Origin of the sequence: Pseudomonas sp. NPDC087615 (genome assembly GCF_044743445.1) — a bacterium.
Lineage (GTDB): Bacteria > Pseudomonadota > Gammaproteobacteria > Pseudomonadales > Pseudomonadaceae > Aquipseudomonas > Aquipseudomonas baetica_A.
In genome coordinates this window covers 1-114,996 of sequence record NZ_JBIUWM010000010.1, presented here as the reverse complement: position 1 = coordinate 114,996, position 114,996 = coordinate 1, and the positions used below count along the sequence as shown (strand labels likewise).

The 114,996-nt window shown below is 59.0% G+C and carries 85 protein-coding genes, 3 tRNA genes, 1 other RNA gene and 2 pseudogenes; 59 read left to right on the top strand and 32 right to left on the bottom strand.

What is annotated here, in order from left to right; genetic code table 11:
- On the bottom strand, positions 1-80 hold an 80-nt coding region (locus tag ACIOU6_RS07790), incomplete at its 3' end, for a ribosome modulation factor (protein ID WP_401135174.1).
- A 529-nt stretch (positions 81-609) separates the two neighbouring features.
- Between ACIOU6_RS07790 and rlmKL the strand changes: the two genes are divergently transcribed.
- Complete coding sequence (gene rlmKL / locus ACIOU6_RS07785) at positions 610-2,880, top strand: bifunctional 23S rRNA (guanine(2069)-N(7))-methyltransferase RlmK/23S rRNA (guanine(2445)-N(2))-methyltransferase RlmL (protein ID WP_221732979.1); 2,271 nt, start codon at positions 610-612, stop codon at positions 2,878-2,880.
- 144 nt (positions 2,881-3,024) lie between these two features.
- The gene (locus ACIOU6_RS07780; protein ID WP_401135156.1) at positions 3,025-5,415 is read left to right on the top strand and encodes a diguanylate cyclase; all 2,391 of its coding nucleotides are present in this window, start codon (positions 3,025-3,027) and stop codon (positions 5,413-5,415) included.
- 124 nt (positions 5,416-5,539) lie between these two features.
- Here ACIOU6_RS07780 and dacB read toward each other — a convergent pair whose 3' ends face one another.
- Positions 5,540-7,000: a D-alanyl-D-alanine carboxypeptidase/D-alanyl-D-alanine-endopeptidase gene (gene dacB, locus ACIOU6_RS07775; RefSeq protein WP_221732977.1), complete on the bottom strand. Its 1,461-nt coding sequence runs from the start codon at positions 6,998-7,000 to the stop codon at positions 5,540-5,542.
- Positions 7,001-7,042: 42 nt separating this feature from the next.
- Here dacB and ACIOU6_RS07770 point away from each other — a divergent pair, with 42 nt between their 5' ends.
- Together ACIOU6_RS07770 and ACIOU6_RS07765 are read left to right on the top strand one after the other, a co-directional pair.
- On the top strand, positions 7,043-7,183 hold the full coding sequence (locus ACIOU6_RS07770; protein WP_221732976.1) for a hypothetical protein: 141 nt from the start codon (positions 7,043-7,045) through the stop codon (positions 7,181-7,183).
- 51 nt (positions 7,184-7,234) lie between these two features.
- Entirely contained in the window at positions 7,235-7,579 is a 345-nt protein-coding gene (locus tag ACIOU6_RS07765; RefSeq protein ID WP_221732975.1) for a YggL family protein, read from the top strand.
- A gap of 57 nt (positions 7,580-7,636) precedes the next feature.
- Here ACIOU6_RS07765 and ACIOU6_RS07760 read toward each other — a convergent pair whose 3' ends face one another.
- On the bottom strand, positions 7,637-8,827 hold the full coding sequence (locus tag ACIOU6_RS07760) for a benzoate/H(+) symporter BenE family transporter (RefSeq protein WP_401135152.1): 1,191 nt from the start codon (positions 8,825-8,827) through the stop codon (positions 7,637-7,639).
- A 271-nt stretch (positions 8,828-9,098) separates the two neighbouring features.
- Here ACIOU6_RS07760 and ACIOU6_RS07755 point away from each other — a divergent pair, with 271 nt between their 5' ends.
- On the top strand, positions 9,099-9,863 hold the full coding sequence (locus ACIOU6_RS07755) for a GntR family transcriptional regulator (RefSeq protein ID WP_221732973.1): 765 nt from the start codon (positions 9,099-9,101) through the stop codon (positions 9,861-9,863).
- A gap of 153 nt (positions 9,864-10,016) precedes the next feature.
- On the opposite strand, the gene guaD is transcribed toward ACIOU6_RS07755, so the two are convergent.
- From guaD to xdhA, 4 genes are all read right to left on the bottom strand, one after another.
- Positions 10,017-11,321: a guanine deaminase gene (gene guaD / locus ACIOU6_RS07750; protein WP_221732972.1), complete on the bottom strand. Its 1,305-nt coding sequence runs from the start codon at positions 11,319-11,321 to the stop codon at positions 10,017-10,019.
- A 13-nt stretch (positions 11,322-11,334) separates the two neighbouring features.
- Entirely contained in the window at positions 11,335-12,192 is an 858-nt protein-coding gene (xdhC, locus tag ACIOU6_RS07745) for a xanthine dehydrogenase accessory protein XdhC (RefSeq protein ID WP_401135150.1), read from the bottom strand.
- Positions 12,193-12,307: 115 nt separating this feature from the next.
- A complete protein-coding gene (gene xdhB / locus ACIOU6_RS07740) occupies positions 12,308-14,707 on the bottom strand; it encodes a xanthine dehydrogenase molybdopterin binding subunit (RefSeq protein WP_401135147.1) in 2,400 nt (799 codons plus the stop codon).
- The gene (gene xdhA, locus ACIOU6_RS07735) at positions 14,700-16,154 is read right to left on the bottom strand and encodes a xanthine dehydrogenase small subunit (RefSeq protein ID WP_221732969.1); all 1,455 of its coding nucleotides are present in this window, start codon (positions 16,152-16,154) and stop codon (positions 14,700-14,702) included. Before xdhA ends, xdhB begins: the two co-directional genes overlap by 8 nt.
- Positions 16,155-16,421: 267 nt before the next feature.
- Here xdhA and ACIOU6_RS07730 point away from each other — a divergent pair, with 267 nt between their 5' ends.
- The 6 genes from ACIOU6_RS07730 to ffs all read left to right on the top strand — a co-directional run bounded on the left by ACIOU6_RS07730 (position 16,422) and on the right by ffs (position 25,951).
- The gene (locus ACIOU6_RS07730; protein WP_221732968.1) at positions 16,422-17,081 is read left to right on the top strand and encodes a GntR family transcriptional regulator; all 660 of its coding nucleotides are present in this window, start codon (positions 16,422-16,424) and stop codon (positions 17,079-17,081) included.
- A 2-nt stretch (positions 17,082-17,083) separates the two neighbouring features.
- Entirely contained in the window at positions 17,084-20,572 is a 3,489-nt protein-coding gene (gene smc / locus ACIOU6_RS07725; protein WP_401135143.1) for a chromosome segregation protein SMC, read from the top strand.
- 226 nt (positions 20,573-20,798) lie between these two features.
- Positions 20,799-21,659, top strand: a complete 861-nt coding sequence (gene zipA, locus ACIOU6_RS07720; RefSeq protein ID WP_221732966.1) for a cell division protein ZipA — start codon at positions 20,799-20,801, stop codon at positions 21,657-21,659.
- Positions 21,660-21,746: 87 nt separating this feature from the next.
- Positions 21,747-24,104: an NAD-dependent DNA ligase LigA gene (ligA, locus tag ACIOU6_RS07715; protein ID WP_401135139.1), complete on the top strand. Its 2,358-nt coding sequence runs from the start codon at positions 21,747-21,749 to the stop codon at positions 24,102-24,104.
- A 472-nt stretch (positions 24,105-24,576) separates the two neighbouring features.
- A complete protein-coding gene (locus tag ACIOU6_RS07710) occupies positions 24,577-25,743 on the top strand; it encodes a putative zinc-binding metallopeptidase (protein WP_221732964.1) in 1,167 nt (388 codons plus the stop codon).
- A 111-nt stretch (positions 25,744-25,854) separates the two neighbouring features.
- Positions 25,855-25,951, top strand: an RNA gene (gene ffs / locus ACIOU6_RS07705) — signal recognition particle sRNA small type.
- Positions 25,952-26,040: 89 nt separating this feature from the next.
- On the opposite strand, the gene ACIOU6_RS07700 is transcribed toward ffs, so the two are convergent.
- Positions 26,041-26,310 (bottom strand): hypothetical protein, encoded by a 270-nt coding sequence (locus tag ACIOU6_RS07700; protein WP_365069092.1) that lies wholly within the window; start codon positions 26,308-26,310, stop codon positions 26,041-26,043.
- Positions 26,311-26,664: 354 nt separating this feature from the next.
- Between ACIOU6_RS07700 and ACIOU6_RS07695 the strand changes: the two genes are divergently transcribed.
- From ACIOU6_RS07695 to ACIOU6_RS07685, 3 genes are read left to right on the top strand one after another with little or no spacing between them, the layout of a single operon-like run.
- The gene (locus ACIOU6_RS07695; protein ID WP_401135137.1) at positions 26,665-26,949 is read left to right on the top strand and encodes a hypothetical protein; all 285 of its coding nucleotides are present in this window, start codon (positions 26,665-26,667) and stop codon (positions 26,947-26,949) included.
- A 60-nt stretch (positions 26,950-27,009) separates the two neighbouring features.
- Positions 27,010-28,683 carry an ABC transporter ATP-binding protein gene (locus ACIOU6_RS07690; RefSeq protein WP_401135134.1) on the top strand — a complete coding sequence of 558 codons (1,674 nt, stop codon included), beginning with the start codon at positions 27,010-27,012 and terminating at the stop codon, positions 28,681-28,683.
- 2 nt (positions 28,684-28,685) lie between these two features.
- Positions 28,686-29,843 carry an AAA family ATPase gene (locus ACIOU6_RS07685; RefSeq protein ID WP_221732960.1) on the top strand — a complete coding sequence of 386 codons (1,158 nt, stop codon included), beginning with the start codon at positions 28,686-28,688 and terminating at the stop codon, positions 29,841-29,843.
- A 202-nt stretch (positions 29,844-30,045) separates the two neighbouring features.
- On the opposite strand, the gene queD is transcribed toward ACIOU6_RS07685, so the two are convergent.
- Both queD and ACIOU6_RS07675 read right to left on the bottom strand, forming a co-directional pair.
- Positions 30,046-30,402: a 6-carboxytetrahydropterin synthase QueD gene (gene queD / locus ACIOU6_RS07680; RefSeq protein ID WP_007955941.1), complete on the bottom strand. Its 357-nt coding sequence runs from the start codon at positions 30,400-30,402 to the stop codon at positions 30,046-30,048.
- 85 nt (positions 30,403-30,487) lie between these two features.
- Positions 30,488-31,567, bottom strand: coding sequence for a patatin-like phospholipase family protein (locus ACIOU6_RS07675; protein ID WP_401135130.1), 1,080 nt, complete (start codon positions 31,565-31,567; stop codon positions 30,488-30,490).
- A gap of 148 nt (positions 31,568-31,715) precedes the next feature.
- Between ACIOU6_RS07675 and ACIOU6_RS07670 the strand changes: the two genes are divergently transcribed.
- Genes ACIOU6_RS07670 through ACIOU6_RS07655 form a run of 4 tightly spaced genes read left to right on the top strand, consistent with a single transcriptional unit; the run spans position 31,716 to position 34,317 of the window.
- A complete protein-coding gene (locus tag ACIOU6_RS07670; RefSeq protein ID WP_221732958.1) occupies positions 31,716-32,024 on the top strand; it encodes a PepSY domain-containing protein in 309 nt (102 codons plus the stop codon).
- A complete protein-coding gene (locus ACIOU6_RS07665; protein WP_401135128.1) occupies positions 32,024-32,335 on the top strand; it encodes a PepSY domain-containing protein in 312 nt (103 codons plus the stop codon). Before ACIOU6_RS07670 ends, ACIOU6_RS07665 begins: the two co-directional genes overlap by 1 nt.
- Positions 32,336-32,338: 3 nt before the next feature.
- Positions 32,339-33,007 carry a response regulator transcription factor gene (locus ACIOU6_RS07660; protein ID WP_221732956.1) on the top strand — a complete coding sequence of 223 codons (669 nt, stop codon included), beginning with the start codon at positions 32,339-32,341 and terminating at the stop codon, positions 33,005-33,007.
- Positions 33,004-34,317, top strand: coding sequence for a sensor histidine kinase (locus tag ACIOU6_RS07655; RefSeq protein WP_221732955.1), 1,314 nt, complete (start codon positions 33,004-33,006; stop codon positions 34,315-34,317). The genes ACIOU6_RS07660 and ACIOU6_RS07655 overlap by 4 nt, the downstream gene beginning before the upstream one ends.
- Before the next feature lie 123 nt (positions 34,318-34,440).
- Here the strand turns inward: ACIOU6_RS07655 and ACIOU6_RS07650 are convergent, their stop codons facing one another.
- Complete coding sequence (locus ACIOU6_RS07650) at positions 34,441-35,196, bottom strand: methyl-accepting chemotaxis protein (protein ID WP_401135172.1); 756 nt, start codon at positions 35,194-35,196, stop codon at positions 34,441-34,443.
- A gap of 102 nt (positions 35,197-35,298) precedes the next feature.
- Positions 35,299-35,445, bottom strand: a pseudogene (locus tag ACIOU6_RS07645) (HAMP domain-containing protein); the annotation flags it as partial.
- Positions 35,446-36,843: 1,398 nt separating this feature from the next.
- Here ACIOU6_RS07645 and ACIOU6_RS07640 point away from each other — a divergent pair.
- The 3 genes and pseudogenes from ACIOU6_RS07640 to ACIOU6_RS07630 all read left to right on the top strand — a co-directional run bounded on the left by ACIOU6_RS07640 (position 36,844) and on the right by ACIOU6_RS07630 (position 40,038).
- Positions 36,844-38,160: a Na+/H+ antiporter family protein gene (locus ACIOU6_RS07640; RefSeq protein WP_221732953.1), complete on the top strand. Its 1,317-nt coding sequence runs from the start codon at positions 36,844-36,846 to the stop codon at positions 38,158-38,160.
- 195 nt (positions 38,161-38,355) lie between these two features.
- Positions 38,356-39,132 (top strand): annotated as a pseudogene (locus ACIOU6_RS07635) (cache domain-containing protein); the annotation flags it as partial.
- 84 nt (positions 39,133-39,216) lie between these two features.
- The gene (locus ACIOU6_RS07630) at positions 39,217-40,038 is read left to right on the top strand and encodes a methyl-accepting chemotaxis protein (RefSeq protein WP_401135169.1); all 822 of its coding nucleotides are present in this window, start codon (positions 39,217-39,219) and stop codon (positions 40,036-40,038) included.
- 123 nt (positions 40,039-40,161) lie between these two features.
- Here ACIOU6_RS07630 and ACIOU6_RS07625 read toward each other — a convergent pair whose 3' ends face one another.
- Positions 40,162-41,097, bottom strand: coding sequence for a LysR family transcriptional regulator (locus tag ACIOU6_RS07625; RefSeq protein ID WP_401135123.1), 936 nt, complete (start codon positions 41,095-41,097; stop codon positions 40,162-40,164).
- A 112-nt stretch (positions 41,098-41,209) separates the two neighbouring features.
- On the opposite strand from ACIOU6_RS07625, the gene ACIOU6_RS07620 reads away from it, so the two are divergent.
- Both ACIOU6_RS07620 and ACIOU6_RS07615 read left to right on the top strand, forming a co-directional pair.
- On the top strand, positions 41,210-41,695 hold the full coding sequence (locus tag ACIOU6_RS07620; protein ID WP_221732950.1) for a DMT family transporter: 486 nt from the start codon (positions 41,210-41,212) through the stop codon (positions 41,693-41,695).
- Positions 41,695-42,153 carry a DMT family transporter gene (locus ACIOU6_RS07615; protein WP_401135120.1) on the top strand — a complete coding sequence of 153 codons (459 nt, stop codon included), beginning with the start codon at positions 41,695-41,697 and terminating at the stop codon, positions 42,151-42,153. Before ACIOU6_RS07620 ends, ACIOU6_RS07615 begins: the two co-directional genes overlap by 1 nt.
- 1,059 nt (positions 42,154-43,212) lie before the next feature.
- Here the strand turns inward: ACIOU6_RS07615 and ACIOU6_RS07610 are convergent.
- The 5 genes from ACIOU6_RS07610 to pvdM form a co-directional block, all read right to left on the bottom strand.
- A complete protein-coding gene (locus tag ACIOU6_RS07610) occupies positions 43,213-45,675 on the bottom strand; it encodes a TonB-dependent siderophore receptor (protein ID WP_401135118.1) in 2,463 nt (820 codons plus the stop codon).
- A gap of 116 nt (positions 45,676-45,791) precedes the next feature.
- On the bottom strand, positions 45,792-47,441 hold the full coding sequence (locus ACIOU6_RS07605; RefSeq protein WP_221732947.1) for a cyclic peptide export ABC transporter: 1,650 nt from the start codon (positions 47,439-47,441) through the stop codon (positions 45,792-45,794).
- A 147-nt stretch (positions 47,442-47,588) separates the two neighbouring features.
- On the bottom strand, positions 47,589-48,497 hold the full coding sequence (locus ACIOU6_RS07600; RefSeq protein WP_401135115.1) for a formylglycine-generating enzyme family protein: 909 nt from the start codon (positions 48,495-48,497) through the stop codon (positions 47,589-47,591).
- A 39-nt stretch (positions 48,498-48,536) separates the two neighbouring features.
- On the bottom strand, positions 48,537-49,817 hold the full coding sequence (locus ACIOU6_RS07595; RefSeq protein WP_221732945.1) for an aminotransferase class V-fold PLP-dependent enzyme: 1,281 nt from the start codon (positions 49,815-49,817) through the stop codon (positions 48,537-48,539).
- A complete protein-coding gene (gene pvdM / locus ACIOU6_RS07590; RefSeq protein ID WP_401135111.1) occupies positions 49,814-51,184 on the bottom strand; it encodes a pyoverdine-tailoring dipeptidase-like protein PvdM in 1,371 nt (456 codons plus the stop codon). The genes ACIOU6_RS07595 and pvdM overlap by 4 nt, the downstream gene beginning before the upstream one ends.
- 186 nt (positions 51,185-51,370) lie before the next feature.
- On the opposite strand from pvdM, the gene ACIOU6_RS07585 reads away from it, so the two are divergent.
- On the top strand, positions 51,371-52,990 hold the full coding sequence (locus ACIOU6_RS07585; protein WP_401135109.1) for a PvdJ/PvdD/PvdP-like protein: 1,620 nt from the start codon (positions 51,371-51,373) through the stop codon (positions 52,988-52,990).
- Between the two features lie 123 nt (positions 52,991-53,113).
- On the opposite strand, the gene ACIOU6_RS07580 is transcribed toward ACIOU6_RS07585, so the two are convergent.
- The 3 genes from ACIOU6_RS07580 to ACIOU6_RS07570 are packed head-to-tail and all read right to left on the bottom strand — an operon-like array spanning position 53,114 to position 57,656.
- The gene (locus ACIOU6_RS07580; RefSeq protein ID WP_401135107.1) at positions 53,114-54,505 is read right to left on the bottom strand and encodes an efflux transporter outer membrane subunit; all 1,392 of its coding nucleotides are present in this window, start codon (positions 54,503-54,505) and stop codon (positions 53,114-53,116) included.
- A gap of 7 nt (positions 54,506-54,512) precedes the next feature.
- Complete coding sequence (locus ACIOU6_RS07575; RefSeq protein ID WP_401135104.1) at positions 54,513-56,486, bottom strand: MacB family efflux pump subunit; 1,974 nt, start codon at positions 56,484-56,486, stop codon at positions 54,513-54,515.
- Positions 56,487-57,656, bottom strand: coding sequence for an efflux RND transporter periplasmic adaptor subunit (locus ACIOU6_RS07570; protein ID WP_401135102.1), 1,170 nt, complete (start codon positions 57,654-57,656; stop codon positions 56,487-56,489).
- 323 nt (positions 57,657-57,979) lie between these two features.
- On the opposite strand from ACIOU6_RS07570, the gene ACIOU6_RS07565 reads away from it, so the two are divergent.
- The 19 genes from ACIOU6_RS07565 (at position 57,980) to ACIOU6_RS07475 (ending at position 85,244) form a co-directional block, all read left to right on the top strand.
- Positions 57,980-58,462 carry a sigma-70 family RNA polymerase sigma factor gene (locus ACIOU6_RS07565; protein WP_311775979.1) on the top strand — a complete coding sequence of 161 codons (483 nt, stop codon included), beginning with the start codon at positions 57,980-57,982 and terminating at the stop codon, positions 58,460-58,462.
- A gap of 135 nt (positions 58,463-58,597) precedes the next feature.
- Positions 58,598-59,935 carry a lysine N(6)-hydroxylase/L-ornithine N(5)-oxygenase family protein gene (locus tag ACIOU6_RS07560; protein ID WP_401135100.1) on the top strand — a complete coding sequence of 446 codons (1,338 nt, stop codon included), beginning with the start codon at positions 58,598-58,600 and terminating at the stop codon, positions 59,933-59,935.
- A 574-nt stretch (positions 59,936-60,509) separates the two neighbouring features.
- Entirely contained in the window at positions 60,510-63,209 is a 2,700-nt protein-coding gene (mgtA, locus tag ACIOU6_RS07555; RefSeq protein ID WP_401135097.1) for a magnesium-translocating P-type ATPase, read from the top strand.
- Between the two features lie 131 nt (positions 63,210-63,340).
- Positions 63,341-64,057 (top strand): MgtC/SapB family protein, encoded by a 717-nt coding sequence (locus ACIOU6_RS07550; protein WP_123533034.1) that lies wholly within the window; start codon positions 63,341-63,343, stop codon positions 64,055-64,057.
- 300 nt (positions 64,058-64,357) lie between these two features.
- Positions 64,358-64,888 (top strand): fimbrial protein, encoded by a 531-nt coding sequence (locus tag ACIOU6_RS07545; protein WP_221732937.1) that lies wholly within the window; start codon positions 64,358-64,360, stop codon positions 64,886-64,888.
- A gap of 85 nt (positions 64,889-64,973) precedes the next feature.
- Entirely contained in the window at positions 64,974-67,415 is a 2,442-nt protein-coding gene (locus ACIOU6_RS07540) for a fimbria/pilus outer membrane usher protein (protein ID WP_311775978.1), read from the top strand.
- Positions 67,416-67,461: 46 nt separating this feature from the next.
- Positions 67,462-68,208 (top strand): molecular chaperone, encoded by a 747-nt coding sequence (locus tag ACIOU6_RS07535; RefSeq protein WP_221732936.1) that lies wholly within the window; start codon positions 67,462-67,464, stop codon positions 68,206-68,208.
- The gene (locus ACIOU6_RS07530; protein ID WP_401135092.1) at positions 68,205-69,221 is read left to right on the top strand and encodes a fimbrial protein; all 1,017 of its coding nucleotides are present in this window, start codon (positions 68,205-68,207) and stop codon (positions 69,219-69,221) included. Before ACIOU6_RS07535 ends, ACIOU6_RS07530 begins: the two co-directional genes overlap by 4 nt.
- Positions 69,222-69,369: 148 nt before the next feature.
- Positions 69,370-70,557, top strand: a complete 1,188-nt coding sequence (locus ACIOU6_RS07525) for an EAL domain-containing protein (protein ID WP_260455988.1) — start codon at positions 69,370-69,372, stop codon at positions 70,555-70,557.
- 153 nt (positions 70,558-70,710) lie between these two features.
- Positions 70,711-71,337 (top strand): response regulator transcription factor, encoded by a 627-nt coding sequence (locus ACIOU6_RS07520; RefSeq protein WP_221732934.1) that lies wholly within the window; start codon positions 70,711-70,713, stop codon positions 71,335-71,337.
- Positions 71,338-74,985, top strand: a complete 3,648-nt coding sequence (locus tag ACIOU6_RS07515; protein WP_401135088.1) for a transporter substrate-binding domain-containing protein — start codon at positions 71,338-71,340, stop codon at positions 74,983-74,985.
- Between the two features lie 262 nt (positions 74,986-75,247).
- Positions 75,248-75,661, top strand: coding sequence for a DUF4398 domain-containing protein (locus ACIOU6_RS07510; protein WP_221732932.1), 414 nt, complete (start codon positions 75,248-75,250; stop codon positions 75,659-75,661).
- An 11-nt stretch (positions 75,662-75,672) separates the two neighbouring features.
- Entirely contained in the window at positions 75,673-76,446 is a 774-nt protein-coding gene (locus ACIOU6_RS07505; RefSeq protein ID WP_221732931.1) for an OmpA family protein, read from the top strand.
- A gap of 269 nt (positions 76,447-76,715) precedes the next feature.
- Positions 76,716-78,887, top strand: coding sequence for an autotransporter outer membrane beta-barrel domain-containing protein (locus ACIOU6_RS07500; RefSeq protein ID WP_401135085.1), 2,172 nt, complete (start codon positions 76,716-76,718; stop codon positions 78,885-78,887).
- Positions 78,888-79,030: 143 nt separating this feature from the next.
- Complete coding sequence (locus ACIOU6_RS07495) at positions 79,031-79,420, top strand: hypothetical protein (protein WP_221732929.1); 390 nt, start codon at positions 79,031-79,033, stop codon at positions 79,418-79,420.
- A 93-nt stretch (positions 79,421-79,513) separates the two neighbouring features.
- Complete coding sequence (locus tag ACIOU6_RS07490) at positions 79,514-80,722, top strand: EAL domain-containing protein (protein WP_221732928.1); 1,209 nt, start codon at positions 79,514-79,516, stop codon at positions 80,720-80,722.
- Between the two features lie 90 nt (positions 80,723-80,812).
- Positions 80,813-81,253 (top strand): chemotaxis protein CheY, encoded by a 441-nt coding sequence (locus tag ACIOU6_RS07485; RefSeq protein WP_401135082.1) that lies wholly within the window; start codon positions 80,813-80,815, stop codon positions 81,251-81,253.
- A gap of 135 nt (positions 81,254-81,388) precedes the next feature.
- Positions 81,389-82,015: a response regulator transcription factor gene (locus tag ACIOU6_RS07480; protein WP_221732926.1), complete on the top strand. Its 627-nt coding sequence runs from the start codon at positions 81,389-81,391 to the stop codon at positions 82,013-82,015.
- A gap of 10 nt (positions 82,016-82,025) precedes the next feature.
- Entirely contained in the window at positions 82,026-85,244 is a 3,219-nt protein-coding gene (locus ACIOU6_RS07475) for an ATP-binding protein (RefSeq protein WP_401135079.1), read from the top strand.
- Between the two features lie 5 nt (positions 85,245-85,249).
- Here ACIOU6_RS07475 and dkgB read toward each other — a convergent pair whose 3' ends face one another.
- Entirely contained in the window at positions 85,250-86,053 is an 804-nt protein-coding gene (gene dkgB, locus ACIOU6_RS07470) for a 2,5-didehydrogluconate reductase DkgB (protein WP_401135077.1), read from the bottom strand.
- Between the two features lie 250 nt (positions 86,054-86,303).
- On the opposite strand from dkgB, the gene ACIOU6_RS07465 reads away from it, so the two are divergent.
- The 3 genes from ACIOU6_RS07465 (at position 86,304) to ACIOU6_RS07455 (ending at position 89,721) form a co-directional block, all read left to right on the top strand.
- A complete protein-coding gene (locus ACIOU6_RS07465; protein WP_221732923.1) occupies positions 86,304-87,170 on the top strand; it encodes a pirin family protein in 867 nt (288 codons plus the stop codon).
- 155 nt (positions 87,171-87,325) lie between these two features.
- Complete coding sequence (locus ACIOU6_RS07460) at positions 87,326-88,768, top strand: mechanosensitive ion channel family protein (RefSeq protein WP_221732922.1); 1,443 nt, start codon at positions 87,326-87,328, stop codon at positions 88,766-88,768.
- Positions 88,769-88,893: 125 nt separating this feature from the next.
- Complete coding sequence (locus ACIOU6_RS07455; protein WP_401135073.1) at positions 88,894-89,721, top strand: arylamine N-acetyltransferase; 828 nt, start codon at positions 88,894-88,896, stop codon at positions 89,719-89,721.
- 3 nt (positions 89,722-89,724) lie between these two features.
- Here ACIOU6_RS07455 and ACIOU6_RS07450 read toward each other — a convergent pair whose 3' ends face one another.
- A complete protein-coding gene (locus ACIOU6_RS07450; protein WP_221732920.1) occupies positions 89,725-90,057 on the bottom strand; it encodes a BrnA antitoxin family protein in 333 nt (110 codons plus the stop codon).
- A gap of 3 nt (positions 90,058-90,060) precedes the next feature.
- A complete protein-coding gene (locus ACIOU6_RS07445) occupies positions 90,061-90,345 on the bottom strand; it encodes a BrnT family toxin (RefSeq protein WP_401135166.1) in 285 nt (94 codons plus the stop codon).
- A 255-nt stretch (positions 90,346-90,600) separates the two neighbouring features.
- Here ACIOU6_RS07445 and ACIOU6_RS07440 point away from each other — a divergent pair, with 255 nt between their 5' ends.
- Positions 90,601-92,127, top strand: a complete 1,527-nt coding sequence (locus ACIOU6_RS07440) for a nucleobase:cation symporter-2 family protein (protein ID WP_401135069.1) — start codon at positions 90,601-90,603, stop codon at positions 92,125-92,127.
- Between the two features lie 123 nt (positions 92,128-92,250).
- On the opposite strand, the gene ACIOU6_RS07435 is transcribed toward ACIOU6_RS07440, so the two are convergent.
- Positions 92,251-92,326: transfer RNA gene (locus ACIOU6_RS07435), tRNA-Asn, on the bottom strand.
- Positions 92,327-92,554: 228 nt separating this feature from the next.
- Between ACIOU6_RS07435 and ACIOU6_RS07430 the strand changes: the two genes are divergently transcribed.
- Positions 92,555-92,785 (top strand): hypothetical protein, encoded by a 231-nt coding sequence (locus tag ACIOU6_RS07430; protein ID WP_221733758.1) that lies wholly within the window; start codon positions 92,555-92,557, stop codon positions 92,783-92,785.
- Here ACIOU6_RS07430 and ACIOU6_RS07425 read toward each other — a convergent pair.
- Together ACIOU6_RS07425 and ACIOU6_RS07420 are read right to left on the bottom strand one after the other, a co-directional pair.
- Positions 92,782-92,982, bottom strand: a complete 201-nt coding sequence (locus ACIOU6_RS07425; RefSeq protein ID WP_221733759.1) for a hypothetical protein — start codon at positions 92,980-92,982, stop codon at positions 92,782-92,784. The genes ACIOU6_RS07430 and ACIOU6_RS07425 overlap by 4 nt on opposite strands.
- Before the next feature lie 131 nt (positions 92,983-93,113).
- Positions 93,114-94,310, bottom strand: a complete 1,197-nt coding sequence (locus tag ACIOU6_RS07420) for an amino acid aminotransferase (RefSeq protein WP_339465544.1) — start codon at positions 94,308-94,310, stop codon at positions 93,114-93,116.
- A 337-nt stretch (positions 94,311-94,647) separates the two neighbouring features.
- Between ACIOU6_RS07420 and uvrB the strand changes: the two genes are divergently transcribed.
- Complete coding sequence (uvrB, locus tag ACIOU6_RS07415) at positions 94,648-96,663, top strand: excinuclease ABC subunit UvrB (RefSeq protein ID WP_401135065.1); 2,016 nt, start codon at positions 94,648-94,650, stop codon at positions 96,661-96,663.
- A 113-nt stretch (positions 96,664-96,776) separates the two neighbouring features.
- Here uvrB and ACIOU6_RS07410 read toward each other — a convergent pair whose 3' ends face one another.
- A complete protein-coding gene (locus tag ACIOU6_RS07410; protein WP_401135164.1) occupies positions 96,777-98,267 on the bottom strand; it encodes an MDR family MFS transporter in 1,491 nt (496 codons plus the stop codon).
- A gap of 49 nt (positions 98,268-98,316) precedes the next feature.
- Positions 98,317-99,366, bottom strand: coding sequence for an HlyD family secretion protein (locus tag ACIOU6_RS07405; RefSeq protein WP_401135063.1), 1,050 nt, complete (start codon positions 99,364-99,366; stop codon positions 98,317-98,319).
- 230 nt (positions 99,367-99,596) lie between these two features.
- Here ACIOU6_RS07405 and gltX point away from each other — a divergent pair, with 230 nt between their 5' ends.
- From gltX to ACIOU6_RS07355, 10 genes are all read left to right on the top strand, one after another.
- The gene (gene gltX / locus ACIOU6_RS07400; protein WP_401135060.1) at positions 99,597-101,078 is read left to right on the top strand and encodes a glutamate--tRNA ligase; all 1,482 of its coding nucleotides are present in this window, start codon (positions 99,597-99,599) and stop codon (positions 101,076-101,078) included.
- 201 nt (positions 101,079-101,279) lie between these two features.
- Positions 101,280-101,355: transfer RNA gene (locus tag ACIOU6_RS07395), tRNA-Ala, on the top strand.
- Positions 101,356-101,435: 80 nt separating this feature from the next.
- A tRNA-Glu gene (locus ACIOU6_RS07390) sits at positions 101,436-101,511 on the top strand.
- Positions 101,512-101,692: 181 nt separating this feature from the next.
- The gene (locus tag ACIOU6_RS07385) at positions 101,693-102,232 is read left to right on the top strand and encodes a TetR/AcrR family transcriptional regulator (RefSeq protein ID WP_221733763.1); all 540 of its coding nucleotides are present in this window, start codon (positions 101,693-101,695) and stop codon (positions 102,230-102,232) included.
- Between the two features lie 30 nt (positions 102,233-102,262).
- The gene (locus ACIOU6_RS07380) at positions 102,263-103,096 is read left to right on the top strand and encodes an alpha/beta fold hydrolase (RefSeq protein WP_221733764.1); all 834 of its coding nucleotides are present in this window, start codon (positions 102,263-102,265) and stop codon (positions 103,094-103,096) included.
- Positions 103,097-103,143: 47 nt separating this feature from the next.
- On the top strand, positions 103,144-103,593 hold the full coding sequence (locus ACIOU6_RS07375) for a thioesterase family protein (RefSeq protein WP_025111177.1): 450 nt from the start codon (positions 103,144-103,146) through the stop codon (positions 103,591-103,593).
- 159 nt (positions 103,594-103,752) lie between these two features.
- Positions 103,753-104,712: a tRNA dihydrouridine synthase gene (locus tag ACIOU6_RS07370; RefSeq protein ID WP_401135055.1), complete on the top strand. Its 960-nt coding sequence runs from the start codon at positions 103,753-103,755 to the stop codon at positions 104,710-104,712.
- A gap of 120 nt (positions 104,713-104,832) precedes the next feature.
- Positions 104,833-105,279, top strand: coding sequence for an Hsp20 family protein (locus ACIOU6_RS07365; RefSeq protein ID WP_221733766.1), 447 nt, complete (start codon positions 104,833-104,835; stop codon positions 105,277-105,279).
- Positions 105,280-105,467: 188 nt separating this feature from the next.
- Positions 105,468-106,163, top strand: coding sequence for a DUF1266 domain-containing protein (locus ACIOU6_RS07360; protein ID WP_221733767.1), 696 nt, complete (start codon positions 105,468-105,470; stop codon positions 106,161-106,163).
- Positions 106,160-108,856, top strand: coding sequence for a DUF805 domain-containing protein (locus tag ACIOU6_RS07355; RefSeq protein ID WP_401135052.1), 2,697 nt, complete (start codon positions 106,160-106,162; stop codon positions 108,854-108,856). The genes ACIOU6_RS07360 and ACIOU6_RS07355 overlap by 4 nt, the downstream gene beginning before the upstream one ends.
- On the opposite strand, the gene ACIOU6_RS07350 is transcribed toward ACIOU6_RS07355, so the two are convergent.
- The 3 genes from ACIOU6_RS07350 to ACIOU6_RS07340 form a co-directional block, all read right to left on the bottom strand.
- The gene (locus tag ACIOU6_RS07350; RefSeq protein WP_401135049.1) at positions 108,853-110,544 is read right to left on the bottom strand and encodes an Hsp70 family protein; all 1,692 of its coding nucleotides are present in this window, start codon (positions 110,542-110,544) and stop codon (positions 108,853-108,855) included. The genes ACIOU6_RS07355 and ACIOU6_RS07350 overlap by 4 nt on opposite strands.
- A gap of 86 nt (positions 110,545-110,630) precedes the next feature.
- Positions 110,631-113,909 carry a PAS domain S-box protein gene (locus tag ACIOU6_RS07345; protein WP_221733770.1) on the bottom strand — a complete coding sequence of 1,093 codons (3,279 nt, stop codon included), beginning with the start codon at positions 113,907-113,909 and terminating at the stop codon, positions 110,631-110,633.
- A gap of 68 nt (positions 113,910-113,977) precedes the next feature.
- Positions 113,978-114,868, bottom strand: coding sequence for a LysR family transcriptional regulator (locus ACIOU6_RS07340; protein ID WP_221733771.1), 891 nt, complete (start codon positions 114,866-114,868; stop codon positions 113,978-113,980).
- Positions 114,869-114,996 lie beyond the last annotated feature (128 nt).

The following is a 114,996-nucleotide window of genomic DNA, read 5'->3' as shown; positions in this document are numbered from 1 at the left end:
TCACGGGATTTTCCACCAACGCCATATTGATATCCGCGCAAAAATGCTCTTTCCAACGGATCACGCTTAAGTCTTCTCATAGGGTGTTTCCCTCACTTGTTGACTGTTCTTGACGCGTTGACCTCAACCGAGGTCTGGCAGAAAACTCCTGCCGTTGGCGGCTCGCTGCCGGCGTGGCGAGCCAAGGTGTTGACGCCGTTTCAACGTCAACCTGTGCTCAGTTCTAACCAATGAGTCACACCGATGGAATGATCGTTTTGTCATAAGCACGTAACAAAAATAGTGCTAATGCCATAAGTAACGACGGGTTTCATGCGCGTTCTTTAAGCAAACCCCGGTATGATCGGCTCCGCGCTGGATGATGGGTTTAATTCTTTAGTGAGAATGACCCACGTTTAGCGTCAGGTACTATTCGACGAAGGGTCGTTTTACGGCAATTTGTTTCACCACGTTTTTATCTGTCCTTGCATCTAAGCTCTTTTAACCCGAGCAGCGGGGATGGAATGGCACACCTTCGTGCCACGCGGGCGTTCTTTTAGAAAAGCGCCTGATTGAAAACCGGATCGGCAATGCGTTGCCGATTCACTAGCCAAAGGCTCTGGAAAAACCATGTCCGATTGTTTCGAACTCTTCCTCACTTGCCCCAAAGGCCTTGAAGGCCTGCTCATCGAGGAAGCCGTCGGGCTTGGCCTTGAAGAAGCCCGCGAGCACACGTCCGCCGTGCGTGGCATGGCGACCATGGAAACCGCTTATCGCCTGTGCCTTTGGTCGCGTCTGGCCAACCGTGTGCTGCTGGTGCTCAAGCGTTTTCCGATGAAAGACGCTGAAGACCTGTACCACGGCGTGCTCGACGTTGAGTGGCAGGACCACATGCTCAGCGACGGCACCCTGGCCGTTGAATTCAGTGGACACGGCTCGGGTATCGACAACACCCACTTCGGCGCCTTGAAAGTCAAAGACGCCATTGTCGACAAACTGCGTACCCCGCAGGGCGATCGCCCGAGCATCGACAAGCTGAACCCGGATCTGCGCATTCACCTGCGTCTGGATCGCGGCGAAGCCATTCTGTCCCTCGACCTTTCCGGCCACAGCCTGCACCAGCGCGGCTATCGCTTGCAGCAGGGCGCGGCGCCGTTGAAGGAAAACCTCGCGGCGGCGATTCTGATCCGTTCCGGTTGGCCGCGCATTGCGGCTGAAGGCGGCGCGCTGGCTGACCCTATGTGCGGTGTTGGTACGTTCCTCGTCGAAGCCGGCATGATCGCCGCCGATATGGCGCCGAACCTACGTCGTGAGCAGTGGGGCTTCACCGCGTGGCTTGGTCATGTGCCGGCGCTGTGGAAGAAACTCCACGAAGAAGCTTCCCAGCGTGCCGCTGCCGGTCTGGCCAAGCCGCCGCTGTGGATTCGCGGTTACGAAGCGGACCCGCGCCTGATTCAACCGGGCCGCAACAACGTTGAACGTGCGGGTTTAAGCGAGTGGATCAAGATCTACCAGGGCGAAGTCGCGACGTTCGAGCCGCGTCCGGATCAGAACCAGAAAGGTCTGGTGATCTGCAACCCGCCGTATGGCGAGCGTCTGGGTGACGAAGCCAGCCTGCTTTACCTCTATCAGAACCTCGGCGAGCGTCTGCGTCAGGCCTGCCTGAACTGGGAAGCGGCGGTGTTCACCGGCGCGCCGGATCTGGGCAAGCGCATGGGCATTCGCAGTCACAAGCAGTATTCGTTCTGGAACGGTGCGTTGCCGTGCAAGTTGCTGTTGATCAAAGTGCTGCCGGATCAGTTTGTCACCGGTGAGCGTCGCACACCGGAACAGCGTCAGGCCGAGCGTGAGCAAGCGGCTTACGATCAAACCCCGGACGAGCCGCAAGAGCGCAAATTCAACAAAAACGGCAATCCGATCAAACCAACGCCAGCCCCGGCGCCAGTGATCGAGCAGCCGCGCTTGAGCGAAGGCGGGCAGATGTTTGCCAACCGTCTGCAAAAAAACCTCAAGGCCATGAGCAAGTGGGTCAAGCGCGAAGGTATTGATTGCTACCGCGTCTACGATGCCGACATGCCTGAGTATTCGATGGCCATCGACCTGTACCACGATTGGGTGCATGTCCAGGAATACGCGGCGCCGAAGTCCATCGACCCGGAAAAGGCCTCGGCCCGCATGTTCGATGCCCTGGCGGCGATTCCGCAGGCACTGAACGTCGACAAGAACCGCGTGGTGGTCAAGCGCCGCGAACGCCAGAGCGGCACCAAGCAGTACGAGCGCCAGAGCGCACAGGGCAAGTTCAACGAAGTCAGCGAGGGCGGCGTGAAGTTGCTGGTCAACCTCACCGACTACCTCGACACCGGCCTGTTCCTCGATCACCGGCCGATCCGCATGCGCATTCAGAAAGAGGCCGCCGGCAAGCGCTTCCTCAATCTGTTCTGCTACACCGCGACGGCCAGCGTCCACGCGGCCAAGGGCGGTGCGCGCAGCACCACCAGCGTCGACCTGTCGAAGACTTACCTCGATTGGGCGCGTCGTAACCTGTCGCTGAACGGCTACTCGGACAAGAACCGTCTGGAGCAGGGCGATGTGATGGCGTGGCTGGAGAGCTGTCGGGACGAGTACGACCTGATCTTTATCGATCCACCGACCTTCTCCAACTCCAAGCGCATGGAAGGGATTTTCGACGTGCAGCGTGATCAGGTGCAGTTGATCGATCTGGCCATGGCTCGCCTGGCGCCGGGCGGCGTGCTGTACTTCTCCAACAACTTCCGCAAGTTCGAGTTGGAGGAGAATTTGACCGAGCGTTACGCGGTCGAGGAAATCAGCGCGCAGACCCTTGATCCGGATTTCGCCCGCAACACCAAAATCCACCGCGCCTGGAAAATCACGGCTCGTTGACGCTTGGAAAGATTGGATCCACAGAGCCTTGATTTTTAAAGGCTCTTGGATTCTCTCAGTGCTAGCCAAATTAGTGGCTAATAGCTATAACTCACTCATGACCAATGGCGTTTTCCCGCAATAGTGGCGTAGTGAGTGGCCCTTATGTCGTTGCACCCCGTGCGCCCGAAGATTCTGGGTTTCATCAGCGAAGACGTCTCGGCCTGGCTGGTCGCGATGCTGGTATTGCTCGCCGGCGGGATTCTCACGGGGCTGCTTGCCTGGGCGACCCTCAATCAGTTGCAGCAACAATTGCATCAGCGTTTTCAACTGCTGGCCAATGAACGCTACAGCCGCATCGAAGAGCGCTTTCAGGATCAGGAACAGCGCCTGGACGGCTTGCGTCGCTTCTTCGTCAATTCCCAATCGGTGTCCCGCGCCGAGTTCGATGGTTATGCCAAACCCCTGCTGTTGCGCACTCAAGCCTATTCCTATGCCCCTCGCGTGCCGCGTGCACAGCGACTTGCGTTGGAGCAGGCGGTTCGTGACGAGGGCTTGAGCACTTTTACCTTTCGCGAACTGAGCGCTGACGGCCAGTTGCAAGTGGCGGGGGATCGCGACGAGTACGTACCGGTGCTCTACACCCAGACCCAGAGTCGCTTGCCGACCCCATTGGGTTATGACCTGCTGGCGCAGCCGCTGCGCCGTGCAACGCTGGAGCGCGCCGATCACACCGGCCATATGGCCGTCTCGCAACCGTTGAATCTGGTCAGCATCGAGCCGGCCTATGCGCGGGGAGTATTGCTGCTGGCGCCGATCAACCGCGCAGGTGCGCCGGGCGGATTGCCGCAAGGCTACGTCATGGCGGTGATCAGCATGCGTCAGTTGCTCGCGGACGGGTTGCCTGAAGAAAACCATGACTTCCTGACGGTGCGCATTCTCGACCTCTCCACTGCCGAGCAACATGAGGTGTTGTACGATTCGGCGAACAAACCCGGGGCGAGCGATCTGTCGTCGACCCGCCTGTTGCGTCTGGCTGACCACGACTATCAGGTTGAAATGCAGCCCAGCGAAGTGTTCCTGCAGGCCAATCACTCCTCCATCAGCAGCCTGGTGGTACTGGGGGCGATGCTCAGTCTTTTGCTCAGTGCCTTGCTCTACGTGCTGGTCAGTCAGCGTCAGCGAGCCCTGCACCTGGTCGAGCAGCGCACCCGGGAACTGCATGCCCGCGAGCAGGAACTGCGCGGCGCCCACGGCCAGTTGCGTGGCGTGCTGAATGCCGCCACGCAAGTAGCGATTATCGCCACTGATTTGCGCGGCGTGATCAACACCTTCAACCCGGGCGCGGAACAGATGCTGGGCTACAGCAGCGCCGATGTCGTCGGCCACATGACCCTGGAAAACCTGCACCTTTCGCGTGAGTTGACGGCGCGCTCTGCCGAGTTGAGCGCGCGCTATGGCAAGACCATTCCGACCTGTCAGGCGATGTTGGTCGAGGGGGGAGAAGTGGGCGGTCACGAAGCGCGCGAATGGACGCTGGTGCGCCACGATGGCAGTCATTTGCCGGTGAACATGCTCGCAACACCGGTTCTCGATGAGCAGGGCCTGTGGGTGGGGCATCTGGCGATCTGCATCGACATCACCGAACGCAAGCGGGTGCACGAGGCTCTGGCGGCGCGGGACGTGTTGTTAAAGAAGCTCAGTGCCCATGTCCCGGGCGGCATCTATCAATTCAGAATGGAGTTCGGTGGGCGTTTCAGCGTGATCTATGCCAGCGACGGCATCCGGGAAATCTACGAACTTGGGCCGGACGTGCTGTTGCTCGACGCCGAGGCGATCTTTTCTCGCATCCACCCGCAGGACATCACCCGCGTGCGCAAATCGATTCGTGCTTCGGCTGAAAACCTCAGCCCATGGCGCGAGGAGTACCGCGTGCAGTTACCCGAGCGCGGCCTGCGCTGGGTTCGCGGTGAAGCGACGCCCGAAGAGCTGCCGGGCGGAGGCGTGCTGTGGCACGGCTACATTTCAGACATCTCCGACCTCAAGCGAGTGCAGGAGGAGCTGCGAGCACTGTCGGTGACTGATTCTTTGACTGGCATTCACAACCGTCGCTACTTCCAGGAACGACTGACCACCGAAATGGCCCGGGTTGAGCGGGGTGGGGGGGAGCTGTCGGTGATCATGCTCGACATCGATCATTTCAAGCGCATCAACGACCAGTATGGTCACGCGGTGGGCGATCGGGTGCTGCAAGCCGTGTGCGAGCGTATTGGCCACCGGTTGCGGCGTACAGATGTGTTTTGCCGGTTGGGTGGTGAGGAGTTCATGGTGCTGTGTCCGGACATCGACGGCGAACACGCGTACAGGTTGGCCGTGAAGTTGTGGCAGGGCCTTCGCAGTGCGCCGGTGGATGTGGTTGGCGTGGTCACCGCGAGTTTCGGCATCGCCAGTTGGCGACCGGGAGAGGGTGCAGATTCGCTATTGCTGCGCGCGGATTCAGGGGTTTACGTGGCGAAGCAGGGCGGGCGGGATCGGGTTGAGCGGCAGATGAATTAAACCAGTGGGCGCTAATCCCCTGCGGGCGCGGGCTTGCTCGCGTAGGCGCAATGTCAGCCAATAGCGTTCTGACTGAACTGACGTCTTCGCGAGCAAGCCCGCTCCCACGGGTTAGGCGGTCTGCTTACAGTACGGAAGCCGCCTGCGCCGTCTTCGGCTGGCGATACAGATCCAGCAGTACCTGATCCAGCACCGATGACGCACCAAACGGCGCCTTGTCATTGAGGATCGCCACCACCGCCCACGTGTTGCCGTTGACGTCGCGACTGAAGCCTGCAATCGCCCGTACGGTGTTCAGAGTGCCGGTTTTGATGTGGGCTTCGCCGCGCATGGCGGTGGTCTTCAGGCGTTTACGCATGGTGCCGTCGGTACCGGCGATTGGCAGCGAGCTGATGTATTCGGCGGCGTACGGGCTGTGCCAAGCCGCTTGCAGCATGTTCGCCATTTCACGGGCGCTGACCCGTTCGGCACGGGACAGACCAGAGCCGTTCTCCATGACCAGATGCGGCGCGGTGATGCCTTTCTTCGCCAGCCACTGACGCACTACGCGCTGGGCTGCCTTGGCATCGTCACCGTCGGCGTCGTTGCGGTACTTCTGGCCCAGGCTCAGGAACAACTGCTGGGCCATGGTGTTGTTACTGTATTTATTGATGTCGCGGATGATTTCCGCCAGGTCCGGCGAATAAGCGCGGGCCAGCAGTTTGGCGTTGCTCGGGGTGGACGCCAGACGATTCTTGCCCTGAATGCTGCCACCCAGCTCTTTCCAGATCGCCCGAACGGCGCCTGCGGTGTAAGTCGCGTGGTCGAGCAGCGACAGGTAAGTCTGCGAGCTGCAACCGTCACCCAATTGGCCGGCGACGGTCACGGTCACGCTGCCATCGGCCTGCGGCACCGGGTTGTAACGCACACCGCCGGTGCATTGCTTGGAATTGAGGGCTTTGACGGTGTTTTCGATGTGGATGCTGGCAATCGGCGGTTCCACCGAGATCAGCACCCGGCCACCGTCATTGCGCGCCACGAAGCGCAAGGCCTTTAGGTTGACCAGCAGCGAATCGGGCTTGACCAGAAACGGCTTGTTCTGGTCGTTGCCGTCATCATTGAATTCCGGCAGTTGTGGCTGCACGAAGAAGTTGCGGTCCAGCACCAGATCACCGGTGATCTGAGTCACGCCGTTGGCGCGCAAGTCGCGCATCAGCAGCCAGAGTTTTTCCATGTTCAGCTTGGGATCGCCACCGCCCTTGAGGTACAGGTTGCCATTGAGGATACCGCCGCTCAGGTCGCCGTCGGTGTAGAACTCGGTTTTCCATTGGTGGTTGGGGCCGAGCATTTCCAGCGCCGCGTAAGTCGTGACCAGCTTCATGGTCGAGGCCGGGTTGACCGATACGTCAGCATTGAACACGGTCGGGGTACCCGGGCCGTCGAGCGGCACCATCACCAACGACAAAGCGCTGGGCTGCAATTTGCTGGCCTTGAGCGCTTTTTCGACGTTGGGGGTGAGGGCGGTATTGATAGTGGCAGCAGAAACAGGCAGGGCCAATGGCAGAAGAAGGCCGGCGAGAAATAGAGGACGCAACGATTTGATCATATGAAATAAAACCCTACAGCCGAGGGGAAAAAAGGCGAGGACATGGATGAAAAAGCCCTCAGTGGTCATGAAAGTGTCGGCATTATGCCCCAAGGTGTTGCCGCTTGTGCCGTGCTGGAGGCGGCCAACAGGTTATTTTTTTACAGGCGGTCGGCCGCTGTGTCCACAGAGGCGGGCAATTGACGTTTTAAACTGGTAAAGTGCCGGCCGTTATTACTTAAGAGGATTGTTCCAATGGCGACTAACCGTTCCCAGCGTCTGCGCAAAAAACTGTGCGTTGATGAATTTCAAGAGCTGGGTTTCGAACTGAACCTGGACTTCAAAGAAGACTTGTCCGAAGAAGCCATTGACGCGTTCCTCGAAGCCTTCATCAAAGAAGCCATGGAAGCCAACGGTCTGGGCTATGTCGGCGGCGACGACTTCGGTCTGGTATGCCTGCAGAAGCGTGGCTCGGTCAACGAAGAGCAGCGCGCTGCTGTTGAAGCCTGGTTGAAAAACCGTTCCGAGCTGACCAAGGCTGAAATCAGCCCGTTGCTGGACGTGTGGTATCCGGAAAAGCCGATCAACACGGCCAAGTGATACTGAAAAACGGCGACCTACGGGTCGCCGTTTTTCTATCTGCCAAAAAGGCCGGGCTTAGGCTTTGCGCCAATTCAGAACCAGCAGTGTCACAACCCCCGCCACAATCCCCCAAAACGCCGAACCGATGGAAAACAGCGTTAGCCCCGACGCCGTCACCATAAAGGTGATCAGCGCCGCCTCACGTTCCTTCACTTCGCTCATGGCGATGCTCAGCCCGTTGATGATCGAGCCAAACAGTGCCAGCGCAGCAATAGACAGCACCAATTCTTTGGGTAGTGCCGCAAACAACGCCGCCAATGTGGCGCCGAATACCCCGGCAATCCCGTAGAAAATCCCACACCACACCGCCGCGGTGTAGCGCTTGTTGCGATCTTCATGGGCGTGTGGCCCGGTGCAGATCGCCGCGCTGATGGCGGCGAGGTTGATGCCGTGGGAACCGAACGGCGCCAGCAGCAGCGAGGCGATGCCGGTGGTGGTGATCAGCGGCGAGGCCGGGACGGTGTAGCCGTCGGCGCGCAGTACGGCGATGCCGGGCATGTTCTGCGAGGTCATCGCCACGACGAACAAGGGAATGCCAATGCTGATGGTCGCCGCCAGCGAGAAGTGCGGCGTGGTCCATACCGGTGTCGCCACTTCCAAGTGAAAGCCACTGAAGTCCAGCAGCCCCATAAAGCCCGACAGCGCAGTGCCAATCAGCAGTGCGGCGAGCACCGCGTAACGCGGCGACAGGCGCTTGACCACTAGATAGGTGAAGAACATCCCCAGCACCAAGCCGGTGCGATGTTGCGCGGCGACGAAGATTTCGCTGCCGATTTTGAACAAAATCCCCGCCAGCAACGCCGCGGCCAGCGACGCCGGGATCTTTTTCACCAGGCGTTCGAAGCTGCCGGTCAGGCCGCAAATCGTCACCAGCACCGCGCAGGTGATGTAGGCGCCAATGGCCTCGCCATAGGTGACACCGCCAAGGCTGGTGATCAGCAGCGCCGCACCGGGCGTCGACCAGGCGATGGTGATGGGCGTGCGATAGCGCAGCGATAGACCGATCGAGCACACCGCCATGCCGATCGAAATCGCCCAGATCCACGAGGAAATCTGCCCGCTGCTCAAACCCGCCGCTTGCCCGGCCTGGAACATCAGCACCAGTGAACTGGTGTAGCCGGTCATCATCGCGATAAAACCGGCGACGATGGCCGATGGCGAAGTATCGGCGAGAGGGCGCAGCCGGGTGTAGGTGGCGTCGTTCATGACGGCGGTGTTCCTTATACAGATGAAGATGTCCGCAATTACCCTGAACCCCTGTGGGAGTTGTGTTCTGGCTGCGGATTCTGCGAACAAGCCTAAACTCAAACGTAACGGATCGTTGCAATACAGCCGAGGTCACAAACAGCCATACAGTCGTGCTGCCACCATCCATTGTGTACAATCGCGCTGTTTTTTACGCGATACTTGCCAGCGACCTACTGTGCCGTATTACAGTCACGGTCTATTCGCCGCAGTTCTCCCGACTCGAGTGCCCATGAACGAACAGTTGCAACCCCTCAAGAAACAACCGCGAGCAGGCAAAGCCGGCCGCAGCGGCACCCAGGACGATATTGTCTATGCGCATATCTTCGAGGCCATCCTCGAACAGCGTCTGGCGCCCGGCACCAAGTTGAGCGAAGAAGCGCTGGGGGAGATCTTCGGGGTCAGCCGCACCATCATTCGCCGCGCGCTGTCGCGTCTGGCCCATGAAGGCGTGGTGCTGTTGCGACCCAACCGTGGCGCCGTGGTTGCCAGCCCGAGCGTTGAAGAAGCCCGCCAGGTGTTCATGGCACGGCGTCTGGTCGAGCGTGCGATCACTGAACTGGCGGTGCAACACGCCACCGCCGAGCAGATCGCAGAACTTCGTCAGATGGTCAATGACGAGCGCGACAGCTTCTCCCGTGGTGATCGCGGCGCCGGTATTCGTCTTTCGGGTGAGTTCCATTTGAAACTCGCCGAAGCGGCAAAGAACGCCCCGCTGATCAGTTTTCAGCGCAGCCTGGTCTCGCAGACCTCGCTGATCATTGCCCAGTATGAAAGCGGCAACCGCTCGCATTGCTCTTACGATGAACACACCCAACTGATCGACGCCATCGAAGCGCGCAACGGTGAACTGGCGGTGGACCTGATGATGCATCACATGGACCACATCGACAGCAAGCTCAACCTCGATGAGGAAGGCGCTTCGGATGATCTGCATGCGGTGTTCTCGCATTTGTTGCAGACCAAGAAGCCGGGGCGTCCTGCGGCCAAGCTCTAAAGTAGACCGAGTCGCTCCCTTCGCGAGCAGGCTCGCTCCCACAGGGGAATGCATTTCAAATGTGGGAGCGGGCTTGCTCGCGAAGGCGTACTGACAGGCAATAAAAATCCCCCGGGGTGAGCACCTCCGGGGGATTTTTTATGCCTGAAAGACTTAGCGCTGATGCACCAAAGCACCCGCCGCATACGTCTGCTGCACCGTCCGGTCATCGCCCAGTGTCATCAACACAAACAACGTTTCGGCAATGTTGTTGGCCTGCTTCAAGCGATAGCTCAGCAGCGGCGTGGCGTTGTAGTCGAGCACCAGGAAGTCGGCATCGCTGCCCGGTTTCAGGTTGCCGATCTTGTCTTCCAGGCGCAGTGCCCGCGCGCCGCCCAGCGTCGCCAGGTACAGCGACTTGAACGGACTCAAACGCGCACCTTGCAGTTGCATCACTTTGTAGGCTTCGTTCAAGGTTTGCAGCAGCGAGAAACTGGTGCCACCGCCGACGTCAGTACCGAGGCCGACGTTCAGCTTGTGCTTCTCGGCCATCGGCAGGTTGAACAAGCCGCTGCCGAGGAAGAGGTTCGAGGTCGGGCAGAACGAGATCGCCGAGCCCGTTTGCGCCAGACGCGCGCATTCGTCGTCGCACAGGTGCACGCCGTGGGCGAATACCGAGCGCTCGCCGAGCAGTTTGTAGTGATCGTAAACGTCCAGGTAGCCCTTGCGCTCCGGGAACAGTTCCTTGACCCACTCGATTTCCTTGAGGTTCTCGCTGATGTGGGTCTGCATGTACAAATCCGGGTATTCGGTCAGCAGTTGCCCCGCCAGTCCAAGCTGTTCCGGGGTACTGGTCGGAGCGAAACGCGGGGTGACCGCGTAGTGCAAGCGGCCCTTGCCGTGCCAGCGCTCGATCAGCGCCTTGCTTTCGACGTAGCTCGATTCGGCGGTGTCGGTCAGGTAATCCGGCGCATTGCGATCCATCATCACCTTGCCGGCGATCATGCGCAGATCGAGCTTCTCGGCTGCCTCGAAGAACGAGTTCACCGACTGCGGATGCACGCTGCCGAACACCAGCGCGGTGGTGGTGCCGTTGCGCAGCAACTCTTTGATGAAAATGTCGGCGACATCGTCGGCGTGGCCCTTGTCGCCGAATTGGCTTTCGCACGGGAAGGTGTAAGTGTTGAGCCAGTCGAGCAGTTGCTCGCCGTAGGCGCCGACCATGCCGGTTTGCGGCAGGTGGATGTGAGTGTCGATGAAGCCCGAAGTGATCAGCGCGTCCTGATACTGGGTGATCTCGATGTCCGCCGGCAGGGTCGGCAGCAGTTCGCTGGCGTGGCCGAGGGCGCTGATCTTGCCGCCATCGACCACCAGCAGGCCGTCCTCGAAATATTCGTAGGAGGCTTCGATCCCGACTTCGGCGGGGTCGGCAATGCTGTGCAGGATGGCGGCGCGGTAGGCTTTGCGAGTCAGAGGCATGAGGGTTCTCTAATCAATTTGAGGCTTTGAGTTTGGCGGCCTGAGTGCGGCGCGATACGGGCAGCAGTTTGGCAATCGGTTCGGCGCTGGCGGTGTGCTGGCCGAAGTTGGCGTTATAGGTGGCGATGATTTCGCCGGCGATGGAGATGGCGATTTCCACAGGCAGTTTGCCTTTGACTTCGCTGATGCCCATCGGGCAGCGCATGCGTTGCACGACGCTGGCGTCGAAACCGCGGTCACGCAAACGGTGTTCGAACTTGGCGCGTTTGGTCTTCGAGCCGATCAGGCCGAACCAGGTGAAGTCATTGCGCTTGAGGATCGCGGCGGTCAGCTCCAGATCAAGCTGATGGTTGTGGGTCATGACGATGCAGTAGCTGCCGGCGGGCAGGTCATCGATTTCATCCACGGGCTCTTCGGCGACGATTTTACGCACGCCGTGGGGGATCTGTTCGGGGAACTCCGCCTCCCGCGAATCGATCCAGCGCACCCGGCACGGCAGGCTGGCGAGCAACGGCACCAAAGCACGGCCAACGTGGCCGGCGCCGAACACGGCGATTTGCGCCTGCACCTGGCCCATCGGTTCGAACAGCAACACGGTGGCGCCGCCGCAGCACTGGCCGAGGCTAGCGCCGAGGCTGAAGCGCTCCAGATGTGTGTCTTGCTTGCCGCTGGCGAGCATGTCGCGGGCGATCTGCATGGCTTTGTATTCCAGATGCCCGCCACCGATGGTGTCGAAGCTCTGGTTCGCGCTGATCACCATCTTCGAGCCGGCATTGCGTGGCGTCGAGCCGAGTTCTTCGATGATCGTCACCAGAACGCAGGCTTCACCTTGGTTCTGCAGGTCGGCGAGGGCGTCGATCCAGTTGTACATATTCACCTCGACATCTGTGTTGTCTGTTCAGTCGTCTTCGCGAGCAAGCCCGCTCTCACATTTGGAATGCATTTTCCTGTGGGAGCGGGCTTGCTCGCGAATGGCGCGCCTCGGTCTAGAGCGAAGCCAACTCGGTCTCTGTTTCTACCGCTTTCACGGCTTTCAACCGCCGCATCTGCTCACACCCCCACAGCACCCGCTCAGGGGTCGCCGGTGCATCGACTTTCGGTTGATGCTTGTAGTCGCCGAGGCTCGCCACCGCATCCTTGATCGCGCACCACGCCGCAATCCCGAGCATGAACGGCGGCTCGCCCACAGCCTTGGAGTGGAACACCGTGTCTTCCGGGTTTTTACGGTTCTCCACCAGTTTTACCCGCAGGTCCAGCGGCATGTCCGCCACGGCCGGGATCTTGTAGCTGGCCGGGCCGTTGGTCATCAGCTTGCCTTTGTTGTTCCAGACCAGTTCTTCCATGGTCAGCCAGCCCATGCCCTGGACGAAACCGCCTTCCACCTGACCAATGTCGATGGACGGGTTCAGCGAGGCGCCGACGTCGTGGAGGATGTCGGTGCGCAGCATCTTGTACTCGCCGGTCAAGGTGTCGACGATCACTTCGCAGCACGCCGCGCCGAAGGCGAAGTAGTAGAACGGACGGCCACGGGCCTGACTGCGGTCGTAGTAGATTTTCGGGGTCTTGTAGAACCCGGTGCTCGACAGCGAGACCTGATTGAAATACGCCTGCTGGATCAGCGCTTCGAAGGTCAGGATGTGGTCGCGAACACGCACATGGCCGTTGTGGAATTCGACGTCTTCTTCGCTGACCTTGTATTGGCGCGCGGCGAATTCGATCAAGCGTCGCTTGATGATCTCGGCGGCGTTCTGTGCGGCTTTACCGTTGAGGTCGGCACCGCTGGAGGCCGCAGTCGGCGAGGTGTTCGGCACCTTGTCGGTATTGGTCGCAGTGATCTGCACGCGGTCGATTTCGACCTGGAATACTTCGGCCACGACTTGCGCAACTTTGGTGTTCAAACCCTGACCCATCTCCGTGCCGCCGTGGTTCAGGTGGATGCTGCCGTCGGTGTAGATGTGGATCAACGCACCGGCCTGGTTCAGGAAGCTGGCGGTGAAGGAAATACCGAATTTCACCGGGGTCAGCGCCAGGCCTTTTTTCAGGATCGGGCTGTTGGCGTTGTAGCGACGGATCGCTTCGCGGCGTTCGGCGTACTGGCTGCTTTCTTCCAGTTCGGCGGTCATTTCTTCGAGCATGTTGTGCTCGACGGTCTGGTAGTAGTGCGTGACGTTGCGCTCGGTCTTGCCGTAGTAGTTGGCCTTGCGCACGGCCAGCGGATCGAGGTTCAAGTGACGGGCAATCGCATCCATCACTTCTTCGATGGCAACCATGCCTTGCGGGCCGCCGAAACCCCGGTACGCGGTGTTCGACGCGGTGTTGGTCTTGCAGCGGTGACCGTTGATGGTCGCGTCGCCCAGGTAGTAGGAGTTGTCCGAGTGGAACATCGCCCGGTCAACGATCGAGGCGGACAAGTCCGGCGAGCAGCCGCAATTGCCGGCCAGATCCATGTTGATCCCGTGCAGGCGCCCGGTGCTGTCGAAGCCGACGTCGTACTCGACGTAGAACGGGTGACGCTTGCCGGTCATCAACATGTCTTCGACTCGCGGCAGACGCATCTTGGTCGGCTGGCCGGTGAGGTGCGCGACCACCGCGCACAGGCATGCGGGGCTTGCTGCCTGAGTTTCCTTGCCACCGAAACCACCGCCCATGCGACGCATGTCGACGACGATCTTGTTCATCGACACGTCGAGCACTTCGGCGACCAGTTTTTGTACTTCGGTGGGGTTCTGCGTGGAGCAGTAGACGATCATGCCGCCGTCTTCGGTCGGCATTACCGAGGAGATCTGAGTCTCCAGATAAAAGTGTTCCTGGCCGCCGATGTGCAGCGTGCCTTGAATGCGGTGTTCGGCTGTCGCCAAAGCACCGGCCGAATCGCCGCGCTGGTGGGTGTGGCTGTCGAGCACGAAGTGGCGTTTGCGCAGGGCGTCGACCACGTCCAGCACCGGCTCCAGATCTTCGTATTCGATGATCGCGGCCATTGCCGCTTTGCGCGCGGTTTCCAGATCTTTCGCCGCCACGGCCAGCACCGGTTGACCGACGAACTGCACATCATCGATGGCCAACAACGGATCGCCCGGCATCAGCGGGCCAATGTCTTTCAGGCCCGGGACGTCTTCGTGGGTGATGGCGATGCGTACGCCTTCGAAGGCATAGCAAGGACTTGTATCAATGCTGATGATCTTCGCGTGGGCGCGGTCCGACAGGCGTGCGTACAGGTGCAACTGGTTGGGGAATTCCAGGCGATCATCAATGTACTGCGCTTCACCGGACACGTGCTTGGCGGCGCTGTCGTGTTTCACGCTACGACCGACACCGGTGGTCAGGTCTTTGGCGAACAGTTCAGCCAATTCAGCTTGGGTCTTCTCTACGGCGTGATGGTTAGACATAAGCGGTCACCCGAGTCTCGATGTGCGGTGTTTGCAGTTCGATGAAGTATTTGCGCAGCAGGTTCTGCGCGCTGAGCAGGCGATATTCCTTGCTGGCGCGGAAATCCGAGAGCGGGGTGAAGTCCTCGGCCAGCGCGGCGCAGGCGCGTTCGACCACGGCGTTGTTGAACGGCTGGCCGAGCAACACGGCTTCGCAATGGGCGGCGCGTTTCGGGATCGCCGCCATGCCGCCGAAGGCGACGCGTGCGTCAGTGATCACGCCGTTTTCGACGCGCAGGTTGAACGCGGCGCAGACGGCAGAGATGTCGTCGTCCAGACGTTTCGACACTTTATAGGCGCGGAACAGCTGCTCGGCGCTGGCACGCGGGACGATGATCTTCTCGATGAACTCGCTTTCCTGACGCGCCGTGACGCGGTAATCGATGAAGTAGTCCTCAAGATTCAACGTGCGCCGGGTTTCACCCTTGCACAGCACGATTTGCGCACCGAGGGCGATCAGCAGGGGCGGTGAGTCACCGATGGGCGAGGCGTTGCCGATGTTGCCGCCTAGGGTGCCTTGGTTGCGGATTTGCAGAGAGGCGAAGCGGTGCAGCAGTTCGCCGAAGTCCGGGTACTCGGCGTTCAATGTTTCGTAGCAGTCGGAGAGGGCAGCGGCGGCGCCGATTTCAATACGGTCGTCGAAGGTTTCGATGCGCTTCATTTCTGCGACATTGCCGACGTAGATCATCACCGGCAGGGTGCGGTGGAACTGCGTGACTTCCAGCGCCAGATCGGTGCCGCCAGCCAGCAGCCGGGCTTGCGGGTAGGCGTCGTAGAGGTCGGCCAGATCGGACACAGTCAGCGGCACCAGGCAGCGCTTGTCGCCGCTGTTGAGCTCGCCGATATCGGTGGGGGCAATGGCTTTGAGGCGGGCGATGGTCTCGGCTTCGCGGGCATCGAACTGGTCCGGTTGCTTGCCACAGCACGATTGCTCGGCAGCGGCGAGGATCGGCCGATAGCCGGTGCAGCGGCAGAGGTTGCCGGCCAGTGCTTCGTGGGCTTTGGCATGATCCGGCGCATCGCTGTTCTTTTGCAGGGCGAACAGCGACATGACGAAACCGGGAGTGCAGAAACCGCACTGCGAGCCATGGCACTCGACCATGGCTTTCTGCACGCTGTGCAGTTCGCCTTGGTGCTTGAGGTCTTCGACGCTGATCAGTTGTTTGCCGTGTAGCGACGAAACGAACGTCAGGCACGAGTTGAGGCTGCGATAGCGAATGTGTTCGCGGCCAGCGTCATCCGTTTGCAACTCGCCGACCACCACGGTGCAGGCGCCGCAGTCACCGCTGGCACAACCTTCTTTGGTGCCGGATTTGCCGACGTGTTCACGCAGGTAATTGAGCACAGTCAGATTCGGGTCCAGGGCGTGCTCGCTACGGAGTTCCTGGTTAAGTAAAAACTGGATCACGGAAGGCCTCGCAGACTCATTATTGTTGTTAACCGACGTGAACCGAATTTAGCAGGTCTGACTTTTCGGTCAATGGTTTTCTGACTTAAAGGTCAGGAAAATGCGTTTTGTCGATCAGCAACGTGTCTATTCAGTATTGACCCTCATTGGATCCCCTGCTTTTTGCGGGATTCGTGCCAAAAACCGCTGAGTGGGCACTCCGCCATGACCGTGCATTTGCGCTACACTGCGCCGCTTGTGCAGATCGATAGAGTTTGAAGGACAACCATGACGTTCAAGGCGCCGGACAGCCTCGCCGAGCAAATCGCTCACCACCTCGCCGAACGCATCATTCGTGGCGAAATGAAGCCGGGAGAACGCATCCAGGAGCAGAAGGTCACGCTGGCACTCAATGTCAGCCGCGGATCCGTTCGCGAAGCCTTGCTGATCCTTGAGCGCCGCCACCTGATCGCGATCCTGCCGCGCCGTGGCGCGCACGTCACCGAGTTGACGGCGCACAAGGTGCAGAGCCTGTGCACGCTGATGAGCGAGCTGTATATCCTGCTCGGCAACTCGGTGGCCAATGGCTGGCAAGTCCAGGCCGACATGGCGCCGTTCGTGCAGATCCAGCAGCGCCTGACCGCCAGCTACGAGCGTCAGGACATCCGCACCTTCGTCGACGACAGTTTCGCCGTGATGCGCGCGGCCTATCCGTTTGCCAACAATCCATACCTGCAAGAAACCGTCGAGAACCTGCAACCGGCGATGAGCCGCGCGTACTTCCTCGCCCTCGAGCAGCGCAAGGCCGAGATGAGCGAGTTCCTCGAACTGTTCGAGCGCTTGCTGGCCGCCGTGCTTGCCCGTGATTTGCCGCAGATCCGCATCGTGCTGACGGCTTACGCCCAGCGCAGTTGCGATCTGGTGGTGTCTGCCCTGACGGTCGCCTAAGCGTGCGTCTCAAGTGCATCAAACTGGCGGGATTCAAATCCTTCGTCGACCCGACCACGGTGAACTTCCCCAGTAACATGGCGGCGGTCGTCGGGCCGAACGGTTGCGGCAAGTCGAACATCATCGACGCCGTACGCTGGGTGATGGGCGAAAGTTCGGCGAAAAACCTGCGTGGCGAGTCGATGACCGACGTCATCTTCAACGGCTCGACCAGTCGTAAACCGGTGAGTCAGGCGAGCATCGAGTTGGTGTTCGACAACTCCGACGGTACGCTGCTGGGCGAATACGCCGCTTACGCGGAGATTTCCATTCGCCGCAAAGTGACCCGCGACAGCCAGACGACTTATTACCTCAACGGCACCAAATGCCGTCGTCGCGACATCACCGATATCTTCCTCGGCACCGGCCTCGGCCCGCGCAGCTACTCGATCATCGAGCAGGGGATGATCTCCAAGCTGATCGAATCCAAGCCTGAAGACCTGCGCAACTTCATCGAAGAAGCGGCAGGTATCTCCAAGTACAAGGAGCGTCGGCGCGAGACCGAAAACCGCATCCGCCGCACCCACGAAAACCTTGCCCGCCTGACCGACCTGCGCGAAGAACTCGAGCGTCAACTCGAGCGCTTGCACCGCCAGGCCGAGGCCGCCAAGAAATATCAGGAATTCAAAGCCGAGGAGCGTCAGCTCAAGGCGCAACTGTCGGCCCTGCGCTGGCAGGATCTGAACGATCAGGTCGGCCAGCGCGAGTCGATCATTGGCACCCAGGAAATCAGCTTCGAAGCGCTGGTCGCCGAGCAACGTAACGCCGACGCCGCTATCGAACGCCTGCGCGACGGGCACCATGATCTGTCGGAGCGCTTCAATCTGGTGCAAGGGCGCTTCTATTCGGTCGGTGGCGACATCGCCCGCGTCGAGCAGAGCATCCAGCACGGCCAGCAACGTTTGCGTCAGTTGCAGGACGACTTGAAAGAAGCCGAGCGCGCTCGTCTGGAAACCGAATCGCACTTGGGCCACGACCGCACGTTGCTGCTGACCCTCGGCGAAGAGCTGGACATGCTCACCCCTGAGCAGGAAGTCACCAGCGCCGCCGCCGAAGAGGCTGCCGCCGCGCTGGAAGATTCCGAAACCGTGATGCACGGCTGGCAGGAGCAGTGGGACACCTTCAACCTGACCGCCGCTGAACCGCGCCGTCAGGCTGAAGTCCAGCAGTCGCGCATCCAGCAGCTGGAAACCAGCATGGAGCGTCTGGCCGATCGGCAAAAGCGCCTTGGCGAAGAGCGTGCGTTGCTCTCGGCCGATCCGGAAGACGCGGCGATCATGGAACTCAACGAGCAACTCGCCGAGTCCGAAGCGACGCTCGAAGATTTGCAAACCAGCGAAGAGGCTCAGGTCGAAAAGCTTGAGCAACTGCGCCAGGAGTTGCAGCAGGCGCTGACCGCGCAGCAACAGGCGCAGGGTGATTTGCAGCGCCTTAATGGTCGCTTGGCTTCTCTGGAAGCCTTGCAGCAAGCCGCGCTCGACCCGGGCACCGGCACCGCTGAATGGCTGAAGGAGCACAACCTGGCCGAACGTCCGCGTCTGGCCGAAGGCCTGAAGGTCGAGGCCGGTTGGGAGCTGGCGGTGGAAACCGTGCTCGGCGCCGATTTGCAGGCGGTACTGGTCGACGATTTCAACGGCTTTGATTTGTCCGGTTTTACGCAGGGCGATTTGCGCCTGCTCAGCCCTGGCAACGACGGCGTGCGCGTGGCTGGCAGCTTGCTGGACAAGGTCGAGGCACAGATTGATCTGTCGCCATGGCTCAGTCAGGTCAAACCGGTCGACAGTCTGGAACAGGCGTTGGCCCTGCGCGGCCAGTTGAGTGCCGGGCAGAGTCTGATCAGCCGCGATGGATACTGGGTCGGTCGGCATTTCCTGCGCGTGCGCCGTGCCAGCGAAGCCGAAAGCGGCATGCTCGCCCGTGGCCAGGAAATCGAGACGCTGCATCTCGAACGTGAAGAGCGTGAGGCCACGGTCGAGGCGATGGAAACCCGTTTGCAAACCCTGCGCGCGCAACAGCGTCAGCAGGAAAACGGTCGCGAACATTTGCGTCGCTTGCTGCAAGACGAAGCCCGTCAGCAAGGTGAATTGAAAGCCCAGTTGTCCGCCGGCAAAGCCAAGGCCGAACAACTGACGCTGCGCCGTACCCGTCTCGATGAAGAGCTGATAGAGCTCGGCGAGCAGCGTGAGCTCGAGCATGAGCAAGTAGGCGAAGCGCGCATGCAATTGCAGGACGCCCTCGACGCCATGGCGCTGGACACCGAGCAGCGCGAGTTGCTGCTGGCCCAGCGAGACAGCTTGCGCGAGCGCCTCGACCGCGTGCGTCAGGAAGCGCGGCAGCACAAGGATCACGCGCATCAACTGGCCGTGCGTCTCGGCTCGTTGCGCGCGCAGCATGACTCCACGCGCCAGGCGCTGGAGCGTCTGGAAATGCAGGCCGAGCGTCTGACCGAAAAGCGCGAACAGTTGAGTCTGAATCTGGAGGAGGGCGAGGCCCCTCTGGAAGAGCTGCGCCTGAAGCTCGAAGAGTTGCTCGACAAGCGCATGACCGTCGACGAAGAACTCAAGACAGCGCAAATCGCCCTGGAAGATGCCGACCGTGAATTGCGCGAAGCGGAAAAACGCCGGACGCAAGCCGAGCAGCAATCGCAGTTGATCCGTGGCCAGCTCGAACAGCAGCGCATGGAATGGCAAGCCCTGACCGTGCGCCGCAAGGCTTTGCAGGATCAACTGCTCGAAGATGGCTACGATCTCAATGGCGTGCTCGCGACATTAACGGCACAGGCCAGTGAACGCGAAGCCGAAGAGGAACTCGAACGGATCAATGCGCGGATACAGCGTCTGGGTGCGATCAACCTCGCGGCCATCGACGAATACACGCAACAATCCGAGCGTAAACGTTATCTGGATGCTCAGGATGCCGATCTGGTCGAGGCACTGGAAACGCTGGAAAACGTTATCCGCAAGATCGACAAGGAAACCCGAAACCGTTTCAAAGATACCTTTGATCAGATCAATGGCGGTTTACAGGCGCTTTTTCCAAAAGTTTTCGGTGGCGGGCGCGCGTATTTGGAACTGACGGGCGAAGATCTACTCGATACAGGGGTAACGATCATGGCGCAGCCGCCAGGAAAGAAGAACAGCACCATCCATTTGCTCTCCGGCGGGGAAAAAGCCCTGACCGCGCTGGCACTGGTTTTTGCGATCTTCAAATTGAACCCGGCGCCGTTCTGCATGCTCGATGAAGTTGATGCACCACTGGATGACGCTAACGTTGGACGCTACGCACGATTGGTTAAAGAGATGTCTCAGACCGTGCAGTTCATCTATATCACTCACAACAAGATCGCCATGGAAATGGCCGAGCAGTTGATGGGTGTGACGATGCATGAACCGGGTTGTTCGCGACTGGTAGCTGTGGATGTCGAGGAGGCGATGGCGATGGTGGACGCCTAGCGGCGCAGCGGCGAGTTGCAAGCTTCAAGCGGTAAGTGAAGCGGCTTGCAGCTTGGAGCTTAAAGCTTGTAGCTGCGAAGCCTTTGATCGTGCTAGTTTAATGTCAATTTTTCGTATACGTGGGCAAAACGCCTGTCAGAACATAGAGTTGGCGCCACGTTTTAAAGCGGTTTGCACAGTGTAAACCCCTTATTTTTCAGCATTTTTTATAGAGGCACGGGATTACATGGAAATCGGTCTGCGCGAGTGGCTGATCGTCATCGGCATCATTGTGATAGCCGGTATTCTTTTCGATGGCTGGCGCCGGATGCGCGGCGGCAAGGGAAAACTGAAATTCCGTCTTGATCGAAGTCTGTCCAATTTGCCGGACGAGGACACCAGCGCCGAGCTGTTGGGCCCGGCCCGCGTCCTGGACACCCACAAAGAGCCACAACTGGACGAGCATGATCTGCCGTCGGTGAGCATGCCGGCCCGCGAAGCACGCGAGCCTCGCGAATCCGGTTCCAAGCGTGGCAAGCGTGGCAGCAACGGTCCTGCCCAGGGCGACCTGAACCTTGACCTGGATCTGGACGGTGGCCCGAGCTTCAGCAGCCGTGAAGACTTTGCCAATGATGCCAAGGCTGCACCGGTGGCCAGTGACAAGGAACAACCGCAAGCCGAAGAAGTTCTGGTGATCAGCGTGATCTGCCGCGACGCTGCCGGTTTCAGAGGCCCAGCGCTGTTGCAGAATATTCTGGAAAGCGGTCTGCGTTTTGGTGAGATGGATATTTTCCATCGCCACGAAAGCATGGCTGGCAACGGCGAGGTGCTGTTCTCCATGGCCAATGCGGTCAAGCCGGGCATCTTTGATCTGGACGATATCGATCATTTCAGCACCCCGGCAGTGAGCTTTTTCCTCGGCCTGCCAGGTCCGCGTCATCCGAAGCAGGCCTTCGACGTGATGGTGGCCGCTGCCCGCAAGTTGTCCCAGGAACTGAACGGTGAACTCAAAGATGATCAGCGCAGCGTCCTGACCGCGCAGACCATCGAGCATTACCGTCAGCGCATCGTCGAGTTCGAGCGCCGCGCCCTGACCCATAAGCGTTGATTGAAAAGATTGCCTCGTTATACAGAGGCAATCGGCAAAATAGATTGAGCAGCCTCGGCTGCTCTTTTGCTTTATGAGAGAACACCCATGACCGCCGCCCAAAACCGCATTCTAGCGCTGCGCGCTGAGCTGGATCAGCACAACTACCGTTACCACGTCCTCGACGAGCCGAGCATTCCGGATGCCGAGTACGACCGGTTGTTCCACGAGCTCAAGGCTCTGGAAGCAGCCAACCCGGAGCTGATCACCAGCGACTCGCCGACCCAGCGTGTCGGCAGTGTGGCGCTGACCGCCTTTACTCAGGTGCGCCACGAAGTGCCGATGCTCAGCCTCGGTAACGCCTTCGAAGAAAACGATATGCGCGAGTTTGATCGCCGTGTCACTGAAGGTCTGGATCTGCCGGCCGGCGATCTGTTCGGCGGTGGTTCGGCGGTGGAGTACAGCTGCGAGCCGAAGCTCGATGGCCTGGCGGTCAGCCTGCTGTATCAGGACGGCGTGCTGGTTCGTGGCGCCACACGCGGTGACGGCACCACCGGCGAAGACATCAGCGTCAACGTGCGCACCGTGCGCAACATTCCCCTGAAGCTGCACGGCGAAGGCTGGCCGGCGACCCTGGAAGTGCGCGGTGAAGTGTTCATGTCCAAGGCCGGTTTCGAGCGCCTCAACGCCTCGCAACTGGACATCGGTGGCAAGACCTTCGCCAACCCGCGCAATGCGGCGGCGGGCAGTCTGCGTCAGCTGGATTCGAAGATCACCGTCAACCGTCCGTTGGAGTTCTGCTGCTACGGCATCGGCCAGGTGTCCCACGATATTTCCGACACCCACATCGGCAACCTCAAACAGTTGCAAAAGTGGGGCATGCCGATCAGTCACGAACTGAAACTGGCCAAAGGCATCGACGAGTGCCTCGATTACTACCGCGATATGGGTGAGCGACGCAGCTCGCTGACTTACGAAATCGACGGTGTGGTGTTCAAGGTCAACAGCATTGCCGATCAGCGTGAACTGGGCTTCCGCGCTCGCGAACCGCGTTGGGCGATTGCGCATAAATTCCCGGCCATGGAAGAACTCACCGAGTTGCTTGATGTGGAGTTTCAGGTCGGTCGCACCGGCGCGGTTACTCCGGTTGCGCGGTTGAAACCGGTCAAAGTCGCTGGCGTCACCGTGGCCAATGCCACGCTGCACAACATGGACGAAGTCGCGCGGCTGGGCCTGATGATCGGCGACACCGTGATCATCCGTCGTGCCGGTGACGTGATCCCGCAAGTGGTGCAAGTGGTCACCGAACGCCGTCCGGACAATGCACGACCTGTGGCGATTCCTGAGAGCTGTCCGGTGTGCGGCTCCCACGTCGAGCGCACGCAACTGATCAAGCGCAGCAAGGGCAAGGAAACCGTCAGCGAAGGCGCGGTGTATCGCTGCGTGGGGCGCCTGGCCTGTGGCGCGCAATTGAAGCAGGCGATCATCCACTTCGTCTCGCGTCGTGCGATGGACATTGAAGGCCTCGGCGACAAGAGCGTCGAGCAATTGGTCGATGAAGGTCTGGTCAGTTCGCCGGCCGATTTATACGCGCTGAAGTTTGATGACATCGTCGATCTTGAAGGCTTTGCCGAGGTGTCCAGTAACAAACTGCTCGCGGCCATCGAAGACAGCAAGAAGCCGGGGCTGGCGCGTTTCATCTATGCCCTTGGCATTCCCGATGTTGGTGAAGAAACGGCCAAGGTACTGGCGCGCTCGCTGGGTTCGCTGGAGCGCGTGCAACAGGCGTTGTCGCAAGTGCTGACGTATCTGCCGGATGTCGGCCTGGAAGTGGCGCACGAGATTCACAGCTTCTTTGAAGATGCGCACAACCAGCAGGTGATCAGCGAATTGCTCGGTCATGGCTTGCAGATTCAGGATCAGGGCGAACTGGGCGCCGAGTTTGCCGCCAGCACTACGCTGGGCGGCTTCCTCGACAAGCTGCACATTCCTTCGGTCGGCCCAGGCGGGGCGCAGAAACTGGCAGACAAGTTTGGCTCGCTCGACGCGGTAATGAGCGCCGACTGGCTGGACATGCGTCAGGCATTGGCAGAGAAACAGGCCAATTCGGTACGTGAGTTTTTTGCGCTGTCGCAGCATCGCCAACTGGCCGAGGAGGCCGAGAAGCAACTGCGTGATTTCGGCATGCACTGGCAGAGCGAGAAGAAGGTCGTCGAAGGTTTGCCGCTGTCCGGGCAGACTTGGGTGCTGACGGGCAAGGTCGAGTTGATGAGCCGCGATGTCGCCAAGGAACATCTGGAAAGCCTTGGGGCGAAGGTTGCCGGTTCTGTATCGGCGAAGACGCATTGCGTGGTGGCCGGCCCTGGCGCTGGCTCCAAGCTGACCAAGGCCAATGAGCTTGGGGTGAAGGTGATGGATGAGGAGGCATTTATCGCGTTCCTGAAGGGCTGCGGCCTCTCCGTCTGACCTCTCGTTCCCACGCATTGCGTCACTAGTGTCCGGTAAAAACTGAAGGGGGAGCTTGCTCCCCCTTGCTGTGCCTGCTTCCTGAGCAATAATCAGGTTTTTCAGACTCGATTTTCGCCTATGTTCAGCAGCACCCGATTTGCACAGATGCTTCAAGTTCTCCGAAAATGCCGTCCGTCTTCAGATATACAGCGCTTTGATCACGTACCTCTTGCTGCACCTTTATCAGCGCCGGTCAGGTGGCTCTGGGTCTATTTCCAGCTTCGTCATTCGGCTAGCCCACACGTTGTTCGAACGGCCATCAAACATCGAACATCTTGAACAACGAAGGCAGAAGCGAACGGAGCAGAAGGCAGCTCAAGGCTGCCTTCTGCTATGAAACAGGTTTTACCGGACACTAGTGACGCTCTGCGTGGGAACGATCTTTGGGCGGGAATGATCTAGTCTTGGCAAGCCCCAAGGAGAGATCGCCATGTACCGCTTTTTCGAGCAACTCAGTTCTCGTATCGTCGCGCCGTTCATGGGCGAATCTTCACGCAACAGCAAAGTCTGGCCGTGTCGCTGCGGTCAGTCACTGTTCTTTCGCAACAGTCAGTGCCTGGCTTGCAGCGCATTGCTCGGTTATCAGTCTGAACAAAGTCGCCTGACCTCGCTGCAACCGGGGCCGCAGGAAGGCTCCTGGACGCTGGATGCCGACCCCGAGGCGGGACTGTTCCGTCGTTGCGCCAATCTCGATACGCCTGCTGCATGCAACTGGCTGCTGCCGGACAACGGTCACGACCTCCTGTGCGTCGCCTGCAGCCTCAATCGCACGATTCCCGATCTTTCGGTTTCTGAAAACCCCGAACTGTGGCGCAAGGTGGAAACTGCCAAGCGCCGCCTGGTGGCACAGCTGATCACCCTCGGCTTGCAGGTCATCCCGAAAACGGTGAGTGAAGAAACCGGACTGGCCTTCGATTTCATCGGCGTCGACCTCGAAGGCAACTCGCCAATGACCGGCCACGCGAGCGGCCTGATCACCCTCGACATCAAAGAAGCCGACGACGCCCATCGCGAGCGGGTGAGGGCGCAAATGCATGAGCCGTATCGCACGCTGCTGGGGCATTTTCGCCACGAGGTTGGGCACTACTATTGGGATCGGCTGATCGCTAACGGTCCATGGCTCCAATCATTCCGCAACCTGTTTGGCGACGAGCGCGCCAGCTATGCCGAGGCACTTGACCACCACTATCAACAAGGCGCCCCGCTGGACTGGCCGCAGCATTACGTCAGTGCCTACGCGACCATGCACCCCTGGGAAGACTGGGCGGAAACCTGGGCGCATTACCTGCACATGATGGACGCAGTGGACACTGCGCTGGGTTTTGGCATGAGTGCGCGGGAAATGGACTTCGACTACCAGCCATTTGCGCCAAGCACTCTGTTCGAGCCTGAGCATCCTGGCGGCGGGGCGTTTCTGTCGTTCGTCAACGCCTGGATCGAACTGGCCGGCATGCTCAACGAATTGTCGCGCAGCATGGGCCAGCCGGACTTCTACCCGTTCGTGTTGCCGGCGGCGGCGATTGCCAAGCTGCACTTCATCCACCTGGTGATCCAGCAAGAGGGCGGCAGGGCTGATGAGGTGTTGCAAGCGCAATAGCAAGTGCTTGAACCTCTTCATGTTTTTAATCTGAAACCAACGGTTGTAACTTCGTCTCAGATAGGTACAATGGCGCGGCTCGCCGACAGGTGAGTGTCGTTATGGTGACCCCATCGGTCCCCCCGCAACGATTACCCGTGAACCTGGTCAGATCCGGAAGGAAGCAGCCACAGCGGGAACATTGTGTGCCGGGGTGTGGCTGGTGGGGTTACCACCTTAACGAATATCGAACGATTCAACAGAACTGCATGGGTGTCGCCCAGTGCGGTTTTTTTTTGCCTGTGATTTATGAATTCGTCATGCATCACCCCTGTGTGCGGGCTTGCCCGCGATGGCGTAGGCACATTCAACATTGATGCGACTGATATCCGCTATCGCGGGCAAGCCCGCTCCTACAGGGATTTCAGTGTTCTTCACGGATAACTCGCCGCGATAGATGCAGCCACGGGTGCAGGTTTCGTGGATGCGGATCCAGCCCGTGTGCGGATCGAGGTCGCCGCTTAGGTGAATCGCCACTTTGGGGACTTCGCTAAGGGGGGGATCGTTGCCGGCATCGCTCTGCGCCATAGGGCGTTCCTTGCTGGAATGAGAGAGAGGCGGGGAAGGTTGCAGAGTTCGAACCAAGTTTGAATAGCTATTTCCAATGCTTGAGAAATATATGAATTGATAGTTGTTGGATTAACAACTATTGGGGTGAGCTGTCATCTTGATGTTTTGTTCTGTCAATTTCTTGTATGAAAGAACTTTATATTTTTAATTGAGTCTGGATTGTTCCTATGGCCCCACTGGAATAGTCCTACAGGATATTAGTCCTGTTCCTGCTTCGAATTTATTGACCGTAAAGGTTTGATCCAATATATCTATAGTTCCAAATGATTCTCAATTTTTCAAAGCATTCTAATGGCAATACAAGGACGTAAGATGAGTATTCGTAGTGTCGATATTGAATCTATTAAAAATGTTATTCGGGCGGATGGCGTCATGATGAGTGCTGTCTTCGTAAAAATGTATGTAGATCCACTTCTTTTGCAAATTGAAAATACTCCCCCTGGAATGGAGCTTACAAGACCTGTACACACGGGGCCGGCGACAAGTAACTGTACTCAATGCTTCAGCAGGTGTTGCTATGCTTCCTACTCGCCAAAATCAATAAAAAAGTGGATTCTGTTATGGGCAAGTATCCCTGAAATCCCTGATGACAGGTGATCGATCCTTTCCCCTGTTACCTCATGAATTGTTCAAGCTTAACTTTCAGGAAGTATTCGAATGAAAGCCAAAGGGTTTGTCGATGCTTATAAGCTATTAAAGTTGTCCATGAAATCAAAGGATGCAGGTCGTTTGGCCTTATTGGTAACTCTGGTTTTCCTTGCCGCGATAGGGTTTGGGTTGTTGCCCATGTTTTTTCAACGGATGCTTGCGGTCGCTTCAAGTGATCATGAACAGTTCTTGATCTTTCTGGTTTTGGTGATTGGTGTTGTTTTTATATCTCAGGTGTTATCTCATTCGTCTGATGTGTTGATAATGATGTTTATTCAGAGGGTTAATATAAATCTCGGTGAGATGTTTATTAAGAAATCTATTGGTTTATCTGCGAATGAGAGTCTTGTACAAGGGCCGGCACACCTTGCGCAGGTGTTGCAATGTGCTTCTGCGAGTATGGATAATACTGTGCGCTCTTTATTGGTTGGTGTGCTGCCGTCCTTGGTTCAGATATTAGTATCATTTGTAGTGTTGCTGTTTTTTGAGGATTTTTTCGTAATGTTTATGATTTTTTTATATGTTTTTGTATATGCCATTCTTAGCGCTTCAGTGATAGGTCGTTTGTCAGAACTATTCAAAGCTGTGATATTGAAGGAAATGGGATGTTCTAAAACTGTCCATGGTATTGTTTCGAATATTGAGACGATACGTATTTATTTGGCTGAGGAGTTTCTACTGCGGTTTTTTCGCGAAGATCAAGAAGGGGTTTGCCAGTCTTGGTTGGATTTCTATAGGAAAAGTACTTCTCTGGAGGTGGTCAGGATAGTTATTTTTTCATTGGTTTTTTTTGTGGTTATTTATGAGTCCTCGTTAAGGTTGCTTTCCGGTGAGATAGGTGTTGGTCATTTCGTAATGGTTGCAGCCTATATGTTTCAGGTTTGTCAGCCGTACGACGCTCTTTTAAAAAGTGTTGGAAGCATGATCGAGTCACTAGGTGGGTTTGCACCATTACTAAAGCATTTTGACGCTTGCGAAATTCGGCGTGTTGATAAAGGTAATAAACTACCGAACGTTGGTCATGGTCTGGAGTTTTGTAACGTTGGGTTCTCTTACCCTAACCGACCTGTAGAAAAGGTGCTGTGTGATTTGTCAATTCGATTTGCTCCGGGTGAAGTCGTCGCGATCACTGGCCCGTCTGGCGTGGGTAAGTCAACTATTGTCAAATTGCTGATGCGACTCTACGTGCCCTCGTCGGGTTTAATTAAATATGGTGGTGTTGCGATAGGCGATTTGTCTGATCACGATTTTTATTCCAGGTTTTCTTTCGTATCCCAAGAGGTTGGTTTGTTCAACGGTACGCTGAGATTTAATCTAAAAGTTGCCGATCAGAATGCACCGGATGAGAGACTGGAAGCTGTTTTAAAGCTCGCTAATCTTGAGGTGTTCCTGAAAGGATTACCGTCCGGACTGGACACGGAAATTGGAGACAGAGGTTTAATGTTGTCGGGAGGAGAGCGCCAACGTCTTGCGCTGGCAAGAAGTTTTTTGCGGGATCATAAAGTGGTTGTTTTTGATGAGAGTACCGCGTTTCTTGATGAGGCGGCAGAGCGTACAGTCATATCAAATATAAAGAAATATAATACGTCTAACATTGTGATCATTGTTGCTCATCGGGAGTCGATATTAAAGCTGGCTGATCGAGTGGTCTCGTTTAATGGCGAATATTGTGTGGAGCTTTAGTGGTGAGAATTTTGTCTGTTTCAGTTAAAGGGTATCGCTCTATTGATGATGTGTTTATTAATCTTGACGGGTTGAACCTTTTTCATGGCGCTAATGGAGTTGGGAAGACAAATTTGTATAATGCACTAAAGCTCGTGCAGGCTGCCGCGACGGGGGAGTTCTCAAAGTTTATCGTTAGGGAAGGTGGCATGCAGTCGATCCTTTCTGAAAATTCAAAGCGCAGTGCCGAACGCTCAAAGATTATTCTCGAAGTGCGTTTTTCAACTTTTTCAGATAATGGCTATTACAGTTATAGAATTACAGCGGGCTTGGTGCCGCAAAAAAATGTTTTTGGAGAAAAAATTATATTGGGCGATGGCTTTGAGTTTGAACCACAAATTAAAGATGAAAAGTTGTCGTTTTACGATGGGCGAAAAATTCATATTCTGATGGTCAGAGAGAATAGTTTCTTGAAAGTGATGGATCGAGAAATGGCCATGCTGGACATGACTAATTCTATTCGACTATTTCCCTCGGCCACGGCATTAAACGCTCTCTCAGATGCGGAGCGTTTTCCCGAGGTATTGCGTATCAAACATGAAATAATGGGGTGGCGTTTTTATCATGGTTTCAGGACTGATATTGAGTCACCCCTCCGTAAGCCTTGCTACGCTGTTAGTGGTACCGTGCTTGATTCCTCTGGAGCAAATCTCGCTGCTGTTTTGGCGACGCAAAAATATATAGTTCAGGATCTTGATGTTATTGAAAAGCTGATTGCGGATACATTCGGTGGAGCAACTTTGGACATTTCAAAGCCTGAGCGTACCGTTTCGTTTGGTTTGCGTTTCGCTCACAGTAATCGGACAAGTAATGCGTGGGAGTTGTCTGACGGTACGTTGCAGTATATTTGCCTGGTCGTTGCGCTGACATCCGGTTCATTGCCTCCTTTTATTGTTTTGAACGAGCCTGATAACAGCCTTCATCCTGATATGCTCAGATCGTTGGCTGGTTTGATTAGCTCTGCCAGTAAGCGATCGCAGATTTGGGTTGTTACGCATTCACCGATATTGAAAGATATTCTAGAGGAGTCAGGGGCGTTCAAATCACGGCATGTTATCAAGCGGGGGCTTCATACATGGATTGAGGGACTGACTCTTAATGGTGATGTCAATGTTTTGTGAGTCAACCGCACGCTATGCCCGTTGAAGTCGAAGACTTGGTCCAGCAGCCAGTCCGTCATGGTCCTGTCCTCTTGGCAGGGTGGGAGCCAAAAAAGCATAGGCATAAAAAAACAGCCGCGAAGGCTGTTCTCTATATTCCTTGATGAACACCGATCCCCTGGAGCGGCTTCTGGCAACGCCTACAAAGGGGATGTGTATTGAATTACTCGCCGCGATAGATGCAGCCGCTGGTGCAGGTTTCGTGGATGCGGATCGCGCTCAGTTCCGGCAGCAGTGGTTTCAATTCATTCCAGATGAATTTGGCCAGGACTTCGCTGGTCGGGTTTTCCAGGCCGGGAATGTCGTTCAGGTAGTTGTGATCCAGGCGCTCGTAGAGCGGCTTGAAAATCGCTTTGATCTCGGAGAAGTCGCGGATCCAGCCTGTGTGCGGATCGAGGTCGCCGCTCAGGTGAATCGCCACTTTGAACGAGTGGCCGTGAAGGCGCCCGCACTTGTGGCCGTCCGGTACGTGCGGCAGGCGATGGGCGGATTCGAATGTAAATTCCTTGAAGATTTCCACAGTAGTTTCAGCTCTGTTCAGATGGCGTTCGCCGCAGCGATTCGGGCAGGCGGCGAGTTTATCAGCTTGTGTTTGGCCTTGCTGACTAAAGGGTCAGCAAGCGCTCGGCGAGGCGACCATTGGCAGCCAGTTCGAGGAATTCATCCCCCAGGCGCCGGCTCTCGTCCATCGCCGCGTGCCAGTATTTTTGCCGGCTCGGCGCATCGCCCATGAAGCGCTTGAAGTCGTTGCGGTCGGGCAGTTTGCCGTAGGGCAGGCGTGCCAGATATTCCTTTGACGGCGCGAGCAACAACACGTCTTGCAAGCGCTCCACCGAGGCCCGGCGCCATGGCAGGGTCTTGTCGAACCAGCCCGGAATCACCCGGTCGGTGAAGTGCGGATAGAGCACAATGCCGTCGCCGCTATAAGGCAGGTCAAGGTGATAGTCGAGCAGACCGCCGTCGCGGAAAGTCCCTGCACCGGCGCCGGGCAGGTCGCGCACGCCTTCCATGATCATTGGAATCGAACCCGACGCCAGCAGCGCCTGACGCAGATTGGCGGCATTGAGCGCGACGAAGCGCGACGGGAAATCGTTGAGCGCATGGACCGGCGGTGCCAGGCGCGGATCGTGGATGATCAGCCGTTCAAAATGTCGCGACAGCCGCGCGCGACCACGCAGGTTGTCGGCAATCACCGAGCCCAGCGCCAGCCCGAGTCGAGCGCGATGGTCGTCCGCCAGACGGCCCTGGCTTTTGACCACCATGATGTTCAAGCGGTAATCGGCGTTATTGAGAATGCTGTCGTCGCGGCCATCGAGCAGGTCATTGAGCATGCGCTGCGAGCTCTGACTGATCTCGGCCATGGTCACGCCTTTGTTGAAATTCTGCTCGGCGTACAGGTGGCCGAGGCGACGAATGCCTGCGGCGGCGTCCGGCAGGCAGGCGCTGGCGAAGCGCCAGGAACCCACTGACGCACCGATCAGCGAACGTTCGCGCGGCGCACTCGGCAGCCACTCACCGAACAAGGCCAGATCCAGCCCCTGAATTCCCAAGGCCTTCGGCCCACCGGCCGCGCCGGGCAGGGTGCCGACATCAGCAGCGTTGAGGCCTTGGGCGCGGATGCGCGCCATGGCCCGGGGGCCGGCCTTGAGGGTGAGGGACGGAAACTTGATGTGGATGGCTGTCATACCGGTCTCGATCGTTAGCAAGCGAAGGATTATAGAACCACGGTGGCCCTCTGTGGGAGCAAGGAAACAATGATGGCAATTCAGTTTCAGTTAAGTTCATCCCGCTAAGGTGCCCTGCGTTGCAACACATAAAAATATGGAGTCACCCATGAAAAACCTGACTGCCCTGTCCATCGCCTCGCTTTTCGGCTTGACCGCCAGCATCGCCCACGCCCGCGATCTTGGTCCCGATGAAGCCCTGCGTCTGCGCGACGCTGGTACTATCGTCTCCTTCGAAAAGCTCAACGCCACGGCGCTGGCCAGACACACGGGTTCCGAGATCACCGACACCGAACTGGAAGAGCAGTACGGCAAGTACATCTACCAGGTTGAAATGCGTGATCCGCGGGGGCAGGAATGGGATCTGGAATTGAACGCGGTGACGGGGCAGGTTCTCAGGGATCATCAGGATAAGTAATGAAGGTTAATGTTCGCGCCACCCGTTGCACGGCGTTGGCGCTCGTGATTTTTTGTTCGACGGCGATGGCTCGCGACCTCGATCAGGACGAAGCGCTGCGCCTGGTTCGCGGGGGTGTGATTTTGCCGCTGGAGCAAGTGCTGCATCAGGCAATGGAGCGTTACCCCGGCGCGAAGCTTTTGGAGGTCGAGCTGGAAGAGAAGCACGACGTCTACATGTATGAAGTCGAGCTGCTGACCGTCGAGGGTGTGGCGCGTGAGCTGCACCTGAAAGCTGATACCGGTGAACTTGTGAAAGACGAGGAAGATTGATCGATGCGTTTGCTTTTGGTGGAAGACCACGTACCGCTGGCCGACGAGTTGCTCGCCGGCCTGCAACGCCAAGGTTACGCAGTGGATTGGCTGGCGGACGGTCGGGATGCGGTGTATCAGGGCCGCAGCGAGCCCTATGACCTGATCATCCTTGACCTCGGCTTGCCTGGCGTGCCGGGACTAGAGGTGCTGGCGCAATGGCGTGCCGGTGGCCTGGCGGTGCCGGTACTGATTCTCACGGCGCGCGATTCCTGGGCCGAGCGCATCGAAGGCCTGAAGGCCGGTGCCGACGATTACCTGACCAAACCGTTTCATCCCGAAGAGCTCTATTTGCGCATTCAGTCGTTATTGCGCCGCTCCAAAGGCCAGGCCAACCAGCCGACGCTAAAGGCGGCCGGCCTGCATCTGGATGAGGGCCGCCAGTGTGTCGTTCGCGATGGCGCCGACATTCAACTGACCGCCGCCGAATTTCGCTTGCTGCGCTATTTCATGCTGCACCCCGAGCAAATCCTCTCCAAAAGCCACCTCGCCGAACACCTCTATGACGGTGAGACCGAGCGTGATTCCAACGTCCTTGAAGTCCACGTCAATCACCTGCGCCGCAAGCTCGGCAAAAGCGTGATCGAAACCCGTCGCGGCCAGGGTTACCTGTTCGGCGGGCAAGCTTCGTGAGGTCAATCCAGCGCCGCTTGAGCCTGGGGTTGATCAGCGTGATGGTGGTCGTGGGCCTGGTGCTGGCGCAAACCAGCCTGTGGCTGTTTGAGGTGGGATTGCAGCGCTATCTCGAGGCCGGTTTGCGCAACGACAGCGAAAGCCTGCTGGTGGCGCTGGTGCGTGGCCCGCAAGGCTTGCAGCTGGATGAGCGGCACCTGTCGCCGGCCTATCAGCGACCGTTTTCCGGGCACTATTTCCGCATTGATTTTGCCGACAGCCACTGGCGTTCCCGCTCGTTGTGGGATCAGGACCTGCCGCAGCTCGAACACCAAGGCCTGCACAGCAATCTGCAATTGGGCCCGGACGGGCAGCAGTTGCTGGTGTTGCGTTCGGACTATCGACGGCTGGGCCAGTCGATCTCGATCAGCGTCGCGCAGGATTACACCCCGGTACGCGAGAGTTTTCAGCGCATGCGCCAGATCGGGCTGGGGTTGGGCCTGGCCGGGTTGCTGTTGATTCTGTTTTTGCAACGTCTGACCGTGCGTCGCGCCTTGCGCCCCCTGGAAAAGGCTCGCGAACAGATCGCCCAATTGCAGCAAGGCCAGCGTTCACAACTGGACGATCAGGTACCCGTGGAACTGGAGCCGTTGGTGGCGCAGATCAACCATTTGCTCGCCCATACCGAAGACAGCCTCAAACGCTCGCGCAATGCGCTGGGCAACTTGGGGCATGCCCTGAAGACGCCATTGGCGGTGCTGTTGAGTCTGGCGTCGAGCGAAAAATTCGATGGCCATCCCGCGTTGCGCAAGATCCTCAAGGAACAACTGGAGCAAGTGCAGCAGCGGCTCAATCGCGAGCTCAATCGTGCGCGATTGTCCGGTGATGCGCTGCCGGGTGCGTTGTTCGATTGCGACGCAGAACTGCCAGGACTGTTGGCGACGCTGAACATGATCCACGGCGAGCATCTGGCGCTGAGCTACGTGGCACCGGCGCAATTGCAATTGCCATGGGATCGGGAAGACCTGCTGGAGCTGCTTGGCAACCTGCTGGACAACGCTTGTAAATGGGCGGATGCCGAGGTTCGTCTCAGTGTGATCAAGCGTACTGATGGCTTTGCCCTGAGCGTGGAGGATGACGGGCCGGGGATACCCGAAGCGCAACGGGGCCAGGTGTTCAGTCGTGGGACGCGGCTTGATGAGCAGACTGAAGGTCATGGTCTGGGGCTGGGCATCGTGCGGGATATCGTCGATACGTGGGGCGGGTTGTTGGTGCTGGGCGAAAGCGAGTGGGGCGGGTTGAAGGTGGTGGTCGAGTTGCCCCGGCGCTGAACCGCCGGTCGCTATAAAACCACTGTGTGGGCTTGCTCGCGAAGGCGGCGGGTCAGTCAATCAAGATGTCGACTGAACCGTCGCCTTCGCGAGCAAGCCCCACATTGTGTTGTGCAGTGGGCCTTAGACCCGGAACTGATCCATCAAACTCTGCTGCTGATTGGCCAAGCTATTGAGTGACTGGCTCACCCGCGCCGATTCATTCGCCTGCCCGGACAGCGACTCGGTCACATCACGAATCGTCGCCACGTTGTTGTTGATCTCCTCAGCCACGGCGCTCTGTTCTTCCGCCGCACTGGCGATCTGCAGGTTCATGTCGCTGATCACCGTCACCGCATCGCCAATCTGGCGCAACGCGGTCACCGCTTGTCCCACCTGCTCGACACTGCCCTGCGCCTGACGATGGCTGTTGCCCATCGAACCCACCACATCTTGTGTGCCGTTCTGCAACTGCTCGATGACCTGACGGGTTTCCTCGACCGACTCTTGCGTGCGGCGGGCGAGGTTGCGTACTTCGTCAGCGACCACGGCGAAACCGCGTCCGGCTTCACCGGCGCGGGCGGCTTCGATGGCCGCGTTGAGTGCCAGCAAGTTGGTCTGTTCGGCGATGGCGCGGATGGTTTCCAGTACCGTGCCGATTTTCTCGCTGTTGGCGGCCAGGCCTTCGACCTGGACCATCGCAGCGCTCATGTCACTGGCGAGTGTGTCGATGCTCGCCGTGGTGCGGTCGATCACCGTCAGGCCCTCACGGGTCGCGCGATCGGCATCCTTGGCGGCTTCAGCGGCCTGGGCGGCGCTGCGGGCGACGTCCTGGGCGGTGGCGCTCATTTCATGGGAGGCGGTGGCGACCTGATCGACCTGACGGTATTGCTGCTCCATGCCGGCGCTGGTCTGGGTGGCGATGGCCGAGGACTGGTCGGCGGTGTTGCGCGCGTCCTGTACCGAGCGTTTCACTTCGGCAATGATCGGCTGCAACTTGTCGAGGAAGCGGTTGAACCAACCGGCCAGTTGACCGAGTTCGTCCTTCTTGTCGTACGCCAGGCGACGGGTCAGATCACCTTCGCCGCTGGCGATGTCTTCCAGCATGTGCGCCACGCCGAGGATCGGTTTGGTCACACTGCGCGCCATCAGCCACACCAACAACAGGCCGACCAGCGCGGCCAGCACGCCGAGGCTCAGTTCGATCAGCGTGCCCGAGGTGTTGCTCGCATCCAGTTGTTGTTTGAGCGCTTCGGCGCGGCTGACCAGGACTTTCTCCGGCACATCGAGCAATACCCCCCACGACGGCCCACCTGGAATCGGCTGGAACGGCGACAGCACTTTCAACTGGCCTTTGCTGTGCAGGCTGCTGACGCTGCTGCTGGAGGCGAGCAGGCGCAGCAGTTCGGCGCCGCTGGTGGTGTCGACGGCGTCCAGGCGCTGGCTGAGTTTGCCGGCATCCGGACTGTAACCGGCGAGCAGGCCGGCGGGGCTGATGATGCTCACGGCGGTCTGGCCGTCATAGAGCTTTTTGCTCGCGCCCTGGCTGATCGCTTGCAGGCTGTTGAGGTTGATGTCCACCGACAGCGAGGCGATGACCTTGCCGTTGACCATCAGTGGGAAGACGATGCTGGTCATCAGCACCTTCTGGCCGTCGATCACGTAGAAGTACGGTTCGATCACGCACGGCTTGAGGGTCGTGCGCGGGCAGGTGAACCAAGCGTTGGCCGCTTGGCCACTGGGGCCGGTGCTGGTGTCGGCCATGTCGCTTTCCGGCAACGCCATCGACGTGACTTTGCCTGGCACAGGCTGCGACCAGTACAGGGCGAAGCGGCCCTTCTCGTTGCTGCCCAGTTCCGCTTGCCCGGCGAACAGTTCGTCCTTGCCGTCCAGCCCATTGGCTTCGAACACCAGCGACAGGCCAAGCAAATCCGGGTTGGCTTGCAGCGCGGACTTGACCTGACGGGTCATGTCTTCGCGCAGATCGAAGGCATCGAGAAAGCGCTTTTCTGCCTGTTCACGCAGGAACAACACCTGTCGCGAGAAACCGTGGCCGTATTGATAGGCGTCCATGAACTGCTGGCGAATGCCCGCCGCCTGCACTTCTCCCTGAGATTCGATGCGCGCCTGAGCCGACTCGGTGAGCATCTCCATGCTTGAAGCCTTCACCAGTTCGGAACTGTGCTCCATGCGATACAGCGAAAGACCGACCAACAGGGTCACGATACCGGCCAGGCAAAGCCCGGCGAGCAGGGTGATTTTCCATTGGATGGAAAGTTGTCTTAGCCACATGGAGACGTCCTTATTCGATAAATATCTGAGACTTTGCACTGTAGCGGCCTGACAGCAGCTTTCTTGAGCTGCAAGCAACAAGCTGCAAGCGGAAAACACAAAAGCTTGCCGCTAGTGACTTGCAGCTTGCCGCTGCTTCCTTCAAAGTGCGCGCCCTTCTAATAAGACCCTCTTTGCAAATCCGCCGGTGCTCCGTGGGCGGACTCAACCTGTCTGGCGGTGACTATTGCACCGCAGTGATTTTGAGGTAGTGAAATGAATGCAGTGATTGCAGCCGTCGGCGTGATGCTGATCCTGAGTCTGTCCCGCGTGCACGTAGTGATCGCTCTGATCGTCGGTGCGCTGGTCGGCGGTCTGTCCGGTGGTCTGGGCATTGATGCCACGCTCAAGGCGTTCAATAGCGGTCTGGGCGGCGGGGCGACGGTGGCGTTGTCCTACGCGTTGCTCGGCGCTTTCGCGGTGGCGATTGCCAAGTCCGGCTTGGCCCACGCGCTGGCCGACAAGGTTCTGGTAATGGTTGATCGCCAGCATTCGACCGGCGGCGGTAACGTCAAATGGGTGCTGATCGGCATGCTGTGGGTGGTCGCGATAGCCTCGCAGAACATCCTGCCAATCCACATTGCGTTTATTCCGCTGCTGGTGCCGCCACTTCTCTATGTACTGAGCAAGTTGCAACTGGATCGCCGATTGATTGCCTGCGTGATGACGTTCGGTCTGATCACCCCGTACATGTTTCTGCCGGTGGGCTTCGGCAACATCTTCCTCAATGAAATCCTGCTGGCTAACGTTGCCCGCAGCGGTGTCGACATCAGCGGCATCAATGTCACCCACGCCATGGGTATTCCGGCATTGGGCATGGTGTTCGGCCTGGCGATGGCTTTCATCAGCTACCGCAAGAAGCGCGTTTACGACCTGGCGAAAATCGAGCAGGTCGAGCAGGTGGCGGTGCAGTACAACCCGCTGAGTCTGATGATTGCCGGTGTGGCGATTGCGGCGGCATTCGTCGTTCAGTTGTTGCTCGACTCGATGATTATCGGGGCGCTGGCCGGTTTTCTGATTTTCTCGGCCTCCGGTATCGTCAAGTGGCGCGAGACCGATGACCTGTTCACTCAAGGCATGAAGATGATGGCGATGATCGGTTTCATCATGATCGCCGCCTCCGGGTTTGCCGAAGTGATGAAGGCCACCGGGCAGGTGCAGACCCTGGTCGAGTCGTCGGCGACGTGGATCAACCACAGCAAGGGCGTGGGTGTGTTGCTGATGCTGTTGGTGGGTTTGTTGGTGACCATGGGTATCGGCTCGTCGTTCTCCACCGTGCCGATTCTGGCGGCGATTTTCGTGCCGTTGTGTGTGCAATTGGGTTTCAGCCCTCTGGCGACCGTGTGCATTGTCGGTACCGCCGGTGCGCTGGGCGACGCCGGTTCACCGGCCTCGGACTCGACGCTGGGCCCGACCTCCGGCTTGAACATCGACGGCCAGCATCACCATATCTGGGACACCGTTGTGCCAACGTTCCTGCACTACAACCTGCCACTGCTGGCGTTCGGTTGGGTCGGGGCGATGGTGCTGTAACACCACAAATCCCCATGTAGGCGCGAGCCTGCTCGCGAAAGCGGTGTATCAGACACAGAATTGCTGACTGACACGACGCCTTCGCGAGCAAGCTCGCTCCCACAGGGGGTGGATTGAATCGTTTGCTCAACTTTTGATCTGGCGTGCCGTTAAAGCCTTTAACCACGCCAATAAAACCAAGAGAGTGAGCCCCCCATGCGCCTGAGTCTCAAGGCTAAAGTCCTTTCCCTTGCCGTTCTTCCGGTGTTGCTATTTGCGCTGGTGATCAGCCTGACCACGCTGTTCATCCTTCAGGACCAGGCCAGCAAGGAAGTCGAAGAAACCCGCCAGCGTCTGCTCAGCGATGCCAAAGCCACACTGCAAAGTTACGTCGCCGTGGCCATGACCGCGATCAAGCCGTTGTATGACGCCGCCGCTCCCGGCGATGAAGCGGCGCGGACGCAAGCGATCAAACTGCTGTCGGGTATTCGCTACGGCAAGGATGGCTACTTCTTCGGTTACGACTCCGAGACCGTGCGCCTGTTCAAGGCCAATGATCCCGAAGGCGTGGGCAAAAGCTTCAAGGACAACCGCGATCCAAATGGCGTCTACGTCAACCGCGGTCTGGTGAGTGTGGCGAAGGACGGTACTCACTATCTGCAATACAGCTCACCGCTGCCAGGCAATGCCAAGGTACTGGTGCCGAAACTCGGCTACACCGAATACCTGGCGAAGTGGGACATGGCCGTCGGTTCTTCGGTCAACCTTGACGGCATCGAGGCGCAGGTGGCGGTGGTCGAAGCCAAGGTGCAGGAGCGTATGCAAGGCGTGGTGCTGAGCATCGTTGGCGTAGCCGTGGTGATGCTGCTGCTCATCGCCGTGGCGGGGATGTTGCTGGCCAACGCCATTCTGCGCCCGCTGAACCTGATGAAAGCCAATCTCGATGACATCGCGGCGGGCGAGGGCGACCTGACTCGCCGACTGAACATCACCAGCCAGGATGAACTCGGCGAACTGGCCGGTTCGTTCAACCGTTTCGTCGACAAGATTCATGGTCTGGTGCGCCAGATCACCGAGATGACTACGCAACTGACCGGGTTGGTGACACAGGTGTCCGATCAGGCACAGCGCTCGGATCAAGCGATGGAGCGTCAGCGCCACGAGACCGATCAGGTCGCCACGGCGATCAACGAAATGTCCGCTGCCGCGCAGGAAGTCGCCAAGAGCGCGCAGAACGCTGCCGTCGCTGCCCAGCAGACCGACGAAGAAGGCCAGAGCGCCAAACGCGTGGTGGCCGGCAGCATCAAACAGATTCATGCGCTGGTGGACGACATTCGCAGCAGTGGCGTGTCGCTGGACAGTCTGCAACAGGACGTGTCGTCAATTGTCGGCGTGCTGGGGGTGATCCGCTCGATTGCCGAACAAACCAACCTGCTGGCACTGAACGCGGCGATTGAAGCGGCGCGGGCCGGTGAGGCCGGGCGCGGCTTTGCGGTGGTGGCCGATGAGGTGCGGGCGCTGGCCAGTCGTACGCAGATCAGCACGCAGGAAATCCAGGGGATGATTGATCGCTTGCAGGCCGGGACGCAGTCGGCGGTTGAGGCCATGCGCCGTTCCAGTGAGGCAGGTGATGGCACCTCGGTGCAGGCTAATCAGGCCGGGGCTTCGCTGGATGCGATGGCTGAGTTGATTGCGACAATCAACTCGATGAACGCGCAGATTGCCAGCGCTGCCGAAGAGCAAACGGCGGTGGCCGAAGAGATCAACCGCAGCGTGCATCAGATTGCGGTGGCGGTGGATAACGTGGCGGATGAAACGCAGTTGGGGGCGCAGACTTCACGCAGCCTGGCGGATTTGGGCCAGCGGTTGGGTAAGCTCGTAGGCCAGTTCCGTATCTAGAACGCTACGCATAACCTGTGGGAGCGGGTTTGCTCGCGAAGGCGTTGTGACAGTCAGTATTTCTGTCTCTGACACACCGTCTTCGTGAGCAAGCCCGCTCCCACATTGGGTTTTGTGTGTGGCTTAAGGTCTGTCCCAATAGGGGATTTCGCCGAAGCATTCGATGAAGAAGTCGATGACTGTCCGCACCTTCACCGACAGCCGACGGCTCCCCGGCCACAGCACTGCAATCTGCTGCGGCTCCAGGCTGTTGGAGACCTGATATTCCCTCAGTACCGGTACCAGCCTGCCTTCGCGCACCGCCTCACCAATCAGCCAAGACGGAAACATCACCAGCCCCAATCCCTGCTCGGCGGCTTGCGTGAGGGTGTCGGCGTGGTTGCCAGTGATCGGGCCTTTGACCGAATACGGTGTCCAGTCTTGCCCGTCACGGCGAAAAAACCAGCGCTGTTGGCCGGTCGCGCCTTTGTAGGCCAGGCACTGATGCTGCGCCAGATCATCCGGATGTTGCGGGGGGCCGTGGCGTTTGAGGTAAGCGGGGCTGGCGGCGACGTGGAATCGATGTGGCGCCAGAGTCCGCGCTTGCATGCTGGAGTCGTGCAGCGGGCCGATGCGAAACAGCAAATCGGCGCCTTCCTGCAGCGGATCGACGTAATGGTCAGTCTGTTGAATATCCAGTTGCAGCTTCGGATAGCGCGCGCATAACTGACCGAGCCACGGCGTCAGATGGCGTTGGCCGAACACCACGGGGGCGTTGATTCGCACCAGGCCCGTGGGTTCGCTTTGCTGTTCCTGCAACGCCTGCTCGGCTTCTTCCAGTTGCACCAGCACCAGCCGCGCATGATGGCCGAGCATGCGTCCGGCCTCGGTCGGCGTGACCGCCCGGGTGTGGCGGTAGAGCAATTGCTGGTTGAGCGCCTGCTCCATCAACTGGATCTGCCTTGAGATCGAAGAGGGCGCCACGCCTTCGCGGCGGGCGACTTCGGAAAAACTGCCGTGGTCGAGTACGGCCACAAACAGCCTTAGCGCTTTGAATCCCAGTTCGTTAAGCCCGTGCATGCGATGTCCTGCTGTGCGTATTGCGCAAAAGTGTTGTCAGGATGCTCCCATTTATCGCACAGCGGCGCCAGCCGATAATCCGCGCCATCGTTTATTGGCCTGGATGTTTGTGATGCAGACGTTGGATGAAGTGAGTGTTGCGCCGCCGGCGGTTAAACCGGGGTTGCGCTTGTTGTTGCTGCCGCTGGTGATTTTGGCGGGGATGGGTTTGTCGGTAGAGGCCGGTTTGCTCGGGCCGTTGGGTGTGCAGGTCGGGCATTTGTGGGCGACGTTGAGCATTTTCGGCGTGGGCTCGGCGATTCTGTTTTTGCTCCTGTTGTTCAGCGGCCCGCAACAAGGGCCGGCACTGAACACATTGCCGCGCTGGCAGTTGATCGGTGGTGTTCTCGGGCCGATCTACGTGGTGGTGCTGACGCTGGCGACCCCGCACATTGGCATCGCCATGACCATGATCGCGATTCTCTCCGGGCAGGTTGGCAAGAGTGTGTTGATCGACCACTTTGGTTGGTTCGGCGCGGTTCGTAAAAAGGTCAACGGTGAACGTTGGCTGGCGCTGCTGCTGATTGTCGCCGCACTTGTCTTGATTGCTCGGGGTTGATGATGAATCTGATTATTTTGTTGGCCGTGGTGGTTGCGGCAGGCGCGGTGTTGAGTGTTCAGGCTGCGATCAATGGGCGTTTGGGTGAAACCGTTGGGGTTTTGCGCAGTAGTTTGCTGACGTTTGCCGTGGGTGCGCTGGTTACCGGGTTGCTGATTCTGTTCTTTGAACCGGCCCACGCGGTGAGTTTGCTCGACGTGCCGAAATGGCAGCTCAGCGGTGCGTTGTTTGGCGTGGTGTACATGATCGTGATGGTTGGTGCGGTGCCACGGGTGGGGACGGCGGTGGCGACGGTAGCGGTGATTGTCGGGCAGTTGGGGATGGGGATGTTGATTGATAACTTTGGCTGGCTTGGCAACCCGGCTATCGATTTGTCTGCTAACCGGATTTTGGCGATGGTCTGTTTGGGGTTGGCTTTGGTGTTTATGTATCGCAGTAGTGTTCGGGGGGCTGACTGACTGACTGGCTGTTTGATTGAGTGAATATCCGTTGCTGCGGTAACGGCTTCTTAGGGTTGGGCCCTGACGTTCGGCCCTCGCTGTGGCTCGGGTTCCTTCGCTGCGGGATTGATCCGGGGGCATTCGCCTGCGGTTTGCTTAGCTGCACCTCCTCTCGATGTGTTCGACTCCGTCGAACGGTCGCTGCGCTCCCACCACCGGATCAATCCCTGCTCTCAGCCTGCCGACGGGCCTTTGAGATCAAGAGCTTTACTCGAGCTAACGCTCATTGTGATGAGTGGTGGAAGAGCGTGCGGTCGGCTTTTGATTTTCTGTGGGGGCGAGCTTGCTCGCGAAAGCGGTCTGACAGCAGAGCAAAGGGGCTGCCGATTTCCCTGGAGCTGCCGAAGGCTGCGATCTTTTGATCTGCTTTGGCTCTGGCTCTGGCTTTTGATGTTGCTTTTGCTCTTTTGCCCCATCGGCAGGCCGAGCGAAGGTGTTCATCAGGGGGGAGGCGCGCAGCGCCTTGTGGCGAAGCCGCACACATCGAGAGGAGGTGCAGCGAAGCAAACCGGAGGCGATGCCCTCGGATGGACACCGTAGCGAGGGAACACTGAGCCTCAGTGAAGTGCCGTACGCCGGGGGCAAAGCCTTTTGCTTACTTTTCGGCGTTTGGAAAAGTGAGTCGCTGTAAAAGCGAAACCGCCAGCGGCAACACCTGCAGCAACGGATATGCCCCCAACCCAACCCAACCCAACCCAACCCAACCCCAATCCAAGCATTGCCCCCTCAGCAAGCCATGCATAGCCTTGCGCTTTCGAGGTTCTTCGGCATTAGCCGACGCTAAGAAGGGAACACTGAGCTTCAGCGAAGTGCCGTACGTCAGGGAGAAGACTTTTTGGTCACCTTTTCGGCGTCTGGTAAAAGTGACCCGCTCTAAGAGCGGAACCGCCAGCCGTAACCCCCAAAAAACGGACACTCACAAAGTCCACAAGAGCATGGTCGGCCCAACGGCCGCCAAGCCCAATCAAGCAAGAAAAACGCCGACAGATGTCGGCGCTTTAGTGATCGCTGAACGTATTACCAGTTGTAGGTCACGTCGGCGGTCATGGTACGGCCTTCGCCGTAGTAGCAGTCGAGGGTGCTGTTGCACGCGGCAACGTACTTCTCGTCGGTGAGGTTCTGCAGGTTGGCTTGCAGCTTCACGCCTTTGACGTGCAGCGGCGATTTTTCCAGGTCATAGGAGACCATGGCGTCATACACGGTGTAGGACGGGATCTGGAACGAGTCCGACTCGTAGTCCGAACCGTAGCTGCTGCGCACGTAGCGTGCACCCAGACCCATACCGAAACCGGCCAGGGCAGTGGAATTGTCGAAGTCGTAGTTGACCCAAGCGGACGCGGTCAGTGGTGGACGCATCGCCAGGGTGCGACCTTCACGACCGTCGTTGTCTTTCTCCCACTTGGTCTGGTTACGCGACACCGCCGCCATTACGCGCAGGTTGCGGGTGACATTGACCTTGCCTTCCAACTCGACACCACGCGAGCGGACGGTGCCGCTCTGGGTGCTGAAGCCCGGATTGTTGAGGTCCGAGGTGAGCATGTTGTCCTGGTCGATCTGGTAGGCCGAAACCTGAATGAAGCCATCGATGGACGTCGGCTCGTACTTGATACCGACTTCGTACTGCTTGCCGGTGGTCGGTTCGAATGCGCCGCCGCCCATGTCGGTACCGGTTTGCGGCAGGAACGATTCGGCGTAGCTCACGTATGGCGTGATGCCGTTCTCAAACTCATAGCCAAGGCCGGCACGACCGGTGAACTTCTCGTCCTTCTGGTTGGTGTGGCCGCGAGTCAGTGGTTGCTTGTTGTCTGTTTCAGCGAAGTCATAACGACCGCCAAGGGTCAGGAACCACTGATTCCAGCGCAGTTGATCCTGAGCGTACAGGCCGGTCTGCGTGATGGTGTTGTCCCATTTGTACGGCTGGCGGAAATTGATCTGGCTGCCATATACCGGGTTGTACAGGTCGATACCCGGCGCGGTGCGGTCGTAGAGGCCAAGGAACTGCGAGTTGAAGTGGTAGTAGTCCACGCCCAACAGCACGGTGTGGTCGATATCGGCAGTCTTGAACTTGGCCTGGGCGATGTTATCGATGCCGTAAACCTTGTTGTGCTGCGACCAGTCCACCGCGTATCGGTTCTGGTAGCTGTTGTCGTTAAGGCCGGTGACCGGGTTGGTCGGGAACGAATAACCGTGCAGCGGCGCCACGTACTGGTCGTTGACGTCGGCGTAACGAGCGTTCTGTTTCAGGGTCCAGACGTCGTTGAGTTCGTGGGCGATTTCGTAACCGAGGACGAACTGCTCGCGGTGGTACTTGTTCACGTCCGGCTCGCCAATGAACCGGCTGCGACTGATACGCCCGTTCGAGGTGCTCTTGACCGTGCCGAACGCAGGTAAACCCTGGGCTTCCGGTACGTCGTGGTCTTTCTGGTACTGGCCGAAGACAGTGATGGTGGTGCGGTCGTTCGGCAGCCAGGTCAGGCTTGGCGCCAGCAACATGCGGTTCTGGCTGGCGTAGTCGATGGCCGAGTTGCTGTCGTTGAACACGCCGGTCAGGCGATAGAGGAACTCGCCCTGATCGTCAATCGGACCACCGAAGTCGAAGGCTCCGTATTTGCGGTCATAGCTGCCGCCACCGATCTTCACTTCGTGCAGCGCAGTGGCGGTCGGACGCTTGCTGACCATGTTGACGATACCGCCAGGCTGGTTCTGGCCGTAAAGCACCGACGCGGGGCCCTTGAGCACTTCGACGCGCTCCAGGGTGTACGGGTCGATCTGCAGCGAACCGCCGGTGCTGCCGCCGCCATAAGGCATGTGCAGGCCGTCGAGGTACAGCGGGGTAGGGGAAAAGCCACGGGAGGTTGGCTCGTCGAAAATCTTCACCCGGTCTGCAAAACCGCCGCCGGTCATGCCTGGCGTGTAGAGCAGGGCTTCGGTCACCGACTTCGAACCGCGCATCTTGATTTCGTCTTGTGTCACGACGTTGATGGTCTGCGGAATTTCCTTGATCGCGGTATCGGTTTTCGAACCCGAGGCGCTGCGCTTGGCGACGATCCCGTCGACCGGACCCCAGGCTGATTCCGCGGAGGCGGAAATGTTGGTCGGTGCCAGATCCAGGCTGGCGCCGTTGGCGTTGCGGGCGCGCAATGCGACGTTGTTGCCCTGCACGCTGTAGGCGATGTCGGTGCCATTGAGCAACTGGGCGATCGCGGCCGTTGGTTCCAGGTTGCCGTTGACGGCGGTGCTGCGCAGGCCACTCACTTCATCCGGGCTGTACAGCACCTGAAGGTTGGTCTGGCGACCGAATTCCTGCAAAGCGCTCCCCAGCGACTGCGCAGGAATATTGATCGCCACGGCGGCGGCCTGAGCCTGGCCTGCCAATGGCAGGGTCAGAGCCATGGCGCACAGCGCTGGCAACGTGGAACGTAAGGAGCGGCGGATCAGCAGAGCCTTGGCGAGCGGGTGGAGTCCGTGCGGTGCGGGCATTGTTCTTCTACTCTTCAAAGTGTTGACTGAGAACTATTTCTATTAACTGTAAGTAAGACGTTGAGCCTTCCGAAAACCGGAAAGACTCAACGCTTTTTTTTACAAATTTTTCACAATCAGGCGGGTTGAAGCTCGGTGACCACTTTGCCGGCGTTCATGCGCACCAGTTGGTCGGCGACATCAAAGTAACGATCGTCGTGGGAAATGACGATGATGGTTTTGCCCAGACGCTTGAGGTCAGGCAGCAGCTCGGTATAGAAAATACGGCGGAAGGTCGGGTCCTGGTCGGCGGCCCACTCGTCGAACACCAGTACCGGCCGTTCTTCCAGCCACGCGTTGATCAGGGCCAGACGCTTGCGTTGGCCGGTCGAGAGGTCGGTGGTAGTGAACGAGCCATCGCGCACGCTGACCTTGTGCGCGATTTCCAGACGCTCCAGATATTTGTTGGCATCTTGCGGAATGTGCGTGTCGCCCTGCACCACGTCGTCGAACAGGTAGTAGTCGGCGAAAATCGTGGTGAACAGTTGACGGTAATCGTCACGGGTGGTGGCGTCGATGATCTGCTCGTTGAGGCGGATTTCACCTTGCTGCGGCGCGTACAGGCCCAGCAGCAGTTTGATCAGGGTGGTTTTGCCGCAGCCGTTCTCGCCCACGATGAAGATGATGTCACCCTGTTCGATCTTCAGGTTCACCGGCCCGAGACGGAATGGGATCGCGCCTTGTACGGTCGGAAAGCTGTACGAGACGTCGGTCAGCTCCAGGCTCTGCACCGTTGTCTTTTCATGGCCTTGATCGTTGAGCAGCAGGTGCGGTTCGGGTGAGGAAAACTGCTCGGACAACTCGGCGATACGGCGGAACGCGATCTGCGCGCGACTGACAATCGGCAGCGCGGCAATGATGTGTTCGAGCGGGCCTTTCATATACAGCAGCACCAGTACAAAACCGCTCATGACCGCTTTATCGGCGCTCGGCCAAAGCGATTGCAGGCCCAACGCAAGACCGATCACGACGAAGAACAGCATCGAGCCGAGCGTCTTGGCGATCACGAATATGTTCACCGATCGCACCTGGGTGTCGCAGATCTTGTGCGCCGTGCCTTCAATGCCCGAGACAAACATGCGGTGCCGGCGCGGCCGATGGATGCGCAGCTCCTTGGCGCCCTCAGCGACGGCGTGGTAGCTCTTCTGCAATTCGTCTTCGTAGTCGCGGGCCTTCATGAATCCCTGCATGCCGCGCCCGCGAGCAATGTATTGAACAACCGTGCCGATCAGAATGGCGACCACCGTCAGCAGAAACATCGGCCACGACAGCATCGCCAGATAACCCATGCACCCGAGGGTCACGGTCATCGAAATCGCCAGCGGGGCGAATGCGAACGCGAAGTCGCTGATGGTATCGACGTCGTGGGTCAACACCGGAATCAGGCGATGGCTGCGGTAGCGCTCGATCTGCTCGATCGGCGCCGAGAGGACTTTCTCGCCCAGTTCCTTGCGCAGCTTGGCGATGATGTGTTGGCCGACATAGTTGGTGCCAATGTCGGAAAAAATCGAAGTGGTCAGGGCCATCAGGCACAGGCCGGCGAAGACCGCGACCATGGTGCCGGTCAGATCGCCTTCGCTGTGCAGCACGCTGTTGATGGTTGCCAGTAATGCGGTGACGCTCAGACCACCGACCATGCCGAGCAGGATCGCGCCGGTGACGATCAGCCGAAAGGGTTTGAGCAGGGCGAACAATTCATTGATCACCCCGCGTGTTGGTTTGCTCATGGAGGTTCCCTGCTTGAGAGAGCGGCGAAGGCCGGCATTGACTCGCGGGCTTCGTCTGGATGACGTAGAGGGCGGTGGCGCGCCGTGTCGGTTGGCGCCCACCTGTAAAACGACTGGCAGGACGGCTAATTTAGCCGGGCGATAGCGCTACAGATCGCGGGCGACGCGAAAGCCGATCCAGTCGCCACGCGTGTCGGTGTAGGTCGCGTTGCGATTGCCGGAGCGCGAGAACACTGGCGCCTCACCCCAGTCGTTGCCGCGTATGCGGCGTACTTCGCATTTGCCGCTCGACCAGGCACTGCCATCGCTGGGCGCACCGACGTAGTTTTCGTTGTAGCAATCGGCTGTCCATTCATAGATGTTGCCGTGCATGTCGTAGACGCCGAAGGCGTTGGCCGGGAAGCTGCCGGCCGGCGCAGTGAAGTTGTAGCCATCGGCGGCGCCGTAGGTGTTGGCGTGTTTGGCGATGCTGTATTCCTTGCCCTCATCGAACGGGAAGGGGAAGGGGCCGCTGCTGCCGGCGCGGGCGGCGTATTCACGCAGGGATTCGCTGACCAGTCGATATTGCTTGCCGGTTTTCTTCGACAGCCACGCCACGTACGCCTCGACTTCAGGGAAGTCCATGCACACCGCCGGATGCTTGTCGGTGTACTGTTTTTTCGGGTCGCTGCCCTGATAGTCGGGAATGCCGGCCTTGCAGGCGCGACCGGGGCGGGTGTCACCGTCGGGCATGTTGTAACCGGTGTCGGTGAGGTAGGCGTCCCACTGGCTCTTCAAAATCTGAAAGCGGCTGATCGCCAGCGGGTTGGTAAACGTCACCGGGTGCATCGGGCCTTCGTCAGGTTCGCGGCCGACTTCGTCATCCGGAGTGCCCATGGTGAACGTGCCGGTGGGCAGTACGACCATTTCCGGGCAGTCCTTGCAGTCCTTGAACACCTTGCCCGGCGCAGGTGGCGTGGCGGCGTGGGCGGCGCCAGGCAGCAGGCTGATGGCGAGGGCGGTGAGCATCAGCGCCGGCACGGCCTTCAAGGAAAAACGACGCAGTTCACTGTTCATTGCGGGGTCTCGCTAAAAGGAAAAAGGGATCGCGCGGGATCAAAGGGCTTGGTCGAGCACGGCCAGCAGTCGGTCGATTTGGGCTTCGTCGTTGAGCAGCCCCGGAGCGGTGCGGATGACCGGGCCGACATCGCGGTTGACGGCATCGGCCACCACACGATTGGTCATCAGGTGCGCAGCGATCTTGTCGCTGTCCTTGCCCTTGACCCGGAAGAACGTGAAGCCGGCGGACAGCTCAGGGCTCAATGGCGTGACGAGTTCAATTGACGGGCGTTGTTGCAGGCGTTTTTTCAGGTAGCTGTTAAGCGCGTGAATGCGCGCCTCGACCTCTGCCTTGCCCAATTGCAGGTGCAACTTGAACGCTTCGTCCAGCGCCCAACGGTGTTCGAACGCGTGATAGCCACCGGGGGTCATGGTGGTGGAAAACGTTGTCGCTTCGGAGAACGTTGGAATGATCGGTGTGATGTACCTGACCTCTTCGAAACGGCTGCAAATGAGGCCGGTGCCGCGCGGGCCGAACATCCATTTGTGGGTGCCGGCGATAAAAAAATCGCAGTTCATCTGCTTGAAACTCAGGTCGTCCACGCCAAATCCGTGAACGCCATCCACCACATAAATGATTCGGTTAGCGTCACTGCGCCCACGGTTGTGTTTGTCGACGAGGGCGCCGATCTCGCCGATCGGCAGTTTCAGGCCGCTGCCCGAATGTACCCAGCACATCCCCAGCACGCGGGTTTCGGGGCGAATGGCGCTGTCGATGGCGGCCAGGATTTCAGCTTTGCTGGCGCGGTGCACATCTTTGAACAGAGGAATTTTGCGCACCCGCGTGCCGTCGCGTTCGGTGCGCAAAGCGAGGATGGTGTGAGTCGCGTAATGCTCGTGGACGGTGGTGAGGATTTCCTGATCGGCGCGCACATGTGCGCCGCCGTAAATCGTCGCCAAGCCTTCGGTGGTGCTGCCGGTCAGCGCGATCTGCTTCGCGTTGACTTGCAGGTAACGACCCGCCCAGACCCGCACGTTTTCTTCGCGCTGTTCGATCACACCCAGATCCCAGTCCATCGCCAGGCCTGGGTTCTTGTCGAGGGCGGCGCGGTGCTTTTCGATGGCGTCGCGCACGGGTTTGGGGTGCGAGGTGACCAAAAAATTGGAGAAGTGCAGGTAATCCGGATCCTGATCGAACAGTTGCTGCAACTGCGCCCACTTGTTGCGTGGCAGCGGCGCGGCTGCCGAGGCGCTGGCGACACTCGGCAGGCTCGCCCCCAGTGGCAGCGCCGCCGCGAGAATCCCCGCCTGCTTCAGAAAGTCACGACGATTGCTCATGGCTTGGCGGTTTCCTGCGCCGTGGCCAGTGAAGGTTTCGCGGCTTTTTCGACCTGATCCCAGACTCGCAGGAAATTGCCTCCCCAGAGCTTGGCGATGTCGGCTTCGGAATAACCACGCGAGATCAGTTCGGCGGTGACGTTGCGGATCTCTGCCACGTTCTCGAAACCTTTGACGCCGCCGCCCTCGTTGAAATCGGAGCTGATCCCAACATGGTCGATACCGATCTTGCGCACCGCGTAATCAATGGCGTCCCCCAGATCCTTGAGGCTGGCTTTCGGCTCTTGTTCGAGGATCCCGTAGAGGCGGCCGGCGTACTGGCCGAACTTTTGCTCGGACCAGGCGGCAATGATCGGATCACCGGGCATCAGCGCCATGGCCAGGTTCGGCAGTGGCGGCAGGTCGAACGCCTTGCGCATTTCGTTGAGTTTGTTCTGGGTTTCCAGAGTGAGCGGGCGCAGGTACTGCGAGAACGCGACGATCTGGACGACGCCGCCGCTGTTCTTGATCAACTGCATTTCCTTGTCGCTGAGGTTGCGCGGAATGTCGACCATCGCTCGCGGCGCCGAATGCGAAGCCACCAGTGGCGTGCGGCTCAGTTGCGCGACTTGCTCAAGAGCCTTGGTCGACATCTGCGATACGTCGATGATCACGCCCAGATCGTTCAGGCGCTTGACCGCTTGCCTGCCCAGATCCGAGAGACCATCGAGAGCGTCCGGCGAGTCATTGAGGAACGGCAGCGGACGCGACGAATCGGCCCAGTCGTTGTTGCCGATGTAGCTGAAGCCGAACATGCGCATGCCGCGTGCCGTCCACATGTCCAGCAGGCTCAGGTCGTGGCCCAGTGGATAAGCGTTGAGCATGCTGATGAAAATCACGAACTTGCCTTCGCCGTGCAGGCGCCGGAAATCGTCCGGGGTGTAGGCGATGGCGACCTGATTGGGATAGTCACGGACCATGCCGGAAATGATCTTGAAGCGGATCTCCTGCTGGTTGCGCGCCTCTTCGACGAAGCCGGGCGTCGGTTTGTGAGGAGCATTCGGGCCGTTCCACATTTCCGGCCAGCCGAAGATGGTCAGCGCAGCGCCCGACAGACGTCCACGGTTGGCCTTGGCCAGATCGAACTGGCCGTCACCGTCCTTGTCGGCTTCGTGGCCGTCGGTGCCGAAATTTTGCGTCAGGCTGACATGGCTGTCGAAGGAGAGCATGCGTTCGTGCAGCTCATCGGCCTGTTTCATGACTTTGACCGGGTAGCCGAGGTCGTCCTTGAACCCGAGTTGCCAAACGGCAAAGCCTGCGCCGGCGCTGATTGCCAGGGCCAGTGGCAGGCCGATGAATAGAGCCTTTTTCGAACGTGGTTTTGTCATTGCCATCTCAGTCAGGTTCGCCATCGAGGTGCAGGCGCGGGGGCCTTTGCTATCTGGGAAGAACGAGCAGTCGGCAGGGAAATTTAGGCGCGTGAACCTCTGGCAAAAGCGGCGCCTTAAATTTGCCGCAGCAACAAACGTTCTAGCTTGGATAAAGCCTGCTTCATGGCTGACACAGGTAGGGCAATGAAGATTTCTCGACGATGGTTCATGGCGGGCCTGGCGCTGACGGGCGCTGCCGTGCCGGCGGCTTATTTTGGGCATCGTGAATGGACGAAGCCGGACCCGACGATCACGCCTGGCGAAGCGTCATTCGACGTCGCCGACAGGGCCGGTCAACGCTTGGCGAATGCGTTGCGCGGGGTTTGGGACATCCGTTTCGAAGGTCGTGACGCAGGTCTTGAAGGCTTGCCGCTGAAGGGGCTGCAAGTGTTTCTGGACATTGGCCAGAAGGGCCGAGGCGTGTGCGGCTTTCTCGATACGCCCGAACGCTTGCGCTCTGGTGATGGGCCTCGTTACCGAATTCTTGGCGATCTCGCCGGGGCCGATGCCGCGAAGTTGAGTTGGCGGCTGATCGGCGCTGATGGCCAGATCAGCTATGAGCTGGCAATGATCCTCGATGAAGTCTGGGCCGACTTCGGCAATGCCGGCAGTGGCACCCTCAGCGGCAAAGCGCTACGACTTGATCGGGCGTTGAGCCTGCCAGCGCAGGACAACCGCTTCGTGGCGGTCAAATGCCTGTTTCCCGAATCGCGCGAGCGCACACCGTTGAACGCGACGTTGCTGGCCTGGCTGATCTCTCCTGAACATCGCCTGTTCCACCAGTTGTGGCATGCAACCCGGGACAAGTGGCACAAGCTTCCCGAAGACAAGCGCGAGGCCTTGCGCGGCATTGGCTGGCAACCCGGCCCGCGTGACAAGGAGCGTGATGCCCGAGGCCCGCGCAAGGATCGCAACGGTTCGGGCGTGGACTTTTTCTTCATGCACCGGCACATGCTCGGGACGGCGCGATCGATGCAGGATCTGCCCTCCTGGGAATACTTCCCGCTGCCGCAGCCGGAGTTGATCCGCGACCGCATCGGTTTTGCCCGTTACTTCGATAATCATGACGGCACGGCTTTGCCACCGACGTGGACGGCCACAGGCGATGACGAGTTCAGTCAATGGGTTAGCGACATCAAGACCGCCGAAACTTACGAAAGCAATTTCCAGGTCTGGGAGTCGCAGTACCGTGATCCGGCGTATCTGGCAAAACTCACGCTGGGGCAGTTTGGCTCGGAAGTCGAGTTGGGCCTGCATGACTGGCTGCACATGCGTTGGGCTTCGGTGCCGCGCGATCCCTCCAATGGTCAGCCGGTGCCGTTTGCCCGCGATCCGGCGGACTTCGCCGCACGCTGGTACAGCGCCGAAAACGACTTTCTTGGCGATCCGTTCTCGTCCCACGTCAATCCGGCGTTTTGGCATTTTCATGGCTGGATCGATGACCGGATCGAAGACTGGTTCCGCGCCCACGAGCGTTTCCATCCGGGTGAAGTTACGCGCCTGCAAGTCAACGGCGTGCACTGGTTCGCACCGGGGCGCTGGGTCGAGGTCGATGATCCGTGGCTGGGGCCGATCACCCATGGTTGCAGCACCACGCCGGGATTGCAGAGGGGTAAAACCGTCGAGATGGACCCGGAAACCATGAAACTGGCGCTGCGCATCACCTTCATCACCGACGAGGACAAGCTCGCCGGCCTGTTCCGTCGCGTGCCGCAACGACCGTGGTATGCGCGCAATCTGAAGCCTAAAACCAGCCCGGCTTGAGGGCTGCGTCATGGTTAATTCGCGAGCAGGCTCGCTCCCACATTTGATCGTGTTCCTTCAGCAGGAATGCAATTCCATGTGGGAGCGAGCCTGCTCGCGAAAGCGGTCTGGCAGGCCGCGAAATTACAGCGCCTGCCACCCACCTCCAAGTGCCTTGTACAACGCAATGCTCGCCTGCACCCGCGACAGCCGCAGTTGTACGTTCTGATCCTGCGCCGCATACAACGTGCGCTGGGTTTCCAGCACCGTCAGCAAGTCTTCGGCGCCGGCCTGATAGCGGCTTTGGGCGATGTTGAAGGCGGTCTGCGCTTGGCTCAATTCTTCGTTCTGCCACAACCGCTGCTCATCAAGGCGCCGAATGCTGTTGAGGGCTTTCTCCACATCAGCGAAGCCATTGATGATCGCGCCACGATAGTTCTCCAGCAGTTCTTGCTGGCGTGCCGTGGCCTTGTCGCGTTCAGCGCCGAGACGGCCGTTATTGAAAACGGGCGCGACCAATCCGGCGGTGAGGTTATAGAACGGGCTGCGGAACAGGTCGTCGAACTGGTTGGCGCCTGAGCCGAGCTGAGCCGTCAGGGTCAGCGCCGGCAGCATGGCTGCACGGGCGACTTTGACGTCGGCCTCGGCGCCAGCCAGTTGCGCTTCGGCGCGAGCGATGTCCGGACGACGGCTGAGCAGCTCGCTGGGTACACCGGCAGCGATATCTGGCCATTGCAGGTGATCGAAGGGCTCTTTTGGCGACAGTTGTTGCACCGGTTGGCCGAGCAGCGCAGCCAGGCTGATCAGCGCGTCTTGCGCTTGCTGCTGCACACGCGGCAATTGCCATTGCTGAGCGGCCACCAGACTTTTTTGCTGGGCCAGTTCCAATGCCGTCGCCGAGCCTGACTCATAACGCGTCTGCACCAGCTTCAGCACGCTTTGGGCGTTGGCCAGATTCAGCTCGGCGATGCGGCTTTGCTCGCGCAGCGACAGGGTTTGTGCATAGGTATTGGCAACGCCGCTGAGCAGTGTCAGCTCCACGGTCGCACGATCGAATTCACTGGCCTGCAGGGTGAATTGCGCACTGTCGCGGGACGCGCGTTTGCCGCCCCAGAAGTCGATTTCGTAAGTGGCACTCAGATTGGTATCGAAGTAATCCACGGCCTTGTTGCTGCTGTTGGCGTCCAGTTGGCTATAGCCGTTACCGCGCAGCAGTTTTTGCCGATTGGCGTTGAGCCCCGCTTTGACTTCTGGCAGCAATGAGCCGCCGGCGATCACCGTGTCGGCCTGCGCCTGACGCACCCGGGCAACGGCCGCCGCGAGGTCGAAGCTGCCGACTCGTGCCTGTTCGATCAGGCTGTCGAGTTCAGGGCTGCCGAACTGCGTCCACCACTGTGCATTGTTGCGGGCGGCGCGGGCGGCTTGTGGCGATTGCCACGTCGCCGGTGGCAGCAGGCCGCTGTCCGGGCGCTGGACGGGATTGGCGCAGGCGCTGAGGATCAGGCACACGGTCAACAAACTGAGGCGCGGTTTCATAGATCGATCATTCACTGGTAAGGGCCGTGACCGGGTCGAGCCGGGCAGCTTTGCGGGCCGGCATGAAGCCGAAGACAACACCGGTGATCAGGGCGCAACCGAAGGCGCCAAGCACCGCGATCAAGGAAAACGCCACGGCGACTTCGCTGAGCACCAGCACGCCGCCGACGATCAGCGCCAAGGCGATGCCGGCGATGCCGCCGACCACCGAGAGCATCACCGCCTCGGTGAGGAACTGGCGCAGGATGTCGCGCTGCCTGGCGCCGGTGGCCATGCGGATACCGATCTCGCGAGTGCGTTCGCGCACAGTCATGAGCATGATGTTCATCACGCCGATACCGCCCACCAGCAGCGAGATCGCGGCAATCGAACCGAGCATTAGTGACAGTGTGTTCTGCGTGCGCGCCTCGGCCTGGATCATCGCGGCGTTGTTGGTCAGTTCGAAATCTTTCTTGCCGTTGTGCAGGCGCAGCATCAGTTGTTCGATGGCCTGTTCGGCTTCCTTGACCCGGCGGGCGTCGGTGGCAGCGATGGCCACGTATTCGGGATCGCGGGTGCCGAACAGGCGCACGCTGGCCGCCGAATAGGGCACGGCGATGCGGTCGTCGCTGTCGGAGTCGCCGGAGCTGGCACCTTTTTCCGCCAGCACGCCGACCACCTGGAAGGGCACGTTCTCGATCAGGATGTATTGGCCGATGGGGTTGCTCACACCCTTGAGCAATTTACTGCGGACCTTGTGGCCGATCACTGCAACGGCCGCTGCGCTCGCTTCGTCGGCGTCGGTGAAATAACTGCCTTGCACCACGGGCCAGTTGAAGATTGCCGGGAAGTTTGTGTCGTTACCGCCGACATAACTCATATGGTCGACGTTGCCGTAACGTACGCCGGCCTCGGCGCCATTGACGGGCATGATTCGCTGCACTTGCGGCAGGCTCGCCAGTGCATGGACGTCGTCGAGGGTGACGACTCCCGGCGGCGTGCGCGGATTGGGCGCGGAACCGCTCAGATAAATGATGTTAGAGCCGAATGCGCCCATTTGCGCCATGACCTGGCGCTTGCTGCCTTCGCCTACCGCCAGCATTACCACCACTGACGCCACGCCAATGATGATCCCGAGCAGGGTCAGGGCGGTGCGGAAGCGGTTGATCCACATCACCCGCCATGCCGCGTGCAAGGCGTCCACCAGTTCACCTTTCCAGGCGCCGGCGGCCTCGGCGCCCTCGGCCAGACGCTTGCGCAAATCCACCGCCTGCAAGGCGCCGGGGTTGGCCGTAGTCTGTGCCTCGGGATTGTCTCGGGCGCTGTCGCTGATGATCAGACCGTCGCGGATTTCGATGATGCGTTTGGCCCGCGCCGCCACTTCGCGATCGTGGGTGATGAGGATCACCACATGACCCAGGCTCGCCAATTCGTCGAGCAGCGCCATGACCTCTTTGCCGCTGTGGCTGTCGAGGGCGCCGGTGGGTTCGTCGGCGAGAATGATGTGGCCGCCGTTCATCAAGGCGCGGGCGATCGAGACCCGCTGCTGCTGGCCGCCGGAGAGTTGATGGGGGCGGTTGCCCATGCGTGAAGCGAGGCCGAGACGATCAAGCAGGGCGGCGGCGCGGGCATGGCGTTCGGCGGCGGGGGTGCCGGCGTAGATGGCCGGCATCTCGACGTTTTCCTGAGCCGAGCCGGACGGAATCAGATGGTAGCCCTGAAACACGAATCCGAAGGCCTCGCGGCGCAGCCAGGCCAACTCATCGCTGTCCAGGTCGGCAACATGTTCTGCGGCGAAGCGATACTCGCCTGACGTTGGCCTGTCCAGACAGCCGAGGATGTTCATCAGCGTCGATTTGCCGGAGCCGGAAGCGCCGATGATCGCCACGAACTCGCCGGCCTGGATCGACAGGTTGATGCCGCGCAACACATGGACTTCAGGCGCGTCGCCGCCGCCGTAGGATTTGCGGATGTCCTTCAGGTCAATCAGAGGCGTTTGCATTCAGTCTCCGCTGCCGACAGCGGGGCCGATCAGCAAGTGATCACCTTCGCTCAAACCATCGAGAATCTGCACCTTGAGCCGGTCGCTGATGCCAGTGCGCACCTCGCGGGATTGAATGTTGCCGTTGGCGGCGACTATCTGAGCGGTCTGCAGGTTGGCCGTGTCGCTGCCTTGCAATGCCGCGACCGGTGCAGTGAGGACATCTTTGGCCTGATTGGCGACGAAGAATACTTGGGTGGTCATCTCGGCCATCAAGGCGTTGTCGGTGTTGTCGACGTCGAGCAGCACGGTGTACAGCACGACGCGGGCGCTGCCGCTTTTGCTGCTGGCCGGGCTGCCGCCGCCCTGGCTGGTCTGATCCAACGGTTTGGGTGGCACCGGCAGAATCTGCCGCACAGTGCTGCTCCAGCGCCGGTGGCCGCCGCTGAGGGTGGTGAAGTACGCGCTCATGCCCGGTTTGACATGACCGATGTCGGCTTCGGACACCTCGGCCCACACCGTCATTGGCGAGAGCTTGGCGATGCGCAGGATCAACGGTGTCTGTTGCTGGGCATTGAGGGTCTGGCCTTCGCGCGCATCGAGAGCGACCACGGTACCGGCCATTGGCGCATAAATGCGGGTGTAGCCAAGTTCGGCCTGATCGCTGCGCAGGCTGGCTTCGGCCTGACGGATCTGCGCCTGGAACATGTCGATGCGGGCCTGAGTGGCTTTCAGCTCGGCGCGGGCGGTCTGTACGTCTTCTTCACGGGTCGCGCCGCCGGCGGCGAGATGCTGCTGGCGCTGGTACTTCTGCTGCGCCAGTTCATGTTGGGCGCGTTGTTCCTGCAATTGCGCCTTTAGATTCTCGACGGAGAAGCGCCCGGCATCGAGCTTGGCCCGCTGCGTCGACGGGTCGATTTCCACCAGCAACTGGCCTTCCTTGACTACGTCGCCGACTTCCACGTGGATCTTCTGAATCTGTCCTGAAGCTTGTGCGCCCACATCGACATAGCGACGTGGCTGCAGGGTGCCGAGCGCAGTGACGCTGCTTTCGATGTCGCCGCGTGTGACTTGCACGGTGGCAAATTTATCCCGGCCCGGCGGCATGATCTGCCACGCGGCGTAAGCGACAACGGGGATCAGACAAAGGACTGCGAGCAGGGCGCGTCGGGCGGGGCGGGGACGTTTCATGCAGGGTTCCGGCCAGTGGAAATCGGCCCGTCGTTCGGCTGGCACACGGATTCGGGCAGCGCTGAACGCTGTCGCAGGGCGCGACAGACACGGGGAGCTGTCCTGTAAACGAGGAAAGTGCAGGGAAATTTAAGCGCTGACACACCCAGTAACAGCTATAGAACAGGACTATTTATCGGGCAAAGACAAACGCTACTTTAAATCTATATGAGAATTACTATAAATTACGCACCTTACGTTGCCACTATCTTGCTACCGCTCATCGCGGGGTGATCGATCAGTGTGCTCAAGGACAGAAACCGCACCTTTTGCGGCCGGGAGTCATGTTGGAAAACTACTATCGCGAGCTGGTGTGTTTCCTGAACGCCAAGCTGGGCAACCGTCAGGTTGCCGAGGATGTGGTGCATGACGCTTATCTGCGGGTGCTGGAGCGTTCCAGCGACACACCCATCGAGCAACCCCGGGCCTTCCTTTATCGTACGGCGTTGAATCTGGTCATCGATGATCATCGACGCAACGCGCTGCGCCAGGTCGAGCCGCTGGAAGTGCTCGACAACGAAGAGCGCTATTTCACGCCTTCCCCCCATGGCACCCTCGATCACGGCCAGCGTCTGGACATGCTCCAGCGTGCGCTGGCTGAACTGTCGCCCGCCTGCCGCGACAGTTTTCTATTACGCAAAATCGAAGGCCTGTCGCACCCGGAAATCGCTGCACAGCTCGGTATTTCCAAGGCTCTGGTGGAAAAGCATATCGTCAATGCCATGAAACATTGCCGCCTGCGGATCAAGCAATGGGATGCCCATTGAGCCATCGCCGGTAAATTTTATTTCACTGTCCTCGTTCCTACTCAACAGACGACCTGCTGTCCTGCTCAAGGCCGGTCAGGTCACTTAGGCTTTCCTTTCCCCGCTGTTGAGGGGTTCATCCAGAGGACACTGGAAATGACACAGGCAATTGCACCGCCCATCGTTCACGACCTGATCGGCGTCGGTTTCGGCCCTTCGAACCTGGCGCTGGCCATCGCCCTGCAAGAGCGCGGCCCGACCCAGGGCGAGCTGGATGTGCTGTTCCTCGACAAGCAGGCCGACTACAGCTGGCACGGCAATACCCTGTCGACCCAGAGTGAGTTGCAGATTTCCTTCCTCAAGGATCTGGTGACCCTGCGCAACCCGACCAGCCCGTACTCGTTCGTCAATTACCTGAAGTATCACGGCCGCCTTGTGGACTTCATCAACCTCGGCACCTTCTACCCGTGCCGCATGGAGTACAACGACTACCTGCGCTGGGTCGCCGGGCAGTTCACCGAGCAGAGCCGTTATGGCGAAGAAGTGCTAACCATTGAGCCGGTGCTGCACAACCATCAGGTCGAAGCGCTGCGCGTGATTTCCCGCGACAGCCAGGGGCAGCAACATGTGCGGACTACCCGTTCGGTGGTGGTCAGTGCCGGCGGTACGCCACGTATTCCGCAAGCGTTCAAGGCGCTGAAGGGCGACACCCGCGTGTTCCACCATTCGCAATACTTGTCACAGATGGCCAGGCAGCCGTGCGTGAACAATCAGCCGATGAGCATTGCGATCATCGGCGGCGGGCAGAGCGCGGCGGAAGCCTTCATCGACCTGAACGATTCGTTCCCATCGGTGCAGGTCGACATGATCCTGCGCGGCTCGGCCCTCAAGCCAGCCGACGACAGCCCGTTCGTCAACGAAGTGTTCGCACCGGAGTTCACCGACCTGGTGTTCCAGCAAAACAGCGCCGAGCGTGAGCGTCTGGTCAACGAGTACCACAACACCAACTACTCGGTGGTCGACATCGATTTGATCGAGCGCATCTACGGCATCTTCTATCGTCAGAAGGTCTCCGGGATTGCCCGCCATGCCTTCCGCACCCTGACCACCGTCGAGAACGCCACCGCCACCGAAAACGGTATCGAGCTGACCGTGCGCAACAACGCCACCGGCGAGGTGACGGTGCGCCTTTATGACGCTGTGGTGCTGGCCACCGGTTACGAGCGGCAGATGCACCGCAAACTGCTGGCGCCGATGGAAGAATACCTGGGCGAATTCGAGGTCGATCGCAACTACAAAGTGATCACCGATGAGCGCTGCAAGGCAGGCATCTACATGCAGGGTTTCTGCCAGGCCAGCCATGGTTTGAGCGACACACTGCTGTCGGTGTTGCCGATCCGTGCCGATGAGATTGCCGGCTCGTTGTATGAGCATGGCAAGCATCGTGGACACAGCCGTTCGATGGCGGATCTGTTGTTGGCGACTGCCAGCTAAAATCTGCGGCGCCTGATACATCGCCTTCGCGAGCAAGCCCGCTCCCACACTGTTTTTCTGTGTACGCAGGAGAAAATGTGGGAGCGGGCTTGCTCGCGAAGGGGCCATTTGAAGCAACACTAATTCTGAATCCTGAACCCTTCCTGAAGAGCCCTGTAATTCCCCGACACACCTCCTTTTGCCGGTTTACTCTCCAGATATCGGGGCGTAAGCTTCGCGCGTTTTCATCAATAGCGGAGACCCACAGTGGGTACTTGTTCGAGTGACAGTTGTCGGCCGGTCTTGGTAACCGGCAGATTCTCGGCAAGATAACGCGCCTCTTTTGTGCCGTTGTCTCGCCGTAAATGCGAGCAGCGGCATCCCGTGCATGGCCCGTCCTGGGTCATGTCTGGACGTTCCTTCTCATCGACGCTGAACAGAGCGTGATCTCGACTCATCGTCGAGATCGCAGCCCTATCGACACGCCTGTCTTTTCTGACTGGCGCGCCAAGCCTTGCCGTGCCGGTTTTTCCGGCGGCACAGGCGCGGCCGTACCTGCTTGACGGTTTCCCGGCTGACCATAGGGGCAACAGCCATGAAACTTACGCTCAAGGAATTTTTCGCAGGCTTTCTGCGGACCCGCCACTTCGCCCGGCACTTCCGTCGCCTGGCGTTGCTGGATTCCATCAACGACACCACGGTCAGCCGTGAAGTCCCCCCCACTCTGGCCAATACGCTAGTCGATGCTGCCCATTGCGACAGTGGGGCATTGCTGTCTTCACTGGGCACGCATTGCGACGGCCTCACCGACTTCGAAGTCGATGCGCTGCGTGCGCAATACGGCCTCAACGAAGTCGAACACGAGCAGCCTCTGCCATGGTGGACCCACCTGTGGCACTGCTACAAAAACCCGTTCAACCTGCTGCTGACACTGTTGGCGGTGATCTCGTGGCTGACCGAAGACCTCACAGCCGCCGTGGTGATTTTCTCCATGGTGGTGCTGTCGACGCTGCTGCGCTTCTGGCAGGAAAGCAAATCCAACCAGGCGGCTGATGCGCTCAAGGCGATGGTCAGCAACACCGCCACCGTCATGCGCCGTGATGAGCCACGCATCGAAGTGCCGATCAAACAACTGGTGCCCGGCGATCTGATCGTGTTGTCGGCCGGTGACATGATTCCTGCCGATTGCCGCGTGCTCAACGCCAAAGACCTGTTTGTCAGTCAGGCGGCGATGACCGGCGAATCGATGCCAGTGGAGAAGTTTGCGCGTCAGGCTGATCGCGACACGCGCAACCCGCTGGAGCTGGACAACATTTTGTTCATGGGCACCAACGTGGTCTCGGGCACGGCGGTTGCGGTGATTCTCACCACGGGTAACAGCACGTATTTCGGTGCGCTGGCGCAACGCGTGGGCGCGACGGATCGGGCCGTCACCTCCTTCCAGCAAGGCGTCAACAAAGTCAGTTGGTTGTTGATCCGCTTCATGTTCGTGATGGCGCCGCTGGTGTTGTTCATCAACGGTTTCACCAAGGGCGACTGGACCGAAGCGCTGCTGTTTGCGCTATCGATTGCCGTGGGCCTGACTCCGGAAATGCTGCCAATGATCGTCACCTCGACGTTGGCCAAAGGCGCGGTATTCCTGTCGCGCAAAAAAGTCATCGTCAAACGCCTCGATGCGATCCAGAACTTCGGCGCCATGGACGTGCTGTGCACCGACAAGACCGGCACCCTGACCCAAGACAAGATCTTTCTGGCGCGCCACGTAGACGTCTGGGGTGAAGACTCGGACGACGTGTTGGAAATGGCTTATCTCAACAGCTATTACCAGACCGGCCTGAAAAACCTGTTGGATGTGGCGGTGCTGGAACACGTGGAAGTCCACCGTGAACTCAAGGTCGGCACGGCGTTTCGCAAGGTCGATGAGATCCCTTTCGACTTCGACCGTCGGCGCATGTCTGTGGTGGTCGAAGGGCGTGGTCAGGCGCATCAATTGATCTGCAAAGGCGCGGTGGAAGAAGTGCTGGCGGTGTGCACTCGTGTGCGCCACGCCGACGTCGATGAAGCCTTGAGCGATGAATTGCTGACCCGGATTCGTCAGGTCACCGCAGCATTCAACGCTGAAGGCTTGCGCGTGGTAGCGGTGGCAGCCCGCTCGATGCCTGAAGGTCGCAACACCTATAGCCTGGCTGATGAAGCGCAGCTGACGCTGATCGGCTACGTGGCGTTCCTCGATCCACCGAAAGAAAGCACCGCGCCAGCGCTCAAGGCCTTGGCTGAACATGGCATCGCCGTGAAGGTGCTGACGGGCGACAACGAACTGGTGACCGCAAAAATCTGCCGCGAAGTCGGCCTGGCGCAACAGGGCCTGTTACTGGGCAACGACGTCGAGCGCATGAGCGATGCCGAACTGGCGGTGGCCGTCGAGACCACCAACGTCTTCGCCAAACTGACGCCGTCGCACAAGGAACGCATCGTGCGCATCCTCAAGGGCAATGGCCATGTGGTTGGTTTCATGGGCGACGGCATCAACGATGCGCCAGCACTGCGCACCGCTGACATCGGTATCTCGGTGGACAGCGCGGTGGACATCGCCAAAGAGGCAGCGGACATCATCCTTCTGGAGAAAAGCCTGATGGTGCTGGAGGAGGGCGTGCTCGAAGGGCGCCGAACCTTCGCCAACATGCTCAAGTACATCAAGATGACCGCCAGTTCGAACTTCGGCAACGTCTTCTCGGTGTTGGTCGCCAGTGCGTTCATTCCGTTTCTGCCGATGCTGCCAATGCATCTGCTGGTGCAGAACCTGCTCTACGACATTTCGCAGATCGCTATCCCGTTCGACAACGTCGATGACGAAATGCTGAAAAAACCACAACGCTGGCAGCCGGGCGACGTCGGGCGTTTCATGCTGTTCTTCGGCCCGATCAGTTCGATCTTTGACATCACCACGTTCGCCTTGATGTGGTACGTGTTCGATGCCAACACCCCCGATCACCAGACGCTGTTCCAGTCCGGCTGGTTCGTGGTCGGGCTGCTGACCCAGACGCTGATCGTGCACATGATCCGCACGCCGAAGATTCCGTTCCTGCAAAGCCGTGCAGCCATGCCGCTGCTGGTGATGACCGGGATCATCATGGCAGTCGGCGTCTTCCTGCCGATGGGGCCGTTGGCGCATTACTTCAAACTGCAGGCGCTGCCATCGCTGTACTTCGTGTTCCTGCCGGTGATTTTGCTGGCGTACATGGCCCTGACCCAGGCGGTCAAAGGCTTCTACATCCGCCGGTTCGGCTGGCAGTAACACCACCGTACCTGTGGGAGCGGGCTTGCTCGCGAAAGCGGAGTGTCAGTTGAACGTATTTGACTGACACGACGCCTTCGCGAGCAAGCCCGCTCCCACAGGAGGGATGCGTTCTCAAGGAGGACTTCATCATGCAAGCCATCAACAACCTCAACCTCACCTCGCTGCTCGACACTCTCGTCAGCCTCAGCGCGGCTTTCATTCTCGGTGGCCTGATCGGCTTCGAGCGCCAGTACCGGCAACGCACCGCCGGCCTGCGCACCAATGTGCTGGTCGCCGTTGGCGCGGCAATTTTCGTCGACATGGCCAACCGTCTCGCCGGCGCTGAAGGCGCGGTGCGCGTGGTTGCCTACGTGGTGTCCGGTATCGGTTTTCTCGGTGCCGGGGTAATCATGCGCGAAGAGGGCAACGTGCGTGGCCTGAACACCGCCGCGACCCTGTGGACATCGGCTGCGGTCGGCGCCTGCGCCGGTGCCGATCTGCTGGCCGAAGCGGTGCTAGGAACGCTGTTTATCCTCGCCGCCAACACCTTGCTGCGACCGATCGTCAACAACATCAACCGTCAGCCGCTGGACGTGGTCTCGGCCGAAGTTACCAACATCGTCTACGTCATCGCCCGACGCTCGCAGCAAAAAGCCGTATTTGCCTTGCTCGAAGCGGAGCTTGAACGCAGTAACTACCCGGCCAGCGATGTTGACGTGCATGCCTTTGGCGCTGATGAAATCGAGATCGAGGCGACGCTGGCAACCACCTCGGTCGACGGTGACGAGCTGGACGCACTGGTGGCGCGGATCTCGACGTCGACGCTGGTGGTGCAGGCTTTCTGGAGTCCGAGTACAACCGATTAGCGCTGGGAAATATCCTACATTTCGGAGGGAAAAAACTTACATTTTCACGCGTAGGCATCACTCATTATTTTCCCCGGAGCAGAGATGCCCTGCGTCCTGAATAATCAGTGAGGCATTACTTTTTTCACAACTGTTGGGCCAGGAAAATACCGGCGGCGATGGCCAAAAGTATGGGGGCTTCAGTTGTCGGAATAAGCCATGGTTTATTTGTTACAGCGATAAGCCAGATTGCCGCTCGTGAGTTATTTGGGAAGCCAGGCCGCTGGGCCTGATAAATAACTATCCCTAGAGATGCCTACGATGAATAAGTTTTTCGCTGTGACTACCGCTGCTGTTGCCATGAGTCTTGCTTCTTTCGCCAATGCTGCGCCAGCAACCGGCAACCCAGGCACCGTGCGTTTTATCGGTGAAATCGTTTCCGGTGCATGTGGTATCGACGCCAGCTCCCTTGATCAAACTGTTTCGCTGGGTCAGGTCCCATCGAACCGTTTCAAGGCTACGGGTGATCGCTCCGACCCGGTCAAGTTCGACATCGTCCTGACCGACTGCGACACCACCACCCAGAAGAACGCCCGCTTCACCTTCAGCGGCGTGCAGGATCCATCGGTTCCTGCACTGTTCGCCACCACTGGCCTGGCCCAGAACGTCGGCATTCGCCTGCAGGCAAGCGCCGGTGAAATGCTCGATAACGGCAAGGAGCAGGTTGCGCCAGTCGTTCTGCAAGACGGCAACAACACCGTGACCTTCGCGGCGATGTACGAAGCCACCGCGGCTGCTGTGACCACCGGTGAAGCGGACAGCGTTGCCAACTTCACCGTTGCCTACAACTGATACGCCCGTATTGATTGTTTTAAGAAAAAGGGGCGATAGCCCCTTTTTTCTTATCTGTCAGAGCACTGTTTAAAGGGTATTGCCCGTGTACTGCCGCACACTTTTCGTGTCTTGCGTATTGATCCTCTCTGCGCGCTATTCAAATGCCGTGGAGTTCAATTCGGAGTTTCTGAATATTGATCGTAAAGACAATATCAGCCTCGGACAGTTTACCCATGCCCAATACACAGTACCCGGCAGTTACTTGCTGGACATTACTGTCAATCAGCGTTACTTCGGCAGCCGTTCCATAGAATTCAAAAGTGCTGACGATCCGCAGGAAAGTTACGCCTGCCTGCCGGAAGAACTGGTGGCGATGTTCGGTTTGAAACCGGAGGTGTTGAAGGGCCTGCCAAGGCTGGCTGACGGCCAGTGCGTTGATTTGCGCGGGATCGACAACGCCAGCATCAAGTACATCAAAAGTCTGGGCCGACTTTCGATCAGTCTGCCGCAGGCGACGTTCGAATATGACGATCCCAATTACATTCCCCCGGCTGCCTGGAGCGAGGGGCTGGACGGTGCATTGCTCGATTACCGGGTGATCGCCAACAGCCGCCAGTCCACGGCGTCCGGTGATTCCCGCTCGTTGCAAAGTTACGGCACCGCCGGGGTGAACATTGACGCCTGGCGGATTCGTGCCGATTACCAGGCCCGGCAAGAGTCCGGTCAGCAGAGCGGTGACATCAACAGCAAAGCGTTCCAGTTGAACCGTCTCTATGCCTATCGCGCCTTGCCGGCCATTCGCTCGAAGCTATCGGTGGGCGAAGATTATTTGAACTCCGATGTGTTCGATACGTTTGCCCTGCGTGGCGCCACGTTGAGCAGCGACGACCGCATGTTACCGCCCAGTCTGCGCGGTTATGCGCCGTTGATCAGTGGTTTGGCGCGGACCAACGCGACCGTGACCGTGTCGCAGCAGGGCCGAGTGTTGTACTCGACCACGGTCACGCCTGGCGCATTCAGCCTTCAGGATTTGAACAGCAGCGCCCAGGGCACGCTGGATGTCACCGTGCGCGAAGAGGACGGTACCGAACAGACCTTCACGGTCACCACGGCGGCGGTACCGTTTTTGTCCCGCGAGGGCGAGTTGCGCTACAAGGTCTCGGCCGGGCAGCCGCGGCTCAACGGTGCCGGCGGCACCGAGCCCGGGTTTATTGCTTCAGAGTTGGCCTACGGTTTGCCACGGGACTGGACGGTGTATGGCGGCGTGCTTGCAGCCTCGGATTACCTGTCGGATGCCATCGGCGTCGGCAAGGATCTGGGCGTGTTCGGCGCGTTGTCGGCAGATGTCACCACCTCGCGGGCCAAGTTGCGCTGGAGTGGCGAAACGGTGGTGGGTAACTCGTACCGGATCAACTATTCCAAGCGTTTTGATGCCATTGGCACAGACCTGCGGTTTCTCGGTTATCGCTTTTCAGACAAGACGTTTACCAACTTCTCGCAGTTTGTCGGCGACCCTGATTCCTACTCGCTGAACTCGGGTAAACAGCGCTATTCGGTGACGCTGGCCAAGCATTTTTCCTGGCTGTCGACGAGTGTCTCCTACGACCATTCCACCTATTGGGACGCGGCGCCCTCCGAGCGTTTCGGTCTGTCGCTGGCGCGCAGTTTTTCAATCGGCAACGTCAAGAACATCAATGCCAACCTGTCCGCGTATCAAACCCGCAATACGCGGCAGAACGACTCGCAGATCTATCTCGGGGTTTCCATTCCGCTGGGCGGTAACTCGATGCTGTCGAGCAACATGCAGCGCTCGGGGACCGGGGCGTCGTCGGGCAACGTCGGGTATAGCCACGACGACGGCGATGGCCTGAATTATCAGGTGTATGGCGGGATCGGTGATAACCGCTACGTCAATGCTTATGTCGGCAAACGAGCATCCACCTATCGGGCCAACGCTTCTGCTACCACCGATGGCAGCACCTACCGTTCGCTGACCGGCGAGTTCGACAGTTCGCTGGTCGCCACCCGCTATGGCGTGTCGGCCCATGGCAACGGTTCGAATGGCGATACCCGTTTGCTGGTATCGACCGATGGCGTGCCGGACGTGGCGTTCAGTGGTCAGACACGCTCCAACCAGGCCGGTTACGCGGTGATGGACGGTTTGCCATCGTTCCAGGCCTATGAAGCGCGGATCAACATGGAAAAATTGCCGCTCAACACCGAAGTCTCAAACCCGATCCAGCGTCTGGCGCTGACCGAGGGCGCTATCGGCTATGTGAATTTTTCCACCGCCCGTGGGCATAACGCCTACGTGACGTTGACCCGATCTGATGGCAAACCGGTGCCTTTCGGCGCGTCGGTGCAGGACAAACACACAAACAAGGAAGTGGGCATCGTCGGTGAAGGCGGGGTGACTTATCTGCTGGGCGTCAAAGCGCAGGCTGAGTTGGTCGCGGTGTGGGACGACGTCAATCGTTGTGCCTTGGCCGCACTGCCTGAAGAAGACGTCGTGACCAACATCGCCAAACCCGTGCGCTGCCTTTAATCCGGGCTTGAACCTGACCCGGCCTTTATCCTTGCGGAGAACCTTTATGCAATCTCTTTCATTGTCCACAACCCGTGGCCTGTTCAATCGTTTGGGCCTCATTGCAGGCCTGTGTGTTCCGTTATTGGCCAACGCGGCGGTGGTGCCGGACCGAACGCGAATCGTGTTCGAGGAGAGCGCGCCGTCAGTCAGCGTCACGCTCAGCAACAAGAACGCGCAGTTGCCTTTTGTCGTGCAGTCGTGGATCGAAAACGAAGCCGGCCAGAAGGTCACGTCGCCGTTCATGGTGCTGCCGCCATTGCAGCGCATTGAACCCAGTGAAAGCAGTGTGTTGCGCATCGTGAAACTGCCTGAGCTGGCGTTGCCCAAAGATCGCGAATCGGTGTTTTACCTCAACGTGCGCGAGATTCCACCCAAGACTCAGGCTGTCAATTCGATGCAGATCGCCTTGCAGTCGAAGATCAAGCTGTTCTATCGCCCGGCCTCGGTCAAACGCGAGCGCGGAGATGATCTGGCGCTGGGCTTGAAGCTGAAAATCGATCCGGGCACTAAACAGCTTTCGGTGGAGAACCCGACGCCGTTTCACATCACCGTGGTCGGGCTGCTGGCCGGTGAGCAAAAGACCCGGATGCCGATCGACACGATCATGATCGCGCCCTACGCCAACGCACGCTTTCCATTGACCAGCACGGCGTTCACCTCGCTGCGTGTGTCGAACATGAACGACTTCGGAGGGCAGACCGATTCGCTGTTCAAGTGCGTGGCAAACGTCTGCACGGGCGTCAAGCCATGAAGCGCACGCCGCTCAGGCTTTGTCTGGCGATGCTGTTGCTGATGTTTTCTCAGGCGTCCTGGGCGATGTTGTGCAAATCGCTGAATGACGGCTCGTACCTGAGTGAATACATCGGCCCGGTGTCGGTGCCCGATACGGTGCCGGACGGTACGATCATCTGGCGCTCGAAAACGCATGTGGTGCCCGCCAAGTGCTGGAAGGTTCACGACATCCATTTTGCCGAAGACGACCCGATCTATTTCTACGGCAACCCGGCTGGATTGAACGCGACACCCTGGGGTATTGAATTTGGTCTGGTGTACAAGGGGGTGGCAGCCTGGGACGGTGACTGGAGCGCCAACCCGACCCAAGGGGTGAATACCGGTTTTGTTTCACGGGGCTGCCCCTCGGCCTCCAATGATGCAGAGATGTTGCCGTGTTCGTTGGTCAGTCCGAGCATCGCGTTTCAGGTGGTCATCCGCAAACGCGGGCTGTTACCGCTGCAGCGGCCCTCACAAGATACGTACGACGTCTTCCAGTTCGACGGGTTATATGGACTCAACGGCGGGCCAGGCAATCCGTTTGGCAATTTCCGTTTTCAGCTCAGCGGCCTGCAAAACATTGTCGGCACGGCTTGCAGTGTTGATGTGACCGTAACCCCTGAGCCGGGAATCGTCGATTTCGGGGTCATCCAGAAAACCGCCAACGGCCTCTCACCGCCCAATCCGACCCGGCCTTTCAGCCTGGCGCTGGAGAAACGATGCAGCACGGCGATCAACCTGGGCGCCACATTGGTCACCACTCAGCAGCAGGGTGATTACACCATCGTGCCGGCCAGTGATAGCCAGTTCGGCATTCAGGTGCGCGATTCACGCAACCAACTGGTACCGATCAACGAACCCTTTCCGCTGGTCAATTTCCCGGCGGACGTGACTCATATCGACGTGCCGTTCAGCGCTTCGGTCGTATCGTTGGGCGATCCCAAGGTCGGGCCTTTCGAGGCAATCATGGTGGTGCAGATCATCTATTACTGAGGCACGCCGCCGGCGCCAACGGCGGCATTTTTTTGCAGGCGTTATCTCTGGGAAATTTCCTACATGACTGTCGGATAAGTCCTTCGCAGCACGCTTTTGGCTATCGCCAATATGCCTGCTCTCAGCTCGATTAAGCGATGAATTGACGATGGCTTCCCCGCGTATTCTAGTGTTGGAAAATCAAGGTTTTGCGCGCAGCGTGCTGGTCAAGATGTTGCAGCGCCTGGGCGTACACGACGTGGTCCAAGCCACAGATGGCGAACATGCGATGGTGCAGATGCACCTCTATGGCGGCGTCGACATCGTGCTGTGCGACCTGACTGATCGCGGACTCGATTGCCTCGAGTTTCTGCGGCGCGCCAGTCAAAGCGGCATGGTGCGCGCGGTGGTGCTGTGCAGCGAATTGCAGCCGGAGTTGCATCGTGCGCTGGGGCACATGCAATCGTTGGCCGGGCTGCAACTGCTGGGGATACTCCGTCGACCGATTCAACTGCGCTCGGTGCATCGTTTGTTGCACCGCTACAGCCGCGCGCGGGCAGTGCCGGTGCCGAACATGCTGCGCAGAGAGCTGCCTACTGAAGAGGAAGTGCGGCGTGGGCTGGCGTTGGGCGAGTTCCGTGCCTGGTTTCAACCGCAGGTCGAACTTCAGACCGGCGCAGCCGTCGGCGTCGAAGCGCTTGCGCGATGGCAGCATCCGGCGCGGGGTGTGTTGCTGCCCAGTGAGTTCCTGGCGGCGGTGCTGGCGTATGACTTGATTGACCAGATGTTCAAACACCTGCTGGAACAGGGTTTGAGCCTGATGGGGATCTTGCGTCGCCAAGGCGTCAACCTGACGCTGGCGTTCAACCTGCATGCCTCGCAACTGGCGAACGGTGAACTGATCGAGCACATCAAACGGGCACTCGAGCGACATGCCTTCAAGGGCTCGACGCTGATGTTCGAATTCGCGGAAAACGGCTTGCTCGACAGCGCCCCCGGCATCCATGAAAACCTCCTGCGATTGAGACTGTTGGGCTGCGGTTTGTCGGTCGATGACTTCGGGGTGGGCTTCTCTTCGCTCAAGCTGCTCTGCCAGTTACCGTTCAATCAGATCAAGCTCGATGGACGCTTCGTCCAGCGTCTGGATCGCCAGCGCAATCGTGCCATGGTGACCTGCACGCAGGGGCTGGCGCAGTCGCTGGACATGAGGCTGGTGATTGAGGGGGTCAGTAGTCCGCGGATTCGCGAGGGGCTGCTGGAACTGGGGTGTGAGACCGGCCAAGGGTTTCACCTGGCCAGGCCCATGAATGGGCACGATTTGTTGCAGTGGCTGAAAACGCTGGAAAGCGCACGGTGAACTTTTCACCGTTTGCTCCTATATGGCTGCAGAATTTTCCTACACTTCATTCGCGCTCGTGTATTTTTGCCGCACGCACCGAATGGCTTGCTGTCCCACTCACACTCATGGCCTTGACGATGTCGGTTGCCGGCGTGCTCTCCAGAGGTTTTTATGCTTAAAGCGATAGTTGTGGACGATCATCCGTTCATTCGCTCTTCGGTCAAGATGCTGCTCAAACAGGAACAGTTCGACGTCGTGGCCGAGGCGGACAACGGCGCCGACGCTGTGCAACTGGCCCGTGAACACGCTCCGGACCTGATTATTCTGGATATCGCCATGCCCAAGCTCGATGGGCTGGAAGTGATTTCGCGTATCAGTGCACTGGGGCTGTCGAGCAAGGTGCTGGTGCTGACCTCGCAATCGGCGCTGTTCTATTCCATGCGCTGCATGAAGGCCGGCGCCGCTGGCTATATCTCCAAAACCAACGATCTTGATGAGCTGATCAAAGCCATCAAGGCTGTGATGGACGGCTATACCTTCTTTCCCAATCTGGCCACCAGTTCGGTGCGGCGAAGCGATGTTGATGCCACCGATCTTGAACTCATCCAGAGCCTGTCCGATCGTGAGCTGACGATCCTGCAACAGTTATCCAACGGGCTGAGCAACAAGGAAATTGGTGAAGCGATGTTGCTGAGCAACAAAACCGTCAGCACTTACAAGACCCGGCTGATCGAGAAGCTCAAGGTCAAATCGGTGGTGTACCTCGCCGATTTTGCCAAGCGCAATAACCTTGTCTAGATGAATACTTCTTTCAGAAAGTGCTTTGCGGGGCTGTTGCTGTCTGGCTTGCTGCTAGCCGGCAATGCTTTTGCCGCTGAGCCTGAAACATTGCAATTGCTTGGGCGTTCGACGGTCGATGAATATGCGGTTTCACTCGACGAGTCGGACTGGAGCTGGTTGCGGCATCGCAAAGCATTGTTGCTGGGCGCTTCGGCTCCCGATTACTCACCGTTTGGCATTACCACCAATGACAATGACTACGAAGGTCTGACGGCCGACTATGCGCAGTTGATCGCTCAGTTGCTGCATATCAAGGTCGAGGTGCGCCGGTTTGAGTCGCGCGACGAGGTGCTGGCTGCGCTTAAAAACGGTGAGATCGATTTGCTTGGCACCGCCAATGGTTACGAGGCAGTTGATCCCGACCTGGCAGTGTCCAGGCCCTACGCCGACGATCAGCCGACGTTGCTGACCCGCATCGGCGAGAACCAGGATCTGCCGGTGGATCTGGCTGGCAAGCGTGTGGCGATGCTCTATCACTATTTGCCACCAGAAGTGGTGAAGGCGTTCTATCCCAAGGCCACCATCCAGTTGTATCCCTCAACCTTGAGCGCTATCGGTGCGGTGGCGTTCAGTCAGGCGGACGTGTACCTGGGCGACTCGATCAGCTCCAACTACCTGATCAGCAAGAATTACCTCAATAACGTGCAGCTCAGTGATTTCTCGCGGCTGGAAGTGCAGCCATTCGGCTTTGCTGTGTCTCGTGGCAACGACCGACTGTTGCGTATCCTCAATGCAGCGCTGGACACGATTCCCACCACTGAGCGCATGAGTATTTTGCGCCGATGGAGTGCGGGGGGCGCGACCATGCCCGGGCGACAGACCCTGCACTTCAGCGTCAGCGAGCAACGCTGGCTGGAGCGTCACCCCAGGATAAACGTGGCGATCAATGAGAACTTTCTTCCGCTGACGTTCTTCGACAATGAAGGCAATTTTCGTGGCATCAGTGCCGATGTGCTGGCCAAAATCAGCCTGCGCACCGGCCTGAAGTTCGACGTACAACGGGCCGAGTCAGTCGCTGACCTGGTCGATCTGGTGACCAGCGGCAAGGCTGACATGCTCGCCGCGTTTACCCCCAGTGCCGAGCGTGAAGGTGCCTTGCGTTTTACCCGACCTTATCTGACCAACCCGTTCGTACTGGTTACGGCCAGCGGCGAGGGCGCTCCCCAGACCCTGGACCAAATGGCCGGCAAGCGTCTGGCGTTGATTCGCGGCAACGTGTTGCGCGAATACCTTGTGGAGCAGTTTCCCCGGGTGCACCTGGTGACGGCGCAAAATGCTGCCGATGCGATGAACATGGTTGCCAAGGGCGAGGTCGATGGTGCGATCAATTCCTTGCTCAATGCCCGTTACTTGATCTCCCGCCAGTATCGCGGCCGGCTGCAAATCACCAGCACCGTAGGGACTCAGCAGGCGCGTATAGCGCTGGCGACCGATCGCGGTGCGCTGGAGTTGTACTCGATTCTCGACAAGGCGCTGTTGAGCATTTCCCCTGAAGAAATGGATGAGCTGACCAACCGCTGGCGCACTGAAGTGGTGGTCGACGACAGTTATTGGCTGCGCCATCGCAGCACGATCATTCAAGGGTTCGTCATCGCCGGTGTGTTGTTGCTGGTGGCGTTCGGCTGGATTGCTTACCTGCGCATGCTGATGCGCAAGCGGCGCCAGGCTGAAATCGCCCTCAACGACCAGATGGAGTTCATGCGCGTGTTGATCGACGGCACGCCGCACCCGATCTATGTGCGCGACCGCGAAGGACGGCTGGTGACGTGTAACAGCGGTTACCTGCAAGTGTTTGGCGTTGAACGCGAAGCCGTGATCGGTAAAACCGTGACCGACGGCGTGCTGAGTGACGCTATCGAGGCGCAGGGCTATGCGAACGATTACCGGCAAGTCATGGATGAAGGCGTGCCGCGAGTTGAGGATCGCAAGCTCAGTCTGGCAGACGGTCGTCTGCTGACTATTTATCACTGGATGCTGCCTTACCGTGGCAGTGATGGCGAAGTCAGCGGGATGATTTCCGGCTGGATCGACGTCAGCGAACGCCAGCAACTGTTGCACGAGTTGCGCATCGCCAAAGACGGCGCCGACGATGCCAACCGCGCCAAGACCACGTTCCTGGCGACGATGAGTCATGAGATCCGCACACCGATGAATGCCGTGATCGGGATGCTTGAACTGGCCATGAAAAAAGCCGATCAGGGCGTCATGGATCGTTTCGCCATTGAGGTGGCCTCGGGCGCGGCGCGGGGCTTGCTCGATCTTATTGGCGACATTCTCGACATCGCACGGATCGAATCCGGCCGGTTGTCGCTGGCTCCGGAGCGGGCCAATCTGCGTGAGCTGATCGAGTCGGTGGTGCGGATATTCGAAGGCTTGGCGCGACAAAAACAACTGCGCCTGCAACTGGATCTGGATGCGCTGGCCAACGTAGACGTCTTGATTGATCCGCTGCGCTTCAAGCAAGTGCTGTCGAACCTGTTGAGCAATGCGATCAAGTTCACCGAGGTGGGTCACGTCGTATTGCGTGTGCGGGTAGAACCTGCGATTGACCAGGATCGGTTGGCGCTATGTCTGCGGGTCGAAGACAGTGGTCGCGGGATATCCGTGGAAGACCAGCAACGGCTGTTCACGCCGTTCACCCAGGCTGGCAACCATGGCCAGTCTGTGCAGGGCGGTTCCGGGCTGGGTCTGGTGATCAGCCGCACCTTGTGCGAAATGATGGGTGGCTCGCTGACGATGCACAGTGCGCTGGGGCAGGGCACACAGATTGAGGTGCGCCTGAGTTTACCCACCTTGCAGCCATTGGCCCGCGTTGCGGTGGCCGAGATTGAACCGGTTACGGTCAGTCGGGCGCTGAATATCCTGGTGATTGATGACTATCCGGCCAACCGTTTGTTGTTGTCCCAGCAACTGACTTATCTGGGGCACCGGGTCACGGACGCTGAGGACGGCGCCCATGGTTTGCGGGCGTGGCGCAACGAGTCTTTTGATGTGGTCATCACCGATTGCAACATGCCGATCATGAACGGCTACGAGCTGGCGCGGGCGATACGCGACGAAGAAACCGCACGAGCGTTGCCACGCAGCCTGGTGCTGGGCTTCACCGCCAATGCACAGGCCGAGGAGAAGTTGCGTTGTGCAGAGGCGGGCATGGACGATTGCCTGTTCAAGCCCATCAGCCTCAAGGATCTGAACGCGCGATTGGCTTCGATAACGCCTCATGTCCGACCTGTAACCGAAGAAGAGGATACCGGCAACGCGGAGGGTGGCATTGATTTTGACGTGAGCAGTCTTGAGCAACTGACCCGCGGTGACCGGGCGTCAATCAAGAGCCTGCTGACGGATCTGGCCACCAGTAATGACGACGACATGGCCAAACTCATGCGACTGTTCACGCAGCATGATTTGCCAGGGTTGGCTGACCTTGCACACCGGGTCAAGGGTGGCGCGCGGATCATCAAGGCGCAGTCGCTGATTCAGGCCTGTGAGGCCTTGGAAACCGCCAGCGAAGGTCTGGATTCGGCGGTGTTGACTGAGGCGGTGGACGCCCTGCAGCAAGCCATGGAACACCTCGCCGCGCAATTGGAAACCTACCTGGCGAACTGATCGCGGTTCGCTGGATCTTTTTCGTTTTGAACGTCGATATTTGCGAATTTTCCTACATTCGCCAATGACCCTCCCTCGTTAACGTGCAGTGGACTCAGCGTAAGGCTGATTCAGACAACGGGCGATCAACAGGGGCCATCAGCGCAACGCTGACGGCCCCTGTCGAAGCGCCGTACGCAACGAGCAGGGGCACTGATTCTCGGTAACGCCGACTCCCCTTCGCGCTGCGTGTCATCCTACTTTTTATTGTTTGGAGCAGTTGATGAACCTTCAACATCTGTCTTCCCGTGCGCGACTGTCGGTCAGCGTGCTGGTTGTAGCGGCAGCTTTGAGTGCCTGTGCCAGCGCACCGATTCCGGAGCAACAGATTTCGCTGTCCAAAGAGGCGGTCAATCGTGCCGTTTCGGCAGATGCGACCCAATATGCCCCACTGGAAATGAAGGCGGCGCAGGACAAGATGTTCCTGATGGAGCGCGCCCTGGGCGAGAAAAATTACCCGCAAGCCAAAGTGCTGGCCGAGCAGATCGAAGCTGATGCCAACCTGGCCGAACGCAAGGCGCGAGCTGTGAAGTGGCAGAAGCAATTGACAGACGCCCGCAGCGGCATCCAGGTGCTCAAGCAGGAAATGCTGCAAGACCCGGTTACCGGTTTCAATCCGCCTGCCAGTGCTCAATAAGGAAAAGCCCCATGCAGACTTTCAAATTACTGCCAGCCGTTTCCCTGTTTGCCCTGATGCTCGCCGGTTGCGCCACACCGCCGGAAAACCCGCAATTGCTGCAAGCCCGTGCGCAATTCGCCGCGCTGCAACAAAAAGCCGAGTCAAACACGCTCGCGGCGATCGAAACCAAGGACGCGTTCACTGCGCTGAACAAGGCCGATCAGGCTTCCCTCAAGGATCGCAAGGCCCCAGATGTTGATCAGTTGGCTTATCTGGCCAGCCAGAAAATTGCTGCGGCCGAGCAGACCATTGTCGGTCGCCAAGCGGAGGCCGGCCTAAAGAAAATCGACGCCGAACGCACTCAGGTGCAGCTCGATGTCCGTACCCAGCAGCTCAAGGCCCTGCAAGCACTGAAAGCCAAGAAGACGGATCGGGGTGAGGTGGTGACCTTCGGTGACGTGCTGTTCGACACCGGCAAGGCTGATTTGAAGTACGGCAGCCAGCGTCAGTTCCAGCACCTGGCCGACTTCCTGGCCAGTAACCCGGAGCGCAAAGTGCGGGTGGAGGGCTTCACCGACAACGTCGGCAACGAGGCCGCCAATCAGGTGTTGTCCGAGCGCCGCGCGTCTTCTGTCGCCAGTGCGTTGTCGCAATTGGGGGTGGATCGTCGGCGTATCGTGACTCAGGGCTTTGGCGAGGAATTCCCGGTGGCCGATAACGGCAGCGCGGCAGGACGCCAGCACAATCGGCGGGTCGAAGTGATTCTGTCCAATGGAGCAGAGGTGGTGGGCGCGCGCCACTGATTGCACCCGTAAAGCCGGATACCCGCTCTCTCGTGAGGAGAGCGGGTTTGCTGCAAGTGTTGTACTTACGCTAGACGAATGCTTGTGATACCGCTCATTTGCTTCGGAAATTTCCTACAAATGTAGGGAAATTTCCTACTCAGCAAGTTCTCTTCGATCTCTAAATTACAGACCTCAACTGAGCCGCCGGCCTTCCATCAGTCGCTGCTCAGCCCCTATGCCATTGGCATTTCCACTGTCGACCCGGCAGTAAGAACGAGGTACTGAACATGAAGACGATCAACTCCAAACAGAACCCTGCACTGACGCTTTCGCCCCTTGCGCTGGCTATCTTCCTGTTGCTGCCGGTACAGGCGAACGCGTTCACTTCAACCGTCAACAACGGCGCGGTAGTCGATGGTGAAACAGTGGTCGGTGGCACGCAGAATATTGGCACCAACGGTACGGCCAACAACACGTTGATCGCAGTCACCGGGAGTCAGACGGTTTTTCAGAACGGCGTGTCGAATGACGCCACTGTCAACGGCGTCCAGAACGTTCAGAGTGGCATTGCCAACCGCAGCATCGTTAACGCCGGCGGCTCACAGGTGGTGGGCATCTCCGGTGTGGCCAACGACACTATTCTGAACGGTGGCGCACAGACGGTGCAAACCACGACAGGGCGGGCCAACCGTACCGTGATCAATCAGAATGGCGTTCAGACTCTGACTGTCGGGGGCACTGCAACTGACACCGTCATCAATAGTGGCGGGCTGCAGGTGTTGACCAATCAGGGCGTGGCGCGAGACACCCTGATCAACAGCGGTGGGGAGCAGAGTCTGCAAATAGGCATGTTCGGCGGCACGGTGGCAACCGGTACACGCATCGACGGTGGCTTGCAGAGTGTCTATGACACCGCCACGGTCAACAACAGCACCGTGAGCAATGGCGGGCGAATCAATCTGTACAAGGGCGCGCAGGCCAACGGGCTGGTCGCGGACGCAGGCGGTACCGTTAATGTCATGGAGAACGGCGTGAAAACCGTTGACTCCCTGACGCTCAATGGCGGCAGTGTTGCCTTTGTGCCAAGTACGGATGGCAGCTTCAAGACATTCACTGTCAATGCATTGTCCGGCAGCGGCAACATCCTGATGAACACCGATATCGCCAATCAGCAAAGTGATTTGCTGGTGGTGCAGGAGGCTGGCCTGGCGAGTGGCGATCATACGTTGATCGTGGGCGACTCCGGTCATGAACCCGCGGCTATTGACGGGCGTATGGTGCTGGTCGATACCCAGGGCGGCAGTGCGAAATTTGGACTCTACGGTGGCCATGTCGATGCCGGCGCGTTCCGCTACACCTTGCAGCAACAGGGTGATGACTGGGTGCTGGCCAGTGGCAGCAGCGATCCCGTCGTTCCGGTCACGCCTGCCGATCCAGAACAGCCTGTCGCCCCGGTAACACCTGTCAATCCAGTGACGCCTGTCGATCCAGCAAAACCACTGGATCCGGTGACGCCGCCGACGCCGGTCAACCCACGGCCGGAAAACCTCTCAAAGGGCACTAACGCCGCCATCGCCGCGCACACGGCTGGCGCCAGTCTGTGGAGTGCGCAAATGAATGCGCTGGTCAAACGTCTGGGTGAATTGCGCATGGGGCAGGACGACGGTGGTATCTGGACGCGTGCCATCGGTAAGCGCTTCGATGTCAGCGAGAACTCCAGCCGTGCTTACACCCAGGACGTTAGTGGTCTGGAAATCGGTGCCGACAAGGCATTCGCGATCGACAGCGGCAAAGTCTATGTCGGTGCCATGGTCGGCACGGCCCGTTCGGACCTGAACTTCGGCGAGGGCGCCTCGGGTGAGATCGATAGCCGCATGTTCGGCCTCTATGCCACCTATTTGAACGACAACGGCGTCTATGTGGACAGCGTGTTGAAGTACAGCCGCTTCGATAACGACATCAAAACCCCGAGCAATCTGGGTAATTCGGTAAAAGGTTCCTACAGCACCAATGGTGTGGGTGCCGACATCGAGATCGGCAAACGCATCGCGCTCAAAGATGGCTGGTTCGTTGAGCCGCAGGTGGAAATCACGGCCACTCAGACTCAGGGCGCGAGCTATACCGCCAGCAACGGTCTGCGGGTCAAGACCGATAATCTGAATTCGCTGCAAAGTCGTGTCGGTTCGCTCTTTGGTCGCAGTCTGGAACTGAGTAACGGTATGAAGGCCCAGCCATACGTCAAAGCATCCTTCATTACCGAGCACGCGGGCAGCAGCAAGGTCACCGTCAACGGCAATAAATTCGATGCGAAATTGCCGGGTAGCCGTGTGGAAGTCGGGTTCGGTGGCGTGTTGCAAGTCACGGAGAAAAGCAAGATTTCTCTGGATGCCGAGTACGCCAAGGGCAACGGTATCGAACAACCGTTCGGTGTCAGCTTGGGTTATCGCTATCTCTGGTAAGAAAAAAGGCAGCGCCGGGTAGTCCCGGCGCGTCTTTATTAAGGGAATTCGTATGCGTCTGGGGCGATTTTCAGAACTTTCTTACATAGATCGTCGAGCCTTTTGATTAGCGTGATCTACCTTCACGCCATTGTTGAAATCACATGCCCTACAAATGCTGGCGAATCCTGATCGTCGAAGATCAGCCTTATCTGCGTAGCAGAATCGAGAAGTCTCTCAAGGAGCTGGGTTGCCGCAGGCTGACTCCCGCGCAGTCCTTTCGGGAGTTGCTGGGCTTGACTCATTACTCGCACGATCCTTTCGAAGGCTTTGAACTGATGATCATTAATGGCGAACTGTTAGCGGCTACGGGGATTGATCCGGTGCGATTCTTCCTCAGCAACCCGCAGATTCGCCACGGTGTGATCTATGACGCACGTCGGGGTCAGTTAAGGGCTGAGATGATCCATGCCAGCCAGCGACGTCAATTGAGCCTCATACAGACGCCTGACCGGCAGTCCCTGGACGCCGTGCTGATGTCTCTTGGCGCTTAGGAAATTTCCTACGCATTTTGGGATCTTTCTTAGAGTATTCAGGCCTCTGATTCCACAAAATTGTGTTGCCCCTCAACAGATGAGTCGATCGCCATGCCCACTTTGCCGCTCCGTGTCCTGGTTCTAGAAGATCACACCTTCCAGCGTTCCGTAGCGGTGAGCATGCTCCAATCGCTGGGATGCCGAGAGGTGTTCGAGGCCAGTGACGGCGCCCAGGCCCTGGCGGTGCTGGAAACCGTCGGGCCGGTGGATGTTGCCCTGTGCGACTTACAAATGGAGGGCATGGACGGCCTCGAGTTTTTGCAGCGGGTGGGCGCGTCGGGGCAGGTCAAGTCGGTCATCATCAGCAGCTCGTTGTCGGCGGATCTGCGTCGGGCGGTGCATCAAATGGTGACGTTGCTTGGACTCGAGTTGTTGGGTGATGTGGGCAAACCATTGCATGTGCAGGTGTTGGAGGATTTGTTGAGAAAGGCCCTCGTCAGGCCGGTCAGTCAGCAGCCACCGATCAGCGCCAACACGCTGGCCAACGAAGACGCGGTCCGCGAGGCCTTGGCTGAGCGGCAGTTACAAGCCTGGTATCAACCCAAATTCAATCTGCTGACCGGAGAAGTCAGTGGTGTCGAAGTCCTGTGCCGCTGGCAGCATCCGACGCAGGGGATCATTTCGCCGGCGGTTTTCATGCCTGTGCTGGAGCGCTGCGGCTTGCTCGACGAGTTGTTGTTTTGCCAAATAAATGAGGCGTTGACGTTGCAGTGCAGCGCGAGGGCGCAAGGCTTTGTGTTGAACATGGCGTTCAATCTGCAGGCCTCTCAACTCGCCAGCAGCGATTTGACGGCAACCATCCGGAACATACTGGCCAGTCACGCGGCTCCCGGTTCAAATCTGACCTTCGAACTGACCGAAAGCGGCCTGCTGGAAGCACCGGCCACCAGCCTGGAAAGCCTGGTGCGCTTACGAATGATGGGCTGTCGCTTGTCCATTGATGACTTCGGTGCCGGATTCTCCTCACTGCAACGCTTGTGTCAGTTGCCCTTCAACGAGATCAAGCTCGACGCTGATTTCATTCGTAACCTTGAGCACGAGCCACGTTGCCGGGCGGCGATCAGCAGCACGCTGGCGCTGGGCGAAACCCTGGGCATGACAGTGGTGATCGAGGGCATCGAGACCGATGTGCAGCGCCGTGAACTGCTGGCACTCGGTTGCGCGCAAGGTCAGGGCTACTGGTACGCACGGCCGATGGCAGGGGCCGATTTGTTGAGGTGGCTGCAGCAGCGCAGCGTGGTGCAGAGCTCGGAAAAATGAGCGGTTTTTTAGGAAATTTCTTACAGATAACGTCTCGGGGCTTGCGTAGGCTTGCCGCCTTCAGAAACCGTCACCACCAGGAGATCGAGCATGATCAATAAAACCCTGCGCATCTTGATCGCCGACTCGCAGCATTTTCACCGGATGAACGTCGAACGTCTGTTCAATGGCCTCGATTACTACCGTGTTGCCCCTGTGCAGAGCCTTGTCGAGTTGCTGACCCTTGTGGAGTACGGCTGTGAACCGTTTGATGTGGTCGTCATCAATGCCGAACTGACGGCCGGCTCACTGGACCTGCCGGGTTTTCTGCTGGAAAACCCGCAGGTCCGTCACGCGTTGATATACAACGATCCTTCGGCGCCGCTGCAGGTGGCTTCGGGGTTCGCCCAGGAAAACGTCCAGGTCAGTCACGCCGCGTTACCCAATGCACAAGCGATCAAGCACTTGATGTCGCGGGTCGAGGCATCCGCCGAGCATCAATCGTCAGCCTGGAACCAGGATCAGTTTGTGCGAAGTCGAGCTCACGCATAAAAAAATGTTTGCCGCAACTGTCAGGTCTGACAGGTGATTCGCTTTCCGTTCCGTGCAACAGTCGCTGCGCAACCACTGAGTCTGGATCAGCCCATGCCGGTGGTCCTATCGCCAGATTTTGCACTGGGAGTGGTTATGAAGTCAGCGCTGATCGTCGACGATCATCCGGTGGTGCGCGCCGCCATCCGAATCGTGCTGCAAACCGAGGGCTTCAAGCAGATCTACGAGGCGTCCAGTGGCAACGAGGTGCTGCCATTGATCCGTGAGCACAAACCCCGACTGGTCGTGCTAGACCTGCGTTTGCCGGTGCTTGACGGGTTGGATGTACTGGCGCGAATCAAGGCCAGCGACCTTGACTGCCGAATTCTGGTCTTCAGTTCCCACGATCCCTTGTTTTACCAGGAGCGTTGTCTGCGTGCGGGGGCGATGGCCTACGTGACCAAGACCAACCAGTTGCAACAATTGCATAAAGCCATTCAGGCGGTGATGTCGGGCTACACCTATTTTTCCGCGCTGCCGGACAATGTCAGCGCACTGAACGCCGTGCAAACCACGGAAAAGCAGATGGTCGATCAACTCTCCGACCGGGAGTTGAGCATTTTTGTACAACTGGGGCAGGGCAGAGCCAACAAGACGATTGCCGAGGACATGCACCTGAGTCACAAGACCGTCAGTACCTACAAAACCCGTCTGATGAAGAAGCTCGGGGTCAGCTCGGCGGTGCACTTGCGCGATTTCGCCAAGCGCAATCATTTGCTCTGAGCGCCCGGTCATGAGGCCGGTATTACGGATTTTCTGGTTGTGGCTGAGCCTTGTGGCCGCTTGTTGGGCGAGTGAACCGCCGCAGTTGCTGGAGGTGCTGACCCGCACCGCTCTGGAAAGGGTCCAGCTTCCTCTGGACGAGCAGGATCGGCAATGGTTGCGTCAGCACGCGGTGTTGCGCATGGGCGTTTCCGGGCCTGATTATCCGCCGTTCGAGATAACCCGCAATCAACATGAGCTGGAAGGACTCACGGCCGATTACGCCGATCTGCTGGCGCAACTGCTCGGCATCGGCATCGAGGTCCGGCGCTATGCCAACCGCAATGCTGTGATGGATGCGCTCAAGCGCGGTGATGTCGATCTGTTGGGCACCTCCAACAGTTTTGAGGTCGCTGACCCGAAAATCATTCTGTCTCGGGCCTATGCTGACGACCAGCCGATGCTGGTGACCCGGCTCGGTGAAACCTTGCCGGTGAACCTGGCCGGCAAGCGTGTCGCCATGGTCGAAGACTATCTGCCGCTGGCGAACGTGCAGGCGTTTTATCCCGAAGCGCTCGTGCAGCGCTACCCTTCGGCGATGGATGCCCTCGGTGCAGTGGCGTTTGGCGCAGATGACGTTTATCTGGGCGACTTCATCAGTGCCAACTACTTGATCAACACCAATTATCGCAACGACTTGCAATTGGCTGGGCCGTCGGGGCTCGATGCCAATCCGTTCGGCTTTGCGCTGTTGCGAACCGATGTGCGCCTCAGACGCCTCGTCGACAAGGCGTTGGCGAGCATTCCCATGGAGCATCGTCTGCGCATAGAACAGCGTTGGAGCGCGGGTCTCGCCGAGATGGCCGAACAGACGCAGGTGCAACTCAGTACCGCAGAGCAGCAATGGCTGGGCCAACACCCTGTGGTGCGAGTCGGCGGCATCGAAGATTTCGCCCCGCTGACGTTCTTTGATGCAAACGGCCGTTTCAGTGGGCTTTCGGCGCAATTGCTGAACTTGATCAGCCAGCGTAGCGGGCTGCATTTCGAGATCGTGCGCGGGGGCTCGCTGGACCGTCAGATCGAGCAACTGAAGATGGAGGCGCTTGACGTGTTGCCCGTGGTGACACCCAGCAGCGAGCGTGAAACCGAACTGCAGTTCACCCGGGCCTATCTGAACAATCCCTTTGTGCTGGTCAGTGCGGCCACAGCGCAGAGCCCTCGCGATCTCGACGATTTGGCGGGGAAGCGCCTGGCGATTTATCGTGGTCACCCATTGCGCGCTTATCTGCTGGGACGCGTACCCGCCATTCACCTGGTCGAAGTCAAAAGTCCCGCCGAAGGTATGGCGCTGATCGCCAAAGGCCAAGTGGACGCGACGGTCAGCTCGTTGCTGGTGGCGCGTTATCTGATTGCCCGCCAGTACCGCTCGCGTCTGCGCATTACCGGTACCGTGGGTGATCAACCCGCCCGTATCGCGCTGGCCACTTCGCCGCAGGCGCCAATACTGCATTCGATCCTGAACAAGGCACTGCTGAGCATCGCCCCGCAGCAGGTGGACGAACTGGTCGAGCGCTGGGGGCATGATGTGGTGGTGGAGGATAGCTATTGGCTGCGTCATCGCCGCATGATTGTCCTGGGATTTGTCGCTGCGGCGAGCCTGCTGTTGCTGGCATTGGTCTGGATCGGTCTTCAGCGCAGGCAAATCCGCCAGCGTCAGCAATGGTTGCAGCAATTGCAGGAAGCCAAGGACGTTGCGGACGACGCCAATCGGGCCAAGACCACTTTTCTGGCGACCATGAGCCACGAGATCCGCACACCGATGAATGCGTTGATCGGCATGCTCGAACTGGCGCTGAAAAGGGCCGATGAAGGCGTGACTGATCGCTTGGCGATTCAGGTGGCCTCCAACGCCGGGCAACAATTGCTGGCCCTGATCGGCGACATTCTCGACATTGCACGTATTGAAAACGGGCATTTGTCCCTGGCCCCCGAACGGGCCAATCTGCGTGAACTGGTGGTGTCGGTATGCCGGGTTTTTGAAGGGCTGGCGCGGCAGAAGCGCTTGCTGTGGCAGATCGAGCTTGATGCCGGCAGTGACGTCGATGTGTTGATTGACCCGACGCGCTTCAAGCAAGTGCTGTCGAATCTGCTGAGCAACGCGATCAAATTCACCGAGGAGGGCGAGGTGCGTTTGTGGCTTGCGGTGACAGCAACATCGGCCGAGCGACTGGCAGTGAGAGTGGTCATCGAAGACAGCGGGATCGGTATCAGCGCGCAGGATCGGCAACGGCTGTTCAGCCCGTTCGTTCAGGCCAGCAATAACGCGCAATCGGTGCGCAGCGGTTCCGGGCTGGGCCTGGTGATCAGTCGTAGCCTCTGCGAAATGATGGGCGGCGCGTTACGGCTAGACAGCGAACCCGGCCACGGAACGCAAGTTGAAGTCAGTCTCGAGTTGCCGCTGCTGACCGCGCTCGCGCAGAACCCGGCGACCGCTCAAACCCTGGGCGCGCCGGAACACGCCCTGAGCGTTCTAGTGGTGGACGATCATCCGGTGAACCGATTGTTACTAGGCTGGCAGTTGAGTGAGCTGGGGCATGTCACGGTCGATACCGAGGACGGCCATCAAGCACTGGAGTGTTGGCGGGCACAGCCGTTCGATGTGGTGATCACCGACTGCAACATGCCCCGGCGCAACGGCTATGAACTGGCACGATCAATCCGTGACGAAGAAGCCGCGAGCGGCCGTGCACCTTGCCTGATTCTGGGTTTCACCGCCAACGCGCAGGTCGAGGAGAAGGTTCGCTGTCTTGAAGCCGGCATGGACGAATGTCTGTTCAAACCGATCCGTTTGCACGATCTGCAGCAGGCCCTGAATGGCGCGAGCCAATGCGCGAGCGATGTCGATTCGACCGAGCATATTGCCCTGACAGAAATCGACTTGAGCACACTGGAGCAAATGGCCGGCGATGATCTCGCGTTGATCGAGCGCCTGCGTGAAGAAGTGTTGAACAGTCTGCATCACGATCTGCAACGACTTGACGATTTGAACGCCGAGGACGACCACGCTGGGCTGCGCGAGCTGGCCCATCACATCAAGGGCGGAGCACAGATGGTGGGCGCGGAGCGGGTGGTGTCGGCGTGCGCTGATCTTGAGCTGGCTTGTCGAGAGGCCGAAGCCGTCGTCATCATCGTGGCGATCAATGCGTTGCGCGCGGCCATGCACGGCCTCGCGCAACGTCTTCAAGCCTGAGCCGGTTAATCCCAGTCGGGCGCAATGCCTTTGGGGCTGGTCAGGCGATGGCCGCGATCCAGTGTGGCGATTTTCGCCATGTCGGCGTCGCTCAAGGTCAGCGTGGTTGCGCCGAGGTTGCTTTGCAGGTTGGCACGCTTTGTCGATGACGGGATCACCGCATACCCCGATTGCATGGCCCAGGCGAGCGTGACTTGCGCCGGGGTGGCGTGCAGGCGTTCGGCAATTTGTTGAATCACGGGATCCTTGAGCACTTCGCCGTAAGCGAGGGTCATGTACGACGTGATGTGAATGCCCTGGCTGTTGGCGAACGCGGCCACTTTGCGGTTTTGCAGGTAGGGATGCAGCTCGATCTGGTTGGTTGCGATGTTCTCGGCGCCGACGGTAGCAATCGCTTGTTTCATCAGGTCGATGGTGAAGTTGGAAATACCGATCTGCCGGGTCAGGCCCAGACGCCTGGCTTCAAGCAGTTCGCCCATGAACACCTCGACCGGTACTTGATCGTCCGGCGAAGGCCAGTGGATCAGCGTCAGGTCGAGGTAGTCGGTCTGCAGTTTTTGCAGGCTTTCCTTGAGGCTGTCGATCAGGCGAACCTTGGCGAAGTTGGCGACCCAGATCTTGCTGGTGATGAACAGTTCTTCGCGTGCGATGCCGCTGGCAGCGATGGCTTGGCCGACGTCGGCTTCGTTTTCATAGATCTGCGCGGTGTCAATCACCCGGTAGCCGAGCTCAAGTGCGGTACTCACCGAATCAATGACCACCTGGCCTTGCAGGCGAAACGTACCAAGACCGAAAGCGGGAACAGACATGAAGGACTCCAGGGTTGCAGTGGGGATGGACAGGAGTATCGGCGTCTGCATCCATGAGAAAAACCGTTGGTGGGACAAAGCACCTTTGACCTCAGGTCATGAATCTTTTCGGATGTATGTGTTGTCTGGGCCTTTCGCCAGCGAATCGTTCAGGAGGTAGAACGCTGAGGCCGATTTTTGCCGTCTAGTGCATTAATGGTCATGGATTTAAGCTTAATCCATCGCCTCACTCACCCTATTGGAGCCCTCCATGAAAAACATCATCGGTATCTACACCAGCCCTCGGGGCCATTGGGTCGGCGATGGTTTTCCGGTTCGCACACTGTTTTCCTACGACAGCATGGGCAAACACATCAGCCCGTTCCTGCTGCTCGATCATGCCGGTCCCGCCGAATTCACTCCGACCACCGAGCGACGCGGCGTCGGCCAGCATCCTCATCGCGGGTTTGAAACCGTGACCATTGTTTACGACGGCGAAGTGCAGCACCGCGACTCGACCGGCAGCGGCGGCACCATCGGCCCCGGCGATGTGCAATGGATGACGGCTGCTTCCGGGATTTTGCATGAGGAGTTCCACTCCGAGAATTTCGCCAAAACCGGCGGCAATCTGGAGATGGTCCAGTTGTGGGTCAACCTGCCGGCCAAAGACAAAATGGCCGCGCCGGGTTATCAGACGATTCTCGATAGCGAGATTCCGAACATCGCGCTCAAGGACAACGCCGGCAGCCTGCGCCTGATCGCCGGTGAGTTCGAAGGCCATCAAGGCCCGTCGCGTACCTTCACGCCAATCGACGTGTGGGACTTGCGTCTGAACGCCGGCAAGTTGCTGACGCTCGATCTGCTCGAGGGCCGTAACACCGCATTGGTGGTGTTGAAAGGTTCGGTGCAAGTCAACAGTCTGCAAGCCGCGTGCGAAGGGCAGTTGGTGCTGTTGGAGCGCCACGGCCATCAACTGACCCTCGAAGCCAGCCAGGACGCGGTGGTGTTGCTGCTCAGCGGCGAGCCGATCGACGAACCGATCGTCGGCCATGGCCCGTTCGTGATGAACACCGAGCAGGAAATTCATCAGGCCTTTGCCGATTTCCAGTCCGGACGGTTTGGTCGAATGCACGCTTGACGCCTTAATCGCCAAAAACTTTGTGGGAGCAAGCTTATTCCCACAGGTTTTCTTGTTGTCAGTGAAGTCGTGCTCATTTTCTGAAATCAATGACTCCTACACTGTCCCCAATCTGTGCGATCTTCTCGCGATTGGCCCCCCGTCGGAGTTGTTTGATGCTGTCTCTGCTGACCGAACACCCTTTGTTTTGCGCGTTGATCCTGATCCTGCTCGACCTCGGGCTGTGGCGTCTGATCAGCGCCCGTGGCAGTGAGTGGAAATTGCTGGTGCGGGTGCTGATTTTCAGCGTGTTCAGTGTGTTGTTGTTCAACGAAGGCCTGAGCCCCATGGAGCCGGCACCCTGGGCAGACGATGTACCGTTGCACATGGCGGCGACTGCGCTACAGATTGCCTGGTGGCTGTTCGGCGCACGCACCCTGACGGTGTTGATCGGCGCGGTGATGATGCAGAGGGTCGGGCACACTGGGCGTTTGCTACAAGACTTGTTGGGTGCCGTGATCTTTCTGATCGCGATCATTGCGGCGTTGGCCTACGTGCTGGATCTGCCGGTCAAAGGTGTGCTGGCGACGTCTGGCGCTTTGGCAATCATCGTCGGTCTGGCCTTGCAGAGCACGTTGAGCGATGTGTTTTCCGGGATCGTCCTCAACACCACCAAGCCGTATCAACTCGATGACTGGATCTCCATCGACGGCACCGAAGGTCGGGTCACCGACATCGACTGGCGCGCCACCCGCCTGCAAACCAGCCAAGGCAACATGGCGGTGATTCCCAACTCGCTGGCGGCCAAGGCCAAGATCATCAACTTCAGCCGGCCGAGCAACATGTTCGGCGTGGCCGTCAGTGTGCAAGTCAGCCCGCATGCGCGACCGAGCACGGTGATCGATGCGCTGGAGCGCGCGATGCAGGGCTGTCGTCAGCTTCTGGACACCCCAGCGCCGAGTGTGGCGCTCAAAAACGCTGGCAGCGATGGGGCAGAGTACGAAATCAATGGTTTCGTCGCGTCGATGGGCGAGAAACGTGTGGTGCGCAATCAACTGTTCGACCTGGCGTATCGGCACTTGCAGGCATCCGGGGTCAATCTGCTGTCGAGGGCCGAGCCTGCCGTGCCGGGCAATCTCTCGCGGCCGCGGGCGTTGCTCGACAGCTCACCGATTTTCTCGACGTTGCGTCAGGAAGAGAAAGACACCTTCAGCCAGAACATGACCCTGCAATCCTTCCGCGCCGGCGAGCAGATTCTGGGCGCAGGGGAGGTCAGCGATCACCTGTACATCATTGAATCCGGCGTGGTCACTGTGGCGCTGACCCGCCATGGCGCACCGTTCGAGTCCGCACGCATGGGGCCGGGCGAAGTGATCGGCGAGGCCGGCATTCTTTCCGATTCGTCGGTGCCCGCCACGTTTACCGCCAAGACCTTTTGCGCGTTGTACCGCATCGAGAAGACTTACCTGAAACCGTGCCTGGATGCCCGCCACGACATCAGCGACGCGATGCAAACCTTGCTCGATTACCGTCTGTACAAAGCGCAATCCCTGACCGAGGACGCGCCGGTCATCGTGCCGAAAAAAGGCTTTTTGCAATGGTTGCGTAATCGCGCCTGAGTGGCTTGGCACTGGTGCGATTGCCTGCGGTATTTGTGTCTCAAGGATTGCCTCGGCATCTTTTGGGGTTATTTTAGTCAGCCATCGGCGGAGCTATCCGCAGCCATATGCAAAAGGACTGGGCAATGAGCGAACCACGCCTGACAAATCTGAAACGCTACCTGCGACGTCTCGGCTTCGATGCTCCACCCCCGCCGACGCTGGAGACCCTGCGCCAATTGCAGTTGCGCCACACGGGCGCGTTTGTCTTCGAGAACCTGTCGACGATCGGCGGTGAACCGGTGTTGATCGACCTTGCCTCTGTAGAGCAGAAAGTCCTGCACGATGGCCGTGGCGGTTACTGCTACGAACTCAATCACCTGTTTTTTGCCCTGTTGCTTGAATTGGGCTTCGATGCCCGGGCCATCAGTGGGCGAGTAGTGATGAATCAGCCTGAAGGTACTTGGACCGCACGTACGCACCGTCTGAGTCTGGTGACGTTGGATGGCGTGCGCTACATCACCGATGTCGGCTTCGGTGGCATGGTGCCAACTGCACCGTTGATGCTCGACACTGAGGCCGAACAAACCACGCCACACGAACCGTATCGCATCGAAAACCGTGCCGATGGCTACATGCTGCGCGCCAACGTTGCAGGTGAATGGCGCCCTATGTACCTGTTTGACCTGCAACGCCAGGAAGACATCGATTACACCATCGGCAACTGGTACGTCTCGACCCACCCGGAATCGCCGTTCTGCCAACGCCTTATGGTCGCGCGCACGGGTAACGGCTGGCGCAAGACGCTGAACAACGGCAGTTTCGCGATCCATCGCATGGGCTCCGCCAGTGAACGGCGGGAGGTGACGGATGTTGATGAGTTGATCGAGTTGTTGCAGCAGGAATTCGATCTTCGCCTGCCTCAACAACCGCGCCTGAGCCACGCGCTGGGGCGGATGATTGTCCCCGCCTGAAGCCTAGGGCTTCGCCTCTGGCTCCAGTACCCGACGTATCTCCCCGACGGCCGCCGACAGCTTTTTCTCAAGACTCTTGAGGTCGGCGGCGGTAATACCTTTCTTGAACTGCCCGCAGTGGCCTGACTCGGCCGGGCCCTGACTCTCTGTGCCATTGAGCAAGGCGTGGCGCAGGGTGTTATTGATCACCGTCTGATACCCAAACCCCTCGTTTTCCGCCACGGTGCGAGCGGCCTCGATGACCGCGTCGTCGAGCATGATGGTGATGCGGGTTTTACCCTTGGTGGACGCCACGGCGCCGCGTTTGCCTTGAGAGAAGTCAAATTCGTCTTTCATCGATCAAGCCTCTATAGAATATTGGCGACGCTCGCTTGGGGTGGCGACACGCGCAGAAATAATTCGAATGACATTGGCTTCGCGGTAACTGTACGCAACGACCAGCAACCGTCCCTTACCGTCGAGGCCCAGGGTGATCCAGCGTGGCTCTGCATGGTCGTTGTCCTCAATCGTCAGTGCGCATTCGTCGTGAAAGACCGGTTCTGTCTCGGCGAGGCTGACACCTTTGTGCTTGAGTTTGTTGGCTGCGTTCTTGCTTTTGTCGTACTGAATGTCGAATGACTTAATTATGCATACTTTATATGTATAAAAAAGAGCGCGACCACACCGTCGGTCGCCATGAGCACTTCAGCCTAGTGGGTGATGACGCAAGGTCAGACGGGGATGTGTTGCCGGATTTGTGGGGGGATGCGAGCAGGGGGATAGAAGGTTGGGTGGCTACCTATCCATTATGTGACTGGTAAGTTGTATACAACTCTATGGACATTTGTCACAAGTATTGAATACAGTGTGCGCATAACAAAAACCAGGGACCCCCCCACCATGAAAACGCCCCATGTTTCACACCAACGGCCCGAGGACGAAAATCTCGGGGTCGGCGCGAATATGGCTTACGGCCTGCAACATGTTCTGACCATGTACGGCGGTATCGTTGCGGTGCCACTGATCATCGGCCAGGCAGCCGGGCTTTCGCCGGCAGACATTGGTTTGCTGATCGCTGCTTCGTTGTTTGCGGGGGGGCTGGCAACACTGCTGCAAACCCTGGGTCTGCCGTTCTTTGGCTGTCAGTTGCCGCTGGTACAAGGTGTGTCGTTCTCCGGCGTTGCGACCATGGTCGCGATCGTCAGCAGTGGCGGGGAGGGTGGCTTCCAGTCGGTGCTTGGCGCTGTGATTGCCGCATCCTTGATCGGCCTGCTGATCACTCCGGTGTTCTCGCGAATTACCAAGTTCTTTCCTCCCTTGGTGACCGGCATTGTGATCACCACTATCGGCCTGACGCTGATGCCGGTGGCCGCACGCTGGGCCATGGGCGGCAACAGCCACGCGCCGGACTTCGGCAGCATGCAAAACATCGGGCTGGCGGCGGTTACGCTGGTGCTGGTGTTGCTGTTGAGCAAGGTGGGCAGCTCCACAATCTCGCGTCTGTCGATCCTGTTGGCCATGGTGATTGGCACGGTACTGGCGGTATTCCTTGGCATGGCGGACTTCTCCAGCGTCACTCAAGGCCCGATGTTCGGCTTCCCGACGCCATTCCACTTCGGCATGCCGACGTTCCACTTCGCCGCGATTCTGTCGATGTGCATCGTGGTCATGGTGACGCTGGTAGAGACATCGGCGGACATCCTCGCGGTCGGTGAGATCATCGGCACCAAGGTGGACTCCAAGCGCCTGGGCAACGGTCTGCGTGCGGACATGTTGTCGAGCATGTTTGCGCCGATCTTCGGCTCCTTCACGCAAAGCGCCTTCGCCCAGAACGTCGGGCTGGTGGCGGTGACAGGAATAAAAAGCCGTTTTGTGGTGGCCACTGGCGGTGTCTTCCTGGTGATCCTCGGCCTGTTGCCGTTCATGGGGCGGGTGATTGCGGCAGTACCGACATCGGTGCTCGGCGGCGCAGGTATCGTGCTGTTCGGCACCGTTGCGGCGAGCGGTATCCGCACCCTGTCGAAGGTGGATTACCGCAACAACGTCAATCTGATCATTGTTGCCACCTCAATCGGTTTCGGCATGATCCCGATTGCCGCGCCGAACTTCTACGATCACTTCCCGAGCTGGTTCGCGACCATTTTCCACTCGGGCATCAGTTCGTCGGCGATCATGGCGATCGTGCTCAACCTGGCGTTCAACCACTTCACCACCGGCAACTCGGATCAGCAATCGGTGTTTGCGGCGGCGGAAGAGCGCACCCTGCGCTATCGTGATCTGGCGGCGCTGCGTGAAGGCGATTACTTCAGCGACGGCAAACTGCATGACTGCGATGGCAAGGAAGTGCCAGTGATCGAGCCTGATGCGGAGCATGACCATGGCCAAGGTTCGCCGAAGGTGCAGGCGAAAAGCAGCGAGCATGTCTGACCGCTGACTGAATGCATAAGGCCGATCTGGAGACAGATCGGCCTTTTCGTTTCAAGGGAAAAAGATATTTTCGAGCGCCCACAAAAAAGCCCCTGAATCTTTCGATTCAGGGGCTTTGCTATTTGGCTCCACAACCTGGACTCGAACCAGGGACCCAATGATTAACAGTCATTTGCTCTACCAACTGAGCTATTGCGGAATTGGTGCGTATGTTACTGATTCAAAAAGAGAAGTCAAGCATCGATTAGCAAAATAAGTGATTCGCCGGGACGGACGGTGGTTTATCCGCGATTGGCGGTTACCAGAACAGCGCCGGAGGTCTACCATGGCCGCCCGGAAGTGATATCACGCGCTGCCGGCCATTAGCCGAAAAGGTACGCGCCATGAATCACTCGAGTTTCAAATTCCGCACAAGTGAGGTGTTCGCATGAGCATTGCGCAAATCAGCCTGCCGAAAGGCGTCGGTCCACACGCCGAAAAACTCTTCGACGCGATCACTCAGGCCAGCAACGCCGAAGAGTTGAACCGTGCAGGCGGTAAGGCTGAAGGTTTTGTTCTTGGCCTGGAAAGCACCAAGGCAATCAAAAGTCAGATCGCTGAATCGCTGTATGTCGCCTATGACGATGCTGCCAGTCAACGAGCGACTGAACTGGCTTAACTGCCGAAAGTAAGGGTACCGAGCATCAGTGTGGTGTAAGCCGCAGTGGCCGCCAGTTGCACCAGCCACAGCGCCAGGCCACCGAGGAATACGCCGGTTGCGACTTGCAGTACCAGGTTATTGCCGCGTTTGGCCGGCTGGCGTGGAATGAAGTCATCCAGATCGTCACGGTCAGCGCGCAGGTTGTCGTTTTTCATGTGGGTTCTCTTCAGAAAACTCGGATGTACACAAAACTTAATTGTGTGCAGTCTAGAGGGTATCGGGATTATTTCGGGGCAATAAAAAACGGGAAGCGCGCAGGCTTCCCGTTTTTCATCACGCTGCGAAATCAGATGACCTGAACAATCGCATCCGTTACAGCCTTGATGTTGCTCTGGTTCAGCGCAGCCACGCAGATGCGGCCGGTGTCCAGGGCGTAGATGCCAAACTCGTTGCGCAGGCGGTGAACCTGTTCGGTGGTCAGGCCGGAGTAGGAGAACATGCCGCGCTGGCGTCCCACGAAGCTGAAGTCACGCTGTGGCGCTTTTTGCGCCAGCAGGTCGACCATTTGCTCACGCATGCCGCGAATGCGCAGACGCATTTCTGCCAGTTCGGCTTCCCACTGAGCGCGCAGCTGCGGGCTGTTCAGCACGGCAGCCACGATGCTTGCACCGTGAGTTGGCGGGTTGGAGTAGTTGGTGCGGATGACGCGTTTGACCTGCGACAGCACGCGCGCGCTTTCTTCTTTCGACTCGCTGATGATCGACAGGGCGCCAACGCGCTCGCCGTACAGGGAGAACGACTTGGAGAACGAGCTCGACACAAAGAACGTTAGACCGGATTCAGCGAATAGACGCACAGCAGCGGCGTCTTCGTCGATACCGTCACCGAAACCCTGGTAGGCCATGTCGAGGAACGGCACGTGACCTTTGGCTTTGACCACGTCCAGCACGTTGTTCCAGTCCGCCGGAGTCAGGTCGACACCGGTCGGGTTGTGGCAGCAAGCGTGCAGCACAACGATAGAGCCGTTCGGCAGGGCGTTGAGGTCTTCGAGCATGCCGGCACGGTTCACATCGTGGGTGGCAGCGTCGTAGTAACGGTAGTTTTGCACCGCAAAACCGGCGGTTTCGAACAGCGCGCGGTGGTTTTCCCAGCTCGGATCGCTGATCGCCACGACAGCGTTCGGCAGCAGTTGCTTGAGGAAGTCAGCACCGATTTTCAGTGCGCCAGTCCCGCCGACGGCTTGAGTGGTGATGACGCGACCGGCGCCGATCAGCGGCGAGTCGTTGCCGAACAGCAGCTTTTGCACGGCCTGGTCGTAGGCAGCGATGCCATCGATCGGCAAGTAACCGCGCGAAGCGTGTTGAGCTGCGCGAACGGTTTCGGCTTCGATCACGGCGCGCAGAAGTGGAATTCGCCCCTCTTCGTTGCAGTAAACACCAACGCCCAGGTTGACCTTGGTGGTCCGGGTATCGGCGTTGAATGCTTCGTTGAGGCCCAGGATTGGATCGCGGGGTGCCATTTCGACAGCAGAGAACAGGCTCATTATTACGGCGGCTCTGAATGGAGTGTGGAGGGACGTGTCGCGCTCCAGCCGAATGCACTAGAGCGGTGCACAAACGGGGAGCTAGTATAGAGGCCATCACCGAGCAATGGCGACAGGCGAATTGGCTTTTGAGGTAAGTTTTTCCGATTATTTCTCGACCGTTAGTCTAATGGTCGTGTCAGAGTCTCTACCCGATGTAGGACGTTTGCCTTGAAAGGTGAGGCAATCGCCACCACATTGAGCAAAATCCAGGTTTTTTCTTGCGCGACATCGGTCGTTTGCGGTCGTCCCCGTGGTGTTCCGCTTTGCTCGGAATGCCGCGATCCCAGAGGTGTTTATGTCCGAATTCCAGCTAGTCACCCGCTTCGAGCCCGCCGGCGATCAGCCGGAAGCCATTCGCCAATTGGTGGAGGGTATCGAAGCCGGTCTGGCGCACCAGACGCTGCTCGGTGTGACCGGCTCGGGCAAGACCTTCAGCATCGCCAATGTCATCTCGCAGATACAGCGCCCGACGCTGGTGCTGGCGCCGAACAAAACCCTGGCCGCGCAGTTGTACGGTGAGTTCAAGGCGTTCTTCCCGAACAACGCCGTCGAATACTTCGTTTCCTACTACGACTACTACCAGCCCGAAGCCTATGTGCCGTCGTCCGACACCTTCATCGAGAAGGATGCGTCGATCAACGACCACATCGAGCAGATGCGGCTGTCCGCGACCAAAGCGCTGCTGGAGCGCAAGGACGCGATCATCGTCACCACGGTGTCGTGCATCTACGGTCTGGGCAGCCCGGAAACCTATTTGAAGATGGTGCTGCACGTCGATCGCGGCGACAAACTCGATCAGCGCGCGCTGCTACGGCGTCTGGCTGACCTGCAATACACTCGCAATGACATGGATTTTGCCCGCGCGACCTTCCGCGTGCGCGGCGATGTGATCGACATCTACCCGGCGGAATCGGATCTGGAAGCGATCCGCATCGAGTTGTTCGATGACGAGGTCGAAAGCATTTCGGCGTTCGACCCGCTGACCGGCGAAGTCATCCGTAAGATGCCGCGCTTCACCTTCTACCCGAAGAGCCACTATGTAACGCCGCGCGAGACTCTGCTCGATGCCATTGAGCACATCAAAGTTGAATTGCAGGAGCGTCTGGAATACCTGCGCAGTAACAACAAATTGGTGGAGGCTCAGCGTCTGGAGCAGCGCACCCGTTTCGATCTGGAGATGATTCTCGAGCTGGGCTACTGCAACGGCATCGAAAACTACTCGCGTTACCTCTCGGGTCGCGATTCCGGTCAGGCGCCGCCGACCTTGTTCGACTATCTTCCGGCCGATGCCTTGCTGGTGATCGACGAATCTCACGTCAGCGTGCCGCAGGTCGGCGCGATGTATAAAGGTGACCGCTCGCGTAAAGAAACCTTGGTGGAATACGGTTTTCGCCTGCCATCGGCGCTGGACAACCGGCCTATGCGTTTCGACGAATTTGAAGGCATCAGCCCGCAAACGATTTTTGTCTCGGCCACGCCGGGCAATTACGAGGCGGAACACGCCGGTCGCGTTGTCGAGCAACTGGTGCGTCCGACCGGTCTGGTGGACCCGCAAATCGAAATCCGTCCGGCGTTGACTCAGGTGGATGATCTGCTCTCGGAAATCACCAAGCGTGTGGCGCTGGAAGAACGCGTGTTGGTCACCACGCTGACCAAGCGCATGGCCGAAGACCTCACCGATTACCTCGCCGACCACGGCGTGCGCGTGCGCTATTTGCACTCGGATATCGACACGGTCGAACGGGTCGAGATCATCCGCGACTTGCGCCTCGGCACTTTTGATGTGCTGGTCGGTATCAACCTGCTGCGCGAAGGTCTGGACATGCCGGAAGTGTCGCTGGTGGCGATTCTGGATGCCGACAAGGAAGGCTTTCTGCGTTCCGAGCGCTCGCTGATCCAGACCATCGGCCGTGCCGCGCGTAACCTCAATGGCCGGGCGATTCTGTACGCCGATCGCATGACCGGTTCGATGGAGCGGGCGATTGGCGAAACCGAGCGTCGGCGTGACAAGCAGATCGCCTTCAACCTCGAAAACGGCATCACCCCCAAAGGTGTGTTCAAGGACGTCGCCGACATCATGGAAGGCGCCACCGTGCCCGGCTCGCGCAGCAAGAAGCGCAAGGGCATGGCCAAGGCTGCCGAGGAAAACGCCAAGTACGAGGCCGAATTGCGCTCGCCAAGCGAAATCACCAAACGTATTCGTGCGCTGGAAGAGAAGATGTATCAGTTGGCGCGGGATCTGGAGTTTGAAGCGGCGGCGCAGATGCGTGATGAAATTGCCAAACTGCGTGAGCGCCTTTTGGCTGTTTGATGGGCGGTTTCAGGGCCTCTTCGCGAGCAAGCCCGCTCCCACACTGGATCTGTGTTGTTCACATAAGTCCTGTGGGCTTGCTCGCGAAGGGGGGGCTACAGACGCCCTGGCAATCAGTGGGCCTCCCCAGTCTTCAGGCCTTGCGGCAATTTTTTGGTCAGTAAAATCGCCAGCATACTGATCCCCAGCGCAATCCCGACAAAATGAAACGCATCGTTATAGGCCATGATCGCTGCCTGTTGATGGACAATCTCACTCAACTTGCCCAGCGCCGCCGTATCACTGCCAAACCGATCCGCCATCGATGCCAGCCGCTCCGCCACCTGTGGATTGGTCGGCACCACCGCTTCGCGCAAGTAATCGAAGTAGGTCTTGGTTCGCGCATCCAATAGCGTCGCGAGCAGGGCAATGCCAATGGCGCCACCCAGGTTGCGCAGAATGTTGAACAGACTCGACGCTGAACCGGCATCCTGCGGCAGGATATAAGCCGTGGCGATCAGCGAAATGGTCACCATGATCAGCGGCTGGCCCAGCGCCCGAATGATCTGGATTTGATTGAACTGCGGCCCGGCAAAGTCCGGGTTGAGCACCCCCGAAGAAAAACTCGCCAGGCCGAACAGCCCGAACCCCAACGTACACAGCCACTTCGGCGAGACGAACTTCATCAGCTTCGGCACCAGCGGAATCAGAAACAGCTGCGGCACGCCCATCCACATGATCACTTCGCCGATTTGCAGGGCGTTGTAATTCTGGATCTGCGCCAGATACAGCGGCAGCAGATAAATCGAACCGTACAATCCGACACCCATGCCAAGGCTGGAAATACTCGACAAGCCGAAGTTGCGATTGCGCAGGATGCCGAGGTTGATCAGCGGATTGGGTTTGGAAATCTGCACGATGACGAAAGTGATCAGGCTCAGCAGCGCGATGCTGCCCAGGGTCACGATCAGGTTTGATTCGAGCCAGTCCTTGCGATGGCCCTCTTCAAGAAATACCTGCAAACAACCGAGGCCGACGCCCAGGGTGAGGATGCCGGTGTAGTCGGTGCTTTTCAGCAGTTCCCAATGTGCTTCTTTCTTCTCCAGCCCGTACATCAGTCCGGCGATCATGATCAGCCCCGGCGGAATGTTGATGTAGAAGATGTATTCCCAACCCCAGTTTTCCGTGAGCCAGCCGCCCAGCGTCGGGCCGATGGACGGTGCGAAAGTGGCGGTCATGGCGAACATGGCCATGCCTTTGGCGCGGTGGTGTTCGGGAAGCTTTATCAGCGTCAGGGTGAAGGCCAGTGGGATCAGTGCGCCACCGGTAAAGCCTTGCATGGCGCGAAAGACGATCATGCTCTCCAGGCTCCAGGCCATCGAGCACAACAACGAAGACGCCAGAAAGCCCAGCGACACCCACACCGCCAGGCGCCGCGCCGAGAGCAACTGCACCAGCCACGCGGTCAGCGGGATCATGATGATTTCCGCAACCAGATACGAGGTGGAAATCCACGAACCTTCTTCCAGTGTCGCCGACAGTGCGCCCTGAATATCCTTGAGCGAGGAGTTGGTGATCTGGATGTCGAGCACCGCCATAAAGGCGCCGAGCATCACGCTCATCACCGCGATCCAGTCCCGCCGGGTCGGTTCGCCGACCGGACGGATCAGCGAATCACCGGCCATTGTCCGGGGCGTCTTTGATGTTCACGGTGGCGGTGACGGACATGCCCGGACGGATCTTGCCGTGCAGCGGATTATCGGCCTTGAAGGTCAGTTTCACCGGGATCCGTTGCACGACTTTGGTGAAGTTGCCGGTGGCATTGTCCGGTGGCAGCAGGCTGAACTGCGCACCGGAAGCGGCGAACAGGCTGTCGACCCGCGCCTTGATCGGCGTGTCGCTGTAGGCGTCGAAGGTCAGCTCGGCTTTCTGTCCGGGCTGCATGTGGCCGATCTGAGTCTCCTTGAAGTTGGCCTGCACCCAGATGTCTTCGTCCGGGACGATCGACAGCAGATAAGCGCCGGCCTGCACAATCTGGCCGTTACGCGCCGCGCGCTGGCCGACCAGACCACTGATCGGGGCATGAATGTCGCTGCGGGTCAGATTGAGTTCGGTCTGAGCGAGATCGGCGCGGGCGTTGGCGATCTGAGCGTCGAGGCGTTTGATTTCGGCGGTCAGTGCGTTGACTTGCTGGCGCTGGCTTTGTGCATCGGCCTGTGCCTTGGCCACTTGCGAGCGGGCGATGTGGGTGTCAGCGGAAAGGGTGGTCACACGCTCTTCGGAGACATAGCCGGGTTTGCGCAGGGTTTGCGCCCGGGACAGGTCGATCTGCGAGCGGCCGAGGGTTGCCTGGGAGGCCGCCACCTGTGCATCGCTCGAGGCGATCAGGCTGGCCTGCTGAGTCAGCTTGCTTTGGGCTTGCAGTCGCTCGGCTTCGCGAGTGGCGAGGGCGGCGTTGGCCCGGTCCACGGCCAGGCGAAAGTCTTCTCTTTCGAGGCGCACCAGCAATTGGCCTTTTTCCACATGCTGGTTGTCCTGCACCAGCACTTCATCGATGCGCGCGCTCAACTGACTCGACACGCGGGTTATCTCGCCCTGGACATAGGCGTTATCGGTGCTTTCATAAAAGCGCCCCTTGAAAATCCAATGGGCGAAGAAGCCCCCAGCGATCAATAGGACCAACAGCAGTAAAATCAGCAGGCGACGCTTGAGTTGGGCAGGCATGGGCAAACTGTAGTCGAGGAATTGTAAGGAAAGTTATCAGCAGGCGAATCTGGCATACAGTCGATAAGCGGTAAATGCCATCCGCTGATATTCGGCCATTCACCACGGCTTACGGGCATTCCAGGCGCAAACTTGGCTTAAATGCCCTGCCCGCTGGAGCGGGGCGGGTGTCGCCTGTTACCATTCGCGGCTTGATTGTTCTTTGCTTTTCATTCTTTTCGAGACATGCCATGACCACCGTCCGCACTCGCATCGCGCCATCGCCTACCGGGGACCCCCACGTAGGTACCGCTTACATCGCATTGTTCAACTACTGCTTTGCCAAGCAGCATGGCGGTGAGTTCATCCTGCGCATCGAAGACACCGACCAGTTGCGTTCGACCCGCGAGTCCGAACAGCAGATATTCGACGCCCTGCGCTGGCTCGGCATCGACTGGAGCGAAGGCCCGGACGTCGGCGGCCCGCACGGTCCATATCGCCAGAGCGAGCGCGGCGACATCTACCAAAAATACTGCCAGCAACTGGTCGACATGGGGCATGCGTTCCCGTGCTTCTGCACCGCTGAAGAGCTGGATCAGATGCGCGCCGAGCAAATGGCTCGCGGCGAAACCCCACGCTACGACGGCCGCGCACTGCTGCTGTCCAAGGAAGAAGTCGCGGCCCGCCTGGCCGCTGGCGAACCCCACGTCATCCGCATGAAAGTGCCGAGCGAAGGTGTTTGCGTGGTGCCGGACATGCTGCGTGGCGATGTCGAAATCCCGTGGGATCGCATGGACATGCAAGTGCTGATGAAGACCGACGGCCTGCCCACGTACTTCCTCGCCAACGTGGTCGACGATCACCTGATGGGCATCACCCACGTACTGCGCGGCGAAGAATGGCTGCCGTCGGCGCCAAAACTGATCCTGCTTTACGAGTACTTCGGCTGGGAACAACCGGAGCTGTGCTACATGCCGCTGCTGCGTAACCCGGACAAGAGCAAGCTGTCCAAGCGCAAGAACCCGACCTCGGTGACGTTCTACGAGCGCATGGGCTTCATGCCGGAAGCGATGCTCAACTATCTCGGTCGCATGGGCTGGTCGATGCCTGACGAGCGCGAGAAGTTTTCGTTGCAGGAAATGGTCGACAACTTCGACCTCAAGCGCGTGTCCCTTGGCGGGCCGATTTTCGACATCGAGAAGCTGTCGTGGCTCAACGGCCAGTGGCTGCGCGATCTGCCGGTAGAAGAGTTCGCCAGCCGCTTGCAGACCTGGGCGTTGAACCCGGAATACATGATGAAGATCGCGCCGCACGTGCAGGGCCGTGTTGAAACCTTCAGCCAGGTCGCACCGTTGGCCGGGTTCTTCTTCGCCGGCGGTGTTAATCCGGATGCCAAGCTGTTTGAATCGAAAAAGCTCTCGGGTGATCAGGTTCGGCAGTTGATGCAGTTGATTCTGTGGAAGCTGGAAAGCCTGCGTCAGTGGGAGAAGGACAACATCACCGCGACGATTCAGGCAGTGGTCGAATCCCTTGAACTGAAGCTGCGCGACGCAATGCCGCTGATGTTCGCGGCCATCACCGGGCAAGCGAGTTCGGTGTCGGTACTCGACGCGATGGAAATCCTCGGGCCGGACCTGACCCGTTTCCGCCTGCGTCAGGCGATCGACCTGCTGGGCGGCGTGTCTAAGAAAGAAAACAAAGAGTGGGAAAAGCTGTTGGGCGCTATCGCCTGATTGCGTTTGACGCTGCAGGAGGCGCCGAAGGCCGGGATCGTTTGATGCCGGCCTTCGGCGTTTTCCCCAGATATACGGGGTGAGGGCGGTAAGTGGTTGTTATGTCGGCAAAAAACTTTGAAATATTTTAAAAATAAGTTTGACAGCCCTCTGATGCGCCATTAAGATTCGCCCCGTCCTCAGCGATGACATCAACGATGAGGGGCTATAGCTCAGCTGGGAGAGCGCCTGCATGGCATGCAGGAGGTCAGCGGTTCGATCCCGCTTAGCTCCACCAATTTTACAGCTCATGGTCTGGCCACACCGGCCGTGAGTCGATCAGCTCTCAGCACTGATCAGTTGTATAGAAGGGTTTGTGTCCCCTTCGTCTAGTGGCCTAGGACACCGCCCTTTCACGGCGGTAACAGGGGTTCGAGTCCCCTAGGGGACGCCACGATTACCCGCTCTGCGGGATTTATAAGGGTCATTCAATTATTGAATGGCCCTTTTGTTTGTCTGGCGTTTGGCCAATTCTCCTTTTTCCTTACACTGTGCTTCAGACCAGCGGTCATATCCTCGACTTGCAGAATATTATTATGAGAATAATATTCTCGTCGTAATATTCGGAGGCAACGATGAACGATAAAAAAGCTCAAACCCGCGAACGCATCCTCAAGGCTGCCAGTGCCGCGCTGATCCAGCGCGGCCCGGCGGACCCAAGCGTGGGCGAAGTGATGGGCGCAGCCGGCCTTACCGTCGGCGGTTTCTATGCGCACTTCGAAAGCAAGGACGCAATGATGCTGGAGGCGTTCAAGCAATTGCTCGGTCGCCGCCGCGACTTGATTGCCGATATGGACACCGAACTGACCGGTGAAGAACGTCGCGCACTGGTCGCTGCGTTTTACCTGTCACGCAAGCACCGTGATTCGAGTGAAGCGGCATGCCCGATTCCCGCCTCGATCGGTGAGTTGGGTCGTTTGCCGGACTCGTTCCGCCTCGCGTTGAACGAGCACCTGGAATTGATGATCGCGCAGTTGGCGTCCAGCCCTGAGGACACCGACAAAGCCTTGGCCGATGTGGCCTTGATGGTGGGGGGGCTGGCGCTCGCGAGGGCGCTGGGCCCGGGAGATTTGTCCGATCGATTGCTGCGCGCTGCCAAGTCGGCGGTGCGTTGACCTGAAGGCAACAAGCCTGAGGAGAGAGCGATGAACACGTTGAAGTGGGTTCGTGGCGTTAATGGCACCTTGGGCTGGATTGCACCGAAACGAGTGGCGAGCAAAATGCGTCTGGCGTTCATGACGCCGCGAGCCTTGCCTCTGCGGGATTGGGAGTTGCCGCTGTTGGCCAATTCCGAACGCATCACGTTGCGCTTCGGCCTGTCAGCCCTGCGCTGGGGCCAAGGCCCGACCGTTTTGCTGATGCACGGCTGGGAAGGGCGGCCAACCCAATTCGCCGCGCTGATCACCGCGCTGGTCGAGGCCGGTTACACGGTCGTCGCACTCGATGGCCCTGCTCACGGCAGATCGCCAGGGCGTGAAGCCAATGTCGTGTTGTTCGCTCGCGCCATGCTTGAAGCGGCTGCCGAACTGCCGCCACTGCAAGCCGTTATTGGCCATTCCATGGGGGGCGCCAGTGCGATGCTTGCCGTGCAACTGGGCTTGCGCACCGAAACCCTTGTCAGCATCGCTGCTCCCGCCCGAATCCTGGGTGTGCTGCGCGGGTTCGCCCGTTATGTCGGCATGCCGCCCAGAGCGCGTTCGGCATTTATCCGTCAGGTCGAGCAGGATGTCGGTATGCGCGCCGCCACGCTGGATGTCGCCCATTATCAATTGGATATGCCCGGTCTGATCGTGCATGCCGAAGACGATAATTTCGTCTCGGTCAAAGAGTCTCAATGGATCCACGAAGCCTGGTTCGACAGTCGTCTTCTGCGCCTCGAAAGCGGTGGTCATCAGCGCGTGCTGGCCGACCCTCGGGTAATTGATGGCGTGTTATCGCTGTTGGCCGGCCGCAGCCTTCAGGCACGGCAATCGGCCTGAGCATCCGTTACACTGCCCCGGTTGAATCATCTGACCGGGAGTGGGGCATGGGCTGGGATCGAGCAACGCCGTTTACCATTGATCTGCAAGTAGGCGCTGAGGACATCGACGGGCTGGGCCACGCAAACAACGCGGTCTACGTGACCTGGCTCGAGCGCTGCGCCTGGCGCCACTCGCAGCGTCTGGGGCTGGACCTGGTCGAGTATCGGCGGCTGGATCGGGCGATGGCGGTGGTGCGTCACGAAATCGATTATCTGGCCGCCGCCTATGAAGGCGACGAATTGCAATTGGCAACCTGGATTGTCGATTGGGATCAGCGCCTGAAAATGACCCGGCACTTCCAACTGATCCGTCCGAGTGACAACACCACGCTGCTTCGCGCGCAGACCACGTTCGTCTGCATCGAGCTGTCCACCGGCAAGCCCAAGCGCATGCCGGCCGAGTTCATCGAGGGCTATGGCCCGGCGATCCAGTCTCTCGAGTCAGCGAATATCTAAATGTGGGGGGCGGGCTTGCTCGCGAAGGCGTCGTGTCAGTCAGCATTCATTTAGCTGATCCACCGCTTTCGCGAGCAAGCCCGCTCCCACAGGGATCTGCGATTTCTTGCGATATCCAGTAAACTGCCGCACGTTTTTTATTCAAGTAGTGTTTTTCCCATGCAAATTGCTCTGGCGCCCATGGAGGGGTTGGTCGACGACATCCTTCGCGACGTGCTGACCCGCGTTGGCGGCATCGACTGGTGCGTGACCGAATTCATTCGGGTCAACGATCAGTTGCTCACCCCGGCCTATTTCCACAAGTTCGGCCCGGAGCTGCTCAACGGAGCGCGCACGGCGTCCGGTGTGCCTTTGCGCGTCCAGTTGTTGGGTTCCGACCCGGTGTGCCTGGCGGAAAACGCTGCACTGGCCTGTGAGCTCGGCTCCGAAGTGATCGACCTCAACTTCGGCTGCCCGGCCAAGACCGTCAACAAATCCCGCGGCGGTGCGGTGCTGCTCAAGGAGCCCGAACTGCTCAACCAGATCGTCGAGCACGTGCGTCGCGCCGTGCCTGCGCATATTCCTGTCACCGCGAAAATGCGTCTGGGCTTCGATAGCCCGGACGGCTCGCTGGTCTGTGCCACGGCATTGGCTGAGGGCGGCGCGGAGCACATCGTGGTTCATGCCCGGACCAAAATGGACGGCTACAAACCGCCGGCGCATTGGGAGTGGATTCCGCGCGTGCAGGACGTGGTCAAGGTGCCGGTATTCGCCAACGGCGATATCTGGAGCGTCGAAGACTGGCGCCGCTGCCGCGAAATCAGTGGCGTGGAAGACATCATGCTCGGTCGCGGCCTGGTTTCGCGCCCGGATCTGGCCAGGCAGATCGTCGCTGCACGGGCTGGTGAGGAAGTGGTCGAGATGACCTGGGCCGAGCTGATGCCGCTGATCCAGGACTTCTGGTTGCAGGCAAAAGCGCAGATGACCGCGCGCCAATCGCCGGGCCGTCTGAAGCAATGGCTGGCCATGTTGACGCGCAATTATCCCGAAGCCACCGAGCTGTTCACCGTCCTGCGCCGTGAGACGGAACCGGATCATGTCTCGCGTTTGCTGGGTCTGCCGGTCGCCGAAGCGGCCTGAAAAAATCTGCAAATAATCTCTTGAAATCAAATCAGCGGTCCCTATCTAAGGGTTACGCGATGCCGAATTCGGGTCGCGGAGACATAAAACCTTGCTGATTGTTTTCAGGAGATTTGAACCATGAGTACTGCATTTTCCCTCGCGCCACTTTTCCGTTCCTCGGTAGGCTTCGATCGTTTCAACGACCTCTTCGAAACCGCCCTGCGCAATGAACCAGGCAGCACCTATCCACCCTACAACGTGGAAAAACACGGTGACGACCAATACCGCATCGTCGTGGCGGCAGCCGGTTTCCAGGAAGACGATCTGGAACTGCAAGTCGAGAAGGGTGTGCTGACCGTCAGCGGCGGCAAACGTGACGCCAACGAAGGCGTGACCTTTCTGCATCAGGGCATCGCCCAGCGTGCCTTCAAGTTGTCCTTCCGCTTGGCCGATCACATCGAGATCAAGGCTGCCGGCCTGAGCAACGGTCTGCTGAGCATCGACCTGTTGCGGGTGATTCCGGAAGAGGCGAAGGCCAAGCGCATCCCGATCAACGGGACGCAAAAGCCGGCTCTGCAGCACTGATTCACTTGCGGACACACATTGTCTGAACAGGCGCTGAGCCGTTGAACGAAGGCCCCGATACGTCGGGGCCTTTTTTTGTCGGTACAGGAAAACCACGGTTCGACTTTGCCGCTTGCAGCGGTTTCTCTACAATCCGCCGCAGTTTTGCCGACCACCATCCTTCATCGGTCGGCCTGGAGCCTTTTTTCATGGACGAGATTCAACAGCGCTGGCTGTGCGCCCTGTCCGCGCCAATGGCAGCGCTCAACACCGGTGCCGGCTACGACGACCCCGCGTTCTGCAACGACCGTTACATCGACCTGAAAGACAGCTGGGGTATCGATGATCGGCGGCAATTGCTCGACATGCTCCAATGGATGACCGACGACGGCCATGCCAAGCACCTCAGTGATGCCTACCTGGCGTGGCAGCGTTGTCTGCCGAGTGAATGGCGGGCATTGCTCGATGACCTCTCGCCCCGTGAGCGCATCCTGCACGAGTTTGCCAGTCGCACGTTCGGCAGTTGCGGGCCGGGCGGAATCTTGTCCTGGGACTACGGGCGCATGGGATTTCTCTTGCGTTGTGGTGTGCGCAATCAGTGGATTGATCTGGCCGAGAGCAATTGGCTGCACAGTCGCTTGGCCATCCGGGCGAAATTTCACTACGACAGCTGGATGGCTTACTTCAATGGCTTTGTGGTGGGGCGTACCTTTTGGTGCTGCCTGAACACAAGCGACGATGAGCTGGGCCAGGCGCTGGATCGGCAAGGGGACAGCGCCCATAACCTGCGGATTGCCCGAGGCCTCGCTCAGAACATCCCGCACTTTCTGGTCGACCTGTCCTGGCACATGGAAATTGATCCGCCGCCTCGTCCGGCATCGCTCAAGGAGTTCGACTGGTCATGAGTTGCTGGATACGTTTGGGCATCGAGCCTACGACTGACGAAAATCTGATTCGCACGGCCTACCGCGCGCGTCTACCGGCGCATCACCCGGAGACTGATCCCGAGGGTTTTCAGGCGCTGCGCATGGCCTACGAAAATGCCCTGCGTATGGCCCGTGAAGACGAGGAGGAAGAGCCCGAAGAAGCGTTCGATGCGTCAGAGTCAGAGGTCGTCGAGGTCCCGCAGGCGTTCGTGGATTTCTGCGAGCTGCTTGACGATCCCGCGCGACGATTCAATTTCGAGGCGTGGCAGGCATTTGTCCGGGCACTGGATGAGTTGTCGCTGGAAATACTCGATGACCTCAGTTGGGGGTTGTACCACCGGATGGCTGACGCCGGTCCGTTGTCCTACCGCTGTGCGAACCTTTTGGCCAAGCGTATGGCCTGGGATCAACAGCTGCTGGATCTGGCATTCGACGAAGCACGACAAGTGGAAGCCTTTCTGCAGCGGATCAAAACGCCAGACCCGTTCGAAACGGATCTGATGAGCACTTGGTCAGAGGCTGCACAGACCGAGTCGTTGTGGTACGCCCGTAGCCTGGACTTCATCTTCACTCAGCGCCCACTCCATGAATTCGCCGATTTCGCCCGTCAGCACACGTGCCTGCCGTTGCCGGATGATGCGGCGTTTCTCAAGCGTTTGCAGGTGCAGTTCACGCAGGCGGGAATCGACGGACCGACATTTTTGCAGTGCTGTGTCGAGCAGCAGCTTGCAGCACCTGATGATGTCGACTGGCTTTACCTGTTGGCCTGTCAGAGCAGTCTTATGGGGCGGGACGATCAGGCATTGCCGTGCTGGATCCGGCTGTGGAACGAGCATCGTCATCCAATGGCTGAAAGTCGTCTGCTGGAATTATGCGGCAAGCGCCAGCCGACTTTTCTCCCTCTGTTGATTCAGGCATTTGATTGTCCGCAGAACTTCTCTGACTGGTCTGCGGATCTCGCGGATGACTGCCAAGTGTATGGCAGTCCGTCACAACGCCCCGAGACGCTGAATCGTTGGCTGGGTGTCGGACGGTTAACGCTTGATAGCCTGGCGCAAAGTTTTGTTGATTGGCGCATGACAGGCGATGAACTGCCATTGATCGCGCAACTGCTGGGCGAAAATGCCGACAGCCGATTGCTTAATCTGTACCGGCACGCGTGGGCACTCCATCGCGGTGATTCGGCTTTGCTGCAGCAGATTGTGAGTGCGCCGTTCCCGATCGATGCCCTCGAAAGTCTGGTGTTGCGCGGATTCAAATATCAGGCTGAGCAGCATCTGCGCTGGTTGGGCGAGGCGCCGATGGCAACGGCCATGTGTACGTTCAGTGGCGCTGATTCAACTGCGCGGCAATTGCCCGAGGTGCTGAAAAAAGGCGAGCCGCATAAGGTTTGTCGTCTGTGGCTGCGTCGCTTGCGACCCTACAACGGCACCGCGCTGGAGCGCATTGCCCAAGCATTCAAGTTGAGTGCCGTGAAAGACGACTGTGACTTGTCCGAACTCGACTTGATTCTCCAGTTGAGCCGTCGCGCGATCGTGTTGCCGCCGGTCGGGCTGGGGGAGGCCGCATGGGAGTGGCACGCTCAGACCTTGTTTCTGCTGGCGTTGCTGGAACAACCCGAACGCTGGCTGCAATTGATTGATGCGCAATGCGTTGAGCGCCTGCCGTTCAATCCTGCTCATCCTCTGAGTCGACTGCAGCCTCTGTTGCGGCGTTTGCAGCGTGAGCAAGGCAACTGCGACGGTTTACTGGGATGGCTGCAAGGAAACGATCCGGTGCACGGCTTGTTGGTGCAGCAATTGTTCAGCGTACAGCAGGCCCTCGATAGCGCCAGATTGCCTGCCAATGCCCTGCTATACACCTGCATCGAAAGCGACCGTACCGGGTGTGGCGACGATCTGCTGGGGTTACTGATGTTCTGGGGCGTGCTCTATCACGACCCGAGCCTGAACGCAGAGCAGCATCGTGCCTTGCTGCAATCCATCGCGGCTGTCAGTTGTGAGGACGAATGGTTCGAAGGTTTTCGCGACGGCTTGATCAAGGGCGAGCCGGTGTGGCCGCCGCGCAAGGTATTGACCGATTTCGGCGTCGATAAACTGCTTGCGTATGAGGCGTTGGATGCGCTCAAGGGCTTGATTCGTTATGGCGCTGCCGGTGTGCCGAAAACGCGAGTACTGCGCCAGTTGCAGCAGGGCAAGGATGACATGCAGAACAGCGTCGGCTTGCGCCTGGCGCTGTGTGCCTTGCTGTCCTGGTCAGAGCGTTTGCTGCTGGCCAAAAGTGATATTCAGCCGGTGCCGGCGCGTGCGATCTGGCGCCTGGGATCGCGGCTGGGGCGCAAGGCTTTTATTGCTCAGGTTCTGGGCTGTGTGGTGATTGCGCCCGTGGCGGGTCTGATCAGTGGCACCACGGTCTCTGGCATTCTTATCCTGTTGCTGGGTGTTCTGTTGTTATTCGGCGCCATTCTGCGCCGTCTGCACGACATGGGGCGAGGCATTCCCACGTTGCTGATATTCATGGCGTTGACACCGGTCCTGCCATTTTTGCCGTTGGTGCTGTTCGGCTTTCCCGGTGACAAGTTGCCCAACCGCTATGGGGTGCCGCCAGACAGCGCGGGTGACGAGATGCTGTCCGGCGGCCTTCAGGTCGCTCTGCGGCGATTAAACGGCTAGAGGCGCAGTTGATCCAGCGACTTGTTGAGCTCTGAGCGGTGGCTGGCAATCTCGGACGGTTGCTGGCCGCCGAGCACCGTTGTGAAGCTGTGCAGCCACTCGGCAATGCGTTCGCGCTCTGTGCCGAGGCTCTGCATCCATGCTCGCTCCAGGCGGGCCAGCAAGGTGCGGTTGGGCAGAGCATCGCGTGGATGGACTTTAAGTGTGGACAGTCGGTTATGGCTGTCTCTGCGCGCTTGCTCGTCCAGGCCCGTAGGGCTGCGGTCGATGCTGTGGCTGTGGCGTTCGCCGGTCTCGAGCAGCGTGACGTCGACTTCGAGCAAACCATTGATGTCATAGCTGAAGCGCACGTCCAGTTCCTGAATGTGATCGCTGGGGGTCAAGGTGACATCGAAAGCATCAATGAGGATGTTGTCGCGTACCCACGGCCGTTCACCCTGATAGACGGCGATGCGGATCGCCTCCTGCCGGGGATGGGTGGTGTGATAGCGTTCCACTCGTGACGTCGGAATGATGGTATTGCGTTCGATGATCGGCGAAAAAGCACCCTCGATACCATTGCCGCGCATAGTTGCGATGCCCAACGTATACGGACAGACGTCCGTCAGGATCAGCTCTTCAATGGCCCCATCGCGTGCCTTGCACGCTGCTTGCGTTGCCGCACCCAGCGCAACGATCGTATCCGGATCAAGATGCCGATAAGGCAGGCGCCCAAATAGCGTGGCGACCATTTGCTGCACCGCTGGCATCCGCGTAGCGCCGCCCACCAGCACCAGGCTGTCGAGGTCGCGGGGTTTCAGTCGGGCGTCGCGCAGGGCTTGTTCGATCGGTGCGCGCAAACGGCCGAGCAGTGGCTCCCAGATCTTCACCGCAGCGGTTTCGTCCAGCGACCATTCAAACGTCTTGTCGGCATGACGCCAGCTCAATTGCTGCGTGCCTTCGCCGAGTTTGCATTTGAGCTGTTCGAGCGTATCGCCGAGGCTGGCCATGCCTTGCGCATCGATCATTGATGGCGTCAATTGCCAGTTTTTCAGGCAGGCCTGCAACAGCGCAGCGGTGAAGTCTTCGCCACCGAGAAAGTTGTCGCCCGTGGACGCATGCACTTCGATCAACGGCAGCGCATATTCCAACACTGTGACATCAAAGGTGCCGCCGCCCAGATCGAAGATCAGCGTGCGTTCGAATTTCTGCTCATGCAGCCCATAGGCCATGGCGGCAGCGGTCGGCTCATTGATCAGGCGTGTAACGGACAGTCCGGCCAGCTCCGCAGCAAACAGCGTGCGTTTGCGCTGCTCGTCACTGAAGTACGCCGGCACGGAAATCACCGCTTCTGAGACCGTGTGGCCAAGAAATGCTTCGGCGTCCTGCTTGAGCGAGCCGAGCACCAGTGCCGACAACTCTTCCGGGCTGAACTGACGATTGCCAAGCTGGACTTGTTTGTCGCTGCCCATAAAGCGCTTGAAAGCCGCCGCGGTACGTTCCGGGTGGGTGGTCAGTCGGGCGCGGGCGGCTTTGCCGACCAGAATCGTGTCGTCCTCATCGAGGCTGACCACCGAGGGGGTCAGCACGTCGCCGAGGGCGTTGGGAATCAACCGGGCCTGACCCTCCTGCCAGACGGCGATCAGGCTGTTGGTGGTGCCAAGGTCAATGCCCAGCAGGGCCGGGCGGGGAAGGGTTGCATCCTGCATGATAGATCTCGAAACGGCGCAAAAAACGCGACCCTACAGGTTGCTGTCAGCACTGGCAATTGCCGCTCTGTTGCAACCTGCGCGCTTCATGGCAGCAGCTTTTTCAAATCCTCCAGCGGCAGCGGCCGACTGTGCAGGTAACCTTGATACAAATGGCAGCCCAGGCCTTGCAGGAATGCCAGTTGCTCGGGGGTTTCCACGCCTTCGGCAATCACTTCCAGTTGCAGGCTGCGAGCCATGGCGACGATGGCACGGATGATCTCGGCGTCGTTTGGGTCGGTGGTTGCATCGCGGATGAACGACTGGTCGATTTTCAGCGTGTCCACCGGCAAGCGCTTGAGGTAAGTCAGCGACGAATAACCCGTACCAAAGTCGTCCATGGCGAAGCTCACGCCGAGTTTTTTCAAGCGACGCATTTTGCTGATGGTGTCTTCCAGGTTCTGGATGACGATGCCTTCGGTGATTTCCAGTTTCAGCAGCGAGCAGGGCAGGCTGTGGCTGGCCATGCTGTGTTCAATGCGCTCGACAAAGTCGTTCTGCCGGAACTGCCTGGGGCTGATGTTGACGCACAGGCTGAAGTTAAGCGGATCAACCAGTTTCAGGGTGATCAACGCTTTGAATGCCTCGCAGGCCTCGTCGAGTATCCAGGTGCCAACTTCCAGAATCAGGCCGCTATCCTCCAGCACTTTGATGAATTCGGCGGGAGACTGTGCGCCGAGTTCCGGGTGATTCCAGCGTACCAGCGCTTCGGCGCCGATGATGCGGTTGTCCCGAGCGTCGATCTGCGGTTGAAAATGTACGTTGAATTCGCCGCGAGACAACGCCAGGCGCAAGTCGGTCTCCATGCGCAGTCGTTCGCTGGCGGCTTTCTGCATGGTGTGGTGATACATCTGCGTGGTGTTGCGCCCGGAATCCTTGGCCCGGTACAGGGCAATGTCGGCGCGTTTGAGCAGGTCGGTCGGGGTCGAGCCGTGGTCAGGAATCAACGCCACGCCAATGCTCGGCGTGACTTGCAGGCGCTGGCCGTCGAGGAACATCGGCTCCGATAGCAGTTCACGGAGCGTGTCGGCCAGTTCGCGCACCTGAGTGCTGACTTCACTGCGCGTGCCTTCCAAGCCGCTGAGCAGCACTACGAACTCATCGCCGCCCAGACGGGCGACCGTGTCTTCCATGCGTACGCTGGCTTCGAGGCGGGCGGTGATGATCTTCAGTACCGTATCGCCGACCGGGTGGCCGAGCGAATCGTTGATGTGCTTGAAGTGATCCAGATCGAGAAACAGCAACGCGCCACGCAAATTGTGGCGTTTGAGCAAGGCGATCTGCTGGCTCAGGCGATCCATCAGCAGAGCGCGATTGGGCAGGTTGGTCAGCGGATCGTGGTAAGCCAGGTGGCGGATTTGTGCTTCAGCGTTTTTCAGCAGGCTGACGTCCCGAGCGGTGAGCAGCAGGCACGCGGTTTCATTCAGGGTGATGGGTTCGACCGAGACTTCTACCGTCAGCAATTCCCCGCGCTTGTTGCGCCCGAGCATTTCCTGGTGATGCACGCGGCCCTTGATCTGTAATTCGGCAAGCAACGCCGAGCGCTGTTTTTCTTCGGCCCAGATGCCCACCTGATAGGCGGTTTTGCCCACGACTTCATCGGCGCGATAACCGGTGAGGCGACAGAAACCGTCGTTGACCTCCAGATAGCGCCCGGTATCGCGCTCGGTGATGGTGATCGCATCGGGGCTGGAGTGAAACGCCTTGGCAAACTTCTCTTCGCTGGCTTTGAGCGCCGCTTCCGAACGTTGCTGCTGGGTGATGTCGCGCAGCGTGGTGACGATGCACGGTTGATTGCCAACGCTGATCTGGCGACTGGAAATCACGCAGGTCAGCGATTGGCCGTCCTTGTGCTGGACGATGATCGCCACATTGCTCAAGCCCTGTTCGCGGATCACCCGTTCGATACGTTGCAGGCTTTTCGCCGAAGCATCCCACAGGCCGATCTCTTCGGCGGTGTGGCCAATGATATCAACGGCGCTCCAGCCGAACGTTTGGCTGAAGCTTGAATTGATCTCGATGAACTCGCCGCTGTCCTGGCGCGTAACGCAGATCGGATCGGGGCTGACCTGAAAGAGCGTGGCGAATTTCTCTTCCGACGCGACCAGTCGTTGCTCGCGCTCGACCTGGTCGGTGATGTCCAGCAACGTGCCGGCCATGCGCAGCGGGGCGCCGTTTTCGTCGCGATAGAGGCGCGCGCGGCTTTCCAGATAGCGTGAACTCCCGTCCGGGAGCTGTACGCGGTACGTCAGTTGATAATTGCCCGCCGGGCCTTCGCGCAGGCTGCGGTAGGCATCGCGCATGCTGTCGCGCTCTTCGCCGGGCACGCCTTCGAAAAACTCGTCGAACGATTCATGAAACGGTTTCGGCTCCAGGCCGTGCAATTGCGCGGCCCGCGCCGAGCCGTACAGCATGCCGCTGGGGATGTGCCAATCCCAGGTGCCGAGTTGTGCCGAGTCCAGCGCCAGGTCGAGGCGTTCCTGGCTGTCCTTCAATGCGTGTTCGGCGGCTTTGCGTTCGGTGGTGTCCAGGAAGGTGCTCAGCAGATACGGCTGGCCTTCGAGTTCGACTTTCTGCGCGCTGAGAATGCCGTCATGGACCTGACCGTTGCTGGCGCGAAACTGCACTTCCATGCTGATCAGCTCGCCCTTGGCCTTGGTTTTCTTCACCAGTTCGGCCCGTTCCTCCGGACGCACCCACAGGCCTAGTTCCAGCGTGGTGCGGCCAATCGCGCTCTGCACCGGCCAGCCGAAGAGGCTTTCGAAATACTGGTTGGCTTCGCTGATCAGGCCGTCTTCCTGACGCGTCAGTAAAACCATGTTCGGACACAGGTGAAACAGCGTGGCGAAACGTTTTTCCGAGCTGCTCAGGGCCTGTTCGCGTTGCCGTTGGTGGGTGATTTCGCGAATCACCCCGATCATTCGGGGGCGGCCGTTTTTGTCCGGGAGCAGACTTCCGCTGACCTCCAGCCAATGGAGGCTGCCATCGGGCCAGCGTATGCGGTGATGCATCGCCTGTTCCAGCGGCGCTCCGGCGATCACCGCGTGGAAGGCGCGAACGGTTTTTGCCCGGTCTTCCGGTGGCAACAGGTCAAGGTATTCGAGGTCTTCCGGTAACGGCTGGCGCGGATCGAAACCGAACAACGCCTGCGTCCCCCGCGACCAACTGATCTGCCCGCGTTCGATGTCCCAGTACCAAGCGCCGAGCCTTGCGCCATTGAGCGCGGCCAGCAATTGCGGCGCGCTCTCCCAGCTCTGCTCGGAATGACGCGGGTCAATGGCTTGAATGCGCGGCATCGGCGGAATTCGGTCAACAGACTTGGGCATCGTTAACGGGCCTTGAGCTGATGGTGGCGTTAGGCACAGGGACAGCGGCTCTATAGGAGTAGCACAAGTTAGCCAAGAGTCCCTGGCAGATCGATTTGTGCGTCCAATAAAGCCATAAATGCTCTTGCCGCATTCGATAGCGTCCGTTCGGTGTGCAAGATATAGCCTAGCTGGCGGCTGAGCTGTATGCCCGGCAATGCGATGCTTGCCACCTGTTCATCGAGCATGGTGCGCGGCAAGACGCTCCAGGCAAGGCCGATAGAAACCATCATCTTGATGGTTTCCAGATAGTTGGTGCTCATGGCGATGTTCGGCGTCAGCCCTTGGGCCTCGAACAAGCGCTGCACAATATGGTGTGTGAAGGTATTTCCGCCGGGGAAAACTGCCGGATGACGGGCAATGTCCTCAAGGCTGATGGGGCCGTTGCTGATCAGCGAGTGTTCCGGGGCGACGACAAAATCCAGCGGATCGTCCCAGACAGGTGTGGCCTTGACCAGCGAATGAGGCTCGGGCGCCAGGGTGATGACCGCCAGTTCCGCGCGCCCGTGGAGGATTTCCTCGTAGGCCACTTCCGAATCGAGGAACTGAATATCCAGCGCGACCTGTGGGTAACGGCGGGTGAACTCTCTTAATAACGGTGGCAGGCGGTGCAGGCCGATGTGGTGACTGGTGGCCAGGGTCAGGCGGCCGCTGACTTCGCCGGTCAGGTTGGTCAGGGCGCGGCGGGTGTCGTCCAGCACGTTGAGGATCTGATAAGCCCGTGGCAGCAGGGCGCGGCCGGCCTCGGTCAGGCCGACTTCACGGCCCAGTCGGTCGAACAGGCGAACCTTTAATTGCTGCTCCAGTCCGGCAATGCGCTTGCTGATGGCCGGTTGCGTCAGGTGCAGGCGTTCACCGGCGCCGGAGAAGCTTCCAGTCTCGGCAATCGCAATAAAAGCGTTGAGGTTGGCCAGATCCATGTTCGTATTCCAGTTGGTTATCCAAAGCATAAAAAATATGAATTTGAGTTATTTAATCTAACCCCATAGGATCGGCCTCACAAGCCAAAGGGTTATTGATAAGCCCAGGGCATAGAAACTAGCTGATG

What these genes read in the sequence shown, in the direction of transcription:
- ACIOU6_RS07385 (WP_221733763.1), top strand. Translation starts at nt 101,693, where the DNA reads ATGAACGATAAAAAAGCTCAAACCCGCGAACGCATCCTCAAGGCTGCC.
- ACIOU6_RS07425 (WP_221733759.1), bottom strand. Translation starts at nt 92,982, where the DNA reads ATGAAAAACGACAACCTGCGCGCTGACCGTGACGATCTGGATGACTTC.
- mgtA (WP_401135097.1), top strand. Translation starts at nt 60,510, where the DNA reads ATGAAACTTACGCTCAAGGAATTTTTCGCAGGCTTTCTGCGGACCCGC.
- ACIOU6_RS07380 (WP_221733764.1), top strand. Translation starts at nt 102,263, where the DNA reads ATGAACACGTTGAAGTGGGTTCGTGGCGTTAATGGCACCTTGGGCTGG.
- ACIOU6_RS07505 (WP_221732931.1), top strand. Translation starts at nt 75,673, where the DNA reads ATGCAGACTTTCAAATTACTGCCAGCCGTTTCCCTGTTTGCCCTGATG.
- ACIOU6_RS07780 (WP_401135156.1), top strand. Translation starts at nt 3,025, where the DNA reads ATGTCGTTGCACCCCGTGCGCCCGAAGATTCTGGGTTTCATCAGCGAA.
- ACIOU6_RS07405 (WP_401135063.1), bottom strand. Translation starts at nt 99,366, where the DNA reads ATGCCTGCCCAACTCAAGCGTCGCCTGCTGATTTTACTGCTGTTGGTC.
- gltX (WP_401135060.1), top strand. Translation starts at nt 99,597, where the DNA reads ATGACCACCGTCCGCACTCGCATCGCGCCATCGCCTACCGGGGACCCC.
- dkgB (WP_401135077.1), bottom strand. Translation starts at nt 86,053, where the DNA reads ATGTCTGTTCCCGCTTTCGGTCTTGGTACGTTTCGCCTGCAAGGCCAG.
- ACIOU6_RS07570 (WP_401135102.1), bottom strand. Translation starts at nt 57,656, where the DNA reads ATGAAACGTCCCCGCCCCGCCCGACGCGCCCTGCTCGCAGTCCTTTGT.
- ACIOU6_RS07545 (WP_221732937.1), top strand. Translation starts at nt 64,358, where the DNA reads ATGAATAAGTTTTTCGCTGTGACTACCGCTGCTGTTGCCATGAGTCTT.
- ACIOU6_RS07480 (WP_221732926.1), top strand. Translation starts at nt 81,389, where the DNA reads ATGAAGTCAGCGCTGATCGTCGACGATCATCCGGTGGTGCGCGCCGCC.
- ACIOU6_RS07755 (WP_221732973.1), top strand. Translation starts at nt 9,099, where the DNA reads ATGAACGAACAGTTGCAACCCCTCAAGAAACAACCGCGAGCAGGCAAA.
- ACIOU6_RS07660 (WP_221732956.1), top strand. Translation starts at nt 32,339, where the DNA reads ATGCGTTTGCTTTTGGTGGAAGACCACGTACCGCTGGCCGACGAGTTG.
- ACIOU6_RS07640 (WP_221732953.1), top strand. Translation starts at nt 36,844, where the DNA reads ATGAATGCAGTGATTGCAGCCGTCGGCGTGATGCTGATCCTGAGTCTG.
- pvdM (WP_401135111.1), bottom strand. Translation starts at nt 51,184, where the DNA reads ATGACAAAACCACGTTCGAAAAAGGCTCTATTCATCGGCCTGCCACTG.
- ACIOU6_RS07650 (WP_401135172.1), bottom strand. Translation starts at nt 35,196, where the DNA reads ATGGAGCAGCAATACCGTCAGGTCGATCAGGTCGCCACCGCCTCCCAT.
- xdhC (WP_401135150.1), bottom strand. Translation starts at nt 12,192, where the DNA reads ATGTACAACTGGATCGACGCCCTCGCCGACCTGCAGAACCAAGGTGAA.
- ACIOU6_RS07630 (WP_401135169.1), top strand. Translation starts at nt 39,217, where the DNA reads ATGACTACGCAACTGACCGGGTTGGTGACACAGGTGTCCGATCAGGCA.
- zipA (WP_221732966.1), top strand. Translation starts at nt 20,799, where the DNA reads ATGGAAATCGGTCTGCGCGAGTGGCTGATCGTCATCGGCATCATTGTG.
- ACIOU6_RS07460 (WP_221732922.1), top strand. Translation starts at nt 87,326, where the DNA reads ATGCTGTCTCTGCTGACCGAACACCCTTTGTTTTGCGCGTTGATCCTG.
- ACIOU6_RS07550 (WP_123533034.1), top strand. Translation starts at nt 63,341, where the DNA reads ATGCAAGCCATCAACAACCTCAACCTCACCTCGCTGCTCGACACTCTC.
- ACIOU6_RS07490 (WP_221732928.1), top strand. Translation starts at nt 79,514, where the DNA reads ATGCCCACTTTGCCGCTCCGTGTCCTGGTTCTAGAAGATCACACCTTC.
- ACIOU6_RS07665 (WP_401135128.1), top strand. Translation starts at nt 32,024, where the DNA reads ATGAAGGTTAATGTTCGCGCCACCCGTTGCACGGCGTTGGCGCTCGTG.
- ACIOU6_RS07670 (WP_221732958.1), top strand. Translation starts at nt 31,716, where the DNA reads ATGAAAAACCTGACTGCCCTGTCCATCGCCTCGCTTTTCGGCTTGACC.
- ACIOU6_RS07625 (WP_401135123.1), bottom strand. Translation starts at nt 41,097, where the DNA reads ATGCACGGGCTTAACGAACTGGGATTCAAAGCGCTAAGGCTGTTTGTG.
- ACIOU6_RS07615 (WP_401135120.1), top strand. Translation starts at nt 41,695, where the DNA reads ATGATGAATCTGATTATTTTGTTGGCCGTGGTGGTTGCGGCAGGCGCG.
- ACIOU6_RS07375 (WP_025111177.1), top strand. Translation starts at nt 103,144, where the DNA reads ATGGGCTGGGATCGAGCAACGCCGTTTACCATTGATCTGCAAGTAGGC.
- ACIOU6_RS07450 (WP_221732920.1), bottom strand. Translation starts at nt 90,057, where the DNA reads ATGAAAGACGAATTTGACTTCTCTCAAGGCAAACGCGGCGCCGTGGCG.
- xdhB (WP_401135147.1), bottom strand. Translation starts at nt 14,707, where the DNA reads ATGTCTAACCATCACGCCGTAGAGAAGACCCAAGCTGAATTGGCTGAA.
- ACIOU6_RS07485 (WP_401135082.1), top strand. Translation starts at nt 80,813, where the DNA reads ATGATCAATAAAACCCTGCGCATCTTGATCGCCGACTCGCAGCATTTT.
- ACIOU6_RS07340 (WP_221733771.1), bottom strand. Translation starts at nt 114,868, where the DNA reads ATGGATCTGGCCAACCTCAACGCTTTTATTGCGATTGCCGAGACTGGA.
- ACIOU6_RS07495 (WP_221732929.1), top strand. Translation starts at nt 79,031, where the DNA reads ATGCCCTACAAATGCTGGCGAATCCTGATCGTCGAAGATCAGCCTTAT.
- ACIOU6_RS07710 (WP_221732964.1), top strand. Translation starts at nt 24,577, where the DNA reads ATGTACCGCTTTTTCGAGCAACTCAGTTCTCGTATCGTCGCGCCGTTC.
- ACIOU6_RS07520 (WP_221732934.1), top strand. Translation starts at nt 70,711, where the DNA reads ATGCTTAAAGCGATAGTTGTGGACGATCATCCGTTCATTCGCTCTTCG.
- ligA (WP_401135139.1), top strand. Translation starts at nt 21,747, where the DNA reads ATGACCGCCGCCCAAAACCGCATTCTAGCGCTGCGCGCTGAGCTGGAT.
- ACIOU6_RS07595 (WP_221732945.1), bottom strand. Translation starts at nt 49,817, where the DNA reads ATGAGCAATCGTCGTGACTTTCTGAAGCAGGCGGGGATTCTCGCGGCG.
- guaD (WP_221732972.1), bottom strand. Translation starts at nt 11,321, where the DNA reads ATGCCTCTGACTCGCAAAGCCTACCGCGCCGCCATCCTGCACAGCATT.
- ACIOU6_RS07370 (WP_401135055.1), top strand. Translation starts at nt 103,753, where the DNA reads ATGCAAATTGCTCTGGCGCCCATGGAGGGGTTGGTCGACGACATCCTT.
- ACIOU6_RS07455 (WP_401135073.1), top strand. Translation starts at nt 88,894, where the DNA reads ATGAGCGAACCACGCCTGACAAATCTGAAACGCTACCTGCGACGTCTC.
- ACIOU6_RS07610 (WP_401135118.1), bottom strand. Translation starts at nt 45,675, where the DNA reads ATGCCCGCACCGCACGGACTCCACCCGCTCGCCAAGGCTCTGCTGATC.
- ACIOU6_RS07760 (WP_401135152.1), bottom strand. Translation starts at nt 8,827, where the DNA reads ATGAACGACGCCACCTACACCCGGCTGCGCCCTCTCGCCGATACTTCG.
- ACIOU6_RS07730 (WP_221732968.1), top strand. Translation starts at nt 16,422, where the DNA reads ATGACGTTCAAGGCGCCGGACAGCCTCGCCGAGCAAATCGCTCACCAC.
- ACIOU6_RS07345 (WP_221733770.1), bottom strand. Translation starts at nt 113,909, where the DNA reads ATGCCCAAGTCTGTTGACCGAATTCCGCCGATGCCGCGCATTCAAGCC.
- ACIOU6_RS07770 (WP_221732976.1), top strand. Translation starts at nt 7,043, where the DNA reads ATGGATGAAAAAGCCCTCAGTGGTCATGAAAGTGTCGGCATTATGCCC.
- ACIOU6_RS07440 (WP_401135069.1), top strand. Translation starts at nt 90,601, where the DNA reads ATGAAAACGCCCCATGTTTCACACCAACGGCCCGAGGACGAAAATCTC.
- ACIOU6_RS07600 (WP_401135115.1), bottom strand. Translation starts at nt 48,497, where the DNA reads ATGAACAGTGAACTGCGTCGTTTTTCCTTGAAGGCCGTGCCGGCGCTG.
- ACIOU6_RS07620 (WP_221732950.1), top strand. Translation starts at nt 41,210, where the DNA reads ATGCAGACGTTGGATGAAGTGAGTGTTGCGCCGCCGGCGGTTAAACCG.
- ACIOU6_RS07690 (WP_401135134.1), top strand. Translation starts at nt 27,010, where the DNA reads ATGAAAGCCAAAGGGTTTGTCGATGCTTATAAGCTATTAAAGTTGTCC.
- ACIOU6_RS07765 (WP_221732975.1), top strand. Translation starts at nt 7,235, where the DNA reads ATGGCGACTAACCGTTCCCAGCGTCTGCGCAAAAAACTGTGCGTTGAT.
- ACIOU6_RS07420 (WP_339465544.1), bottom strand. Translation starts at nt 94,310, where the DNA reads ATGAGCCTGTTCTCTGCTGTCGAAATGGCACCCCGCGATCCAATCCTG.
- ACIOU6_RS07350 (WP_401135049.1), bottom strand. Translation starts at nt 110,544, where the DNA reads ATGCAGGATGCAACCCTTCCCCGCCCGGCCCTGCTGGGCATTGACCTT.
- ACIOU6_RS07605 (WP_221732947.1), bottom strand. Translation starts at nt 47,441, where the DNA reads ATGAGCAAACCAACACGCGGGGTGATCAATGAATTGTTCGCCCTGCTC.
- ACIOU6_RS07365 (WP_221733766.1), top strand. Translation starts at nt 104,833, where the DNA reads ATGAGTACTGCATTTTCCCTCGCGCCACTTTTCCGTTCCTCGGTAGGC.
- ACIOU6_RS07430 (WP_221733758.1), top strand. Translation starts at nt 92,555, where the DNA reads ATGAGCATTGCGCAAATCAGCCTGCCGAAAGGCGTCGGTCCACACGCC.
- ACIOU6_RS07515 (WP_401135088.1), top strand. Translation starts at nt 71,338, where the DNA reads ATGAATACTTCTTTCAGAAAGTGCTTTGCGGGGCTGTTGCTGTCTGGC.
- ACIOU6_RS07475 (WP_401135079.1), top strand. Translation starts at nt 82,026, where the DNA reads ATGAGGCCGGTATTACGGATTTTCTGGTTGTGGCTGAGCCTTGTGGCC.
- ACIOU6_RS07465 (WP_221732923.1), top strand. Translation starts at nt 86,304, where the DNA reads ATGAAAAACATCATCGGTATCTACACCAGCCCTCGGGGCCATTGGGTC.
- ACIOU6_RS07565 (WP_311775979.1), top strand. Translation starts at nt 57,980, where the DNA reads ATGTTGGAAAACTACTATCGCGAGCTGGTGTGTTTCCTGAACGCCAAG.
- ACIOU6_RS07560 (WP_401135100.1), top strand. Translation starts at nt 58,598, where the DNA reads ATGACACAGGCAATTGCACCGCCCATCGTTCACGACCTGATCGGCGTC.
- ACIOU6_RS07580 (WP_401135107.1), bottom strand. Translation starts at nt 54,505, where the DNA reads ATGAAACCGCGCCTCAGTTTGTTGACCGTGTGCCTGATCCTCAGCGCC.
- ACIOU6_RS07360 (WP_221733767.1), top strand. Translation starts at nt 105,468, where the DNA reads ATGGACGAGATTCAACAGCGCTGGCTGTGCGCCCTGTCCGCGCCAATG.
- ACIOU6_RS07525 (WP_260455988.1), top strand. Translation starts at nt 69,370, where the DNA reads ATGGCTTCCCCGCGTATTCTAGTGTTGGAAAATCAAGGTTTTGCGCGC.
- ACIOU6_RS07500 (WP_401135085.1), top strand. Translation starts at nt 76,716, where the DNA reads ATGAAGACGATCAACTCCAAACAGAACCCTGCACTGACGCTTTCGCCC.
- ACIOU6_RS07510 (WP_221732932.1), top strand. Translation starts at nt 75,248, where the DNA reads ATGAACCTTCAACATCTGTCTTCCCGTGCGCGACTGTCGGTCAGCGTG.
- ACIOU6_RS07355 (WP_401135052.1), top strand. Translation starts at nt 106,160, where the DNA reads ATGAGTTGCTGGATACGTTTGGGCATCGAGCCTACGACTGACGAAAAT.
- uvrB (WP_401135065.1), top strand. Translation starts at nt 94,648, where the DNA reads ATGTCCGAATTCCAGCTAGTCACCCGCTTCGAGCCCGCCGGCGATCAG.
- ACIOU6_RS07535 (WP_221732936.1), top strand. Translation starts at nt 67,462, where the DNA reads ATGCAATCTCTTTCATTGTCCACAACCCGTGGCCTGTTCAATCGTTTG.
- rlmKL (WP_221732979.1), top strand. Translation starts at nt 610, where the DNA reads ATGTCCGATTGTTTCGAACTCTTCCTCACTTGCCCCAAAGGCCTTGAA.
- ACIOU6_RS07675 (WP_401135130.1), bottom strand. Translation starts at nt 31,567, where the DNA reads ATGACAGCCATCCACATCAAGTTTCCGTCCCTCACCCTCAAGGCCGGC.
- ACIOU6_RS07695 (WP_401135137.1), top strand. Translation starts at nt 26,665, where the DNA reads ATGAGTATTCGTAGTGTCGATATTGAATCTATTAAAAATGTTATTCGG.
- dacB (WP_221732977.1), bottom strand. Translation starts at nt 7,000, where the DNA reads ATGATCAAATCGTTGCGTCCTCTATTTCTCGCCGGCCTTCTTCTGCCA.
- ACIOU6_RS07575 (WP_401135104.1), bottom strand. Translation starts at nt 56,486, where the DNA reads ATGCAAACGCCTCTGATTGACCTGAAGGACATCCGCAAATCCTACGGC.
- ACIOU6_RS07700 (WP_365069092.1), bottom strand. Translation starts at nt 26,310, where the DNA reads ATGGCGCAGAGCGATGCCGGCAACGATCCCCCCCTTAGCGAAGTCCCC.
- ACIOU6_RS07530 (WP_401135092.1), top strand. Translation starts at nt 68,205, where the DNA reads ATGAAGCGCACGCCGCTCAGGCTTTGTCTGGCGATGCTGTTGCTGATG.
- ACIOU6_RS07585 (WP_401135109.1), top strand. Translation starts at nt 51,371, where the DNA reads ATGAAGATTTCTCGACGATGGTTCATGGCGGGCCTGGCGCTGACGGGC.